Origin of the sequence: Azospirillum ramasamyi (assembly GCF_003233655.1) — a bacterium.
GTDB classification, from domain to species: Bacteria; Pseudomonadota; Alphaproteobacteria; order Azospirillales; family Azospirillaceae; genus Azospirillum; species Azospirillum ramasamyi.
This window is the reverse complement of record NZ_CP029830.1, coordinates 708112-822379: the sequence shown is the minus strand read 5'-3', so window position 1 is coordinate 822379 and position 114268 is coordinate 708112. Positions and strand designations below refer to the sequence as shown.

Below are 114268 nucleotides of genomic sequence, written 5' to 3'. Positions count from 1 at the left end.
TTGCGTGGCCTCGCTGTTGGCCATCATCGACATGGGAGGATCCCCTGCGGCTAGTGGCGAACCGCAGGGACACACGCAAAAATCACGCCATCAACACGGCTGATGGACCGCAAGGGTCAGGGCCGGGCCTGCGACGATTTGCCCGGCAAAAATTTCCCAGCGGCCCGGCAGAACTTGCCCAGGGCCCGGCAAGGCTTGCCGGGCTGGTGGAGTGGCCGAGTCGTGGCCGATCAGTCGCGGAAGTTCTGGTACTGCAGGGGCTGTTCGATGCCCAGACGCTTGACCAGGGCGATGGCGTCCTGCAGGTCGTCGCGCTTCTTGCCCGTCACCCGCAATTCGTCGCCCTGGATCGAGACCTGGACCTTCATCTTGCTGTCCTTGATCCCCTTGACGATGGTCTTCGCCAGATCCTGCGCGATTCCCTGCTTGATCGTGACGGCCTGGCGCAGCGCGTCACCGGCCGCCCGCTCCGGCTTGGCGGAGAAGTCGAGCGCCGCGGCATCCAGCTTGCGGCGGGTCACGTAGACGCGCAGCAACTCCTGCATCTGCTCCAGCTTGGTGGCGTCGTCGGCCAGCAGAACGATCTCGTTCTCGGTCCGCTCGATCGTGCATTTGGAGCCCTTGAAATCGAACCGGGTCTCGATCTCGCGACGGACGCCGGAGATGGCGTTGTCGACCTCGTGGACGTCCGTCTTGGACACGATGTCGAAGGACGGCATGGCGGCTCTCTCCCTGATAGGACTTCTCTTGAACGAATCCGGCACACCGTAAAGAAGACGGCCGCCGCACTCAACAGCCGCCTTCCCCGACAGGCACGCCGCCCGGTTCAGTTCATCTCTTCCGCGTAATGGCATGCGACCAGCCGCTCGTCGACCGGGCGCAGCGTCGGAACCTCCGCGGCGCAGCGCCCGGTGGCGAAGGGGCAGCGCTTGTGGAACGCGCAGCCCGGCGGCGGGTTCAGCGGCGACGGCAGCTCGCCCTTCGGCACCACCCGCTCCACCCGCAGGTCCGGGTTCACCCGCGGCGTCGCCGCCAGCAGGATGCGGGTGTAGGGATGGCGCGGCCGGGTGAAGACCACGTCCTTGGCGCCATGCTCCACCGGCTTGCCCAGATACATCACCATCAGCGAATCGGCGATGTGCCGCACCACGCTGAGGTCGTGGGAGATGAACAGGTAGGCGAGGTTCAGCTCCTCCTGCAGATCCATCATCAGGTTCAGCACCTGCGCCTGGATCGACACGTCGAGCGCCGACACCGGCTCGTCCGCCACGACGACGCGCGGGTTCAGCATCAGCGCGCGCGCGATGGCGATGCGCTGGCGCTGGCCGCCGGAGAACATGTGCGGATAGCGGTCGACCTGATCGGGCCGCAGGCCGACCTTCCCCATCATGGCCACCGCGCGGTCGCGCCGCTCGTGCTTGTCCATGGCGGTGTTGATCACCAGCGGCTCGGCCAGGATGGATCCCACCGTCTTGCGCGGGTTCAGCGAGCCGTAGGGGTTCTGGAAGACCATCTGCACCGTGCGGCGCAGTTCCTTCATCTCCGCCGCGCTGCGCCCGACCACGTCGCGGCCGTCATAATGCAGTTCGCCCGAGGTCGGCGGCTCGATCATGGTGACGGAGCGGGCGAGCGTCGACTTGCCGCAGCCCGATTCGCCGACCACGGCCAGCGTCTTGCCGGCCTGCAGGCGGAAGGACACGCCGTCCAGCGCCTTCACCGTCGCCATCGGCTTGAAGGCGCCGCGCTTGACGGCATAGTATTTGCGCAGGTCGCGGGCCTCCAGCACGACCGCACGGTCGGCCTCGGCCTCGACGATGGGGGCCCCGGTGAACGGGGTTGCGGTTTCGGTGCTCATCACAGCGCCTCCCCGGCGGCGGGATGGCCGTCCGGCAGCGGGTAGAAACAGCGCGCGCGCCCGTCGTCCACGTCGGACAGGGCCGGGCGCTCGGCGCGGCAGCGGGCGTCGGCGAAGCGGCAGCGCGGGCTGAACAGGCAGCCGGCCGGCCGGTCGGCGATGCCCGGCACCATGCCGGGAATGGTCGGCAGCCGGCGCTTGCCCAGCGCCCGTTCCGGCAGGGCGTCGAGCAGGGCGCCGGTGTAGGGATGGCGCGGCCGCTCGAACAGGGAATGGACGGGGCGCGTCTCCGCCACCTGCCCGGCATACATGACGACGACGCGCTGGGCCGTCTCCGCCACCACGCCCATGTCGTGGGTGATCAGGATCAGCGCCATGCCGCGCTCGCGCTGCAGCTGGACCAGCAGGTCGAGGATCTGCTTCTGGATGGTGACGTCCAGCGCCGTCGTCGGCTCGTCCGCCACCAGCAGGCGCGGATTGCAGGCGATGGCGATGGCGATCATCACGCGCTGGTTCATGCCGCCCGACAGCTGGTGCGGGAAGGCGGACAGCCGGGTTTCCGGCGCCGGGATGCCGACCTGCTCCAGCAGCGCGATGGCGCGGTTGCGCAGAGCCTTGCCGGACAGCCCCTCATGGACGCGCAGCGTCTCCATGATCTGGAAGCCGACGGTGAAGCAGGGGTTGAGGCTGGTCATCGGCTCCTGGAAGACCATGGCCACGTCCTTGCCGGTGATCTTCCGGCGCTGGGCGGCGGGCATGGTCAGCAGGTCCTTGCCGGCGAACATCATCCGGTCGGCGACCACCCGGCCGTTGGAGCCGAGAAGCCCCATCACGGCCAGCGAGGTCACGGACTTGCCGGAACCGGATTCGCCGACGATGCCGACGACCTCGCCCTCGTCCACGGTCAGGTCGATGCCGTCCACCGCGCGGAAGGTGCCGGCGCGGGTGGTGAACTCGACCGACAGGTTCTTGATGTCGAGAAGAGGCATGGGGTCAACGCTTCAGCTTGGGGTCGAGCGCGTCGCGAAGACCGTCGCCCAACAGATTGAAGGCCAGCACGGTCACCAGGATGGCGATGCCGGGCCAGGTCACGACCCAGGGGGCGCGCTGGAGGAACTGCAGCGAGGAGGCCAGCATGGTTCCCCATTCCGGCGTCGGCGGCTGCGCGCCGAGGCCGAGGAAGCCCAGGGCGGCGGCGTCCAGGATGGCGGTGGAGAAGCCCAGCGTCGCCTGCACGATCAGCGGCGCCAGGCAGTTCGGCAGCACCACGATCAGCATCAGGCGCAGCGGCCCGGCCCCGGCGACGCGCGAGGCGACCACATAATCCTTGTTCACCTCCGCCATCACGGCGGCGCGGGTCAGGCGGGCATAGTGCGGGATCACCACCACCGACACCGCCAGCATGGCGTTCACCAGCCCCGGCCCGAGGATGGCGGCCACCACCACGGCCAGCAGCAGCGAGGGCAGCGCCAGCAGGATGTCCATGGCGCGCATGATCAGCACGTCGGCGATCCCGCCGAAGAAGCCGGCGATCAGGCCCAGCCCCAGACCGACGGCCAGCGACAGGGTGACGACGATCAGGCCGATCATCATCGACAGCCGGGCGCCGTACATCAGGCGGGACAGCATGTCTCGGCCGATGTCGTCGGTGCCCAGGATGAAGCTCCAGTTCCCGCCCTCCTGCCAGACCGGCGGAGTCAGGATGGCGTCGCGGTACTGGACATCGGGATCGTGCGGGGCGATGACGCCGGCGAAGATGGCGGTCAGCGCGATCAGCACGATCACCACCAGACCGGCCAGCGCGCCCTTGTTCTGCCGGAAGTGATACCAGAACTCGGTCAGCGGATGCGGCGGAGTTGAGGCCGCGGCCGTATCCGGGGTGGCGGGCTCTGCGTTGGTCGAGATTTCAGCGGACATGGATTGGCCTCACCGCGCGTGACGGATGCGGGGGTTGAGGACGCCGTAGAGCACGTCCACCAGCAGGTTGACCAGGATCACCGACGTGGCGATCAGCAGGATGCCGCCCTGAAGGGCGGGATAGTCGCGGCGGTTGATCGATTCGATCAGCCATTTGCCGACCCCCGGCCAGGAGAAGATGGTTTCGGTCAGGATGGCGCCGCCCAGCAGCGTGCCGACCTGCAGGCCGATGACGGTCACCACCGGGATCAGCGCGTTGCGCAGCGCATGCATGCCGATGACCCGGCCGTCGGCCAGCCCCTTGGCGCGGGCGGTGCGGATGTAATCCTCGCCAAGCACCTCCAGCATGGCCGAGCGCGTCATGCGCGCCACCACGGCCAGCGGCACGGTGCCCAGCACGATGGTCGGCAGCACCAGATGGCTCAGCGCGGAGCGGAAGGCCTCGTACTCTCCGGCCATCAGCGTGTCGATCAGCATGAAGCCGGTGACCGGCTCGACGTAATGGATCAGGCCCAGGCGCCCCGACACCGGGGTCCAGCCCAGCCCGACCGAGAAGAACAGGATCAGCAGCAGGCCCCACCAGAAGATCGGCATCGAATAGCCGGTCAGGCTGGCGCCCATCACGCCGTGGTCGAACAGCGATCCGCGTTTCACCGCCGCCAGGATGCCGGCCGGCAACCCCACCAGCGTCGCGAACAGCATGGCGCAGAGCGCCAGTTCGAGCGTCGCCGGGAACAGGGTCAGGAATTCGCTCAACACGGTATTGTGGGTGACGAGCGACAGCCCGAAATCGCCGGACAGCACGTTTCCGACATAGTCGAGGAATTGTTGCCAGAGCGGCCGGTCCAGACCCAGTTCATGGCGAAGGGCGGCCAGCCGTTCGGGGGCGATGCCCCGTTCGCCGACGCGCACCTCGATGGGGTCGCCGGGTACCAGCCGGATCAGGATGAAGGTCAGAAAGGTGATGCCGAGAAAGGTCGGAATCACCAAGCTCACCCGCGTCAGGATGAAGCGAAGCATCGACGGGTACTCGTTTTTTAAAACTATGGTGAAAACCAGAACGGAGCGCTGCCTTGACAACGCCCCGTTCCGTCAGGGGCACTTGCCCCGCCCAGTCCCGTCCCCGCTTTCGCGGAGGCGGGTATGCAACTCATTTCAAAAGTCAGGAGGCGCGGCGGGCGCGCCCCCCTCATTCCTTTCCGCAAGCCCGACCTGCCGGGCATGCGGTCCGCATCACTTCAGGTCGACGCCTTGGAAGCGATGGACGCCGAACGGATCCATCTTGTAGCCGACGACGTTCTTGGCGAGGCCCATGTAAACCACCGAGTGGGCGATGGTGTACCAGGGGGCCTCTTCCTTGAAGATGACCTGGGCCTGTTCGTACAGCTTGGTGCGCGCGTCGACGTCGGTGGTGCGCTTGGCCTGGACGACGAGATCGTCGAACTCCTTGTTGCACCACTTCGAAAGGTTGCTGCCGCCCGGACGCGCCGCCTCGCAACCCAGCAGGTTGTAGAGGAAGTTGTCGGGATCGCCGTTGTCGCCGGTCCAGCCGAGCATGCCCATCTGGTGCTCGCCCTGCTGCATGCGCTTGCGGTACTCACCCCATTCGTACTGCACGATCTTCGCCTTGATGCCGATCTTGGCGAGGTCGGCCTGCATCATCTCGGCGATGCGCTTGGCGTTGGGGTTGTACGGGCGCTGCACCGGCATCGCCCACAGGTCGGTCTCGAAGCCGTTCGGATAGCCGGCGTCGGCCAGCAGCTTCTTCGCCCGCTCGACGTCGTACGGATAGTCCTCGATCGAGTTGTTGTACGACCACATGGTCGGCGGAATCGGGTTCTTGGCCGGGACGCCGGCGGCCTGATAGACCGCGTCGACCGTCGCCTTCTTGTCCAACGCCATGCTGACGGCGCGGCGGACGCGGACGTCGTCGAACGGCTTCTTCGTCACGTTGAAGGAAAGGTAACCGACGTTTAGGCCTTCCTGCTCCTGAACGACGATCGAGCTGTCCTTCTTCATCGCGTCGATGTCGGCCGGGTTCGGGTACGGCATGACGTGGCACTCGCCGGCCTTCAGCTTGGCCAGGCGGACCGCCGCGTCCGGCGTGATCGCGAAGACGAGATTGTCCAGCGGCTGACGGCCGCCCCAGAACTGCTCGAACGCCTTGTAGCGGACGACGGCGTCCTTCTGGTAGGCGACGAACTGGAACGGGCCGGTGCCGACCGGAACCTGATCCAGCTTCTCCGGCGTGCCCTTCTTCTGCAGCATCGCCGCGTATTCGGCCGACATGATCGGCGCGAACGGCATGGCGAGGTTGGCCAGGAACGGCGCCTCGACCGCGTTCAGCGTGAACCGGACCGTCAGGTCGTCAACCTTCTCGATCGACTTCAACAGCTTGGGCATCGCCATGTCGTTGAAGTAGTCGTAGGAGCCGCCCGACACCTTGTGGAAGGGATGTTCCGGCTTCCACTGGCGCTCGAACGAGAAGATCACGTCGTCGGCGTTGGCATCGCGCGTCGGCTTGAAATCGCCGACGCTGTGCCACTTGGCACCGGCGCGCAGTTTGAAGGTATAGACCAGCCCGTCGTCGGAGACGGTCCAGCTTTCGGCCAGGCCGGGAACGACCTTGGTGCCGCCATGCTCGAACTGGACGAGGTTGTTGTAGACCGGGAGGGCAACGTCGAAGCTGGTGCCGGTCGTATTCAACATGGGGTTGAAGTTTTCGGGGCTGCCCTCGGAGCAGTAAACAAGGGTCTTGGCCGCCTGGGCCGGCGCCGACAGCGCCAGCGCCGCGGACATGCCAAGCGCGGCACCCAGTAGGATGCGCTTCATTCGTCTTGCCTCCCGATTCCGGTTAAAGCGTACGGAAATTTCGCCAGAACGCCATTGGAAATAGCGTCGCCATTTGGCGCGTGCCAAAGGCACCTGTCAATGTCAACATGCATACGTGGCTATACCGTGGCGCAGAGCAAATTTTGTCTGGCCAATACGTCCGTATGGACATATTTCCGTCCCCCAAAAGGAAATAGTTGCAAAGCCAACAATCCGGTTGACCGAATCGATAGAGTTCTGACGTGGCGAATCAGGATGTCCGGGTGGGCATCGGCGCGTGTACCCGCAGCCGACGGGATCCTGGCGGCTGCCATGCACAGCCGCCGTGAAGACCGGCACCGGGCGCCATGCTAGGTTCGGTTGCGCCATTCATGGAACTCACTTCCGGATACCGAACGGTCGATGCCGCTTCCGAGCCTTCCAGCCTTCCTGCGCTCCGGCCCGTTGGCCGCCTACAGCCTCTACATCGTCGGATCGGCGCTGCTGGCGTCCAACCCGGTGGTCGGCCGGGCGGCGGCCGATGTCGTTCCGCCGATCGGGCTGGCCTTCTGGCGCTGGCTGATCGCCTTCCTGATCGTGCTGCCCTTCGCCCTGTCCGGCCTGCTGGCCCATCGCCACCGGCTGAGGGAGCAGTGGCGCCATTATCTGCTGCTGGGCGTGCTGGGACAGGGGATTTCCGGCGCCATCGTCTATTACGGGCTGGCGCAGACCAGCGCCACAAACGCCAGCCTGATCTACGCCACCAGCCCGGCGATGATCCTGGCGCTGGCCGCCCTCTGGCTGGGCGATGCGATCCGGCCGCGGCAGATCGTCGGCATCCTGCTGGCGATGGCCGGCGTCCTGGTGATCCTGACCCGCGGCGATCTGGAGGCGCTGCGCCACCTGTCTTTCAATGTCGGCGACCTTCTGGTGCTGACGGGAGCGGTGTCCTGGTCGGTCTACACCATCCTGCTTCGGCAATCGGGCACGCCGCTGCCGGTGCTCACCGCCTTCGCCGCCAACGCCCTGGCCGGCGTCCTGGTGCTGGCGCCCTTCTATGCGTGGGAGACGGTGGCGGTGCGGCCGGTGCCCTTCACGGTTTCCACCATCCTGTCGATCGTGGCGGTGGCGCTGTTCGCCTCGGTCCTGGCGCTGCTGGCCTATCAGAAGACCATCGCGATGATGGGCGCCGCCCGCGCCTCCACCGCGCTGTATGTCTCGCCCCTGTGGGCGGCGCTGGCCTCCTGGTTTCTGCTGGCGGAGCCGCTGCAGGGTTTTCACCTGATGGGGGTTCTTCTGGTCCTGCCCGGCGTCATGCTGGCCACCCTGCCCTCCCGCAAGCCGCAAGCGCGGGCGGCGTCCGAAGCCGCTTGATCGGCACCGCCGACCCGCCCATCCTGGCCGGACCCGACCGTCCCCGTCCCGATCCGGCCATGCCCCTGAACACCCCGACCCCGCTCCTGCTCTGTGCCGACGACTACGGGCTTGCCCCCGGCGTGAATGCCGCAATTCGCGACCTGATCGCGCGCGGCCGGGTCACCGCCACCTCGGTCATGAGCCTCTGCCCGCATTGGCGGACCGACGCCGCGGCCCTGCGCGGCCTGAAGGACAAGGCGGATGTCGGACTGCACTTCACCCTGACCGACCAGCCGCCGCTGGGGCCGATGCCGGTGCTGGCGCCGGATGGGCGGCTGCCGCCGCTGGGGCGGCTGATGGGGTGGGCCTATCGCGGGAAACTGGACGGGCCGGCCGCGCGGGCCGAAATCCGGGACGAACTGTCACGCCAGATCGCCGCCTTCACCGACGCCTGGGGTGCCGCCCCCGACTACATCGACGGTCACCAGCACGTCCACCAACTGCCCGGCGTGCGCGACGCGGTGGTGGAGGCGCTGGCGGCATTGCCCGGCGCCTATGTCCGCCTGTGCGGCGAACCGCTCGCGGCGGTCCTGCGTCGCCGGGTCGCGGTGCCGAAGGCCCTGCTGATCGGCGGACTCGGCGGCGGTCTGGCCCGCATGGCGCGGGCGCGCGGCATTCCGGCCAACGACCGCTTCGCCGGTGTCTACGACTTCGCCGGCAGCCGGCCCTTCGCCGAACTGATGCCGCGCTTCCTGGAGGGTATCGGCGGCCGGCCCCTGGTGATGGTCCATCCCGGCCTGCCCGACGAGGAACTGCGCCGGGTCGACGGTCTGGTCGAGCCGCGGCGCGCCGAATACGACTATCTCGGCGGGCCGGAGTTCGCCGCCCTGCTGGAGCGGCGCAACATCCGGCTGACCCGCTTCGCCGGCCTGTCGCCGCGCCGGGCCTTCGCCGGATAGGCGCCGTTACTCGGCCTCGTCCGGCTGCCAGGCGCGGCGGCGCAGCTTGAAGCGCTGGACCTTGCCGGTTTCCGTCCGCGGCAGGGCGTCGAGGAACTCCACCGCGCGCGGATATTTGTAGGGCGCGATGTGGTCCTTGACGAAGCTCTGCAGCTCCTCGGCCAGACGCTCGTCGGGATAGACGCCGTCGCGCAGCACGACGAAGGCCTTGGGGATGGTGCCGCGCACGGGATCGGGCGCGGCGATCACCGCGCATTCCTGCACCGCCTCGTGGCTCAGCAGGATGTTCTCGACCTCCAGGCCGGAGATCTTGTAGCCGGCCGAGACGATCAGGTCGTCGGTGCGGGCGTGATACCAGAAGAAGCCGTCCTCATCGACGTGGAAGGCGTCGCCGGTCAGGTTCCAGCCCTGCTGGACATAGCTTTCCTGCCGGGGATCGTCGAGATAGAGGCAGCCGGTCGCCCCGCGCACGGCCAGCCGGCCGACCTGTCCGGGCGGCAGCTGGCGGAACTGGTCGTCGACCACCATCGCCTCGTATCCCGGCACCGGCTTGCCGGTGGAGCCGGGCCGGACATCGCCGGGCACGGCGTGGAGCACCGCGTTCAGCATCTCGGTGGTGCCCAGGCTGTCGAGGATCTGCAGCCCCGTCGCATCGCGCCAGCCCTCGAAGGTCTGCTGGGGCAGCGGCTCCCCGGCTGAAACGCAGAGCCGCAGGGACGCCAGCCCCTTCGCCAGCGCCGGGTCGGCGGCCATCCGGCCGATCATGCCGCGGTAGACGGTGGGCACGGTGAACATCACCGTCGCCTTGTGACGGTTCACCGCCTCCAGCAGCCGGTCCGCGGTTCCGCGTTCCAGCAGGATGACGGAGGCGCCGATGCGCAGCGGAAAAAGCAGCAGACCGCCCAGCCCATAGGCGAAGGCCAGCGTCGGCGAGCCGCAGAACACGTCGTCCGGCCCCGTCCCCAGCACCGAACGCGGCGACAGATCGGTGATCGCCAGCAGATGGCGGTGCAGATGGGCAGCCGCCTTCGGCGTGCCGGTGGTACCGGAGGTGAAGGCGATCAGCGCGACGTCGTCCTGCGCCGTATCGGCGGGCTGGAAGCCGGCCGGCTTGGTGGCGATGCGGTGCTCAAGCTCGCCGTCGCGGAAGCCGACGATGCGCAGCGACGGCAGCGCCGCCTCTTCCAGATCGTCGAGGAAATGGGTGTCGCACAGCGCCATGTCGATCGCCGCGCGCTTCAGCACGTCGGCCAACTCGGTCGCGCGCAGCAGCGGCATGGTCGGCACCAGCACGCCGCCGGCCTTGATCACCGCCAGCCAGCAGGCGGCCAGCATCGGCGTGTTGGGACCGCGCAGCAGCACCCGATTGCCGGTGACCAGCCCGTAATCCTCGGTCAGGACGCGGGCGATGCGGTCGACGGTGTCGCGCATCCGCCCATAGCTCCACACCTCCCCGTCGCCGCCGATCAGGCAGGGGCGGTCGTCCCAGCCGCGCTCGCGCCAGCCGTCGATCAGGGCGGAGGCGGCGTTGAGGCGTTCGGGATATTGGAGTTCGGGGCGTTCGAGAATCAGGTCGGGGCGCTGGGACGGCGCCGGCAATCGGTCGCGGGTGAAACTGTCGAGATGCCCTGAGGGCAGCATGCGCCGGGATGCCTCCGCCCGCTGGATGACGGTGGGAACGGGGCCGGCGTAATCGGTAAGCGGGTCGCCCCGCCACACGCGCGGTTCAGACACGGCCATGCCGTCGGCCGGCGCAAAAGCGCATCCCTTCATGGGCAATGCTCCATTTCCCCCCGCAGAGGACGCACGAATACGCCTCCGTCTTGTCTTTATGATCAGACTATAGTGCCAGGGAAGGTTTGGGAGCCATGCAACGAACGAATGGTGGGTGTACCATCAATCGCCATTCATGCCGGGGCAAGTGATCGAAAACGCCTGTTTTCCGTTGGTAAGACGCACGTTTCGCAACGAAAGTATAGGGTCGGGCCAGAAAAACTTATCCGTTCTGCAAATAAAGGTCGATCTCGCCCTGCTCCATGACATGGGCGGTGCCGTGGATGATTCCGTTCGCCACCTGAATGATGCGGTGGATCATCGCAACGGAGGTCTGGCAGTCCATCCGCAGCTTATCGGGGTCGCCGCTGTCGATGTCGGTTCCGATCCGCTCCAGCGTGTGGGCGATCACCTGATGGGCCTGGGCGATGGTGTCCTCGAAGGGGCGGCGGAACTTGGACGGCACATGGCCGTAGGCCTCGATCGCCAGTTCCTTGTCGGAAAATCCGCTGTCGCGGAAATGCTCGGCATAGCTCTTCGGCTGCCAGATTCGGCATTCATCCAGCATGTCCGGCATATCCGGAATCATCTCGATCAGCATCACGATTTCGTTGAAGTGATTGAGATAATCGGTCGCGAGCAGGGTCTTTTCGGAGATGTTGGTCCCGCGCACGCGATCCCGCCACCGGGCGAAGTCCGACAGTTCATCCGGCGGAATGCCGTCCATCAGGGACCGATCCAACTCTTGGTCTTCCATGCACAAACCCGGACCCGATGCGGCAGCTAGCGGTGCTTTGGCGCGGCGTTTCGGCGCGACATCCCGGCCGGAGGACCGGAACGGATCGGCCGCTCCTCCGTACCGAAGGCACACTTCAACGGTGAAGCGATGTCCTTAACGTTGCATTAAACGCGTTGCAAGCACCGGGTTGCGAAAGTCCCCTATTGACGCGCGGATATGGCGGATTCGCCGGCCGAGGGCAAAAAATCGCCGCCGGCGCCGGTTCGCATGCAGCGGCGGCGCCCGGCGGCGAAAGGGACTGGCGGTTCAGGGAGGAATCACACCATTGCCCGTTCCAACACGACCACCGCCGGTTGGTTCCCGCAGCTTCCGATCGGATTTGCGCCCTCATATCGGTTGCAAAGAAAAAAGCGCCGGCCTGGGGGAAGGCCGGCGCTTTCGAGGATCGGGAACACTCGCCTCGTCCTCGAAGGCACATCGCCTGAGGACAATGCCAGAGTAGCCCGCTAAGTCTTTCAGAACGGTTAAGGCTTCTACTCCGCCACCCCTTACGCGGGGGTGGTCATAGGCCGCTTTTCCAAGCGGACGGCACCTGTCCTCCCGGTTTTCATACCATGCATAGAGAGTAATCCCTAAACGGTATCTCGAATAATTCTTTCGGGTTCACTCCCGTTAGGCCGTGGACTGCGCCATATGAATTTGACCGTTGCAGGCCGGGATGCGTCAGTCTGTGGTTCGAGGCAGCGTCGATGGCACTGGGGCTTTCAACGGCACCTTCAACGCCATCGCCCGCCGCAATCGCCGTGGGACACGCAAACCGGGTAAGGAGCGCCGCTGCCGGGCAACCGGGCGGCACAACGGGCAGGACGCCAGGAACACGCGCCGCAGAAAGGCACGGGGAGTAGAGATGGAGCAGTACACCGGTCACTTCATGCAGCATTTGCCCTACCTGCGCCGCTATGCCCGCGCGCTGACCGGGACGAACGGGCGGGGGGACGCCTTGGTGACCCGCACCCTGGAATGGTACCTGGAGGCGGACGAGGACGAGACCGGCCGTGGCGACGATCTGTCCCGCGGCGCGCTCTACCGCCATCTGAACAAGCTTCAGGATGAAGACGGCGCGTCGCCGGCGGTCGCCCCCTATCATCCGGTCGAATCCGCGCTGATGACGCTGGACGAGACCGACCGGCGGCTTTACCTGCTGGTCAATCTGGAGGATCTGCCGGTGGGTGACGCCGCCGCCGTCCTGGAGCTTGCTCCGGAAGAGGCGCTGGAGCGGCTGACCCACGCCCGCGAGCGCGTCCGCGCCCGCCTGACCGCCACCATTCTGATCGTGGAGGATGACGCCATCATCGCCTACGATCTGGCGGAAACGGTTCGCGGCATGGGCCACATCGTCTGCGGCAACGCGGCGACGATGGACGAGGCGCTGTCGCTGGCGGCGGAGCACCGGCCGACGCTGGCGCTGATGGACATCCGGCTGGCCGACGGCGACAACGGGCTGGAGGTGGCGCGCGAGTTGCGCTCCCGCCGATTCCTGCCGGTGATCTTCGTCACCGCCTTCCCCGACGATCTGGCCAAGCACGGGCTGGAGCATCTGGGACCGGTGATCCCGAAGCCCTTCACCCGCGACCAGATCGAACAGGCGATCACCCGCGCGGTGTTCATGCCGCAGCCGGAGGACGCCCGCGAGACGGCGCAGCCCCACTGATGCCGCCGAGGGTAAGGTCTCTGACTTGCGCTCGGCGGTAAGGGGCGCGACTGCGGCCCCGCACCCGGCCAGGCGTCAGCGGAAGACGACGGTCTTGTTGCCGTTCAGCAGCACGCGGTGCTCCACGTGGTAGCGGACGGCGCGGGCCAGCACGATGTTCTCGATGTCGCGCCCGATGGCCACCAGGTCGTCGGGCGTCATCGTATGGTCGACGCGTTCGGCCTCCTGCTCGATGATCGGGCCTTCGTCGAGGTTCGAGGTGACGTAGTGCGCGGTGGCGCCGATCAGCTTCACGCCGCGGGCATGGGCCTGATGATAGGGCTTGGCGCCCTTGAAGCTGGGCAGGAAGCTGTGGTGGATGTTGATGACCCGACCGGCCATCCGCTCGCACAGCGCACCCGACAGCACCTGCATGTAGCGGGCGAGCACCACGAGGTCGACCTTCTCCTCCTCCACGATCTCCAGCAGGCGGGCTTCCTGCTGCGCCTTGTTGTCGGGGCTGACCGGCAGGTGGTGGAACGGAATGTTGTGCCAGGCCGCCAGCTGGTAGAAGTCCCGGTGGTTGGAGACGATCGCCGGGATCTCGATCGGCAGGTAGCCGGTGCGGTAGCGGTACAGCAGGTCGTTCAGGCAATGGCCGAACTTCGACACCATGATCAGCACGCGCGGGCGGCGCCGGGCGTCGTGGATCTTCCAGGTCATGCCGAAGCGCTCCGCCACCTGGGCGGCGAACTCGGCCTCCAGCTGCTGCTTCGTCGGCCCGGCGGCGCTGCCGTTGAAGCTGACGCGCATGAAGAACAGGCCGGAGATGCGGTCGCCGAACTGCGCACTGTCGATGATGTTGCAGCTCCGCTCCGCCAGGAAGCCGGACACCGCGAAGACGATGCCGACGGTGTCGGGGCAGGAAACGGTGAGGATATAGTCGGAGCCGGTCTCAGACATCGCGCGTCCACCATGACGTACAGCATGAAAAGGGGGAGGCTTCCCTAGCACGAACGCCGCGATGTTGCACCCGCTTCATGAACGGTCCCGCACATGGCTGCACCGTCGGGCGGGATTGGGCCGGGAAGACGGCGGCCCCACGCGGCTCTGGCGCCCACTGCCCGGCGGTGCGACAATCGGTACCGCAGTCAACGGTCGGCAGAAACGGGACGGGGTCGCTCCATGGTATCCGGCGGAAAGATCATCGGCGAATACGGCAAGGGCAAGGTCGACAAGCTGCTGACGGCCGACGCCGCCGACAGCAGCCGCAGCCAGCGCATCCGCCGCTTCCTGGAAAACATGGATGCCGCGATCCTCGAGGCCAACTGCGAGGTCATCGGGCGCGAACTGCCGAACCTGAACCGGGACTCCTTCCTGCGGATGGCGGTGCGGGTCGCCGAGTTGCGCGCCGACTACATCCGCGCCGGCCTGCATATGTCGGAAACCCGCCACCCGGAACCAGCCGCCGTCGCCGAACTCGCCCGCCTGCGCACGGCATACGAGGAAATGCTGGCGGTGTACGAGGCGGCGGAACGTGTGATCGAACGCGGATACGCCAAGCTGGGGTGACCCCGACAGACCCCCGGAAACAAAAATCCCCTCCCCCGCGGCCTTGCGGAGAAGGGGAGCGACCGGTCGCTTCCGACCCGGCCACATCGAATTCAGCGGCGGCCTGTCTCCGCGGGTCAGACGTCGCGGAAGTGTTCCAACTCACGCCGCAGACTGGTTGCTTCCTGCCTTAGGCCGACGATCCGGCGGGGGTCAGGTTTCGGCTGCTGTTCCTCGCGTTCGAGCTCGCCCTCGACTTCGAGCTGCTCTTGCCGGATGATGTTGAACAGGGCTTTCCTCAACATCGACACCTCCCGAGCTGATCGCTAAAATTTTAGCGCTTTTTCAAACTTCCATCAAGCAACCAATCACGTCTGTCGAATCCTAGCCCATTCAAGTCTGCCCGTACGACCGGGCGCCCACAAATATTCAGAAATGGTAACCTGCCCGGCCTTGACAATACTTATGCGCGCCCGCATTGGTTAACGAATCGGGGTAGAGCAACGGACAGGGCGAACGCACCTCGCAGCCCTCCCTCCACTTGCAGCACGGTATTTTTCGCCATGGATCGTCGACAGCTGCTTGGGCTCGGGCTGAGCAAGCTTTGGTTAACCGCGTTCGGCACGGCCGGGCTCGCGCTGGCGCAGCCGCTCTCGTCCTCGCCCGCCCTCGGCCAGCAACGGCCGGAGCGCAAGCCGTCCACCGGCGCTTCGCCGCGATCCGCTCCGCCGTCCCGACTGGTGATGCTCGATCCCGGTCACGGCGGCGCCGACCCCGGCGCCATCGGCACCCGCGGCACCCGCGAGAAGGTGGTGACGCTGGACATCGCCCGCGAGGTCGCACGCCTGCTGACCGAGCGGCACGGCATCGCGGCGAAGATGACCCGGCGCGACGACCGCTTCCTGGCGCTGGACGAACGGGTGGCGTTGACGCGCAAGGCCGGGGCCGACCTGTTCGTGTCGATCCACGCCGACAGCGCTCCCAACGCGGATGCCCGCGGCATGTCGGCCTACATCCTGTCCGAAAAGGCCTCCGACGCCTTCGCCTCCCGTCTTGCCCAGCAGGAGAACGAGGCGGACCGATTCGGCAAGCGGGGAACCGGCGGCGGCAACCGCATCGTCAAGGACATCCTGATGGACCTGACGGCACGCCACACCCGCCATGCCTCACTGGCCGCCCGCCAGATGCTGGTGGAAGGGGCGGGGAAGGAGCTTCGCCTGCTCGACAACCCGATGCGCGCGGCGAATTTCGCGGTGCTGAGGGCGCCGGACGTGCCGTCGGTGCTGGTGGAGACCGGCTTCCTGTCCAACCCGAAGGACGAGGAAATCCTGAGCAATCCCGCGGCGCGCCGGGTGGTTTCCCGCGTCCTGGCCCGAGAAATCGCGGGCGTGCTTTCCAGCCCAGCTTTCGCCTGAATTTGCCCTGAGACTGCCTGAAGCGTTGCGGCGAACATCCCTTCGCAGCTGCAGCGACTGCAACATCCGTGCATCACCCGGGGACAAAGTGACGATGACTGGTGAAGGCTCCGTATTTCCCCATTGCAAACACCGTTCCGCCGTGACTTTTTCCGGCCGCGCGCCGCAATCGCCCGGCGCTCGGCACGCTGGCGAAGGGAGGCACGCTGTGACGGGTTTGAGCCGCCTTGGGACATTGTTCGCGCTCGCCTGCACGGCCGGGATTTCACTGGCCGGCTGCGGGCCTCTGCTGCTCGGCACCGCCGGCGGCGCCGCGGTCGTCGCATCGCAGGAGCGCGGCCTCGGCGGCTTCGTCAGCGACACCGAAATCCGCGCCCGCATCAATTCGCTGTGGCTGCAGCATTCGATCGACATGACCAACCGGATCGGGTTGACCGTCGACCAGGGCCGCGTGCTGCTGACCGGCCGCGCCGCCGACCCGCAGATGCGGCTCGACGCGGTGCGCCTCGTCTGGCAGGTGCAGGGCGTCACGGAAGTCATCAACGAGATCCAGATCGACAACGGCTCCAGCATCGTCGACACCGCGCGCGACACCTGGATTTCAACCCAGATTCGCAGCCGGATCACGTTCGATGTCGATATTCGTAGCCAGAACTACAGCATCGATACCGTCGATAGCGTTGTCTATCTGATGGGTGTCGCCAAATCCCAGGAAGAGCTGGACAGCGCAATCCAGCACGCCCGTTCGGTACCCAACGTTCAACGCGTCGTCAGCTACGTCCGTCTGCTCTCAAACCTCCAGGGTTGAAACCCGACCGCCATGGCCTCCGCCCTTTCCCACGCCCTCGCCGCGCTCCGCACCGCCACCGTCGCCGCCGCCCTGATCCTGCCGGCGGCGGTCGCGGCCGGTCCCGTTCTGGCGCAGGACGAGGCGATGGTCCGGGCCGCGACGCCGGCCCCGGCGGGAATGCCGATGCCGGAGGCCGCGACGGCGGTTGCCGTGACGCAGGAAGGCGGCGGGGCGGACAACCCGACCGCCGGCACGCCCGGCCCGGCCAACCGCCTGTTCGTCCAGGCGCTGCAGTTGATCCGGCAGGCCGACAACACCTTCGACGGCACCGAGGAGGCCCGCCTGCTGAAGGAGGCGGACAAGCTGTTCAACGAGATCGTGACGAAGTACCCCGACAGCCCGCTGGCGGTGCAGCTCGTCACCAACCAGTTCGTCGGCGATTTCGACTTCTACGATTTCCGTTCGAGAATCCGGGCGCTGGTCTGCAACGACGCGCTGGGCAGCCTGTGCTTCCTCCACCGCATCGGCGAGATGCTGCCGCCGGTGGAAACGCCGATCAACGCCGCCCGCTGGGACTGGCTGTCGCTGGCCGTCGCCTACCAGCAGCTGGGCGATCCCGGCCGCGCCAAGGAGATCATGGCTCCCTTCGTCAGCGCGGTGCGCCGCGGCGGCGTCGCCGACAGCTCCGGCCAGGATCTGTTCGTCGCCCGCGCGCTGTCGCTGATGGGGCAGACGCCGCTGGCGCTCGACATCACCCGGCAGATCAACGACTGCTCGACACGCATCTACAACCTCGCCGACATCGCCAAGGCGGCGGCGTGGCGCGGCGACTCCGCGCTGACCAATACGCTGGCGGACGAGGCCAAGAACTACGCCTCCAGCCACAACTGCTCCTGGGAGCTGGGTCTGGTCGCCCAGTCGCTGCTGCGCGCCGGCAAGGAGGCGCAGGCCCGCACCCTGTTCCTGAACACGGTCGAGACGCAGTTCTCCAAATTCAGGGAAACCCGCGGCGACTGCTGCCCGCCGGAACTGGCGGTTGCCGCCGCCGAGATCGGCGAGCCGAAGCTGGCGCTGGGCCTGCTCACCACCGTGCAGGACGAGAATCCCTGGACCATCCCCGCCGTGCTGGGGCGGCTGGCCAAGCGCGGTGAGACGGGCATGGCCGTCGCCTATGCCGAGCAGGTGGCCGACATCGACACCCGCGGCGAGGCTTTCGCGGAGCTGGTCGAGGCCGCGATGAAGCGCGGCGACCCGGCCGCCGCCAACGACCTGATGAACCGCCTGAACAAGCTGGTCGACGATGCCGCCGGCCGCCGGCCGGGTTTGCTGGCGCAGCGGGCCAAGGCGGAAAAGGCCTTCTACAACGACGACCGCTGGCGCCGCAGCTTCCAGCTGGCGATCAACGCGGCCGAGAGGGCCAGCAACTTCGTCCGCCGCGACATCGGCGCTCCGCTGCTGGCCGCGCTGGTCCGCATCGAAACCGGAATGCCGATGCTGGACTGAGGGCGATGGATTGAGGGGGCGGCCCCCTCAGCCCACCGCCAGCACGATCTTGCCGACATGCTGGTTGCTCTCCATCAGCCGGTGGGCGTCGGCGGCCCGTTCCAGCGGAAACACCTCGTGGACGACCGGCTTGATCCGCCCTTCGGCGATCAGCGGCCAGACGCGGGCCTTCAACTGCTCGGCCACCGCCTTCTTGTAGGCGACCGGACGCGCCCGCAGGGTGGAGCCGGTCAGCACCAGGCGCTTGGTCATGACGGGGAAGAAGTTCACGGTCGCCGTCGCCCCGCGCACGAAGCCGATGCAGACATAGCGTCCCTCCACCGCAAGCGCGTCGATGCTGCGGGCGACGTAATCGCCGCCGACGATGTCGAGCACGACGTTCACGCCCGTGCCGCCGGTCGCATCCTTCACCACGGCGGCGAAATCCTCCGTGCCGTAGTCGATGGCCCGCTCGGCACCCAGCCGGACACAGGCCGCGCATTTGTCGGCGCCGCGGGCGGTGGCGAAGACCCGTGCGCCGAAGGCGGCGCCCAGTTGGATCGCCGTGGTGCCGATGCCCGACGTGCCGCCATGAACCAGAAGCGCCTCGCCGGGCTGGAGGGCGCCACGCTCGAACACATTCGACCAGACGGTGAAGAAGGTTTCCGGCAGGGCCGCCGCCTCGGCCATCGTCAGGCCGGCGGGGATCGGCAGGCATTGGGCGGCGGGCACGACACAGAACCCGGCATAGCCGCCGCCGGCCAGCAGGGCGCAGACCGGATCGCCGACGGCCCAGCCCTCCACCCCCTCGCCCAGCGCGTCGACGGTGCCGGCGACCTCCAGCCCGGGGATGTCGCTGATGCCCGGCGGCGGGTTGTACTTGCCGAGCCGCTGCAGCACGTCCGGCCGGTTGACGCCGGCGGCCTGGACCGCGATGCGGATCTCGCCGGGGGCCGGGTCGGGAACCGGACGGCGCGTCGGGACCAGCACCTCCGGCTTGCCGGGCTGGCTCACTTCGATCGCCGTCATGCTTCTGGACTCTGTCATTCGGATCGCTCCCCTGCCCTGTCGTCGTGATGGGTTTGGCAGCACTGTGTCGTCGCGGCGGATTGCCCGTCCACGCGGCGATGGATCCGATTTCGTCCTGCGGAAAATAAAAAAATGGCCGTGCTGCACACAGCACGGCCAGTCTCCGAGAGAAGCGCGAACATGCAAAACAACACATCCGCCCGATGAGAAAGGAACGCCTTTCCCGAGACAGACAATCGCACCAACCAGCCGGCAATTCCCGAGAATTCGACCGCTTTTCCATTCCGTGGAAACGGCGCTTTACATAAGAAAGAAGGCCGCGCTCCGTCAGGAACGCGGCCTCTAGTGCGCCAGGGAGGATATGCCGACGCGCACCACCTGCCGTCGGCTCTTGGCGTCTCTTGTCCGTGCGAGGATCAGTTAGGAACCGGGACGCGGCCGCCCAGCTCCTGCGTCACCGCCGCGGCGGCGCGCTTGACCATTTCGCCCAGGGCGCGCAGCCGCGCGTCCTCGATGCGCCGGCTGGAGCCGGACAGCGACAGGGCGCCCATCACACGGGAATTCTCATCGAAGATCGGGGCGGCGACGCAGCGCAGGCCCGACACCCGCTCCTCCTGGTCCAGGGCATAGCCGCGGGTGCGCACCAGCGTCAGGTCGCGGTACAGCGCCGGCAGAGAGGACAGGGTGCTGCGGGTGAACTGGCGCATGCCGCGCTGGGTCACGATGGTCTGCACCTTGGTCTCGGTCATGCCGGCCAGCAGGGCCTTGCCGACGGCGGAGCAGTGCAGCAGCGTACGGTCGGTCTGCGGCACCGCCACCTGGGCGGCGCGGGGGCCGCCGACGCGGGCCAGATAGATCGCCTCGCCATTCTCCTCGACCGCCAGATTGACGATCTCGCTGCTCTCCTCCATCAGGCGGCGCATGCGGGGACGGGCAACGTCGACCAGATTGCGGGTCTTCAGGAAATTGGCGCCGGTCATGTAGGCCTGGACGCCGACCACCCAGCCGCGCGCGCTCTGGTCGAAGCGGACGTAGCGCTCGTACTGCAGGGTCGTCAGCAGGCGATGGGTGGTGGAGGGCGACAGGTTCGCGGCCTCCGCCAGTTCGGTCAGGGTCATCGGGCCGTCATTGGCGCCGAGGATGGTCAGGATGTTCAGCGCGCGGCAGAGCGACTGCACCACCTGGCCGCGCTCGGCCTTGGCGTCCGCCTTGCCGTTGTCGTTCTTCTCGCGCGGCGCTTCGATGATCGCCGTCTTGATGATGGCTGCGGCGCCCTCGCTCGGATCATTGTGGATGATGCGGCGGGCCAGGGTGCTGTTTTGGGCTTGCGCTTTCATATCCCATCTCCCTCGGGGTCCGGCGCGTTGGTTGCGCCTGTCTGTTGCGGCTGATGGCGTGTGTGACACAAGGCTTGCTGAGACCGCGGGGCCGTCGGGGACGGCGGCCCCGCGGGGTACCGGTCAACCTTTGAAGATCGACTGCATGGTGGAGCCCAGGCTGGCGGGGCTGTCGGCGACGGCGATGCCGACCGACTTCATGAAGTCGATCTTGAAGTCGGCGGTGTCGTTGCCGCCGGAGATCACCGCGCCGGCATGGCCCATGCGGCGGCCCGGAGGAGCCGTGCGGCCGGCGATGAAGCCGACGACCGGCTTCTTCGTGCCCGACGCCTTGATGAACTCGGCGCCGCGGACTTCGGCGTCGCCGCCGATCTCGCCGATCATGATGATGCCCTCGGTCTCCGGGTCCTTCACGAACAACTCCAGGCTGTCGACGAAGTTGGTGCCGTTGACCGGGTCGCCGCCGATGCCGATGCAGGTGGTCTGGCCCAGGCCGGCCGCCGTGGTCTGCGCGACGGCCTCATAGGTCAGCGTGCCCGAGCGCGAGACGATGCCGATCTTGCCGCGCTTGTGGATGTGGCCCGGCATGATGCCGATCTTGCACTCGTCCGGCGTGATGATGCCGGGGCAGTTCGGCCCGATCAGGCGGGTCTTGGAGCCGTCGAGCGCGCGCTTGACGCGGACCATGTCCAGCACCGGGATGCCTTCGGTGATGCAGACCACCAGCGGGATCTCGGCGTCGATCGCCTCCAGGATCGCGTCGGCCGCGAAGGGCGGCGGCACGTAGATCACCGAGGCGTTGGCGCCGGTCTTCTCGACCGCTTCCGACACGGTGTCGAAGATCGGCAGGTCGAGGTGCTTGCCGCCGCCCTTGCCGGGCGTGACGCCGCCGACCATCTTGGTGCCGTAGGCGATGGCCTGCTCGGAGTGGAAGGTGCCCTGGGCTCCGGTGAAGCCCTGGCAGATCACCTTCGTGTTCTTATCGACGAGAACAGCCATCTCACGCGGCCTCCTTCTTGACGGCGGCGACGATCTTCTTGGCTGCGTCGTCCAGATTGTCGGCGGACAGGATCGGCAGGCCGGATTCGGCCAGGATCTTCTTGCCCAGATCGACGTTGGTGCCTTCCAGGCGCACCACGAGCGGAACGTGCAGGTGCACTTCGCGGGCCGCGGCGACGACGCCCTCGGCGATCACGTCGCAGCGCATGATGCCGCCGAAGATGTTGACCAGGATGCCTTCGACGTTGCTGTCGGACAGGATCAGCTTGAAGGCCGCGGTGACGCGCTCCTTCGTGGCGCCGCCGCCGACGTCGAGGAAGTTGGCCGGCTCGCCGCCATACAGCTTGATGATGTCCATGGTGGCCATCGCCAGGCCGGCGCCGTTCACCATGCAGCCGATGTTGCCGTCGAGCTTGACGTAGTTGAGGTCGTGCTTGGCCGCCTCGATCTCCGCCGGATCCTCTTCCGCCTCGTCGCGCAGGGCGGCGACGTCCTTGTGGCGGAACAGTGCGTTGTCGTCGAAGCTCATCTTGGCGTCGAGCGCCAGGATGTCGCCGGACCCGGTGACGATCAGCGGGTTGATCTCGACGATCGCGCAGTCCAGATCGGTGAAGGCCTTGTAGGCGGCGGTGATGAAGCGCGCGGCGGCGCCGACCTGCTTGCCTTCCAGGCCCAGCGCGAAGGCGACCTTGCGGGTGTGGTAGCCCTGGATGCCGGTGGCCGGGTCGACGGCGACCTTGACGATCTTCTCCGGCGTGTTGTGGGCGACCTCTTCGATCTCCATGCCGCCTTCGGTGGAGGCGATGATGGTGACGCGGCCGGTGGCGCGGTCGATCAGCAGGCCGAGATACAGCTCGCGCTTGATGTCGGCGCCTTCCTCGACATAGAGGCGCTTGACCTGCCGGCCCGACGGGCCGGTCTGCTTGGTGATCAGCACGCGGTTCAGCATCTCGGCGGCGTTGGAGGCCACCTCGCCGATCGACTTGACGACGCGGACGCCGCCCTTGCCGTTCGGGTTATCCTGGAACCGGCCGGCGCCGCGGCCGCCGGCATGGATCTGCGACTTCACCACCCAGACCGGACCGCCCAGCTCGCGGGCAACCGATTCAGCCTCTTCCGGGGTGAAGGCCACGCCGCCGCGCGGAACGGCGACGCCGTACCCCCGCAGCAGTTCCTTGGCCTGATACTCGTGAATGTTCATGGCTTACGTCCCTGTCCCTGTCGGGAATTGTTTTTTTGAATGCCGCCGGGAGCCGGAAATGCATCGGCTGACGGGCGGCGGATTCTTTAAAAACTTCGGGCTTCGGCTCTCGAGCGACCGGGAAGGGGACGGTCGGGGAGAGGGAGGCGCAATCTTCAACTCTGCAGGCACAATCGGTGCTAAGTCTCGCCCCATCCCCGACCCTCCCCCGCCCTCGGACGGCCAAAGGCCGGAGCGATCGCGGGAGAGGACAAAAGTGTCGGAGTGGCGGCGGTCCCCTCTCCTGCCAAGGGCAGGGGGAGGGTTGGAAACCGGGCGGCGGAGGTTACTCCGCCGCTAATCTCTCCACGGCGCCGGTGGCGCCGCTGTCGCGGATGTCCATGATCTCGCGCTCGCTGAAACCCAGAACGTCGCGCAGGATCTCGTCGGTGTGCTCGCCCAGCAGCGGGGAGCGGGTGACCTCCGTCGGGCTGTCGGACAGCTTGATCGGGTTGCCGACCGTCAGGTAGCTGCCTCGGGTCGGATGCTCCACCTCGACCAGCGTGCCGGTCTCGTAGAGCGACTTGTCCTCGGCGATCTCCTTCATCGACAGGATCGGGCCGCAGGGGATGTCGTATTTGTTGAGGATGTCCATGACCTCGAACTTGGTCAGGGTCTTGGTCCATTCCTCGACGGTCGCGAAGATGCTCATCAGGCGCGGCAGGCGGGCCACCGGAGTGGCGTAGTCGGGATCGGTGATCCACTCTTCCTTGCCGATGACCTTGCAGATCGACTTCCAGACCGGCGCCTGGGCGATGAAGTAGATGTAGGCGTTGGGATCGCTCTCCCAGCCCTTGCACTTCAGGATCCAGCCCGGCTGGCCGCCGCCCGACGCGTTGCCGGCGCGCGGCACCGTGTCGCCGAACTCGCCGTTCGGGTATTGCGGGTATTCCTTCATCGGCCCGTGGGCCAGACGCTGCTGGTCGCGCAGCTTGACGCGGCACAGGTTCAGCACGGCGTCCTGCATGGCGGCCAGCACCTTCTGGCCGCGGCCGGTCTCCTTGCGCTGGTACAGGGCGGTGACGATGCCGAGTGCCAGATGCAGGCCGGTGCCGCTGTCGCCGATCTGGGCGCCGGTGACCATGGGCGGGCCGTCGTCGAAGCCGGTGGTCGAGGCCGCGCCGCCCGCGCACTGGGCGACGTTCTCGTACACCTTGCAGTTCTCGAACGGCCCGGGCCCGAAGCCCTTCACCGACGCGACGATCATCGCGGGGTTCAGTTCCTGGATGCGTTCCCAGGTGAACCCCATGCGATCGAGCACGCCGGGGGCGAAGTTTTCGACCATCACGTCGCAGGTCTTGATCAGCGACTCCAGCACCTCCTTGCCCTTGGGCGTCTTGGTGTCGAGCGTGATGGACCGCTTGTTGTGGTTCAGCATGGTGAAATACAGGCTGTCGGCGTCCGGCAGGTCGCGCAGCTGGGTGCGGGTGATGTCACCCTCGCCCGGCCGTTCGACCTTGATGACGTCGGCGCCGAACCAGGCGAGCAACTGGGTGCAGGTCGGTCCCGACTGCACATGCGTGAAGTCGAGAATCCGCACGCCCTGAAGTGCCTTGCCCATGTATTTCTCCCCCTGCTTTTTAAGTCGTGTTGGTCGGCTCGGCCGCTTCCCGGAAGCCGTCCCTTAGGACGGCATCTTGCGGACCGAGCTGGTCGGGTTCAGGCTGCCGATGTTGCCGCTTTCGGTGCCGGCGGCCGGGTCGATGACGGCGTTGATCAGGGTCGGACGGCCGCTGTCCATCGCCTCGCTGACCGCGCGGTACAGCTCGTCCGGGTTGGTGACATGGACGCCGACGCCGCCGAAGGCTTCCATCATCTTGTCGTAACGGGAGTCGGGGACGAAGACCATCGGCGACGGGTCGGCCCCGCCGGTCGGGTTGACGTCGGTCCCGCGATAGATGCCGTTGTTGTTGAAGATGACGATGCAGACCGGCAGGTTGTAGCGGCAGATGGTCTCCACCTCCATGCCGGAGAAGCCGAAGGCGCTGTCGCCTTCCACCGCCAGGACCGGCTTGCCGCTCTCGATCGCGGCGGCGACGGCGTAGCCCATGCCGACGCCCATGACGCCCCAGGTGCCGACGTCGAGGCGCTTGCGCGGCTCGTACATGTCGATGATGCCGCGGGCGAGGTCGAGGGTGTTGGCGCCCTCATTGACCAGCAGGGCGTCCGGCCGCTCCTTGATGACGCGGCGGAGCGCACCCAGCGCACCGTGGAAGTTCATCGGCGACGCGTTGCTCATCAGCTTCGGCGCCATCTTGGCGATGTTCTGCTCGCGGCGGGCGGCCACGGTGGCCATCCAGTCGGTCGGCGGGGTGAGCGGCGAACCTTCGATGCCCTTCAGCAGAACTTCCATGACCGAGGCGATGTCGCCGACCAGCGGAGCATGGATTTCGACGTTGCTGTCCATCTCCTTCGGCTCGATGTCGATCTGGATGAACTTCTTCGAGCCGGGCTTGCCCCAGGTCTTGCCCTTGCCGTGCGACAGCAGCCAGTTCAGCCGCGCGCCGACCAGCATGACCACGTCGGCTTCCTGCAGCACCAACGAACGGGCGGCGCCGGCCGACTGCGGATGGGTGTCGGGCAGCAGGCCCTTGGCCATGCTCATCTGCAGGAACGGGATGCCGCTCTTCTCGACGAAGGAGCGGATGGTCTCGTCGGCCTGGGCATAGGCGGCGCCCTTGCCGAAGATGACCAGCGGACGCTTGGCGCCCTTCAGCAGGTCGAGCGCGCGGTCCACCGCCTCGGTCGACGGGTACTGGGCGGGGGTCGGATCGACGACCTTGACCAGCGACTTGGCACCCTCGGCCGCGTCCATCACCTGCGAGAACAGCTTGGCCGGCAGGTCGAGATAGACGCCGCCCGGACGGCCCGACACGGCGGCGCGGATGGCGCGCGCAACGCCGATGCCGATGTCCTGGGCGTGCAGGATGCGGAAGGCGGCCTTGCACAGCGGCTTGGCGATGGCCAGCTGGTCCATCTCCTCATAGTCGCCCTGCTGCAGGTCGACGATCTCGCGCTCGGACGAGCCGCTGATGAGGATCATCGGGAAGCAGTTGGTGGTCGCGTTCGCCAGGGCGGTCAGGCCGTTCAGGAAGCCCGGAGCCGACACCGTCATGCAGACGCCCGGCTTCTTGGTCATGAAACCGGCGATGGCGGCGGCGTTGCCGGCATTCTGTTCGTGGCGGAACGAAACGACGCGCATACCCTCGGCCTGCGCCATGCGCAGCAGATCGGAAATCGGGATACCGGGGACGACATACAGGTTATGGATGTCGTTGAGCTTGAGCGCGTCGATGACGAGCTGGAAGCCGTCGGTCAGCGCCGGCGCGTCTTCGACAACAGATGCTTCCGTGGCCTGGTTCTTAGTGATCGTTGCAGCCGCAGTAGACATAAGGGTAACTCCTCCCCGAGCTCCAAAAAGGTTCAAGATCGGTTAGTCGAGGAAGGCGCAATGCCGTTCCACGTACTGTGCGAGACCGAGCGTGTGTTCCCGCACCCGACGTTCCGCGAGATCGGCATCGCGCGCGGCCAGCGCCTCGATGATGTCCCGATGCTCGTGGATGGACTGGTCGGCACGATCGCCGAGGCCCATTGTCGCGCGGCGGATCGCACGCATATGGATGAAGAAGCGATCGGTCAGATCCGAGATCAACGCGGAGCCCGAAGCCTGGACGATGCTTTGATGGAAGACGATGTTGGCGTCGGAATACTCGGCGACGTGTTCCGCCAACTCGGCTTTCGTGTATTTGTCGAACGCGGCGTGCAGGAGTTCCAGCTTCTCCGTGGTGGCGTTTTCGACGAACAGGCGTGCCGCCATGCCTTCCAGGGCGGCACACACCGTGATCATCTCCACCAGTTCGGCCTTCGTCTTGCGCACCACGAAGATCCCGCGCCGCGGTTGGGAGCGGATGAACCCCTCCTGTTCCAGCAGCGCCATCGCTTCGCGCACCGGGGTGCGGCTGACACCCAACGCTTCGCACAGCCGGCGTTCGTCCAACCTGATCTCGCTGCTCTGGCCGTAGATGTTCATCTGCGTGATGGCCTGTCGCAGCGACTGGTAGGCTTTGGCCTTGAAGCTCATCCCCTGTTCAAGGGGCTCAACACTGAATCTATCGCGGTTCATCACGTTTCCGACTCTCTGCGCGCCGACGCCAGCGGCGCCGCTTGTTGTCGTGAGCGTTCCTGTGCGAGCGTTCGGATGATCGCCTTGTGGCGCGTCGTTTTGAATTATCGATACGGTATACCAGATGCCAGACACCCGCAAGACCAATTGCGGGCACATCGAACTATTTCCGTCGCCGACGGAGTTGCCGGCTCATTCGTTCGATTTTTCTGGCCTTTGCGCGATAATCGCCCTATTTTGGCGCCTCACGATCGTTCTTCGGGAGAAGGGACCCGCGCATGGCCGAAACCCACCATCCGGCCGCAGACAAGATGCCGTCCGCCGCAGCGGAGGAGGCGTCCGACCCGAACTTCATGACCTCGCTGGCGCGCGGCCTGTCGGTGATTCGTGCCTTTACGGAACGCGAGCCGAACCTGACCATCGCCGACATCGCGAAGATCACCGGCCTGCCGCGGGCGGCGGCGCGGCGCTGCCTGCTGACGCTGATGCAGCTGGGCTATGCCGGGACGGACGGCCGGACCTTCCATCTGAAGCCGAAGATCCTGGCGCTGGGCTATTCCTTCCTGTCCTCGGCCCCGCTGGCGACGATCCTGGACCCGCTGATCGAGCAGGTCAGCGGCGCCGTGCAGGAATCCTGCTCCGCCGCCGTGCTGGACGAGGGGGAGGTGGTCTACATCGCCCGTGCTGCGACCAAGCGGATCATGTCGGTCGGGCTGAATGTCGGCAGCCGCCTGCCGGCCTACTGCACCTCGATGGGGCGTGTCCTGCTGGCGGCCATGCCGGAGTCGGAACTGGACGCCTATCTGGCGCGGGTGCCGTTGAGGCCCTACACGGAACGCACCATCACCGCGGCGGATGCCCTGAAACGCGAGCTCGAGCGCATCCGCGAGCGCGGATTCGCTCTGGTGGATCAGGAACTGGAGCTGGGACTGCGTTCCATCGCCGTGCCGATCCGCACCGCCGCCGGCGGCGTGGTCGCGGCGATGAACATCAGCGCCCAGGCCGCCCGCGTGACCTGCCCGGAGATGGAGGTGCAGTTCCTGCCCCACCTGACCCGCGCGGCGGAGGAGGCGCGGGTGCTGCTGGTGCGGGCGCGGGGCATCTGAACGCGGGGGATGTGAACGCCGTCGATCCCTGAACGCCGTCAGCGCGCCCGGATCAGCATCTCTTCCAGATTGCGGTTGATCGCCTCGACGCCGCTGCGGGCCTGCCGCATGTTGGACACCACGCCGTCCGTCAGGGCCATCTGCTCCTCGGCCCCGGCGACGACGTCATCCACCGTCGCTTTCACGCTGCCCACCGAGCGGGCGATCTCGCCCAGCGCCTCCACCACCTGACGGACGACCTCCTGCATGGCAACGATCTCGACGCCGATCCGCTCGGTGGCGCCGGAGGTCTGCTCGGCCAGCGACTTCACCTCGGTCGCCACCACGGCGAATCCGCGCCCGGCCTCGCCGGCACGCGCCGCCTCGATGGTGGCGTTCAGAGACAGCAGCTTGATCTGCGAGGCGATGGCGTCGATGAACTTGGCGACGCCGTCCATCGCCGCCGCCGCCTCGTTCAGCCGGCCGGTGGCGCTGTCCGCCGCGGCGGTGCGGCGGTCGATCTCGTCCACCACCTCGCGGGACTTCAGGATGTCGGTGGAAATCCGGGTGGCGGAGCCGCACATCCGCTCCACCGACTGGCCGACATCGGTCACCTTCTGCACCGTCTGCTTGGAAAAATCGATGGCCTCCAGCCGCGAGCGGATCATGCCCGTCACGTCGGTGGCGAATTTCACGACATTCAGCACCTCTCCCGTCTCGGACAGGACCGGGTTGTAGCTGGCGTTGATCCAGACGTCCGAACCGTCCTTGGCGCGCCGCCTGTATAGGGAAGTGTGGAACTTCCCGCCGCGCAGGATGTCCCAGAACTGCCGGTATTCGGCACTCTCCCGATAATCGTCCGATACGAACATGCTGTGGTTGCCGCCGACGACCTCTTCCAGCCGATAGCCCGTCACCTTCAGGAAATTCTCGTTGGCGTCCAGGATCGTGCCGTCGGGCTTGAAATGGATCACCGCCTGCGAGCGGTTGATCGCCTCGAGCTGGGCGCGGAAATCGGCGTTGCGGTTCCGCTCCTCCGTCACGTCGGTGGCGAACTTCACGATCTTCCAGGGCCGGCCGGTCGGCCCGAGGATCGGCGTATAGGTTGCCTGGATCCAGACCTCCGCGCCATTCCTGGTCAGCCGCCTGAACTCGCCGCTCTGGTGCTCGCCGTTGCGAAGCCGCTCCCAGAATTCGGTGTAGGCGGGATCGGCGGAATCGATTCGATTGAGAAACATCTTATGATGCTTCCCCAGCACCTCCTCCAACCGATATCCCATCAGGTCGAGAAAGATCCCGTTGGCCATCTGGATGGTGCCGCCCAGGCCGAATTCGATCACCGCCTGCGACCGGCCGATGGCGGCCAGCTTGCCGTTCGCATCGGCCGCCTTCAGCTTGTCCTCGGTGATGACGGTGGCGAATTTGATGACGCCGACCGGCCGCCCGCCTGCGCCCATCACCGGGTTGTAGGTGGCGCGCAGCCAAATCTCCTCACCCGACCGGGTGATCCGCCGGAACTCCGCCGATTGGAAGCGGCCGGCCCGCAATTCGTCCCAGAAGCGGCGGTATTCCCGGCTTTGCGCATAATCCGGTTCGACGAAAATCCGGTGATGGCGCCCCCGCACCTCTTCGAGGCTGTACCCCATCGCCTGCAGAAAATTTCCGTTCGCGTCGACCACCACGCCATCCATCGTGAACTCGACGACGGCCTGCGACCGCTCCAAGGCATCGAGCTTCGCCCGCTCGTTGCCCGCGGTCCTGGTGAACAGAAACATGGCTTTCTCCCAACCTCTCGTCGGGCCGGATGGGCGGGCGAGGCTTATGGAAGTCCAATCCACGGATTCATTTCTCAAACCGGACAGATGCAAACCGAAGAAATGAAACCAGCAGGCTTTGACTTCACCCGCGCCACTAAACGGCAGTTGGGGTATTAATAAGCCGGATGCCGTAGCGGGCCAGTCGGGAATATCCCTGATGATGGCCCCCGTCATCACATGATCGTATCCGGCGAGATCGCCGTCAGCGCCGCCTTGATCTTCGGCACCATATGGTCGGCGAAGGCACGCACCTTGGCCGGCACCAGCGCGCGGTGGGGATAGAGCACCGCCAGCGTCACCGGCTCCGGCGGAAACTCGGGCAGCACCGGCACCAGGGCGCCGCTCGCCAGATGCTCCGCCACCTCCCATAGCGGCTTCATGGCGATGCCGCGGCCGTCCAGCGCCCAGCCGGTCAGCACGTCGCCGTCATCGGCATCGAAGCGGCCCGACACCGGCAGCTTCACCGGCTCGCCGCCCTCCAGCACGCTCCATTGATATTGCTGGGTGCCGGGAAAGCGCAGAAGCAGGCAGTTGTGCCCGGCCAAGTCCGCCGGCTTTTCCGGCCGGCCGCGCTCCGACAGGTAGGAGGGGGAGGCCACCAGCACGCGGCGCATGTCGGCGATCTTGCGCACGACGAAGCTGGAATCCTTCAGCGCCGCCATCCGCACCGCGACATCCACCGCCTCGCGCAGCAGGTCGAGCAGATGGTCGGACAGGCGCAGCCGCACCTCCACCAGCGGATGCGCGGCGCAGAAATCCGGTACCAGCGGCGACAGGATGCGGCGGCCGAAGCCCAGCGGCGCCGTCACGCGCACGCTGCCCGACGGAACGCCGGCCCCGGCGGCGATGCTGCTGTGGGCGCGCTCCACCGCCTCCAGCACCTCCAGGCAGCTTTGGTAGAAGTCCATCCCGGTTTCGGTGGCCTGGAGCTGCCGGGTGGTGCGGTTCAGCAAGCGCACGCCGAGATGGGTTTCCAGTTGCTGGATGCGGTGGCTGACCATGGCCGGCGACATGCGCAGGTTCCGTCCGGCGGCCGACAGGCTGCCCAGTTCGACGACGCGGACGAAGATGCGCATGTTCTCAAGCAACGCCATGCTCGCGCGGACTCCCTGCCGGACCGGTGGGTTACGGATCGGCGCCGACGCTAGCACGGGCGAAACGGCGAGGGAATTTCCGCGACGCAGCATACCCGCCAAATGAAAACCGCCGGAGCGCTGATGCGCTCCGGCGGCTTCCGATCTGACGGGATGGGGCCGGACGGGACCGAGCCGGACGGGATGGGACCGTCAGACCAGCACCGTCTCGCTCTCCTCCACCGGCAGATCGAGGGTTTCCTCGAACTCGGTGACGTTGTCGATGTCGGTGCCCATGGAAATGTTGGTCACACGCTCCAGCACCAGCTCGACGACGACCGGCACCTGATACTCGTCCATCCAGGCCTGGGCCTGGGCGAAGGCCTCCTGGATGCGGTCCGGCTCGGTGACGCGGATCGCCTTGCAGCCCAGCCCCTCGGCGACGGCGACATGGTCGACGCCATAGACGCCGATCTCCGGCGCGTTGATGTTCTCGAAGGACAGCTGCACCTGGAAATCCATCTGGAAGGCGCGCTGCGCCTGCCGGATCAGGCCGAGATAGGCGTTGTTCACCAGCACATGGATGTAGGGCAGCTTGTGCTGGGCGCCGACCGCCAGCTCCTCGATCATGAACTGGAAGTCGTAGTCGCCGGACAGCGCGACGATGCGCCGGTTCGGATCGGCCACCCGGACGCCCAGCGCCGCCGGCAGGGTCCAGCCCAGCGGGCCGGCCTGGCCGCAGTTGATCCAGTGGCGCGGCTTGTAGACGTGCAGGAACTGCGCGCCGGCGATCTGCGACAGGCCGATGGTGGTGACGTAGGTGGTGTCCTTGCCGAAGGCGCTGTTCATCTCCTGATAGACGCGCTGCGGCTTCATCGGCACCTGATCGAAGTCGCTGCGGCGGTGCATCGACCGCTTGCGGCCCTGGCAGTCCTTGACCCAGCCGCCGAGATCCTTGAAGCGGCCTTCGGCCTTCCACTTACGCGCCACCTCGATGAACATGTCCAGCGCCGCGCCGGCGTCGGACACGATGCCGAGATCCGGCATGAAGACGCGGCCGATCTGGGTCGGCTCGATGTCGACATGCACGAACTTGCGGCCCTTGGTGTAGACCTCGACCGAGCCGGTGTGGCGGTTGGCCCAGCGGTTGCCGATGCCCAGCACGAAGTCGGACTGCAGCATCGTCGCGTTGCCGTAGCGGTGGGCGGTCTGCAGCCCCACCATGCCCGCCATCAGCGGATGGTCGTCGGGGATGGTGCCCCAGCCCATCAGGGTCGGGATCACCGGCACGCCCAGCAGCTCGGCGAATTCCACCAGCTTGTCGGACGCATCGGCGTTGATGATGCCGCCGCCGGCCACGACCAGCGGACGTTCCGCCGCCGCGAACATCGCCAGCGCCTTCTCGACCTGGGCACGGGTCGCCGACGGCTTGTAGACCGGCAGCGGTTCATAGGTCTCGTCGTCGAACTCGATCTCCGCCATCTGGACGTCGATCGGCAGGTCGATCAGCACCGGGCCGGGACGGCCGCTGCGCATCAGGTGGAAGGCCTGCTGGAAGACGTAGGGCACCTGGGCCGGCTCCAGCACGGTCAGCGCCCACTTGGTCACCGGCTTGGCGATGTCCGGCACGTTGATGGCCTGGAAATCCTCCTTGTGCAGGCGGGCGCGCGGCGCCTGCCCGGTGATGCACAGGATCGGAATCGAGTCCGCGATCGCCGAATAGAGGCCGGTGATCATGTCGGTGCCGGCCGGGCCGGAGGTGCCGATGCACACGCCGATGTTGCCGGCATTGGCCCGGGTGTACCCCTCGGCCATGTGCGAGGCGCCCTCGACATGGCGGGCCAGGACATGGCGCATCGTGCCGCGCCGCTGCATCGCCGCGTAGAAGGGGTTGATCGCGGCGCCCGGGACGCCGAAGCAGACGTCGATGCCCTCCCGCTCCAGCACCCGCACCGCCGCTTCCGCCGCCGTCATTCTCGCCATCGCTCGACTCCCTCACCAACGCGATTGTTCGTGGGGACAGCTAAGCGCGCTGATGGTGCGTTCGGCAAATCAACGGATTGCCTTTTCCACAGGCTGGAAAGCGGCACCGAAAGGGGAATCAGCTGCCGCGGTAGGTCGAATAGGCCCAGGGCGAGACCAGAAGCGGCACATGGTAATGCTGGGAGGCGTCCTTGATGCCGAAACGCAGCGGCACCTCGTCGATGAAGTCCGGCCCATCACCATCAACGGCGCCGGAGATCGCGCCGGTGCGGCGGAAATACTCGCCGGCCATGAACAGCAGCTCGTAGCGGCCCGGCCGTAAGGCGTCGCCCTGCAACGCCGGGGCGTCGAGCCGGCCGTCGGCGTTGGTGGTGAACTCGCCCAGCACGGTGCCGCTGTCGAGCGCGGTCAGGCGGATGCGCATGCCCGGCGCCGGACGCCCGGCGGCGATGTCGAGAACGTGGGTGGTCAGGCGGCCCATGGGGTGCGTGTCTCCATTTCCAGGCATCGTCAAGCCGACGACAATTCACAACCGCCAGCCTAAGCCCAACCGCCCTGGCCTGCCCAGCCGCCGAAATCCTGAAACTGTCTTCACCGCCGTGCGCAATCGGCCGATTGAACCCCCTGCCGCCAATGGCTTAGCCTAGTCCCCGCTTCGACCGCAGCGTGAGAGCGAGACGACGATGACCGACACCGCCCCTCCCCAGGGCTACCCCCGCGACATGATCGGCTATGGCGCCACCCCGCCGCAGGCCAACTGGCCGGGCGGCGCCCGCGTGGCGGTGCAGTTCGTCATCAATTACGAGGAGGGCGGCGAGAACTGCGTCCTCCACGGCGACGCCGCTTCGGAAGCCTTCCTGTCGGAGATCGTCGGCGCCCAGCCGATTCCCGGCGCCCGCCACATGAACATGGAGTCGATCTACGAATACGGCTCCCGCGCCGGCTTCTGGCGGCTGCACCGTCTGTTCACCGAGCGCGGCCTGCCGGTCACCGTCTATGGCGTCGCCATGGCGCTGGAGCGCAATCCCGAAGTGGTCGCCGCCATGAAGGCTGCGGGGTGGGAGATCGCCACCCATGGCTGGCGCTGGATCGACTACCAGCATCTCCCCGCCGAGGTGGAACGCGAGCACATGCTGCGCGCCATCGAGGTCCACACCCGCGTCACCGGGGAACGGCCGCTCGGCTGGTATCTCGGGCGGTGCAGCCCGAACACCTGGCGGCTGGTCGCGGAGGAGGGCGGCTTCGTCTACAACGCCGATTCCTACGCCGACGACCTGCCCTATTGGGACGACCGCCATGGCCGGCCGCAGCTGATCGTTCCCTACACGCTCGACGCCAACGACATGCGCTTCGCCACCAACCAGGGCTTCAACAGCGGCGACCAGTTCTTCGCCTATCTCAAGGACAGCTTCGACACGCTCTATGCCGAGGGGGCGACGGCGCCGAAGATGATGTCGGTCGGCCTGCATTGCCGTCTGGTCGGCCGTCCCGGCCGCGCGGCGTCGCTGGCCCGCTTCCTCGACTATGTGCGTGGCCACGACAAGGTCTGGGTGGCGACCCGGCTCGACATCGCCCGCCACTGGATCGCCGAACACCCCTACGCCCCGAAGTGAGACCCCGATGCCCTATAGTCTCGACGATCTGAACAGCATGGACCGCGCCGCCTTCGTCGCGGCGCTCGGCGCGGTGTTCGAGGAAAGCCCCTGGGTGGCGGAAGCCGCCTGGGACAAGCGCCCCTTCGCCGATGCGGCCAGCCTGCGCGCGGTGATGACCGACATCGTGCGCAACGCCGGGACCGAGCGGCAGCGCGCGCTGATCCTGTCCCACCCCGACCTCGCCGACCGCGCCAGCCGCCCCGCCACCCTGACCGCCTTCTCGCAGACCGAGCAGGCCAAGGCCGGTCTGAACGAACTGACCGACGAGGAAGCGCAGGAGCAGCGCGACCTGAACCGCGCCTACCGCGACCGCTTCGGCTTTCCCTTCATCATGGCGGTGCGCTTCAGCAGCAAGCCGGAGATCCTGGCGGCGATGCGCGAGCGCGTGGCGAACGACCCGGAGGTGGAGTTCGGCCGGGCGCTGGAGGAGATCTACAAGATCGCCGGGTTCCGGTTGGACGATCTGGTCGAGTTCCCCCCGTCTTCGCCGAGCTAGGGGATTCGCCGAAATAAAAAAGGCGCGCCGCCCCGGACCGGAGCGGCGCGCCTTTTCATCGAACGCCCTTTACGCCTCCATCGCCTTCACCACCTCTTCGGTGACCTTCTTGGCGTCGCCGAACAGCATCATGGTGTTGGGACGGAAGAACAGCTCGTTCTCGACGCCGGCATAACCGGCGGCCATGCCGCGCTTGATGAAGAACACCGTCTTGGCCTTCTCCACGTCCAGGATCGGCATGCCGTAGATGGCGCTCGTCGGATCGGTCTTGGCCGCCGGGTTGGTCACGTCGTTGGCGCCGATGACGAAGGCCACATCCGCCGTGCCGAAGTCGCGGTTGATGTCCTCCAGCTCGAACACCTCGTCGTAAGGCACGTTGGCCTCGGCCAGCAGCACGTTCATGTGGCCCGGCATGCGGCCCGCCACCGGGTGGATGGCGTATTTCACGTCAACGCCCTCATGCTTCAGCGCGTCGGACATCTCGCGCAGGGCATGCTGCGCCTGGGCGACGGCCATGCCATAGCCCGGAACAACGATCACCGACTGGGCGTTCTTCATGATGTAGGCGGCATCCTCGGCCGAGCCGGCCTTGACCGAGCCCTGCGGACCCTTGGCGTCGCCGGCCGCGGCCGCGCTCTCGCCGCCGAAGCCGCCGAGGATGACGTTGAAGATCGAGCGGTTCATGCCCTTGCACATGATGTAGGACAGGATCGCGCCCGAGGAGCCCACCAGCGCGCCGGTGATGATCAGCAGGTTGTTCTGCAGGGTGAAGCCGATGCCGCAGGCCGCCCAGCCGGAGTAGCTGTTCAGCATCGAGATCACCACCGGCATGTCGGCGCCGCCGATCGGCAGGATCAGCAGGAAGCCGAGCGCCAGAGCCACCAGCACGATCATCCACATCGCCGCCGACGAGTTCGACTGCACCAGCCAGATGATGAGGATGACGGTCAGCACGCCCAGCGCCGCGTTCAGCGGGTGCTGCATCGGGAAGACCAGCGGCTTGCCGGTGACGAGGCCCTGCAGCTTGGCGAAGGCGACCAGCGAGCCGGTGAAGGTGATGGCGCCGATGGCGGTGCCGAGCGCCATCTCGATCAGCGAGCCGGTGGCGATGGCGCCGGCCACGCCGATGCCGTAGGCCTCCGGCGAGTAGAAGGCGGCGAGCGCCACGAACACCGCGGCGAGGCCGACCAGCGAGTGGAAGGCGGCGACCAGCTGCGGCAGCGCCGTCATCTCGATCTTCTTGGCCACCACATAGCCGATGGCGCCGCCGATGGCGATGCCGAGCACGATCATCCAATAGGACTGGACGATGGGCGAGGCCAGCGTGGTCAGGATGGCGATGGTCATGCCGACCATGCCGTAGATGTTGCCCTGGCGCGAGGTCTCCGGGCTGGACAGCCCGCGCAGCGCCATGACGAAGCAGACGGAGGCGACCAGATAGAGAAGGGCCGACAAGGTTTCCATGGTCTTACTTGCCCTTCTTCTTGAACATGGAGAGCATGCGCTGGGTCACGAGGAAGCCGCCGAAGATGTTGACGCTTGCCAGGATGACGGCGAGGAAGCCCAGGATCTTGGAGAAGCCGAAGCCTTCAGGGCCGGCGGCGATGAGGGCGCCGACGATGATGACCGAGGACACGGCGTTGGTGACCGCCATCAGCGGCGAGTGCAGGGCCGGGGTGACGCGCCAGACGACGTAGTAGCCGACGAAGCAGGCCAGCACGAGCACCGTCAGGCCGGTGATGAAGAAGTCGCCATGGCCGCCGGCGGCCTGGGTGACGGGAACCGGCGACAGCTGCGCAACCTGCAAGGCCAGGGCATCGACCTGATTGGTCAAGCCGGCCAGTGTTTCACGGAATGCGGCGATGTTGCTTGCGGGATCCGGGTGTTCCATGGGATCCGCCTCCTCACGCGGGTTGCGCTTCGCGGGTGTCCGCGAAGGCAGGATGCACGATGGCGCCGTCGCGGGTCAGCGCGATGGCCTTGACGATCTCGTCGTCCCAGTTGACGGCGACGCCGGTTTCCTTGCCGTGCAGCGACGTCAGCAGCGCCAGCAGGTTCTTGGCGTACAAGAGCGAGGCGCTCTCGGCGATGCGGCTGGCGTAGTTGGCATGGCCGACGATCTTCACGCCGTTGGCCGTGGTCACCACCTCGCCCAGCTTGGCGCCCTCGACGTTGCCGCCCTGCTCCACCGCCAGATCGACGATGACCGAACCCGGCTTCATCGACGCCACATGCTCCGCCGTCACCAGGATCGGCGCCTTGCGGCCGGGGATCAGCGCCGTGGTGATGACGATGTCCTGCTTCCTGATGTGCTCGGCGACCAGGGCGGCCTGCTGGCGCTTGTAGTCGTCCGACATCTCCTTGGCATAGCCGCCGGCGGTCTCCGCCTGCTTGAACTCGTCGTTCTCGACGGCGACGAAGCTGCCGCCCAGCGACTGCACCTGCTCCTTCACCGCCGGGCGCACGTCGGTGGCCGAGACGATGGCGCCGAGGCGCTTGGCGGTGGCGATGGCCTGCAGGCCGGCGACGCCGACGCCCATGATGAAGGCGCGCGCCGGCGGCACGGTGCCGGCGGCGGTCATCATCATCGGGAAGGCGCGGCCGTACTCGCTGGCGGCATCGACGACGGCCTTGTAGCCGGCGAGGTTGGCCTGGGAGGACAGCACGTCCATGACCTGGGCGCGGGTGATGCGCGGCATGAACTCCATGGCGAAGGCGTTCACGCCGGCATCGGCATAGGCCTTCACATGGTCGCGGCTGTTGTAGGGGTTGAGGATGGCGAACAGCAGCGCGCCCTTGCGGATCAGCGCCAGCTCGTCCTCGCCGCCCTCGCCCTTTTCAACTTCCTGGGCGATCAGCGGCCGCTGCACCTTCAGCACGATGTCGGCATCGGCCAGCGCCGAGGCCGCGTCGGCGGCGATGACGGCCCCGGCCGCCTCATAGGCCGCGTCGGGAAGGCTGGAACCGAGCCCGGCCCCGCTCTCCACCACAACGTCCAGCCCGAGAGTTTTGAATTTCTTGACGGTTTCGGGAGACGCGGCGACGCGGCGCTCGCCCGGGCGGCGCTCCCTGGGTATTGCGATCTTCATGTCGTTTGCTTTCGAAGGCCGGCGCCGGCAGCAGGCAGGGGACAGCTGACAGGGGGGCGGCGGGCATGGTCCGCCCACGTCGGTCCGCCCGCATCCGGTTCATGGCCGGGGGTGCGCCGAAGCGGCAAGAATCAGGAATGAGCACTGTCAGGCGGGCGGAGCCGCGCGGCCGGCGACGAAGCCGTGCCGGCCGCGCATGCACCGATTACTGGTTGGCGACGACCGGATAGTCCCAGCCTTCCGAACCGGCGGCCGCGACCGGCGCGATGTCGTCGGACTGCATGTCTTCCAACTGCCGGCGGATCAGGTCGCGGACGCTGACGACGCCGACCAGGGTCGCTCCCTCAAGCACCGGGACATGGCGGATGCCATGCTCGTCCATCAGGCTCAGCACATGACGCACCGGGTCGGACGGGCGGCAGCAATAGGGATCGCGCGTCATCAACGCCGACACCGCCAGTTCCAGGATGCCGGGCCCGCGGTCGACCAGCGCGCGGACAACGTCACGTTCGGAGATGACGCCGACGACCGTGTTTCCCTCGGTCCGGCAGACGTCCTTTACCACGAGCGCCCCGGTATTCTCCGCCTTCATCAGGCGCAGCGCGGTGGCGACCGTTTCGTTGATGCGCACCATGCCGATGCGCGTGCCCTTCTTGCGGAGAATATCCTCGACCTTCATGGCGGTCCTCCCCATTCGATGCGGCCGGCACGGTCCGTCGGGATCCGCACCGGCCGCGCCACCTGCGTTGCTTACTGGGCGGCCGCCACTTCCTTGGCGGGTTCGGAGGCCGGCGCGGGCTGCGGCCGGGTGTAGCAGCCGGCGGTCTCGCCCCGCTGCTTCACCAGGGCCAGCACCACGTCGATGGTCGGAGTCGCCACGCCGACCATGCGGCCCATCTCCTGGACCACGGACAGCAGCGGATCGATTTCCATCGGCCGGCCGCGCTCCAGATCCTGGAGCATCGAGGTCTTGTGGGCGCCGACGGCGGCGGCGCCGTTGATGCGGCGCTCCACATCGACGCGGAAATGGACGCCCAGCTTATCGCCGATCTCCTTGGCCTCCAGCATCATCGCCTTGGCGACGGCTCGGGTCTCGGGATCACCGCAGATGCCCTCCAGCGTGCCGTGGGTCAGCGCGCTGATCGGGTTGAAGCACAGGTTGCCCCACAGCTTCAGCCAGATCTCGTCACGGATGCGGTCCAGCACGGGCGCGCGCAGGCCGCCGGCCTCCATCGCCTTCGACAGGGCGACGACGCGGTCCGACTTCGACCCGTCCGGCTCGCCCAGGGAGAACTTGTCGCCATAGACGTGCTGGATGACGCCGGGCTCCACCACTTCGGTCGCCGGGTAGACGACGCAGCCGATGGCGCGCTCCGGCCCCAGCCCCTTCCATTGGGCCGAACCGGGATCGACCGTCTCCAGCGTACGGCCGTCGAAGGCGCCGCCGGTGCCGTAGAAATACCAGTAGGGGATGCCGTTTACCGCGGTGACGACGGCGGTGTCGTCACCGAGCAGCGGCTGCATCGCGGGAACGACGCCGGGGACGGAGTGGGCCTTCAGCGCGATGATGACGTAGTCCTGCGGGCCGAGTTCGGCCGGGTTGTCGGTGCAGCGGGGGTGGACGACGGTCTTCTCCTCCCCCATCAGCAGGGTGACGCCGTTCTCGCGCATCGCCGCCAGATGCGCACCGCGCGCCACCAGACTGACTTCGGCACCCGCCTGGTGCAGGCGTACGCCGAGATAGCCGCCGATGGCCCCGGATCCGTAGATGCAGATCTTCATGCCGGATTCCCCTCTCCCCCGATTTCACTTTTTGAATGCTGTGGGGCTGGACGACGCCAGCCTGCCCACACCGGCCGCATCCATCGGCTGACCGGTTGCTATTGCAGCGGCATCCAACAGTCTGTCGCGCAAACTGTGCTTGGAGTTTGGTATACCACATACCGTATGTCAATGCGGAATGTGGGAGGATTGTTGAGATTACGGCGCCTGCTTTTCCCCGATCGGATCAGGCTCCCTTCACAAAGAAGTACAGGGTCAACGCCACTCCGATGAGGACGACCAACGTCTTCAGAATCCTCGGATCCACCCGTTTCGCCCCCATGGCGCCGGCATAGCCGCCGGCGACCGCCGCCACCGCCATCGCGATCGTTTCTGGCCACCACACCGCCCCGGCGACGATGAAGGCACCCACCGCCGCCGCATTCATCAGCATCGCCAGCAACAGCCGCAGCCCGTTCATGGCGTGGATGTCGCGCAGCCCGAACAGGGTCAGCGCCGCCAGCATCAGAAAGCCGATTCCCCCGCCGAAATAGCCGCCATAGATCGAGATGATGAACTGCACGACCAGCACGCTGCGCCCACCCAGCCGCAGCCTGGAGACGATCCACGGCGCATAGGCTCCCACGGCGAAGACGGCGGTCGCAAACAGCAGGAGCCAGGGGACGAAGCCCGCGAACACCGCGTTCGGCGTCAGCAGGAGCAGCAGGGCGCCGATCAGCCCGCCGACCAGACTGAGAGCGGCGAAGACCGGGACATTCACCTGGCCGCCGGCCGCGATCTCGCGCCGATAGGCCCAACTGCTGGCCGCCTGCCCCGGAAACAGCGCCACGGTGCTGGAGGCATTGGCGGCCACCGGCGGCACGCCGGCAAACAGCAGGGCCGGAAAGGTGATGAAGGCTCCTCCCCCGGCAACCGCGTTAAGCGCGCCCGATGCGAAGGCGGCCAGCATCAGGACGACAAAACCCACCATGATCGACCCACCCCTTCCGATCGGAGTTGACAAGATATCTCGTATTCTGTATACCACACATCACCCTCTGAAGCGGGCTTGTGCAGGACATCCGACGCCCGACGCTTTGTGCGCGAAGCCGGACCCAGAACGCGACAAACCGACACCGGGGCCAATGCGGTGGCCCCGATGCCGGTTTGCTTTGCAGCCGGTCGTCACTCCGGCGGTTTGACGGTCACGATACCCCGTCCCAGCCGGCCCCCCGGTCGGCCGGGACTTTGGCCGGGACTACTCTCCGCCTTAGTCGGCGGCGCCCTCGGTCGCCAGCTTGCCAATCGGCTGGCGGCTGTCCTCTGCGATCTGGCGGGCGCGCATCGGCTTCAGAACGAACAGGGCCATGAAGGCGGCGATGGCGTTGACCGCGGCGGCGAAGAAGAACACCGTCTGCCAGCTGCCGGTGGAGGCGACGATCACGTTGGCGAAGGGAACCACCAGCGACGCCGTACCCTTGGCGGTGTAGAGCAGGCCGGCGTTGGTCGTCGCGAACTTCGACCCGAAGCTGTCGGCGCAGCAGGACGGGAACAGGCTGTAGATCTCGCCCCAGGCGAAGAACACCAGGCCGGTCAGGACGACGAAGGCGACCGGGTGTTGACCCCATTGGTTCAGCGCCAGGATGCCGACGGCCTCGATGGCGAAGGCGACGAACATGGTGTTCTCGCGGCCGATATGGTCGGACACCCAGCCGAAGAAGGGACGGGTCACGCCGTTCAGCACGCGGTCGATGGTGAGCGCGAAGGTCAGCGCCGGCAGGGTCAGGCCCATGATGCTGACCGGCATGCCGTCGAGGTGGAAGTCCTTGGCGATCGGGCCGAGCTGGGCCGTGGCCATCAGACCGCCGGCGGCGACCATGACGAACATCAGGTACATCACCCAGAAGACCGGCGATTTCAGCGTCTCCTGCGGGGTGTAGTTGCGGCGGCTTTGCACGATGTTGGACTTGGTCTTCGGCAGCAGGGCGGGGTTCGGCTCCCTCAGGAACCAGGCCAGCGCGAAGACGATCAGGCCCTGTCCCAGGCCGAAGACCAGGAAGGTCTGCTCGAAGCCCGAGGTCTGGATCATGTTGGCGATCGGGACGACGGTGAGAGCCGAGCCGGCGCCGAAGCCCGCGGCGGTCAGACCGGCGGCGAGGCCGCGGCGGTCGGGGAACCACTTCAGGGCATTCCCGACGCAGGTGCCATAGACGCCGCCGGCGCCGATGCCTCCGATGGCGGCGCCCAGATAGAGCAGCGCCAGGGAGTCTGCGAACGAATTGATGACCCAGGCCAGCGCGCAAAGCACGCCGCCGATCAGTACGACGATGCGGGGTCCAAACTTGTCAACGAACCAGCCTTCGACAGGAACCAACCAGGTTTCGGTCACGACGAAGATGGTGAAGGCGACCTGAATGGCGGCACGGCCCCATTGGTACTTTTCTTCAATGGGGTTGACGAACAGCGTCCAGCCATATTGCAGATTGGCAATCATCGACATGCAGATCACGCCGATGACCAACTGCATCCAGCGGCCGCCGAGCGGTGCGCCCTGCGCCTCCGAATTCGTATGCTGCATCTATCTATCTCCTCTGGGAAGCGGTTTTGTGCCCGTAAGGCTTCGCTTCTGTTCTGGTGCTTGAGCGTCTTGTTTGATGCTTCAGAGATTTGACGCGGTTCTTTGCTGTCGGTGGTCGTGCGGCGAGGATGCGGCCTCGGGGCACGCCACTGTTGTTTCGGGAGGCGGTTTTTTCGCCCCCCGACCAGACCGATGCGGTCCTGATTTCAGTCTGGAATTATCAATATGGTATACCAGATGCCGAACAGCAGACAAGTAGTCAGTGTGGTTGCCCAACTGTTTCCATGCCCCGCAATCGCGACGGCTGGTATGCAGCTTTGTCATGCTGATTTTCCGTCACGCGGAAAGCAGCTCCACCCGACTTTGGGCGGCGGCAGCATTTGTATATGGTATGCCAGCGTCTGGGGCGGACGAGCCCTAAAGGTCACCGATGGGATCGTTCTCAACACCCGGTCTCAGGAGCCGACGCTCAGGCCCTTCCCGGCAGAACCCATATTGATAAGGAGTCGATCGCCATGGACCAGCAGCAGAACATCGAGATCGCAGTGGCCCGGAACGATGCCGATATCGCCGCCAGCTACCCGATCATGAAGGAGCTGCGGACCCACATGACCGATGCCGACGCCTACAGCGCCCAGATCCGCCGGCAGATGGACGACGGCTACAACCTCGCCCTGCTGCGGCTGGACGGCGAGATCGCCGGTTGCGGCGGCTTCCGCGTGCACGAGACGCTGTCGCGCGGTCGTTACATGTATGTCGAGGATCTGGTGACCAGCGCCGCCAAGCGCTCCTACGGGTTGGGCGACAAGCTGTTCGACTGGCTGGCGAACGAAGCGCGGGAACGCGGCTGCGCCCAGATGGAAATCATCTCCGGCATCCAGCGCGGCGAGGCCCACCGCTTCTATCACCGCAAGCGCATGACCATCAAAAGCTTCCAGCTGGTGCTGCCGCTCGCCTGAGGCAGCTGCGGCGCACAAACAGAAAGACGGCCTGGGGAGGCCGTCTTTTTCGTTATGCCGGTGTTTATCGGTCCAGGGCCGCGGCCCTCAGAAGGCGCGCGGGAAGCTGGCCCATGACGGCCCCGGCGGCAGTTCGTCTTCCTGTTCCTTCAGGTCGGCTTCGGTCGGGTTGGCCAGGCGAAGCGGCGCGGCGGAGAAATCACACTGCGACTTGCCGGCATTGGCGACCTGCATCGACAGGATGTAGTGGACCGTGCCGCCGAAGACGGACAGCACGAGCGCCAGGACAAGGATTTCCAACATGTGCATCGCTCCAGTGTCTCGGTGGGGTGCGTTTTATCGAACGGCTTCGGCTTGACCAAAGTGTTATGACGCGCCGCAAAAACCGGATCAAGTTTTTTGGTATACAAGGTACATAATACCAGTCATGCGTATAGCGCATGCTTGCGTCCGTTTGTATGCGTATCGAACATATCGCATCACAAGCGTTTCCGCTCTGCTGCCTTCGTACAACGGAACCAACCGCTTGAGCGTGATCGCGCTCCGTCGTCACGATTGGCGGAGGAAATTGTTTGATTGGCGTACAGTATGTGGCATACCATATTCAAAGCGTGACGCCGAACCAGCGCCCCGCCGTCCAATCAGCCGTTCAGCCGCCAGCCGACAGGAGCCACGCCATGAACGTCGAACATATCCTGCGCACCAAGGAATCCCGTGTCGTCGCCGTACGGACCAACGCCACGGTCGCCGATGCCATCGGCCTTATGAAGGCGGAGAACATCAGCGCCCTGGTCGTCAAGGACGTCTGCCGGACTGAAGGCAACACGTTGGCCGGCGTCCTTTCGGAACGCGACATCGTTCACGCCCTGCTGGACCGGGGCGCGCCGCTGCTGTCCATGCCGGTGTCGCAGCTGATGACCCGCCAGCCGGTGACCTGCGCCCCGTCCGACAGCGTCCTCCAGGCGCTGCAGCTGATGGAGCAGCATCACATCCGGCATCTTCCGGTCCTGGAAGACGGCCATCTGGTCGGCGTCGTCAGCGCCCGCGACTTCACCCGCCTGCAGCGGCAGGAGTTGGAAGACACGGTCGCCGCAACGCCGGAGCCGCCGGCAGGCACCACCTACGCCCATTGATCCACCGCCCCTGAACCCGGCGCCGCCAGCCCATGAGGCCGGCGGCGCCTTTACCATGGGAGAAGCCGCTCCGTGACCACCCTGATCTTCACCCATCACGATTGCTTCGACCACGACACCGGCCCCGGCCATCCCGAGGCACCGGATCGGCTGACCGTCGTGTGGCAGGTTCTCGACCGGCCGGAGTTCCGCGACCTGGAGCGCCGGTCCGCGCCCGAGGCCGATGTGGAACAGCTGTCGCGGGTCCATGACCGCCAGTATGTGGAAGCGGTTCTGCAGGCGGTGCCCGAGGACGGTTACGTCCGGCTGGACGGCGACACGCTGCTGTCGCCGGGATCGCGCGGGGCGATCCTGCGCGCGGCCGGTTCGGTGTGTGCCGCGGTCGATGCCGTGCTGGCCGGCGAGGCGACGAACGCCTTCTGCGCCGTGCGCCCCTGCGGCCACCATGCCGAACCGGCCCGCGCCATGGGATTCTGCGTCTTCAACAACATCGCGGTCGGGGCGGAGCATGCCCGCAAGACGCATGGCCTGAAGCGCGTCGCCGTTGTCGATTTCGACGTCCACCACGGCAACGGCACCCAGGCGATGTTCGCCGACGACCCCGACCTGTTCTTCGCCTCCACCCACCAGTCGCCGCTCTATCCCGGCACCGGCAATTCCTGGGAACGCGGGGTGGACGACAACATCCTGAACCTGCCGCTGGAGCCCTACAGCGGTTCCGTCGAGTTCCGCCAGGCGGTGGAGCGTGCGATCCTGCCGGCGCTGGAGGCCTTTCAGCCCGAATTGCTGCTGATCTCGGCCGGCTTCGACGCGCACAAGCGCGATCCGCTGGCCCAGCTCGGCCTTACGGACGAGGATTTCGAGTGGGTGACCCACAAGCTGGTCGATCTCGCCGACCGGGTCTGCGGCGGGCGGGTCGTCTCGGCGCTGGAAGGCGGCTATGACGCGACCGGACTGGCCGAAGGCTGCGCGGCGCATCTGAAGGCGTTGATGCGGGCGTAAGGAAAGTCCGGGCGGAAACGGCGGCGGGTTGTCCTCAATCCGCCGCGCATCCGATCCCGCAGCCGCGCGCCCATTCCAGCAGCCGCGCGACGGCGCCGTCCGGCTCCGGCCGCTGCAAGGGGGCCGTGCCCAGCACCACCGCGCCGTTGCTGCCGTCGATGGTCAGCAGGTCGCCGGTGCGGACCGTCACCTCGCCCACCTGCATCAGCCCGGCCTCGACATCGATCCGCAGGGCGCGGGCGCCGCAGACGCAAGGGCGGCCCATGCCGCGGGCGACGGTGGCGGCGTGGCTGGTGAAACCGCCGCGCGCGGTGACGATGCCGGCGGCGGCCTGCATGCCGTGAATATCCTCCGGCGAGGTTTCCGGCCGGCACAGCACCACCGGCGCGCCGGCGCGGGCGAGACGGATGGCGTCCTCAGTCGTGAAGGCGGCACGGCCGGTCACCGCGCCGGGCGAAGCCGGCAGCCCCATGGCGATCGCGCCGGCAAGGGCGTCGGGCGCCAGGGTGGGACGCAGCAGCTCGTCCAGCGCCTGGGGATCGACGCGGCGCACCGCCTCGTCCCGGCCGATGATCCCCTCCTCCGCCATGTCGACGGCGATGCGCACGGCCGCTTCCGGCGACCGCTTGCCGCTGCGGGATTGCAGGACGAACAGCCTCCCGGACTCCACGGTGAATTCGATGTCCTGCATGTCGCCGAAGGCGCGCTCCAGCCGTTCCGACACCGCGCGAAGCTCGGCGTAGACCGCGGGCTGCCGGCGCTCCATCGACCGCTCCGGATGCGGCTGGGCGGCGCTGAGCGGATCGGGATCGCGGGTGCCGGACACCACGTCCTCCCCCTGGGCATTGGCCAGGAACTCGCCGCACAGGCCGGGGGCGCCGGTGGAGGGATCGCGGGTGAAGAGCACGCCGGTGCCGGAGTCCTGCCCGCGATTGCCGAACACCATCGCCTGCACCGTCACCGCCGTGCCCATATCCTCCGGGATGCCGTGCAGGGCGCGGAAGGCGACCGCCCGCGGATTCATCCAGGAGCGGAACACCGCCGCCACGGCCATGCGCAGCTGTTCCGCCGGATCCTGCGGGAAAGGCCGGGCGCAGCGCGTCTCCACCAACTGCAGGAAGCGCGGCAGCAGGCTCCGCCAGTCCTCCGCCGTCAGGTCGCCGTCGCGCAGGAGGCCCCGCTCGTCCTTGTACTCCTCCAGCAGATCCTCGAAACGGTGGCCGGGCACGCCCATGACGACGCAGCCGAAGGACTGGACCAGGCGCCGATAGCAGTCATGGGCGAAGCGGGCATCCCCCGATGCCGCCGTCAGCCCCGCCACCGTCCGGTCGTTGAGCCCCAGATTCAGGATGCTGTCCATCATGCCGGGCATCGACACCGCCGCGCCCGAGCGGACCGACAGCAGAAGCGGCCGGCCGGCATCGCCGAAGCGCCCGCCCGCCCGCTTCTCCAGCGACGCGATCGCCTCGTCGATCGCCGCGCACAGGGCGGCCGGCAGCGGCTCCCCGGCGGCCAGCCCCTGCCCGGCCTCCGCCGCGATGACAAAGCCCGGCGGCACCGGGATACCGAGCCCGGCCATCTCCACCAGCCGCGCGCCCTTGTTGCCCAACCGATCCACGTCGGCTGGCCGGGAGAGACCGGAACCGAAGGGAACGATCAGCTCCGGCGGGGCCGCGCTTGACGGCACGGCGATGACCGGGGCGGCGATGGCCGGAGCGGGACGGCGGGCGGCGGGGAAATCGGGCATCATGGTTGTGGTCATCCTGCGCTCAACGCACAATCGGCCTCGTCGAAAGCCATCAGGCGCAGCAGCCGGTGCAGCCCATCCGGGTCGTCGTCGGTCCGACCGGCGGTCCGGCCGGCGGTCCGGTCCGCGCTCCGCGCCAGACGGGCCCGCTGCCCAGCCCCCGGACCACCGGCCCGCTCGACTGTGGAGGTAAACACCCGCAGCACCGATTCCGCCCACGCACAGGCCGCATCGCTGCCGCCAAGGTCGATCCTGTACCCTTTCGCGCCGCGGCTGACCGGTGCATCGACCAGTTGCCCACCCAAATCCGCGATGCGAGCCGCGTTGGCGGCAGCCGACTCCGGCGGCAGGGGGGACAGGTCGATCAGCAGCCCGACGCCGGGCAGGGCGGAGGCAAGCCCGGCATCGGCGAACAGCGCCCTCTCCACGGTGCGGGAATCGGGCAGCAGCATCATGACGACGTCGCAGCGTTCAGCGAGGGCACGGAGCGGCCCGCGGGCATGGTCGTAGGAATGGGCGTGGGAGTGGGAGTGGGAGTGGTGATGGAGCCGGTGCCCCACTTCCCGCAGCCTGTCCATGATCGCATCGGCCACCTCACCACCCCCGATGAATCCGATATCCATTCCGCGATCCTCCCGCTTCCGCGCCGGTGCCCTTGTTGGGCAGCCGGGCGTCGAGGGGGAGCTTCATCGCGCACACCGCATCGCACAATAGCACTGCCACGCAATTTTCACAATGCGGAAACCCGTCTGGACTTACCTATTCTTACCCAAGCCTAACATCTTCGGCCGATGTCTCCAGGGGCAAAAAGCCGCAGCCCGCCGGGATCCGCCAGACCGGACCGGCCGCCGTCTCAACCAGCCGTGGCAGGATCGGCGCAGGCAACCGCTCGCCGCCCCCCGCAATGGCCGTCGGGCAGGCCGCTGCTCCGTCCATTGCCGCCGCCGTGTCGGGACAGCCGGCCAGCCGCCGCAGGGTCATCCGCGTGGCGAAGACCAGCCGCCGCCGGCCGGCCTTCTCCTCCTCCAGCAGACGGCGCGGGGTCGCCCACAACGCGCCGACCGCCTCGCCGCCGTCGCAGAGCGGTTCCTGTCCCGAAGGCGCCGGAGCGAGGAAGAACAGAGTGTCGAAACGCCGCGGCAGATTTTCGGGCGTCACCCAGCGCGCCAGCGGCGCCATGCGCTCCAGCGCCGGCGCCAGTCCCGCCGGCGCCAGCGCGGCCCCGAACCCCTGCCCTGCCGCCATCGCCTGGCGCAGGCCGGCAAGCGCCGCGGCCCGCACCGGGTCGCGGGACAGCAGGATGCCGCATTCCTCCACGCATTCCCGGACAGCGGCGACACGGTGGGCCAGATCGGCCGGCGCTTTGGGGCCTGTCCACCGGCCGCGCCAGGATGGATCATGGTCCGCCGCCTCCAGCCGGCCACCGGGGAACACGGTGGCGCCGGGAGCGAAGCGGAGGCCGGAATGCCGCTCGATCGCCAGCAGTTCCAGGCCGTCCGGCCCGTCGCGCAGCAGGATCAGGGTGGCGGCGGGATGGGGCGGAACGGGGGTGCGGGGGGCGGTATCGGACATGCCCCAGTGTCGCCGACCATCCTTTCGCCTGTCCATGTGCGGCGGAATGAACCACTCTCACGATGCGGAATACAAGACGGGCGGCGTTTGACCATCCGGCCTATCCCTTCCAGCATCCCCCCATCACCGCCAATCAGCGCACCATCATTCGCCAGTCCCGCCCCTCCGCGTCGAGGGCCGGGCGGAGGAAGGCTGTCGTCATGCCGTTTCACCGCAGCACCAAGATCGTCGCCACGCTGGGGCCCTCCAGCTCGTCGGAAAGCCAGATCACCGCCCTGGCCCAGGCCGGCGTGAACGTCTTCCGCCTGAACGCCAGCCACGGCACCCAGGCCGAACATGCCGAGCGCTATGCCCGCATCCGTGCCACCGAAGAGCGGCTGGGTCGGCCGATCGGCGTGCTTCTCGACCTCCAGGGGCCGAAGCTGCGGGTCGGAACCTTCGGCTTCGGGCCGGTGGACCTCGCCATCGGCGACCGCTTCCGCCTGGATCTCGACCGCCGGCCGGGCGACAGCCGCCGCGTCTGCCTGCCCCATGCCGAGGTGTTCGCCAGCCTGCAGCCAGGGCTGGACCTGCTGCTGAACGACGGACGCATCCGGCTGCGCGTTCTCGACTGCGGCCCCGACTTCGCCGAGACGGAAGTGGTGGCCGGCGGCACCCTGTCCGACCGCAAGGGCGTCAATGTGCCGGGTGCCGCGCTGGCGCTCAGCGCCCTGTCGGAGAAGGACCGCAGCGACCTCGCCTTCGGACTGGAACTTGGGGTGGACTGGATCGGCCTCAGCTTCGTCCAGCGGCCGGAGGACATTCTGGAGGCGCGCGAGCTGATCGGCGGGCGCGCCCATGTGATGACCAAGATCGAGAAGCCGGCGGCCCTGCCGACGCTGGACCGCATCATCGAGCTGTCCGACGCGGTGATGGTCGCGCGCGGCGATCTGGGCGTCGAACTGCCGCCGGAGGATGTGCCGGGCCTGCAGAAGAAGATGATCCGCCTCAGCCGCGCCATGGGCAAGCCGGTGATCGTCGCCACCCAGATGCTGGAATCCATGGTGTCGGAACCGACCCCGACCCGCGCCGAGGCGTCGGACGTCGCCAACGCCGTCTATGACGGGGCGGATGCGGTGATGCTGTCCGCCGAATCGGCTTCCGGCCGTTTCCCGGTGGAAGCGGTGGCGATGATGGAGCGCATCATCCGCCGGGTGGAGGGCGACCCGCTCTACCGCCGCATCATGGACGCCGACCACCCGCGCCCGGAGGCGACCGCCGCCGACGCGCTGACCGCCGCCGCCCGCCAGGTGGCGGAGACCATCAGCGCCGCCGCCATCGTCACCTACACCACCACCGGCTCGACCACGCTGCGCGCCTCGCGCGAACGTCCCGGCGTGCCGATCCTCGGCCTCAGCGCCCAGCACGAAACCGCGCGGCGGCTGTCGCTGGCCTGGGGTGTCCACGCGGTACTGACCGACGACGTGGCGAATTTCTCGGAGATGGTCGGCCGCGCCCTGACCGCGGCGGCGGATGCCGACATCGGCAAGCCGGGCGAGTCGCTGGTGGTGACGGCGGGTGTTCCGTTCGGTACGCCGGGCAAGACCAATTCCCTGCGCGTGGTGACCATCGGCGGGGAGGATGCGCCGAAGGTGGAAGCGGGCCAGCGTGAGGCGGTGACGGCGTAAGACAAGGCGCCGTCGGTCAATCCCCGCACCCCTCCCCCTCTCCCGCCGTCGGACCGGCTTTTGACCGACCGGGGGCGGGGTGGAGAAGATCAGCGGGGATTGACCCCGCTCACTCCAGAAAGTCGCAGTGCTTCTCCACATGCTTGGCCAGACCCATGGTGTGTTCGCGCACCAGCTTTTCGGCGAGGTCGGCGTTACGTTCTTCCAGGGCCTTGATGATGGCGCGGTGGTCGTGGATCGAGCGTTCTGCCCGGTCCTCCTGACCGATGGTCAGCTTGCGGATCGCCCGCATGTGGATGAACAGGTTGTCGGTGACGTCCTGGATCAGCTTCGACCCGCTCAGCTGGATGATGCTCTTGTGGAAGGCGATGTTGGCGTCGGAATATTCGTTGACATGGTCCTTCGGGCTGCGCTGCTCGAAACTGCCGAACAGATCCCACAGCTTGTGGATCTCCGCCGCCGGGGCGTGTTCGGCGGCTATGCGGGCGGCCATGCCTTCGAGAGCCGCCCAGACCTGGATCATCTCGATGATCTCGGTCTTGGTCTTGCGCACCACGAAGATGCCGCGGCGCGGCTGCAGGCGGATGAAGCCCTCCTGCTCCAGCAGCGTCAGCGCCTCGCGGATCGGGGTGCGGCTGACGCCGAGCTTGTCGCTGAGCTGCCGTTCGTCCAGCCGGATCTCGCGGTCGTGGTCGTAGATGTCCATTTCCGTGATCGCCTGCTTCAGCGCGTGATAGACCTGACTGCGGAAGGTCGTTCCAGTGTCGAGGGGCTGAACGTTGAGAGCGGGAACGGTCATGAAGTGGATGTCCTTATGTCTCGCCGGGTATTGCGGTGCGCCCGGTCAGGATCCGGCCGGTCGGGCGCCGGCTCTGGTCCTTCGGTCTTTTCGTATCCTACATACCAAATGCTTGCAAGGCGCTGAAATGTCCAGAGGGACGCGGCGGAAGCCCGCCTGATTTCAACTATGGGGCGATCGCGCAGATTCATCAACCACCTTCGCAAGCAGCCGAGCCAGCGCTTGCGGATCGCGCATCGCCAATCCCATCACCGCTACCCCGGCGGCGCCGGCGGCAAGGCAATCCGCCACCGCCTGCGCCCCGTCGACTCCGCCCAACGCGACCACGGGCACGCCCCGTTCCGTCCACCGGCGCAACCCTGAGGTGCCGAGGCACGGCCCATAGCCCGGCTTGCTGGCCGATGGGAAGATCGGTGACAGGGTCAGGTAATCGACCTGTCCGCGCACCCGTTCGACCAGATCGACACCGTCCGAGTCGTGTCCCGACAGCCCGATCAGCGCCGCCGGGCCAAGCAGGGCACGCGCCGCCGCCGGATCGGAACCGGCCGGCAGATGCACCCCATCCACCCCCGCGACCGCCGCCAGCGCCGGATCGCCGTGCAGGGTGACCCTGCCCCCCCAAGGCCGGGCCCGCCGAAGCAGAGCGCGGGCGAGTTCCAGACGGTCGCCATCCGGTAAATCCTTGTCGCGCAAGGATAGCCAGCGCACGCCCGAGGCGAAGAGCCGGTCGGCCAACTCCGGCAGCGGGAGCGGCGACAGCTTCCGGTCGGTGATCACCAGCAACGGCGGCACAGGCATAATCACAGGTCCACCCCCCTCCAATTCGGCCAGGCAGGATCGCATCGAATTACCTCTTTCGGCCATATACTGGATCCAAATCTTTCCAAAATGCGGAAATTAAGCGGATTCTCTTAGACAAAACGCGGATCCTCACGACCCGTCAAATTGCTTTGTATTGACACTGTTCGTCAAACTGATGATCGTTAAGGGGCATGGGGCATTTGGCATGCCAACAACCATAAGTTGGCGCCGAATCGCTCCGTCTCTTGATCAATTTCCGGACCAGACACCAAAAGCGCATGGCAAAGCCACGAAAAAGCAAAAGGTCCGGACGTCCGAACAGATGCTGTCGGGTGGAAACGGGGAGGTAGAACATGGTGCGTGAAGCGCACGGCAACACCGCTCAGGTCGCACCCTGGGGCGGGCGCTGGATGCAGCTGGCAATCGGCATCGTCTGCATGTCGATGATCGCCAACCTGCAATATGGCTGGACCCTGTTCGTCGAGCCGATCGACGACAAGCATGGCTGGGGCCGCACCGCGATTCAGGTGGCCTTCACCATCTTCATCATCACCGAAACCTGGCTGGTGCCGGTGGAGGGATGGTTCGTCGACAAGTTCGGCCCGCGCATCGTCGTGGTGGTCGGCGGCGTGCTGTGCGCCCTGTCCTGGGCGCTGAACGCGGTGGCGGATTCGCTGACGCTGCTCTATCTCGCCGCGGTGATCGGCGGCATCGGCGCCGGCAGCGTCTATGGCACCTGCGTCGGCAACGCCCTGAAGTGGTTCCCCGACCGCCGCGGCCTTGCCGCCGGCCTGACCGCCGCGGGCTTCGGCGCCGGCTCCGCACTGACCATCGTCCCGATCGCCACGATGATCGAAACCTCCGGCTTCGAGCAGACCTTCCTGGTGTTCGGGCTGGGTCAGGGGCTGGTGATCCTGGTGCTGGCCTGCTTCCTGGCCGACCCGCCGAAGATGGGCTACGGCCGCTCGACCGCGACCGCCGCAGCCGAGCGCCGTCACTTCACCCCTCAGGAGATGCTGCGCACCCCCGTCTTCTGGATCATGTACGCCATGTTCACCATGGTCGCCGCCGGCGGTCTGATGGTGACGGCACAGCTCGGCCCCATCGCCGCGGACATGGGTCTGGTCGATGCGCCGGTCAGCATCCTGGGCCTGACCCTGCCGGCCCTGACCTTCGCCCTGTCCGTCGATCGGGTGATGAACGGCATCACGCGGCCCTTCTTCGGCTGGGTGTCCGACCATATCGGCCGCGAGAACACCATGTTCATCGCCTTCGCCATCGAAGCGGTCGGCGTGATGGCGCTCAGCGCCTACGGCGCCGACCCGCTGGCCTTCGTCATCCTGACCGGCCTGGTGTTCTTCGCCTGGGGCGAGATTTTCAGCCTGTTCCCGGCCTGCTGCGCCGATACCTTCGGCTCGCGCTTCGCCGCCACCAATGCCGGGCTTCTCTACACCGCCAAGGGCACGGCGGCCCTGCTGGTCCCCTTCGGCAATCTGATGGTCGAGGCGACCGGCAGCTGGCAGACCGTCTTCTACAGCGTCGCCATCGTCAACGTGCTGGCCGCCTTCCTCGCCATGTTCGTCCTGAAGCCGCGCCGCGCCCGCTACATCGCCGCCGCCACCGACACGGCGCCGCGCCTGACCACCCGGCTGGCCGACTGACCGACGCGAATGGACGCTGAAAGGACGCGCCTGCCCCAGGGCGGGCGCGTCTCTCGGCATCACCCTCCGCAGGATCAGCGCCGGTGGAGCCGCCGCGGCGGAGTTCGGCATCGGCGCGAGTGAATCCGTCGATAAGCGCCCGGCATCCTGCCCCGCTTCCTGGGATCGGAGTTCGTGTTCTGGCACGACGAGGGCAGCCGGTATCTGAACGTCAGCGCCCGGTTTGCGCAGATGGTGAAGTCGGCACAGGAGTCGGCACATCGTTCCGGCCCTTCCGGTGCCATGATCTGCGGCACAGCTTTGCGGTACGGGCGCTGCAGAACGGCTTGGACATCTGCGCGCTGTCCAAGCATCTGGGGCACAGCAGCGTGAAAACGACGGAGATTTATCTGGGGTACGTGCCAAACAGGGACGGCACAAAAGCCGGCACAGGTATAACGGTTTGCCAGCAGTCGCAGCTCCCAACAACCGCGACGGCCACCGGCCAAGGTATTAAATTTCTTGTGAAAACCTTGCGGTGGCGGAGGGGATGGGACCCTACAGAAGTCACATCTGAAAGCCTTGGAGGCCTTGGTTTTCCTCACTTTTGTAGCACCAACGTGTGGTACTAACGTGTGAAACCAGAGGACGCAAATTGCCTGACACCAAATACCTGATCCAAAGACGACAAACGTGGTACGTGGTCGTCAAGGTGCCCGTAAAGCTCCAGAAAATTCTGGGAAAAACGACCATTGTTGAGACCCTTGGGACCCGCTCGCTCCCTGAGGCACAGACTCTCCGTTATGCAGCATTGGCCCGGATCAAGGGGCAGTTTGAGGCGCTGGAGAAAGGTGAAAACCAAAACCTCCTCCAGGTGGCCTTGAACCGCCGTGAGGCCTTGACCTCTGCCGATACGACTCCAGACCGGGAGACTGAGAACACCGCCCGCGATGACGTGTTTGACGACATCGTTGAGGAGGCCATGGACTTGGAGGCCACCAGAGGTCCCCAGGCAGCCGCGACCTACTTTCGCGTTGCCACCAGCTCCAGTCCACTCCTGAACGATACCCTGGACACGTGGCTCAAGGAGGCATCTCGGACCATCACGAAGCAGACAGCCGGTCAGTACAGGTCTGATGCTGAACGCTTCGTAGAATGGGCGAAGAAGGCCGATCTGGTCATGCTGTCTGAGGTCACGAAACGCATTGCTGGACGGTACGTCAGTGAAGACTTTGAAGGGCTGACAGCCAAGACGACCAACCGACACATCAGTTCTCTGTCTATGTGGTGGCGGTGGTTGGAGAGAAAAGGGTTTGTTGAGGTGAACCCCTGGGTTGGTCAATCGCTTCCGACCAAGCAGAAAAAGGGGGGAACTCAGACCGTCCGCCGCCAATACACCACCCAGGAAATCACAATACTCTTGAGCGGACTGGAGGCGCATCCACTGGGAAACCTCTTCCGCCTTGGGCTGTTCACTGGTGCCCGCCTGGATGAGCTGTGTTCGCTCAAGCTCACCGATGTGGTTAAGCGTGAGGACGGGCTATGGCTGTCCATCAGGGAGGGCAAGACTGAGAACGCTGTCCGCACCGTCCCGATCCACTCTGCGATCAAGGCTGTTGTGGAGCAAATGGTGAAGGGAGCCCAAGCAGCCAAAGCCAATTCTGAGGGCTGGTTGGTCCCTGGGCTAACCCCAGGTGGTCCAGACAAAAAGCGCTCCTGGAACGTCTCCAAGAAGTTCACCAGAGAGCGCCGCAAGCTCAACGTTGACGATCCCGCGACCGTCTTCCACAGCACCCGGAAGAACCTCATTGAGGCCCTGGAAGCTGCTGAGGTGCCCATACACACAGCAAAATTGTTGGTCGGTCATGAGCGTGGGGACATGACCTATGGTCGCTACAGCAAGGGAGAAATGGTGAACCTCAGGGCTACCATTGAGAAGGTGGCCTATCCCAAGGAGGTCATGAGAGCGCTATGGGCGCCTTCAGCAACCTCCACCCCCACTCTGGTAACCCCCACCTCCTGAAACACACCCGCCGTCTTGCTGCGGAGCGTATGAAGCCCCCCAGGGGGTGGGCCAGATGGGACCCACGGAGTCCCACGGGAGTTCTCTCCAACATGGAGCCCCCCAGGTCCCCTCTCTCTGGTTTCTGGAGGAGGGCTCCGGGCTGAAGGGTAAGAACAACCACAACAACATCAACCTTTAGGCATGATTGGTGGAGTTGGTTTCAGGAAGCCCCCAGGGTAGCGCATAGACACTCCCTGGGACTCCTAACGTCCCTCCAGGGGTGTCAGCACTCAGGCTGCCTCCTCCTGTCCAGCGTCCTCCAGGATGCGGAAAACGCTGGCACGACCAATGCCAAGCATAATCGTTAGCACTTCGGACTGATTTCTATTCCAGTGCACGACCGTAGCAGGACCAATCGTAAAAACAGATCAAACGTGACATGGCGGTTCTCGCCGTGGATTTTCCATCAAGAAGGCGGATATGTTTCTTTACAAATTCTTTTAGATCATCGCAATTGACGAAATCAGGATCTAAAAAGCAAGCCATATTCACAGCGCACTCAACTCCCTCCTTGGACTCGATATAGGAAATTCCCTTCTTGTATGACCTTCGGCTTTCAAATTTTTTCCTATATGTTGCTTGTGTTGGATAGAAGAACTCTCTTTCCCTGGCGGCGCCTTTGATCACCCTATCTGGCAATCCGTCTATATTGATGGTCCCGTCAGGGTTGATGCGTCCAGATTTGCGGAGGTACTTGAAGATTGGAACAAATTTTGTTCCCCCCTTCATTATACCATCCATGGTCCGTACCAGCAAGGACTCTGCATTAAAATCGCCGTCATCGTACACAATATCGCGCAATATATGATCCCTGCTGATCCCCACATAGCCGACTTCTTGAAGCTTCTTAATAGCTCCAACGCCAAAGACAACGTCTATGTCTTCTGCCGGGGTGTTTTCGTCAATGTCCTTCACATACAGCTTTGATTTTGAGTCATTGTTTAATACCAAATCGTACACCTGATCCTTTAACCGGCGCAGAACTTGAGCTGGAAATCTTCTTTGAATTTCCGACATTGCTTTGTATATCGGGGTGAAGCTGTCTGTTACTATGTACTTAACGGGTATCTGAATGCCACCTTGATTGATAACGCTGTTAACCATAGACCCATCTTTTACGCCTTGCTTCCACTCAATAAAAATAAGGCGATCTTGTAGCTTGGCTACAGTAGTATTGTTCAGACAGCCTGTGATCGCCTCAATGATCGAAAGGATGTTCTTGTCAGAAAGCGAATAGCCAATGAAGACAATAGGATGCTCTATGAAAGTAGTAAGTAGCTTTGCGGCGAGGTAGGGGTTTTTCTTGTTAAATTCTTGATAGTCTTCATTGGTGAGAACCAGTGAATTTGGATCAGTGACGCTGCCGTGTATCTTGTATATTTCGGCAATGCCTTGAGGTGATCCGAAAAGAAGTTGATCCTGACCGATATACGGCTTGAAATCAGGGAAAACGCTTTCAATAAACAGGTCCCAATTCGTTGTAATAATTCCGTCGACAACCACACTCTTCAAGGCGTCAATTTCGACGGCCAGCTCCGCAGGCGTAGCGCGTTTTGATACTACTTCAGACAAATAGCGGCATATCTCGATCTTTAGAGCTGAGCGTTCTGATGTGCAGAACTTTTCGTAGCTCTTGCGGCTGTCGGCGTACTCGGCTTCGGTCCACCATTTCTCATTGAAATTGGCAGCGATCAGAGAGGCTGCAATAGGCAAGTCACTCTCGGCCTTTGAGCGGTAGAACGCATATGGATGATCAGTAAAGACACTAAACTTTTCTAGAAGGGCTTCCCAGCTCTCCAGGCCCATATAGCGGCGTGACATGCCAGAGCCAATGAATAGAAAAGGAGCTGTTTGGAACTGCATGAGGTGCTTCGCTAATTCCTCATCTAAAGCCATTTACCTGTCCTCATATTCGGGCATCTTAACGACCACGACACACCTTATGAGAGCAATCCAACTACCACAATAGATATGGCAAAAATCTGGTGTTGCCGTTATATAAATCTCCGTAACGTTCGTCTCGGTGATTTGGAAGGTGGATGATGGACGGCAAATTCGTGGCCTACTACCGTGTGTCTACGGACAAGCAAGGCCGCTCTGGGCTTGGCCTGGAGGCTCAGCAGGTTGCCGTCAGCTCCTACCTCAATGGAGGCAATTGGAAGCTCCTGGCTGAGTTTACGGAGGTGGAGAGTGGGAAACGGAATGACCGGCCTAAGCTGGAGGAGGCTAAGGAGCTATGCCGCCTCACGGGGGCCACTCTGGTCATTGCCAAGCTGGATAGGCTAAGCCGTAACGCGGCCTTCCTCCTGAACCTTAGGGATGCTGGGATTGAGTTTGTGGCGGCTGACATGCCCAACGCCAATCGGCTGACCGTCGGTATTATGGCACTGGTGGCGGAGGATGAGCGGGAGCGTATCAGCCAACGCACCAAGGCCGCTCTTGCTGCCGCTAAGGCCCGTGGAACGCGCCTGGGCAACCCTCAAGGCTTCGGGGGTGCTGTGTACCGCGACGGCGGGAAGGCTGCCCAGGTGGCGGCTGATGGGTTTGCCTCCACCGTTATCCCCACCATTCAGCGCCTCCAGGGTGAGGGGCTGAGCCTGAATGCCATCTCCAAGCGACTCGGAGAAATGGGTGTCCGTACGGCCCGTGGTGGAGCCTGGACAGCTCAGTCTGTCAAAAATGTGTTGTCCCGTGCCTGAGGGTGACAGAGGTTTAATGTGCCTCCTCAGCGTCCCTGGGGCTGCCTCTCGTGCCATCTGAGACAGAGACGGTATTCCGCTGGACCGATCATGTCGTTTTTCCCGACATTAGGCCGGGCAGCGCCTCCCCCGTCACCCACTGCTGGAACTGGTGGGCCTCAGGCTTGTCCGAACGCATGATCAGCCTAAGGAGACCTTAATCTACGTGACAACACGCACCCGTTGGGGTCTTCAAGGGATTGCTACCAATCCATGACCCTTCACATTATGAGGCAGGTGACAGAGGCTCAACCTCTCATGGGGTATTCACGGTGGGCAGCGGCATAAGAACCGCACTCAGAACGTAACATTGTTACTCTCTTCAAGGTTGATTATCTAGAGTGGTTAGCAGGGGCTATTGGTTGTGTAGAGTCACAGACCACGAAGAAAGTTTGAGCCTAGCTTGGGTGGCGCGAGGTGCTGGCTGAACCAAAAGTTCCTGTGTAAGTCATACAGAAAGATCAGGCTGCCACTAGCTGAGTTTGAGTTGGTGCCTTTGCAACTGCCTTTCTAACACCCCTCTCTGAATAGCCGGACATTCCAGCCAGTTCCTCCTGCGGGAGATAGGGATGGTTTTCCAACAACCAGCGCAGCTTTTCTTTCTTGCTAGCAATAGAGCTGACTTTAGCAGCTATCTCCTTATAATTCAGACACCAAAGAATGTCATTTAGCTTCTCTTCATAGAAGACTGGGAATGTAGCAGAGGTGTTGAAGCCCTCAAGGTGTCCGATACGGTTGCTGGGGGTTACGTTGTGTCCGTAACCGGCCTCCATAACATTGTCAGGAACAAGCCTACGGCGTTGGTGACCACCATAAGGGACGAGTTCAAGGAAACCATGATGCTCTAGGAGAGCGATAAGCGTTGCCTGAGACAGGCTGGCTCTGTCCGCCATCTCAGCAACCCTGAGACCAACCCTCCGAGGCTTCTGGATTGCTTCTTGTCGCCTCCTCTCCTTCCTATAACCATAGCTGCGGCTACTGACTGGATGGAGGTCACTGCGCTGCCGAACGATTTGGTCATAGACTACCCTGACCTGATCGGGATCATACCTCCAGAGCCGCTCTTGGATTGCGGACAAGCGAGCTAGCTCACCGCCTCCAGCAATTGCATCCGCGATGGCAAATCGAACGGTCCAGTCAAACTCTACAACGAGCTTATCAACTTCCTCCATAACAGCCTCCTTCTGTGTGTCCGAATTGAAGGAGGGCAATGGGATCGGACACGCCCATAGACCTTGGAGGCGCGGTCTGCATTCCTCCTAAGGTCGGGGGTTTGTGGTCGACAGTATGGCCAGAGATTTGATTTAGCTGAGGAAGTTTGCTCCTCCTGCTCCTCAGGACCCAGTTCAACCCCAACGGCTCTTAGGCAACCATGGGAGCTGAATGGACGGCAGGTCGCCACCATCATTGGGGCGGTGGCAGCCACTCACTCCCGACCGCAATGCTGAAGGCTCCAGGAGAGTCCAGGATGCGCCCTGAGGGAGCGTCCGCTACCCTGGAGCCCAGACCGCTACAGCCCGCTCCTGGAGTCACCGAGGACTCATACGCAGATGCCAGCGCCTTCTAGCTCAATGGAGCGTGGCCCCTGTCACCTCGCGCTCCTTCAGAGCAAGTTGGGCGCGATAGTAGAGAGTGAGGGCAGCGGACTCCTCAGGGCTGATCTCAGTGGCAGCCTCCAGGGCTTCCACCTCTTCAAGGGCGAGGACGAGGGGCTTGAAGTTGGAGGAGAACCTGGGCATGGACCGGCCTGGGTGTGTAGATTGAGTTGTGTCATTCTACCAAACCCAGACACGAAGAATTGACCCAATTAGGGAGACCTCTAGGGTCTCTCTGGTGAGGCGTCTGCAAGCATATAAGTGTATCGATTGGCGTCCAGGTACAGACAGGCCAGTACTGTCTCCCGGCTGATGTTGGCCCCGGGTTGCTCACGGGTGATGTAGGCGCGGCGGGATATGCCCAAAACGTTGGCAGCCTTCTCCTGGGTCCAGCACATTCGTTCGCGCCAAGCCCTCAGGTCCTCATGTGTCCATTCCGCGAAGGTGATGGGTCGATCTTGCATCGTCCTGTTCCTGTCCTGCCCAGGGGAGTCCAGGGCGCGTGGGGGACGATCAATAGCGAGATAATCAGGACCTCTGCCATAGGTGCTTTCCGAGTTGCGTATAGCCTCTCAGGAGTCCGCTGGGTGCCCTCTGGCGGTTCAGGGTGGGTTTGGTGCGGCGGGTGATGCCCAGGTCCTCAGCGGCTCCCGCCTACGTCCTGCCCATTCGCCCACGCCAAGCCTTCACGCTTTCATGGGTCGAAGAGGGAAACTCTGGAGTGCCTTGCGCTGCCCCCCACCGCACAAATCATCAGGGTTCGACGAGGTGGGAAAGGAGGCAACAGCCCATCAACCACAGTTGATTTGAGGTTGGTCTACCGACGCTGCATCGCGTGTGATACCGTGTGCCACCAACGTGTAGCACCAACGTGTGTAACCGCGCTGGTCAGATGGCGCTAAAAAACGAGCTAAATCAATGTCTTAGGCCGCGACCGGCAAGGTGGCGGAGGGGATGGGATTCGAACCCACGATAGGGCTTTAAACCCTATGACGGTTTAGCAAACCGTTGCCTTCAGCCACTCGGCCACCCCTCCAGCCAGTGCGGCGTCCCGTGGGGCACCGCTGGCGTGGGGAGGTTTCTAATGGCCAGCCGTACCCTTGTCAACGCTTACGGAGGCCAAAATCCGCTTTTCCTGAAAAACAAGATGATGAGACAAATCTGTATAAAATTTTAGGCACTTTTTAACGGTCGGCGGTTATGATGCAACCATGAGCAACAAAAAACCCGACCGAAAGCCTGGGTGACGCACAACTCAGTCGCGCGAGGCCGATTCCGAACAGCCCGCCCCGCCGGACAGTGACGCCGCACCCCGATGCCGTGGAGGATTCCATGACCCTGTCACGCCGCTGCGCCGAAACGCTGATCGATCTCGTCGAGATCAAGCTGAGTTGCCTGGAAATCACCGACCGCGAAGACCAGCGGGAAAAGGAACTGCTGCAGCGCTGCGTTCAGGAACTGAATGCCGAACTGCGCGGCGAAAACGGGGCGCTCGCCAACTTCGCGGCACCCAAGCGCCGCGGCCGGCGGCCCAAGCATCTCCAACTCCACGACCTGCACATCGCCTGATCCGACGCCCCGGCCGACCGCCGACTCCGCACCGCCCGTTCCGGTCGGTGCCGGTTCAGGTCAGTGCCGGCTCCTTGGCCTGCATCGGATGGATCGCCGGTGCTTCACGGGGCAGCAGAATGGTGAAGCGGGTTCCCTGCCCCGGCCAGGACTGGACGGACACCGTACCGCCCAGTGGGCCGGTGACGGTGTTGAACACGATGTGCAGGCCAAGGCCCGAACCGCCCTGCCCCCGCTTCGTGGTGAAGAAGGGGTCGAACACCTTCGGCAGATGTTCCGGTGCAATGCCGGCGCCGTCGTCGATGAAGTCGATTCGCACCCGCTCGGCCCCATTCGGCTGCGCGGTGATCCGGATCCTGCCCGCCGGCCTGTCACCGGTCCGGTCGCCGTCGCCATAGGCGTGGACAACGGCATTTATCACCAGATTGGTCAACACCTGCCCCAGGGCGCCGGGAAAGCTGTCCATCGTAAGTTCGTCGTCGCACTCCACCGCCACCTTCAGGTTGGTGCGCTTCAGCCGCGGGCGGAGGGAGAACAGCAGTTCGCGGATATAGCTGCCCAGTTCGAACACCCGCCGGTCGCCGGATGACTGGTCGACCGCCACCTGCTTGAAGCTCTGCACCAGCGAGGCGGCCCGGTCGATGTTGGCCATCAGCAGGCGGCTGCTTTCGCCCAACCCATCCATGAACTCCAGGAACTCCGACCGGCGCAGCGTGTTGCCGGTGAAGCGGTCGCGCAGGTTCTGCGCCTGTTCGCCGATGTGGCTGGCCGCCGTCAGGCCGATGCCGATCGGCGTGTTGATCTCATGCGCGACACCCGCCACCAGCTGGCCGAGCGACGCCATCGTTTCGGCCTGGATCAGGCTTTCCTGCGCCTCTCGCAGATCCGCCAGCGCCCGTTCCGCCTCCTCCCGCGCCTGGACCATCGCCGACTCGGTGGCCTTGCGGTCGGTGATGTCGTAAAGCCAGGTCAGCAGAGCCGGTTCGCCGTCCAGTTCGATGCTGTTCCACGAGGACAGAACCCAGACGAAGCTGCCGTCGGGCCGGCGGAAACGGATTTCGGCGTTGCGGAAAGGGCCTTCGCGGTCGAATCGGGCGATCAGTGCGTCGCGTTCTGCGGGATCGGCATACAGGTCGGCCACCGGCGTGCGCATCAACTCGGACCGGCTGCGCCCCATCAGCCGCACGGACTGGGCATTGCAGAACAGCCAGCGCCCGTCGCGGGTGGTGACGTTGACCGCGATCGGCGCCGCTTCCATGATCTTCAGCAACCGTTCCTCGCTGGCGCGCAGCCGCTCCTCCTGCCGGCGGGTTTCGGTGATGTCGGTCATGATGCCGGCATAGCGCACCGCCCGCCCGGTCTCATCGCGAAAGGCGCGGCCCTTGGCGGCGATCCACACCCAGCCGCCGCCTTCATGCCGCAGGCGGTAGGAATAGGCGTAGCTTGTGGTTTCCCCCGCCAGATGCGAGGCGATATGGGCCAGCACCCGTTCGCGGTCGTCCGGGTGCAGCCGCCTCTCCCAGAAATCCGGCGGCATCGGCGGCCGGGCACGGTAGCCCAGAATGCGCGGGAAAGTGTCCGACCACCAGCAGGTGCCGCCCAGCAGATCGGCATCCCACACGGCGGCGCCGGTCGCCTCCAGCGCCATCTCCAGCCGTTCGCCGATTTCCGGTTCATGGAAGGCCGGTTCATGGAGGGCCGTTCCCGGCGCGGCGTGCCGGCGGGTGACCCGGCGCCCGGCGGCAAGGCCCAGCAGCATCCCCAGCAGACCGCCGGCAGCAACAGCCGCCAGCGCCACCATCTCCGGTTCTGCCGCCATGAAACCTCCGCCGTTTCCAGCACTTTGGCGATAATAACCGGGAAAATTCAACCGGGGCTTTGCCGCAACGCCGCACGTCATCCAAGAAAAAAGCCTCTCCCGCGGGGAGAGGCTTTCTTTCGGACAGTAAGGCGATAGCCCACAGCCAATAGGATGCGGGCGCTTACCCCTTCAGCTTCTTTGTCAGAATTTCGTTGACCATCGCCGGGTTGGCCTTGCCCTGCGTCGCCTTCATCACCTGACCGACGAAGAAGCCGAACAGCTTGTCCTTGCCGCCACGGAATTCCGCCACCTTGTCGGGGTTGGCCGCCAGGACGGCGTCGATCGATCCTTCGATGGCGCTGGTGTCGGTGACCTGACGCAGACCCTTCTTCTCGACGATGTCGGCGGCCTTCTCGCCGGTCTCGAACATCGTCTCGAACACTTCCTTGGCGATGCGGCCGGAGATGGTGTTGTCGGCGATCAGGTCGATCAGCCCGCCGAGATTCTCGGCGGAAACCGGGCTCTCCTCGATCTCCTTGCCGGCCTTGTTCAGATAGCCGAACAGCTCGCCGGTGACCCAATTGGACGCCAGCTTCGGGTCGCGGCCCTTGGCCACCGCCTCGAAATAGTCGGCCTTCGACTTCTCCGAGACCAGCACGCCGGCGTCATAGACCGACAGCTTGTAGTCTTCGATGAAGCGGGCCTTCTTGTCGTCCGGCAGTTCGGGCAGCGTCTTCCTGATGTCCTCCACCCAGGCCGCATCGAGTTCCAGCGGCAGCAGGTCGGGGTCGGGGAAATAGCGGTAGTCGTGCGCCTCTTCCTTCGACCGCATGGAGCGGGTCACGAATTTCGTCGTGTCCCACAGGCGGGTCTCCTGGTCGATCTTGCCGCCTTCCTCGATGATCTCGATCTGGCGGCGCGCCTCATACTCGATGGCCTGCATGACGAAGCGGATCGAGTTGACGTTCTTGATCTCGCAGCGGGTGCCGAAGGGGTCGCCCGGCTTGCGCACCGACACGTTGACGTCGCAGCGCATGGAGCCTTCCTCCATGTTGCCGTCGCAGGTGCCGAGATAGCGCAGGATCGACCGCAGCTTGCGCACGTAGGCGCCCGCCTCCTCCGAACTGCGCATGTCGGGTTCCGACACGATTTCCATCAGCGCGACGCCGGACCGGTTCAGGTCGATGTAGGTCTTGGACGGGTGCTGGTCGTGCAGAGACTTGCCGGCGTCCTGTTCCAGATGCAGGCGGGTGACGCCGACGGTGCGGCTGGTGCCGTCCGGCAGGTCCAGCACGATCTCGCCCTTGCCGACGATCGGCTGCAGGAACTGGCTGATCTGGTAGCCCTGCGGCAGGTCGGCGTAGAAGTAGTTCTTGCGGTCGAAGACCGAGGTCAGGTTGATCTGCGCCTTCAACCCCAGTCCCGTGCGCACCGCCTGTTCGACGCAATATTCGTTGATGACGGGCAGCATGCCGGGGAACGCGGCGTCGACGAAGCTGACCTGGCTGTTCGGCGCGGCCCCGAATTCGGTGGCGGAGCCGGAGAACAGCTTCGCGTTCGAAATCACCTGGGCATGGACCTCAAGCCCGATCACCACTTCCCAATCGCCCGTTTCACCCTGGATGTACGACATCGTTCCGCTCTTCGACGTTCACGGCACGGGACGGGCCGTGGACCGCCGCGAAAACGGGCGCCCCGGCCATACCCTTGGAATCCTGTTTCTTCTAGCGCCCTTTGCGCCCGCACGCACGCTTTATCGCGCCGTGGCGTTTCTACCCCTTTTGCGCGGCCCGCCAGAAACGCGCCGTTAACACTCGGGCAAGCTTTGACCGCCACGCTGAACCGATCGAGCGGGGGAATCGCAATGTCGCAGGCGCTGGTGCGGAAGATCGGGTTCGGTGCGGCCATGGCTGGGCTGCTTGCGGCGGGTGTCGCCTTCATCGGCCATGCCGCCGCCCAGCCGGCCGCCTCACGCCCTGCCGACGTCTCCCTCGTCCCGGCGACCCTCACCCCGGCCCCCGCGGCACCGGCATCCGCCGAGTTCCCCGACGCCACCATGTCGCGCAGCGACCAGGACGAGGCCACGGTCCTGCGCCTGGACGGCATCATCACGCCGGGGGCGGAGCGCCGCTTCATCGATGCCCTGAAAGCCCTGCCCGCCCTCCGTCCGGTGGTGGTCGAACTGTCGAGCCCCGGCGGCTTCACGGCGGCGGGATATCGCATGATCGACGCGGTGCTGGCCGAGCGCCAGGGCGGCCGTCCGGTCGCCACCCGGGTGCGCGACGGCGAGTCATGCGAAAGCATGTGCGTCGGCCTCTATCTGGCCGGCTACCCCCGCTATGCGGCGCCGCGAGCGGAGTTCATGGTCCATGCCCCGCGCATGGCGGAGAATGGCCGGATGACCATGCGGTCCACCCAGAGGATGGTGCAGCGGCTGGTGTCTCTGGGCGCCTCACCGGCCTGGATCCAGCGCGTGACGGCGGCGGGGGGCTTCTCCGGCGCCCGCGACTATCGCGATACCGCCGACCGCCTGACAGCCGACGGCGCCAACATCGTCACCGACCTGCTGCGCTGAGCGGATCCTCCGCCACATTCTCCGGCGAGCGGCCGACGATCCGCTCATAGACCTCCGGGTCGGTCGCCCCCTCCGTCCCGAACACCAGAACGCGGGCGTCGGGCGCAAGGCCGAGGGCGAGCCGCACCTCCTCATGCGCCGCGGCGCAGAGCAGCCCGGCCAGACCGGCCACGCCAGATTCGCCCGCCACGATCGGCCGGCCGCCATGATTGCCGTCGGCCAGCTTGCGCATGGCGGTGACCGCGCCCTCGTCGGGAATGGTCAGGAAATCGTCGGCTCCGCGCTCCAGGATCGCCCAGGCCAGCAACGAGACCTCGCCACAGGCAAGCCCGGCCATCACCGTATCCAGGTCGCCCTCCGACCGCACCGGACGGCCGGCGACGGCGCTCTGGTACAGGCAGTCGGCGTTGTGCGGCTCCACCACCACGAAGCGCGGGCGCTGGCGGCCCCAGCTTTCCCACAGATGCCCGCAGACAGCCGCCGGCAGGCTGCCGACGCCGCCCTGGACGAACACGTGGGTCGGCCTTTCGCTGGCGGGCAGCTGCGAGAGCGCCTCCTCCACCATCACGGTGTAGCCCTGCATCACGTCGCGCGGAATATCCATATAGCCGGTGTAGGAGGTATCGGAGACGACGAACCAGCCCTGTTCCGCCGCATCGGCGGCGGCCCGGCGCACCGCGTCGTCGTATAAACCGTCGACCACCACCACACGCGCCCCGTACGCCCCGATGGCCGCACGGCGTCCGGGCGAGCAGGCGGACGGCACGTACACCACGCAGTTGCAGCCGAACACCTGCGCTCCCCAGGCGACCGACCGGCCATGGTTGCCGTCGGTCGCGGTGGTCACGGTCAGTGTACGCGTCACCTTGGCATAGCGGCCGACGACGAGGTCCAGCGCCGTCACCGGCACGCCCGGCACCCGCGCCGTCACCTCCCGCGCCAGCAGCCGCAGCACGGCGTATGCCCCGCCCAGCGCCTTGAAGCTGCCCAGCGCGAAGCGGGCGCTTTCATCCTTGTACCAGAGCCGGTCGATCCCGGCCTCCCGCGCCAGGCCCGGCAGGGAGCGCAGCGGCGTCGGGGCATAGCCGGGCCAGGCGCCGATCTCCGCCATCGCCTCTTCGAAGGCGGCGCGGCTCAGGATCGCGCGCTCGGACGGGCCGTAGACCCGCTCCAGGTCGGCGCGCGGATTGGAAAAATGGCGCGGCAGGCAGGAGGATGGGGAGACGGCTTGGTGGGGCATGGCTTCGCTCTCCGGGCCGGCCGGCGGGCGACGTCGTCCGCGACGGCACATCCCGCGACCACGCACAACGAGATCAGATGCCATCCACCGCCGTCAAGACGCCAGCGCGGGCGCGGCTGCTACCGAATGAAGCATCCGCAAGGCGAATGACGGCAAAACGGCAAAGCGGCGGTCAGCGCTTCCATTCGCGGCTGGATTTGATGAAGTCGGTCAGGGTGACGCCGATCTTGTCGTCGATGATCGCCACCTCGCCGCGGGCAACCAGAACGCCTTCGACATAGACGTCGGTCGGATCCTTCAGATGGCGGTCGAGCTCGACGACGGCACCACGGCCGAGCTTCAGCAGGTCGCGGACGCGGAGCATGGCGGTGCCGATGACGACCTTGATCTCCACCGGCGCGTCGCCGATGGCGAAGGACGAGGCATCGCCGTCGTTGGGATCGGGCGCGCCGAGCAGGTCGTCGATGTTGGCCATGGATGTCCAAGCTCCCGCGCCGCGAGGGGGCGCCATTTACACGAACGACCTACTCTACACCCCCGATGGGCAGGCGGGCAACGGCACCGGTCGGCGGGCTATGCGACAAGATTGGGCTTTTCCCGCCCCGGAGCTTCGCCCACACTGTCGGACCGCCCGCCGCTGCGGGCCTCGCCTGCCTGCCGGACTGTTCGTTGCTATCAAGCAACGACATCGGCAGTGCAAGGGCAACGACCAACCGTAACCGGGTTCACCGTGATGACCGACAGCAGCAATTCCCCGCTTGTGGACGTTTCCTGGCTGAAAAGCCGGCTCGACAGCCCCGGCATCGTGGTCCTGGACGTACGGACCCCGCCAAGCGGCGGCTTCATTCCGGGATCGGTTCATTCCGATTACGCAACGGCTGGCTGGCGGACCGTGATCGGCGGCGGGGCCGGGATGCTGCCGGAACCGGCGGCGCTGGAGGGGCTGATCGGCGGTCTCGGCATCGGCAACGGCGACCATGTGGTCCTGGTGGCGGCCGGCGCCAACGCGTCGGACATGGGCAACGCCACCCGCGTCTACTGGACCTTCAAGATGCTGGGGCATGACGCGGTGTCGGTTCTGGACGGCGGTTTCGCCGCCTGGACCGCGGCCGGCGGCGCGGTGGAGCCCGTGCCGGCGGAGCGCAAGCCGACCGGCTTCGAAGCCCATCCCCGCAACGACCTGCGCGCCACCCTGGAGCAGGTCGAGGCGGCGGTGAAGGCCGGCGGCACGCCGCTGCACGATGCCCGCTCCGCCGAGCAGTTCGCCGGCAAGGCCAAGAGCCCGCAGGCCCGCGCCGCCGGCACCATCCCGGGCGCGGTGAACCTGGACATCGCCCCGCTCTTCTCCGCGGCGGACCATCGTTTCGCCTCGGCCGAGACGGTGAAGGCGATGGCCGGTCAGGCCGGGTTGCCGCTGCGGGACCAGCCCATCACCTTCTGCAACACCGGCCATCTCGCCTCGGTGTCCTGGTTCGCGCTGAGCGAGATCGCCGGCGTGCCGGGGGTGCGGCTCTATGACGGCTCCATGTCGGAATGGAGCGCCGACCCGCAACGCCCGCTGCAGACCGAAGGCTGAATTATACCGCCGAGCGCAAGTTCCGGCTTACGCTCGGCGGCAAGGGCCGCGACTGCGGCCCCGCAGGCCCATGCCTGCGAAGGCAGGCGGCCGGACGGCCGCGCCCGCCGTTCGAGGGCGGGCGCAAAGCCTGATGTGTCGGGCTTTGCGCTTGATTGTATTACACCTTGGCTCGACGGCGGCGCAGGCGGCTGAGGTCGCTGCGCCGCACCAGCCCCAGCAGCACGGCGGCGATGGCGTAGACCGCAAGACCGACCACCGCCAGCACCAGCAGCCCGCCCAGCCGCTCAAACAGGCCGGTGGCGCCCAGCCAAGGCGCCAGCCGGTCGGTGGCAAGCCAAAGGGCGCCGGCCATGGCGGTGGCTGCGAGCACCATGCGCGGCAGGTTGCGGATCAGGCGCGCATCGGCCCGGAACAGGTTGCGCCGGTGCAGCACCAGCGCCAGCAGGCCGGCATTCACCCAGGCCCCGACGGAGGTGGCGACCGCCAGCCCGACCTGGGACAGCGGCCCCATCAGCGCCAGCTTCAGCGCCACATTGACGCCGACCGCCACCAGCGCCACCCGCACCGGCGTCGCCGTGTCCTGGCGGGCGTAGAAGCCGTTGACTAGACTGCGGATCACCACGAAGGCCGGCAATCCCAGCGCATAGGCCTGCAGTGTGAGGGCGGAAGCCGCGGTATCCGACGGGCCGAAGGCACCGCGCTGGAACAGCACCGACAGGATCGGCGTGCCCGCCACCAGGAAGGCGATGGCCGCCGGCAGGGTCAGCACCAGCGACAGTTCGATGGCGCGGTTCTGGCTGTCGACCGCGCCGGCCTCGTCGCCGCTCTTGATCCGCCTGGACATTTCCGGAAGCAGAACGGTCGCCACGGCGATGCCGATCACCCCCAGCGGCAGTTGGTTCAGCCGGTCGGCGTAATAGAGGTAGGACACCGCGCCGGTGGGGAGGGCCGAGGCGATCAGCGTATCGGCGAACAGGCTGATCTGGGTCAGGCCCGATCCCAGGGCCGCCGGCCCCAGCACCGTCAGGAAGCGCTTCACGTCGGGGGACAGGCGCGGCACCACCGGCCGCAGGACCATGCCCGCCCGCCGCGCATCCCAGGCCAGATAGAGATACTGCGCCACACCCGCCGCCAGCACGCCCCAGGACAGCGCATGGCCGGCGCTGGGCATCAGCGGCGTGCCCACCACCAGCGCCGCGATCAGGCACAGGTTCATCAGGATGGGGGCGGCAGCGGCGGCCCCGAAGCGGCTCATGCTGTTCAGCACGCCGCCATAGAGCGACACCAGCGAGATGAACAGCAGATAGGGGAAGGTGATGCTGGTGAACAGCACGGCCAGCCGGAACTTCTCCGGGTCTTCGGCGAATCCGGGGGCGAAGACCGTCATGAATTGCGGCATGAAGGCCAGCACCGCCAGCAGCAGAACCAGCTGTACGATGACCAGCAGGGTCATCACCTCGTCGGCGAAGCGACGGGCGGCGGCGGCGCCGTCCTGCACCAGCTTTCCCGAGAACAGCGGCACGAAGGCGGAGTTGAAGGCGCCTTCCGCGAACAGGGCGCGAAAATGGTTCGGCAGCCGGAAGGCGACGAAGAAGGCGTCGGCCACCGGCCCGGCACCGAGCAGCGCCGCGGTCAGCACGTCGCGCAGGAAACCGAGCACCCGGCTGACCAGCGTCAGGCCGCCGACGGACAGGATATGACGGAACACGATGGCAGGATCGCTCTTGTGGTGCAGAATTGGCCCGGCGGCATCCTAGAGTTCATCGGTTGCTTATTGAAGCACCGGATGAACTCCAGACATTTGATTCCTCGTGCGATTCACGCTTCGGACGATTCGGCCCGAAACGATCGCGCTCTGGCGACGCGGCCGCGTTCGTCATAGGATCGCCGCCCGGATTCGTCCAGAACGCATCTCAAGTCACCACAGGTCGAAGGCCCCCGACATGCCGCAGCAAGCCCTCCCCCTGACCTATCTGGAAGCCGGCGAAGCCAATGGCGGAACACCGATGCTGGTCCTGCACGGCCTGTTCGGGTCGGCGCGCAACTGGCAGACGCTGGCCCGCCGCTTCGGCGAAACGCGCCGGGTCTATGCGCTGGACCTGCGCAACCACGGCGGCGCCCCCTGGGCCGAGGGCATGAGCTATCCGGAGATGGCGGCCGACGTGCTGCGCTTCCTCGACGACCGCGGCTTCGCCCGCGCCACCATCGTCGGCCACTCGATGGGCGGCAAGGTCGCCATGGCGCTGGCGCTGGCCCATCCCGACCGCGTGGAGCGGCTGGTGGTGGCCGACATCGCCCCCGTCGCCTACACCCACACCCACGCCCCCTATGTCGCCGCGATGAAGGCCGCGAAGCTGGAAGGCGTCACCCGCCGGCCGGAGGTGGAGGCCCAGCTGGCCGAAGCCGTGCCGGAGGCGCCGCTGCGCTCGTTCCTGATGCAGAACCTGGTGCTGGAGAACGGCGTTTTTTCCTGGCGGATCAACCTCGACTCCATCGGCGCGAACATGGAGGAACTGATCGGCTTCCCCGATTTCGGCGGCGCCCGCTATGAAGGCCCCGCCCTCTTCATCGGCGGCGGTGCGTCCGACTACATCCGGCCGGAGCATCACGACGCCATCCGCCGCTATTTCCCCAAGGCGGAAATCCGCATGATCGAGGGCGTCGGGCATTGGCTGCATGCCGAACGTCCGGCGGAATTCGCGTCGATGGTGGAGGGTTTCATCTGATTTCGGCGGTAAAACTCCACAATTTCGCGGAGTTGTAAGCCGAACCAGATATTGCATCGCCCGGACGTCGGGGCTATCAAGCCAGCGCGCCCCAAAACGCGGCCCGCGACCATAACGCGGCTGCCTTTCCTCGAAGGATCGCCCCACCATGAGCGTCATCACCGAGATTCACGCCCGCGAAATTCTGGACAGCCGCGGCAACCCGACCGTGGAAGTGGACGTTGCGCTGGACAGCGGCGCGTTCGGCCGCGCCGCGGTGCCGTCGGGCGCCTCCACCGGCGCCCATGAGGCGGTCGAGCTGCGCGACGGCGACAAGAACCGCTTCGGCGGCAAGGGCGTGCTGAAGGCGGTCGAGTCCGTCAACGGCGAGATCTACGACGCGCTCGCCGGCCTGGACGCCGACGACCAGCGCGCCATCGACCTCGCCATGATCGACCTGGACGGCACCGAGAACAAGAGCCGCCTGGGCGCCAACGCCATCCTGGGCGTGTCGCTGGCCGTCGCCCGCGCCGCCGCCGAGGATGCCGGCCTGCCGCTGTACCGCTATGTCGGCGGCGCCTTCGCCTCGCTGCTGCCGGTGCCGATGATGAACATCATCAACGGCGGCGCCCATGCCGACAACCCGATCGACATCCAGGAATTCATGATCATGCCGGTGGGTGCCGAAACCGGCGCCGACGCCATCCGCATGGGCTCCGAGATCTTCCAGGCGCTCAAGAAGAAGCTGAAGGACGCCGGCCACAACACCAATGTCGGCGACGAGGGCGGCTTCGCCCCCAACATCGGCTCGACCGACGAGGCGCTCGGCTTCGTCATGAAGGCCATCGAGGCCGCCGGCTACAAGCCGGGCGACGACGTCATGCTGGCGCTCGACGCCGCCTCGACCGAGTTCTTCAAGAACGGCAAGTACGAGCTGGCCGGCGAAGGCAAGTCGCTGTCGCCGGACCAGATGGTTTCCTACTGGTCCGATCTGGTCGGCCGCTTCCCGATCATCTCGATCGAGGACGGCATGGCGGAAGACGATTGGGAAGGCTGGAAGGCGCTGACCGACGCCATCGGCAAGAAGGTGCAGCTGGTCGGCGACGACCTGTTCGTCACCAACCCCAAGCGTCTGGCCCAGGGCATCAAGCAGGGCGTGGCGAACTCGATCCTGGTCAAGGTGAACCAGATCGGCACGCTGTCGGAGACGCTGGAAGCGGTCGATATGGCGCACAAGGCCGGCTACACCGCCGTCATGTCGCACCGTTCGGGCGAGACCGAGGACAGCACCATCGCCGACCTCGCCGTCGCCACCAACTGCGGCCAGATCAAGACCGGCTCGCTGAGCCGTTCGGACCGTCTGGCCAAGTACAACCAGCTGATCCGCATTGAGGAGCAGCTGGGCGTCGCCGCCCGCTACGCCGGCCGCAGCATCCTGAAGGCCTGAGCGCCGTAGGGTAAGGGAAAGCCCCTCTCCGGTTCACCGGAGAGGGGCTTTTTTATTGGTGGGGGACACCGCGGAGAAGGATCCTCACTCCCCGGCGAGCGCGCCGATCATCTTGCGCACCGCGGTCATCTGGAAACCGCCCTTGCGGGCGAAATCGTAGCCGGTGTAGCCGAACCAGTCCCAGCAGGCCTTGGGGTTGGAGGACGGCTTGGCGTTGGCGTCGATCTGCGGGTACAGCACGACGATGTTGTTGACGTCGGCCCAGCGGTTGTAGCCGGCATTCACGGCGAAATGGTCGCCGATCAGGTTCGACGCCATCTTGCAGCCGTGGAAGGCGACATGGATGCGGCAGGTCTGCTTGCCGTCCTCGCACGCTTCCGGAACATAGACGTAGCCGGTCTTGGCCATGCCGCTGCGGCTGGAATCGCCGACGAAGGGGGCCTGGCTGAACAGCTGCGGCTGACGGGCCGCGGCGGGGGCGTTCGGGATCCTGGCGTCGGCGTAGAAGAAGCGGACGATGGCGCCGGCCTGGTCGTACTGGCAGTTGTTGATGTATTCGCTCTTCTCATCCTCCTTCGGGATGAAGTCGCAGGCGGCGCCATAGCCGTCGGTGATGTAGGCATGCGCCGCCTTCGGCAGCTTCACATAGGTGAGGTTGGCGTCCGCCACGCCCAGCGCCTTGTAGAACTGCGACGTGGCGTCGGCGACCGGGCGCTTCACGGTCAGGTCGTTGTCGCCGTTGAACAAGTAGATCTTCGACTGCGCCATGTTGGACAGCGGGTCGATGTCCTTCGACTTCTCGCGGGCCTTGGCGTTGGCGACCAGCGCGTCGACATCCGGCGGTCCCATCGCCACGTCCATGCAGCGCTTCAGCGCCACCACCGCCAGGGCGATGCCGCCTTCCGACACTTCGGCACAGGCATAGGGACCGCCGGCGACGAGGCCGGCCGCCTTGACCAGACCCGAATAGGCGACCTGGAACTGCCCGGCCATATAGGCGCCGGAGGAAATGCCGGACACCGTGGTCTGCGCCGGATCGATCTTCAGCTTCAGATCGGCCAGCTTGATCTGTCCGCCGGTTTGGGCGCCGGTTTGGGCCGCTGCGGGAAGCGGCGCGAGAACGATGAGGGCCGCAAGCGCCGATTTCAAAATGGCTTGGTTGGAAATGGTCATGGAAGGGTCACCTTTGCCCTGCAAGGGTTGTCAACATCGCGTGGACAGCGGCGATCTTCGCCCCGCCCTTCATCGCGTAATCCGCCCCCGTCGTGCCGATCCAGTCCCGGCAGGCGATCGGGTCCGCCGAACGGCGGGGCGAAAGCTGCGGGTAGAGCACGATCAGATTGTTGTTGGCCGCCCAGCGGTTGAAGCCGGCACCGGTGATCTCGCTGGAATGGGCGACATGGAACTGGAGCGCAGGGAACTGGAGCGCAGGGAACTGGAGCGCCATGAAGGCACCCGCCGCCAGACCCGACGCCGAACTCTTCTCGATGACGATGTTGCGCGGCGGAAGCGGCGGCGCCGGCTCGCCCGCCCCGGCGCCCGCCCCGTCAGCGAAAACCGCGAGCAGCGTCAGCGCCGCACTCCACGCAATCAGAAGATCCCGGGCCTGCCGATACGATGCCACCTGCCACGCCCCATCCGCGATAATTAACGCTTAAGGTAGCAGGGCAATGTCGTTTGTCTATCGAAAAGGATTTCACGCCGCCCGATACACGCGCATGCATGAGCATCCACAACCCGACCGGCTGTGGACGGGGCCGAATGGCTTGCTGCGGCCGGGCGACGTGCCGGCGGAGCCACCGCCCCGCCGGCAATCCGTCCTCGGCCGCAGAATCGGCGGCTTCAGCCGCGCAGATAGGCCAGCACATTCTCCGGCGAGGATTCGCCGTAGGGATCGCCGTTCTCGCCGTCGTCGTTGATGCCCGGTTCCTCGAACCACTTCTCGACCACGCCGTCCTTGACCACCATGGCATAGCGCCAGGACCGGAAGCCGAAGCCCAGGCCGTCCTTGTTGATCAGCATGCCCATGCGGCGGGTGAAATGGCCCGAGCCGTCGGGGATCAGCTTGACCTTCTTCAGGTTCAGGCTCTTGCCCCACTGGAACATGACGAAGGCGTCATTGACGCTGAGGCAATAGACCTCGTCGATGCCAAGCTCCTTGAACTCGTCGTAAAGCCGTTCGAAAGCCGGGCACTGCTCGTTGGAGCAGGTCGGCGTGAAGGCGCCGGGCAGGGAGAACAGAACGACGCGCTTGCCCTGGAACAACTCGTCGCTGGCCACGTCCTGCCAGCGGAACGGGTTGGGGCCTTCCACGCTTTCGTCGCGCACACGGGTCTTGAACACCACCGAGGGAACCTTGCGCCCTTCCATCCTCATCTCCGGCTATGGTTTCGACCGTATCGGCCAATTGCGTGAACCGTACCCCGTTCGGATCTTCCGGGTCCGGCGCCGGCCACGATAACGGTTCCCCATTCCTCAACCAACCGGCAATAAGTCACGCACCCCGTTCAGGCAAAATGCCGCAAGACTGACCATAAGAGCAGGCAAGACTGGGGTAGATCTGCGCAAAAGTGGTGGCATGCCGTGGCAATCCTGTGACGGCCCCTGATGTTAAGCTCCCATTTACCAAGATCGCGTTTCCTGAGCTCGCCTGCATCCAGTGGGCACTGCGCCGACCGGTGACAATTGGAGGGCTCTTTATGCCTATTTCGACAAAGTCCAACACTACGCAAGGAACCGGCAACGATAAGCCGGAAGCGGCTTTCAACCGCGGCTATTTTACCAGGGTACTTGTTAGCACATTTATCTTCAGCGCCACCATCAATGCCCTGATGCTGGCCATGCCGCTTTATTCGCTTCAGGTGTTCAGCCGGGCCATTCCGTCCGGCAACTACGACACCCTGATCATGCTGACCGTCATCGTGGTCATCGCGCTGACGCTGAGCGGCGTGCTGGAAATGGTGCGCTCGCGCCTGCTGGCCCGTGCCGGCAACGCGCTGGAGGTGCGGTGGCGCCGCCGGCTGACCGCCGACGCCCTGGACTCCGCCGGCCGCGGCCGTCCCGACACCGGTCCGCTCGCCGACCTGATGGAGCTGAAGGGCGCCTTCGGCCGTCCGTCGCTGCCGGCGCTGATGGACCTGCCCTGGGTTCCGCTCTACGTCATCGGCATCTACGTGATCCATCCGATGCTGGCGCTGGTCCTGGTCGTGTCGATCCTAATCATGACGGTGATGGGCTGGATCGGCTATGTGGCCGTCAGGAGCGTCAACGACGAGAGCAAGCTGCCGGCCGGCCGCGCCCAGAAGCTGTTCGACTCCCTGGCCGCCCGTTCCGACACGGTGCGCGGCCTGCGCATGGGCGACACCGCGCTGAATGCCGTCAACCGCGACTTCCTGACCGCCAGCGCCCTGCAGAACCAGGGATACGAGCGCAGCGCCTCCATCGGCGCCGCCACCAAGTGGGTCCGCATGGTCCTGCAGATCGCCGTGACGGGCATCGGCGCCTGGCTGGTGATCGAGCAGCACCTGTCCTTCGGCGGCATGATCGCCACCTCGATGCTGGTCGGCCGCGGCCTCGCCCCGATCGAGCAGACCGCCGGCGCCTGGGGCGGGCTGGTCCGCTCCGCCCAGGCCGTCCGCCGCCTGCTGCCGCTGCTGAAGCGCCTGTCGCGTGAGCCGGAGCGTCCCTCCATTCCGGTGGAGAGCGACCGCCTGACCGTCGAGAACCTGCTGTTCGTCTCGCCCCGCGACCAGAAGCCGATCCTGCGCAGCGTCAACCTGTCGATCGAGCCGGGCGAGACCGTCTGCATCGCCGGTCCCAACCGCTCGGGCAAGTCGGTCCTGGCCCGCCTGCTCGCCGGTGTCGCCCTCCCGTCGGCGGGGACGGTGCGGCTCGGCGGCCTGTCGGTGGCCACCCTGACCCCCGACGCTCCCGAGCACGGCATCGGCTACCTGCCGCAGCATGTCGATCTTCTGCCCGGCAGCATCGCCGACAACATCGCCCGCTTCACCACCGCCACCCGTGAACAGGTGGAAGAGGCCGCCAAGGCCGTCGGCATCCACGAGTGGATCGAAAGCCTCCCCATGGGCTACGAGACGGAGGTCAGCGACCCGCTGTCCCCGATCACCGGCGCCAGCGCCCGCCTGGTCGGCCTTGCCCGCGCCGCCTTCGGCCGTCCGCCGCTGCTGGTGCTGGACGAACCGACCGCCGGCCTGGACGAGATGGGCATCAAGGCCGTCCGCGCCTTCGTGGCGGCGTCCAAGCAGCGCGGGGCGACCACCATCGTCATGACCCACGCCCCGGTCTTCGTCGACATGGCCGACCACACCTACGTCCTGAAGAACGGCATGGCGATGGAGCTGCCGCGTCCGGAGCAGCAGCAGGCCCAGCCCGGCGCCGTCAACCTCGCCCGCCTTCGCAATCTCGGCCCTCAGGCCGGGCCGTCCGCCGCCACGGCAGGGGCCGCCGGCTGACCGCCGGCACCGCCCCCAACACCGAGCATCCGGCTAGCGACGCCCGACCTGACAGAGCCAAGGAAGTCCCATGACCACGATGACCCCCAGTTTTCCGGCCCCGCTCTCCCCCGAGACCGGCCCCGAGACCCCCGCCGGCAAGAAGCCCTCGCGCAAGACGGCGACCATCACCTCGATCCATGCGCTGCGGGCGGCGATGCCGGAAACGGGCGTGCGCAACCTGCTGCTGGGCGGCTTCCTGGTCCTGGCGGTCGGCTTCGGCAGCATGACCGGCTGGGCTGCGGTGGCCCCGCTGCACAGCGCGATCAGCGCCATGGGCTCGCTGGCCCCGGAAACCGGCCGCAAGGTGGTGAAGAACACCGAAGGCGGCGTGATCAGCGCCATCCTGGTCAAGGAAGGCGACCGCGTCGAGGCCGGCCAGGTCCTGATGCAGCTGGACAGCACCGAGGCGCAGACCCGGCTTGAGATGCTGAACGTCGCGCTGTTCGACACGCTGGCGTCGGAAGCCCGCCTGTCGGCCGAACTGTTCGAGAAGCCGGCGATCGAGTGGCCGGCCGAGCTGGCAGCCCGCCGCGCCAAGGAGCCGGCGGTCGACAACGCCATGCTGAACCAGGAGAAGCTGTTCCAGGTCCGCCGCAACCAGCTGGAAACCGAGGCCAAGCTGACCCAGGACCGCATCGCCACCCTGGCCGAGGAAGTGGCCAGCCTGGAAAAGCAGCGCGACTTCCTGGCCCGCGAGATCAAGTTGTCGGACGAGGACATCCAGATCACCCAGGGCCTGCTGGACCGCGGCAACTCCACCCGCACCAAGCTGGTGGCGGCGCAGAAGGAGAACGCCCAGCTGCATGCCCAGGACCACGCGCTGGAAGCCCGCATGTCGCAGTCGCGCCAGCAGGCGGTCGACGCCCAGGGCGATCTGGTCCGCCGCCGCAGCGACTTCCGCGAGAAGGTGCTGGTCGAGCTGGAAAAGGCCCGCGGCGACGCCCAGAAGCTGACCGAGCAGATCCGCGACGCCAAGAACCGTCTGGCCAACCGCACCATCAAGGCGCCGGATGCCGGCAACGTCGTGATGTACGGCCATCCGGCCGTCGGCGGCACCATCACCGCCAACGAGCCGGTGCTGGACATCGTTCCCGACGACAAGGCCCTGCTGGCCGAGGTCCGCATCCAGCCGAAGGACATCAAGTCGATGGCCGTCGGCCTGCCGGTGAAGGTGCAGCTGACCGCCTATGACAGCCGCGTCGTCGGCACCATCGACGGCACCGTGTCCTACGTCTCGGCCGACCGCCTGACCGACAACGCCACCCGCCAGGACTATTATCTGGCCCGCATCCGCCTGAAGGATGCCGACGCCCACGAGGTCGGCGACCTGAAGATCAAGGCCGGCATGCCGGTGGAAGCCCGCATCGTGCTCTCCGCCCGCACCCCGCTGGACTACCTGATCCAGCCGCTGAGCCAGTCCTACGTGAAGGCGTTCATCCAGGAGTGATGGGGGCGGAGTTGAACCCCATGATCCTCCCTCCCCCGCCCAGCTCTCGCACAAAGCTGCGCTTTGTGCTGACGCGACAGGCGGACCGTAGGTCCGCTGAGAGCGGGGGAGGGTCGGGGTGGGGGGAAACCGGAGCCGAGACGCCTCGCACAGAAAAGCCCCCGGCCATCCGGCACGGGGGCTTTTTCTTTGGATAGGTCTTCCGCTCGGGTCCTCAGCCCCTGCCCGGCCGCAAATCCGGCGGCGGCGGGACCGCCATCGGGGTGGGAAGCGGCTCCGGCACCTGGATCGCCTCCGTCTGCTCCTTGGTGCGGCGCGATGCCGCACGGTCCTGCGCCAGACGGTCCATCGCCTGCTGGCGCTCCGCTTCCGTGGTCAGGTCGGTCGGGCGCGGGGGAACGGTGCCCAGGTTGGGGTATTCCCTGCGCTCGCCGGTCATGCCGCGGATGGGCGACGTATTGTCGCTGACCGGCGAGGACTGGCCGGTGACGGCGCCCAGAAGGCCGGTGTCCAGCGTCCGGTCGCTGCAGGCCGACAGCCCGAAAATCATTGGCATTGCAATGATTAGGGCGCCGCACACCCGTCCGACCGCCGCGATGCCCCGACCACCCTCCTGAATGCCCGTCACCATCATCCTTCCCCATGTCTGGCCGCGACGCCGCACTTGTGCGACGATCCGTGAAATGAAATGTTCACACCAGCGGTGTATGAGAAGCTCCGGATTTCTCCCGCACCGCACCCGAAGGTCGGATTGCCGCACGCAACCCACAGCGACATGGTGCAGAGCACACCCCGAATTCATCGACCGCAAGCCTGTATAGCCGCCCGCCCGCGAGGCCCAAAGCCCTAACTGAGCCATGCGGACGATGCCGACCGACGATGCGACACCCGCCCAACGAAGAAGGACCGTGCACATGGCCGAGACCAAGGCCCCCCCTCAGGCTTCCACCCCGGCTTCACCCCAGGTGCCCGACGTCAAGCTGCCCGACCCGGTCGAGATGTCGCGGGCGATGACCCGGATCGCCGAGCAGAGCCAGCGGCTGGTGTCCGAGTTCCTCGCGCGGCAGGCGTCCGACGGCGCCGGCCCGAAGAGCCCGGACCCGATGGGCGTCGGCCATGCCTTCCTCGAGATGACCACCCGCATGATGGCCGACCCGGCCAAGCTGATGCAGGCGCAGATGTCGCTGTGGCAGGATTACCTGACCCTGTGGCAGCGCACCACCCAGCGCTTCTTCGGGCAGGAGACGCAGCCGGTCATCGCCCCCGCCAAGGACGACCGCCGTTTCAAGGACGCCGCCTGGGACGAGAACACGCTGTTCGACTTCATCAAGCAGTCCTACCTGCTGAGCGCCCGGTGGATGCAGTCGACCGTCAACCAGGTCGAGGGGCTGGACGACCACACCGCCAAGAAGGTCGATTTCTACACCCGCCAGTTCGTCGACGCGATGGCGCCCTCCAACTTCGTCATGACGAACCCGGAGGTCCTGCGCGCCACCATCGAGAGCGGCGGCGAGAATCTGGTCAAGGGCCTGGAGCATCTGCTGAAGGATCTGGAGCGCGGCAAGGGCGAGCTGCGCATCTCCATGACCGATTACGACGCCTTCCAGCTGGGCAAGAACATCGCGGTCACGCCGGGCAAGGTCGTCTTCCAGACCAGCCTGATGCAGCTGATCCAGTACACGCCGACCACGCCGGACGTGAACAAGCGCCCGCTGATGATCGTGCCGCCCTGGATCAACAAGTTCTACATCCTGGACCTGCGCGAGAAGAACAGCTTCATCAAGTGGGCGGTCGACCAGGGCCACACCGTCTTCGTCCTGTCCTGGGTCAACCCGGACGAGACGCTGGCGGCCAAGGGCTTCGAGGACTACATGGTCGAAGGCCCGCTGGCGGCGCTGGACGCCATCGAGAAGGCGACCGGCGAGAAGGACGTCAACGCCATCGGCTATTGCCTGGGCGGCACGCTGCTGGCCTCGACCCTGGCCTACATGGCGGCCAAGAAGGACGACCGCATCAAGTCGGCCACCTTCTTCACCACCATGCTGGACTTCACCGAAGCCGGCGAGCTGTCGGTCTTCATCGACGAGGAGCAGCTGACCTTCATCGAGGGGCAGATGGCCGAGCAGGGCTATCTCGACGGCTCCAAGATGGCGACCACCTTCAACATGCTGCGCGCCAACGACCTGATCTGGTCGTTCGTCGTCAACAACTACCTGCTGGGCAAGGATCCGTTCCCGTTCGACCTGCTGTACTGGAACGGCGACAGCACCCGCATGCCCGCGGCGATGCACAGCTTCTACCTGCGCAACATGTACCAGAAGAACCAGCTGGCGCAGCCGGGGGCCGTGACGCTTAAGGGCGTTCCGATCGACCTGGGCAAGATCAAGGTTCCGTCGCTGTTCCTGTCGGCCCGCGAAGACCACATCGCCCCGTGGAAGAGCACCTACAGCGGCGCCCAGCTGTTCAGCGGCCCGGTCAAGTTCGTGCTCGGCGCCTCCGGCCACATCGCCGGCGTCGTCAACCCGCCCGCGGCCAACAAGTACTGCTACTGGACCAGCGACAAGCTGGCCAAGACCCCGGACGAGTGGCTGGAGAAGGCGACCCAGACCCCCGGCTCCTGGTGGCCGGAATGGAACAAGTGGGTCGGCCAGTTCGCCAACGGCAAGGTTCCGGCCCGTCAGCCCGGCGACGGCGCCCTCCCCGTCCTGGAGGACGCCCCCGGCTCCTACGTCAAGGTCAAGAACGAGTAGGCCCGGCCAGCGGGCAAACCCGGCGAAAGCCCCTCTCCCGGCGGAGAGGGGCTTTTTCTTTGCCCGTCGGACATGCCTCCGACTCAGGATCGGAGCCCCCGCCCCCAACTTGACCGCGGTCAAGGAGCGATCGCTGACTGACATGCTACAGCTGCCCGACTCAGCCGGCGAGACGGGTCTCAACACCCTCGCCCGCCGCCGGCCAGGGTGCCGAAGACAACGGAAACGGATGCCGGACAGTTGGGAAATGGGATTGATTTTCTCTTCTGATTCTCTTCTTGGGGCGCGGTCGACACAAAGGAACATAAGCTCCCATCTGCTTGGGATCGTGGTCACGGCCTTGGGGTCAATGGCGCTGATCGCTATCGGACTGGCCACCTATACCATCTCCGAGCAACTCGACTTCGCGGAAGCCGAGATGTCGATGACCGCCCATGCGCTGTCCGCCGCCCTCGACCAGCAGTTGCTCGTCACCAGGGCGGCACTGGAGAGCATCGGCGCGGCCGTGACCGAATACGGCGATCCCGAGCAGCTCCGCCGCATCGCCCGGACCGTTCAGGCGATGCATCCCAACTGGTCGGCCGTGAGCCTGCGCGACGCCGACGGCAGCATGCTGTTCAGCACCGCGGTTCCCTATGGAACCCCGGCGCCCCTGGCGGCCGATGTCTCGACCCAGATCGCCGAGGCCATCGGCAGCGGACATCCCCAGGTCACCGGCCTGATGTCCGATCCCGTTTCGACGCCCCCCCTTGCAGCGGTCCTGGTGCCGGTCCGGGCCGGGGATGGCCGGAACTTCGCGCTGGTGGCGGAGGTCGCGGCATCCAAATGGGAAGAACTCCTGCGCGACCAGCACATCCCTGCGGGCTGGGTTGCCGGCATCCTCGACCGGAACGGCATCGTCATCGCCCGGACCCGCGCCAGCGAGCGATATGTCGGCCAGCCAGATCGCAGCTGGATGAGGGAGGCGATCCAATCGGCGCCCGAGGGGCGGTCGGAAGGCCCTTCCCTGGAGGGAGAGCAACAAACCCTGGCCTTCTCGCGCTCCGCGGTCTCCGGCTGGACGGTCACCCTCGCGGCACCCGCCGCCTTCTTCCAGGAACCGTTGCACCGGTCGCTGTGGGCGAGCATGGCGCTCTGCGGCCTCACTCTCGGGGCAGCGTCGCTGCTGGTCCTGCGCTATGCCCGCCGGCTCTCCCGCTCCGTCGTCGGTCTGGCGCGGATGGCCGATGCGATGCAGGCGCCCGGCGCCGCCCTGCCGCCGCCGCCGCCCGTCGACATGGAGGAGCTGACCTCCGTCTACGACAGCATGAGGCAAGCCACCGACCAGCTGCGCAAAGCGGACGAGCAGCGGATGACCGCGATGCGGGAATTGCAGCATCGGGTGAAGAACGATCTGCAGGCGATCATGGCCCTGCTCGCGCTGGAAAGCCAGAAGAGCAGGAACGACGAGACCCAACACATTCTGAAGGAACTGGAAGGCCGCATCGAAGCGCTCCGGCTCGCCCACAGCCGGCTGTACGAGGCCAACCTGATCGGCCGGATCGAGTTGGGCGGCTATCTGCGCGAACTGTGCGCGAACACCGTCGCCCTCCATGGGGGCGGTCATGCCGGGGCCATCCGCTTCGAAGCGGCGGTCGGCGAGGTCCATGTCGGCCACGATACCGCCGTTTCGCTTGGCCTGATCGCCAATGAGTTCATCACCAACAGCGCCAAGCATGCCTTCCCCGACCGGGCCGGGACCATCAGCCTCGACCTTGCCATGCCGGAACCGGGACAGGTCCGCCTGCGGCTGTCCGACGACGGGGTCGGGCTGGCGCCGAACCGGACCCGGTCGTCCGGCATGCGCCTGATCTCGATGCTGGCCGAACAGATCGGGGCGACACCGGACTGGGGCGCCGAGGGCGGCACCTCCCTGGGGCTGTCGTTCCGGGTCGGGAAGGAACCGGAGATGGCGTGACGCCGGCCCGTTGCCGCCGCTTCGCCGCAGGGGTTTTCCTTTCCGGTCCAATCCGATAGTGTTAGGCACGCGCACGTTAAGGGTTTGTTTGCCCTTTTCACGCCACCTAAGGCTTGCGCACATTCGCACGCCCCGGGGATCCGCCGTCCATGCCTTCCGACGCCCAGACTGGTACGATGGGAACCGCAGCGGCAGCGATGGGCAACGCCGAACCGGTCAAGCTCGCCGAACGCTACGAAATCCAGCCCGGCGCGCCGATCCCCCTGCTGAATGCGGTCGGCGGCAACGCCTTCACCGCCAAGGCGCTGCGCGAGAAGCGGATCGAGCCCTTCGCGATCATCTGCCACGCCGCGATGCTGCCGCGGATGGACATCTGCTCCACCGTCGGCAGCCTCGACAACGCCACCCACATGCGGCTGCTCGACTGGGGTCTGGTGGACTGGCCGCAGGACCGCGGGCGCCGCTATTGCCTGGTGTTCGAACGGCCGGGCGGCAAGCGGCTGATGGGATCGCTGACCGACACGCTGGATCCGATGCCGGAAGACCAGCTGACCCGGCAGATCATCCACCCGCTGGTGTCGGCGCTGAAGGAGCTGTCGAGCCGCGGCGTGATTCATGGCGCGATCCGCCCGACCAACCTGTTCTACCGCGATCTCGCATCCGGCGGGCTGATGCTGGGCGACTGCGTGTCGACGCAGCCGGGCTACGGCCAGCCGGTGCTGCTGGAGACGATCGAGCGCGGCATGGCCAACCCGGCCGGCCGCGGCACCGGCACCATCGCCGACGACCTCTATTCTCTGGGCGTCACCCTGCTGATCCTGGCGCTGGGCCGCAACCCGCTGGCCGGGCTGGACGACGACGCCGTGCTGCAGGCGAAGATGGAGCGCGGATCCTACCCGGCCCTGGTCCAGCAGCACCGGCTGCCGCTGGCGATCAACGAGGCGGTGCGCGGCCTGCTGGTGGACGACCCGAAGCAGCGCTGGACCCTGAACGACCTCGACCTGTGGGTGGCCGGCCGCCGTCTCAGCCCGAAACAGCCGCAGATCTCCCGCCGCGCCGCCCGGCCGCTGGAATTCCAGGGATCGGAATACTGGCACTGCCGCACGCTGGCCCGCGCCTTCGCCCGCCATGCCCCCGCCGCCGCCAGCGTGATCGAAAGCGGCGAGCTGGACAAATGGCTGCGCCGGTCGATGGGAGACGAGGTGCGGGCCGAGGCGGTCGCCAACGCCATCCAGACCGCGTCCAGCGGCAAGGGCGGCAGCCAGGGCGACCGGCTGGTGGCGCGCGTCTGCATCGCGCTCGACCCCGCCGCCCCCATCCGCTATCGCGGGCGGGCGATGATGCCGGACGGCATCGCCACCATGCTGGCCGACGCCTTCATGCGCGGCGAATCCCCCCAGGCGGTGGCGGAGGTGATCGCCAACCAGCTGCCGATGTTCTGGGTCAACGTCCAGACCGACTTCAAGCCGGAATTCGTTCCGCTGGTGCAGAGCTTCGACCAGCTGCGCGGCTTCCTCGACCGCTCCTCCCACGGGCTGGGGGTGGAGCGGGTGCTGTACGAGATGAACCCGACCATGCCCTGCATGAGCGCCCTGGTCGCCAAGCAGCTGCCGACCAGCCCGGCCGAACTGCTGCGGGCGCTGGACTGGATCGCGGCCGGCGGCGAACGGCACAAGGATCCCATCGACCGGCAGATCGCCGCCTTCCTCGGCGCCCGCAACAAGCGCGGGGACGAGCTGCTGTTCACCCAGCTCGGCAGCGGGGTGGAGCCGATGCGGCGGGTCATCGCCATGCTGACCATCCTGTCCGACATCCAGGCCCGCACCGGGGTGGACGGGCTGACCCATCTGGCCTCCTGGGTGGTGGCGCTGCTCGACCCCGCCTTCCGCCGCTTCCACAACCGGCCCCAGCAGCAGGAAGTGCGCAAGATGGCCGACGCCGCCGCGCACAACGGCCGGCTGACCGAACTGCTGAAGGTGGTCGACGATCCCGAGGCGCTGCGCCGCGACCGGCTGGAGTTCGAGGCGGCGCAGATCGCCTATCGCGAGGCGGATGCGGAGATGGATAAGATCCGCCACACCATCGCCGACCGCAACGCCATCATCGAGACCTCGGGCCGGCAGGTCGCCGCCATCGTGTCCAGCCTGCTGTCGACCCTGCTGGTCGCCGGCATCATCCTGATCTTCGCCTTCTGACCGAATAACGGGGGGATCGCCATGGCGCGCAAGAAAAAGAAGAAGGGCGGCGCCCTCACGCTGATCCTGCTGATCATCCCGGCGGCGCTGATCGTGCTGCCGACCACCATCCTGTTCACCGTCGGGATGATCCCGACCATCGTCGCCTATATCGCCGACCGCGATCCCGACAAATCGGCGCCGATCACCGTCGGCGGGCTGAATTTCTGCGGCTGCATGCCCTTCGCCATCGATTTGTGGAAGCACCAGCACACCATCGGCGCCGCCGCGAAGATCTTCGCCGACCCGCTGGCCTGGCTGGTGATGTACAGCGCCGCCGCCGTCGGGTGGGGCCTGTATTACGGCATTCCGCCGCTGGTCGCCGGCATGGAGGTCGCCCGCGCCGAAAAGCGGGTGGAGGTGCTGAAGCAGAAGAAGGTGGCGCTGGTCCAGGAATGGGGGCCGGACGTCGCCGGCGATTATTTCGACGAGTCCGGCGGCCCGGAACCGGGCACCGAGCCGGAAGGGGCGTGACGGGCGTGACGCCCCCCTTGCGACCGCCCGCCCCCTTGCAACCGAACCCGGCCGCGGGGCATGATCGGCGGCACGGACCGCGGGGTCGGGCGGGGGATCGGAATGTTCAGCGTCAGCCAGGTTGAAGCCGCCGCCATTCAGAAGGCGTTTCACGAAAGCGGCGAATGGGCGGCGGTCGTCGAGTTGCGGCGGCATTTCCCCATTCAGGACAATGTGAACGCCCTCAACGCCGTACGGGCCATCGTCAGATGGACCCGGCCGCCGCATTCGGTTCCCGCCGATACGCCTGTCTAACCGGCCTCAGCCGACGAGTTCGGCCACCGCCCGCGCCACCTCGGCGTGGATGGAATCGTGCTGCTTGAAGCCCTTCGCCGTCTGGGTCAGGTAGCTGGCGACCAGCAGCGGCGGGCGGTTGTCCGGCCAGAGGATGGCGATGTCGTTGGCGGTGCCGTTGGTGCCGGTCCCCGTCTTGTCGCCCACCCGCCAGCCGGCCGGCAGTCCGGCGCGCAACCGCTTGTCGCCGGTCTTGTTGGCGATCATCCAATCGATCAGCTGCCGGCGGGACTCCGGACGCAGCACCTCGCCGACCATGAGCCGTTCCATGCTGCGCGCCATGGCCGCGGGGGTGGTGGTGTCGCGCGGATCGCCGGGAATGGCGGAGTTCAGCGTCGGCTCGTTGCGGTCCAGCCGGGTGATCCCGTCACCGATGCCCCGCAGGAAGGCGGTGAGACCGGCCGGGTTGCCGACCCCCGGCAACAGAAGGTTGGCCGCCACATTGTCGCTGAGCGTCATCGTCGCCTCGCACAGCTCCGCCACCGTCGGCGGCGTGCCGTTCAGCCGGGTCTCGGCGAAGGGCGCATAGGGCACCAGATCGGCCTCCGTCACCGGAATCCGCCGGTCCAGCTTTTCCCTGCCCTGGTCCACCGCCTTCAGCACGGCGGCAGCCAATAGAAATTTGAAGGTGCTGCACATCGGGAACCGCTCGTCCATGCGCCAGCCCTGCAGCCGGCCCGTTCCGGTGTCGAGCATGGCGACACCCAGCCGCCCGCCGGTCCGCCCCTCCAGCGCCGCCATGCGCGCCGCCAGCCCATCCGCCGCGGATTCCTTGTCTTTGGCCGCCTGCGCCCCCTGTACCACGGTTGCCGGAAGCAGCAGCGCCCCGCCCGTCGCCACCCCGCCCATCGCCACCAGGAATCCCCGTCTTCCGATCATTGCGACCTCCATCCTTGCCGTTGCGATGGCCGGACGATAGAAACCCGGCGGCACAGGAACAAACGAGGTTTCCTCGCGGAAGCCCCAAAGAAAACTAATGGCGGAAGAGCTTCCCCGGCCCGCCGCCGCCATGGCACCCTATGGAGCGCCAGCGATGGGCGAAGGGAGCAGGCGGATGCCGTTGCGTCAGGACATGGAAACCGGCCGGTTCGAGGCGCGGGCCGAGGACGGCACCGTCCATTCGGTCGTGGAGATCACCCGCTACGTCCAGATGGTCACATTCCGCGGCCCGGCCGGCTGGGTGCCGGAAGGCAAGAGCTATCGCCTGGACGGCGGCGACGGGGTGGAGGAGACGGCGGACGGCGGGTTCCGCATCGCCGCGACCGGGCTGGTCCTGCGGCGGATCGGCTGAGGACCGGCGGCTCCGCTCCGCGGCCCGGCCATGGCCGGGCTTGGCTGCGGCCGCCCTCCCGGCATCCCGGAATCCGGCGATCAGGACTCTGCCCCGCCGGGCTTCCTGTGGCATAAGGGGCCAATCACGCCACGGGAATTCAGCCGGATATGATTCGTTTCGACAATGTCAGCAAGCAGAATGGTCACCGCATTCTTTTTCTGGAGGCCTCTGCGGCACTGAACCGCGGTGAAAAGGTCGGTCTCGTCGGTCCCAACGGTGCGGGCAAGACGACCCTGTTCCGCATGATCACCGGCGAGGAGCAGCCGGACGGCGGTCAGGTCGCCATCGAGAAGCAGGTCAGCATCGGCTATTTCAACCAGGATGTCGGCGAGATGTCCGGCCGCAGCGCGGTGGCCGAGGTCATGGACGGCGCCGGTCCGGTCAGCGTCGTCGCGGCGGAGTTGGCGGAGCTGGAAGCGGCCATGGCCGACCCTGACCGTGCCGACGAGATGGACGCCATCATCGAGCGCTACGGCGAGGTGCAGGCGCGCTTCGACGAGCTGGGCGGCTACGAGCTGGAGGGCAAGGCGCGCGAGGTGCTGGCCGGTCTCAGCTTCAGCCAGGAGATGATGGACGGCGACGTCGGCGCCCTGTCCGGCGGCTGGAAGATGCGCGTGGCGCTCGCCCGCATCCTGCTGATGCGGCCCGACGCCATGCTGCTGGACGAGCCGAGCAACCATCTGGACATCGAAAGCCTGATCTGGCTGGAAGGCTTCCTGAAGGGCTATGAGGGCGCCCTGCTGATGACCTCGCACGACCGCGAGTTCATGAACCGCATCGTCACCAAGATCATCGAGATCGATGGCGGAACGCTGACCAGCTATTCCGGCGACTACACCTTCTACGAAAAGCAGCGGGCGCTGAAGGAAAAGCAGCAGGAGGCGCAGTTCGAACGGCAGCAGGCGATGCTGGCGAAGGAACTGAAGTTCATCGAGCGGTTCAAGGCCCGCGCCTCCCATGCCTCCCAGGTGCAGAGCCGGGTGAAGAAGCTCGACAAGATCGAACGTTTCGAACCGCCCAAGCGGCGGCAGGTGGTGACCTTCGACTTCCCGCCGGCCCCGCGCTCCGGCGACGACGTGGCGGTGCTGAAGAACGTCCACAAGGGCTATGGCAGCCGGGCCATCTACCAGGGGCTCGACCTGACCATCCGCCGCAAGGAACGCTGGTGCGTCATGGGCGTCAACGGCGCCGGCAAGTCGACGCTGCTGAAGCTGATCGCCGGCGTGACCGAGCCCGACACCGGCACCGTCACCGTCGGCGGCAGCGTCAAGATGGGCTATTTCTCCCAGCACGCCATGGAACTGCTGGACGGCGACCAGACCATCTTCGAAACGCTGGAGGCGCATTTTCCCCAGGCGAGCCAGGGATCGCTGCGGGCGCTGGCCGGCTGCTTCGGCTTTTCCGGCGACGACGTGGAGAAGAAATGCCGCGTGCTGTCGGGCGGCGAGAAGGCGCGGCTGGTGATGGCGATCATGCTGTTCAATCCGCCGAACTTCCTGGTGCTCGACGAGCCGACCAACCACCTGGACCTCGACACCAAGCAGATGCTGATCGCGGCGCTGGGGGCGTATGAGGGCACCATGCTGTTCGTCTCGCACGACCGTCATTTCCTGGCCGCGCTGTCCAACCGCGTGCTGGAACTGACGCCGGACGGCATCCACCAGTATGGCGGCGGCTACACCGAGTATGTGGCGAGCACCGGCCAGGAAGCGCCGGGCCTGCACAGCTGATCGGACGGCACCGCAGTGGCATCGGGAGCGCCGATCTGCGGCGCGGCGCTCCCGCCGGCATCACGCCGCCTTGATCGACGCCAGGAACTGCTCCACCTCCCGGCGCAGGGTTTCGGCCTGCCGGGCCAGTTCGCCGGCGGCCGACTGGACCTGACCGGCGGCGCTGCCGGTTTCGCCGGCGGTCTGCGTCACCTGGGTGATGTTGACGGAAACCTCCTGGGTCCCGACCGCTGCCTGCTGCACGTTGCGGGAGATTTCGCCGGTCACCGCCCCCTGCTCCTCGATCGCCGCCGCGATGGCGGTGGAGATGTCGTTGATGCTGGCGATGGTGCCGCTGATCCCGCCGATGGCGGCGACGGCGCCCGACGTCGCCGCCTGGATTTCGGCGATCTGGCCGGCGATCTCGTCGGTGGCCCTGGCGGTCTGGGAGGCCAGCGACTTCACCTCCCCGGCGACGACGGCGAAGCCCTTGCCCGCCTCGCCGGCCCGTGCAGCCTCGATGGTGGCGTTCAGCGCCAGCAGGTTGGTCTGGTTGGCGATGTTGGTGATGAGGTTCACCACCTCGCCGATCCGCTGGGCGGCGTCGGTCAGACCGCGCATCGTGTCGTTGGTCCGCGACGCCTCTTCCACCGCCTGCCCGGCGATGCGGGTGGAGTTGGAAACCCGCTGGCCGATCTCGCGGATCGAACTGCTCATCTCCTCCGTCGCGGTGGCGACGGTCTGCACATTGGCGCTGGTCTGTTCGGCCGCCGCCGCCACGGCGCCGGCCTGGGTGTTGGTCTGCTGCGCCATCGCCACCATGCTCTGGGCCGTCGCGTCCAGTTCCGAAGCCGCCGACGACACGGTGCGCAGGGCCGACGCGGCAACCCGGTCGAAGTCGGAAATCAGATGCTCGATCCGCTCGGCCCGGCGTTGCTTCGCGGCCTGCTCCGCCGCCTGCTCCGCCGCCAGACGGTCGGCCTGCACCAGCCCGTCCTTGAACACCTGGACCGCCCGCGCCATGGCGCCGAGCTCGTCGCCGCGCCGGGTGCCCGTCACTTCGGTCGACAGGTCACGGGCGGCAAGACGCCCCATCATGCCGGTCATCGCCTGGATCGGCCGCGAAACCGTCACGATCATCATCCAAGCCGCCCCCATACAGACCGCCATGACGATGCCGAGCGCCACGACGATCAGGGTTTTGCTTTTCAGATAGACCTGTTCGCCTCGGCTCGCCGCCTCGGCTCCGCTCCGGGCGTTGAAATCCGCCAATTCGACCAGAACTTTCTTTGCCGCCCGGTAGGCGGTGCGGGACTCCCCGCGAAAGAGAGCCGCCGCCTCCTCGCTCCTGTTCTCCCGTGAGAGGGGCAGGAGCTTCTGCCGGCTGATGGACAGGTAGCTCTCCCAGAGCGTGATGAACTTGCGGTAATTCTCCGTCTCCCATCCCGGGGTCAGGAGCGCGGCATAGTCCTTCCTTGCCTTTTCCAGGTCGTTCAGCGCGACCTGCATGGCCTCTTCTTCGATCTTTATGTCCTCGGGCGACTGGGAGGCGATATGACCCCCTTCGAGGGTCCGGTAGAAATCGAATTCCCCGCGCATCACCCCGATGGCATTGAGGCTGGGCAGCCAGTTGTCGCGAACCTCCCCCGCCTCCTGGTTCACGCTGGCGAGACGGTCGATGGCGAAAATGCCGAGACCGAAGGTGAACAGCATGATGAAGGCAAAACTGACCAGAGATTTCGTCCGGACGGTGGTATCGGCGACCCATGACATTTGCCTGTCTCTCCCTTGTTGCGCCCATGCATGGGCCGGCAGCTGAAATCACTCGCTCCCGGATGCGAGAGATAGTTCGCGGGAAAGACGGAACGAGCTAAGGTAAACCCTGATTTCTCCATAACTTTCAGGCTAAATTTGTTGCGGGTCTGTAAGATTTGATCGCAAAAATATGCGGAGCAATATCGACCGGACTTCCTGTGGTTTTCATATTTCAAAATAGAGGAATTTTATTTCTTTTTAATCAATTCACCATGGCCGCACGCTATCTTGCGCCACCCTTCCAGTCGCCCGCCGGCATTTGGGAAGGGCATCACCGCCTACGGCTCCAGTACGCCCAAAGCCGGATCGGGTTACCGGCTGCTCGCCACACGGACCGTTCCCACCCCGAACATCGCTGTTGACCAAACCTGTATTATGGATCATACAGATTCCTGTCTGATAAAGAGACAGGCGACGGTTTCCAGCGACTTTTCCAGCAACAGGGGGAGGCGGAGAACTGTGAAGTCGGCGGTCGAACCCCTGAAGGCGCGCAGGATCTATCTGCTGCTGCGCGACCGCATCGTCACCGGCGAACTGCCGCCGGGCGCACGCCTGCCGGGCGAACCGGCGCTGGCGGCGGAACATGCCGTGTCGCGGGTCACCGTGCGCCGCGCGCTGGATCTGCTGGAAAAGGAAGGGCTGGTGCAGCGCAAGCCCGGCTCCGGCACCTTCGTCCACGACACGCGCGCCGTCCGCCCGATCGTCGCCGACCTGTCCAACGTGCTGTCGCACCTGATCGACATGGGGCGCAGCACCGACGTGCGGCTGCTGTCCTTCGGCTATGCCACGCCGCCCGAAGCCATTGCCGCCAGCCTGGGGCTGCAGCCGGGGGAGCGGGTCCAGCGGTCTGTGCGCGTGCGCCTGATCGATGGGGAGCCGTTCTCCTACCTGACCACCCATGTGCCGGAATGGATCGGCCTGACCTATTCGGAGGCGGAGCTGGCGGCGCGTCCGCTGCTGGAGCTGATCGAACGGTCGGGGGTGGAGACCGACCGCGCCACCCAGGCGATCAACGCCACGCTGGCCGGGCCGGAAGCCGCGGCGGCGCTGGATCTGGAGATCGGATCGCCCCTTCTGACCCTGACCCGCATCGTCTACGAGCCGTCGGGCCGCGGCGTCGAGCATCTGCACGCGCAGTACCGGCCCGACCGCTACAGCTTCCACATGGATCTGGTGCGCACCGGCAACGACGGCGAACGGCGCTGGAGTCCGGCGCTCGGCTGGCCGCGCGTCACCGACAAGAGCAAATCCGACAAAAGCAAATCGGGCGAAAAGCCCGCCCGCAACCCGCGGGTCATCAAACAGAGGAGTTGAGCGTTATGGGACGTTCGGTTCAGGATCCCGCGATTTGCGCCGTTTCCCGCCGTACCGTGCTGAAGGCCGGCGCCGCCGCTGCCGCCGTGACGGCGCTGCCCTTCGCCCCGTCGGTTCTGCGGGCGCAGACCCCGGTGGTGAAGGTCGGCATCCTCCAGCCGGTGACCGGCGCGCTCGCCCATGACGGCGATCTCGGCCGGCTGGGCGCCGAGATGGCGATCAAGGAGATCAACGCGGCGGGCGGCATCAAGTCGCTGGGCGGCGCGAAGATCGAGATGGTGTTCGGCGACGCCCGCTCCACCCCCGAAGCCGGCACGCAGGAGGTGGAACGCATGCAGGCGGAAGGCGTGTCGGCCATCGTCGGCGGCTTCGCCAGCCCGATCTGCCTTGCCGCGTCCCAGGCGGCGGCGCGCTACGACCTGCCCTATCTGGTCGATGTCGGCGTGTCGGACCAGATCATGTCGCGCGGCCTCGCCAACACCTTCCGCTTCAGCCCCGGCTTCGGCAAGGTCACCACGGTGGCGCTCGACAATCTCACCGCCATCAACGAAATGGCGGGCAAGCCGGCCAAGACCGTCGTGCTGGTGCATGAGGACGGGCTGTTCGGCTCCGGCCTCGCCAAGCTGCTGCAGACCGAACTGCCCAAGCGCGGCTTCGAGGTGCTGGAGACCATCGCCCATCCGACCCCGGCGCGCGACATGTCCAACGTGGCGCTGCGCATCCGCTCGCTGAACCCGGATCTGGTGATCCCATCCAACTATTACGGCGAGTTCGTGCTGCTCGCCCGCACGATGCAGCAGCAGCGCATCAAGCCGAAGGGCATCTACGCCATTCTCGGCGGCGCCGCGTCGAACGGGCGCTTCGTCAAGGAATTCCCGCAGGCGGCCCAGAACGTCATCGACTGCAACCACTGGCACGATCCGAAGAACCCGAAGGCGCTGGCCCTGCGCAAGGCGGTGGAGGAGCAGGGCAAGTCCTTCGCCTACAATGTGCCGCTGAACTATTCGAACCTGCTGCTGCTGGCCGACGCCATCGAGCGCGCCGCCTCCACCGACCGCAGGAAGATCATCGAGGCGCTGAACGCCTCCAGCTTCGCCGGGCACATCATGCCCTATGGCCCGACGAAGTTCGTGAACGGCCAGAACGAGGGCGCCACCCCGATCAACACCCAGATCCAGGGCAGCGACATCAACGTGATCTACCCCGAAGCGTTCGCCGAGGCGAAAACCAACTTCCCGGCGGCCTGATCCTTTTTCCGCCGCCGCACCTCCGCAGTCCCCTCCCCCGTCCGGGCCCGGCCGCGAACCGGCCGCCCGGCCGGGCGGAGGGGTCGTTCCTCCCATGCGCGGGCTGCCATGTATTCACCTCAGATCATCCTGGAAGCGGCGCTGAACGGTCTGATGACCGGCGCGGTCTATGCGCTGATCGCGCTCGGCCTGACGCTGATCTACGGCGTGCTCCACATCATCAACTTCGCCCATGGCGCGCTGCTGACCTGCGCGATGTTCGCGGTGTGGCTGGCCTGGGCCTGGCTGGGGGTGGATCCCTATCTGGTCATCGTGCCGCTGGTGCCGCTGATGTTCGCGCTCGGCTACGGGCTTCAACGCTTCGTCGTCGGACCGGCCAGCCACGGCGACGACGGCAACATCCTGCTGGTCACGCTGGGCCTGTCCATCGTGCTGGAGAATGTGCTGCTGGCGCTGTTCCAGTCGGACACCCGCACGCTCGACACCGATTATTCCTTCCAGGTGGTGGCGCTGGGGCCGCTGCTCCTGTCCTATCCGCGGGTGATCGGGCTGGGCGTGGCGGTGGTGGTGACCGGGCTGTTGTGGCTGGTGCTGAACCGCACCGACACCGGCAAGGCGATCCGCGCCGTCGCCAAGGAGAAGCTGGGCGCCAATCTGGTCGGCATCGACGTGCCGCACATCTATGCCGTCACCTTCGGGCTGGGCTGCGCCTGCCTCGCCGTGGCGGCGGGGCTGCTGATGCCGACCTTCTACGTCAACCCGCGCGTCGGCGGCGCCTTCGTGCTGGTCGCCTTCACCGTGGTGGTGCTGGGCGGCATGGGGTCGATCCCCGGCGCGCTGCTGGGCGGCCTGTTCATCGGCGTGGTGGAGAGCCTGTGCGGCCTGTTCCTGGGCGACAGCCTGGGCCAGATCGGCATCTTCCTGATCTTCATCGCCGTGCTGCTGGTGCGGCCGACCGGATTGTTCGGAGCCAAGGCATGACCGCGCGCGACCTGATCCCGATCGCCGTCCTGACCGTCCTGGCGGCCCTGCTGCCCCTGGTGGTGACCTCCAGCACGGTGCTGAACTTCCTGGTCTTCACGCTGATCGTGTCGCTGGGCGCGCAGGGCTGGAACATCCTGGGCGGCTTCGGCGGCCAGTTCAGCTTCGGCCATGCCGCCTTCTTCGGCACCGGCGCCTATGTGACGGCGATCCTGCAACTGCGCTACGGCGTCAACGCCTGGGCCGGGCTGGTGCTGGCGACGGCGGCCGGCGCCCTGGTCGGCTGGATCATCGGCTTCCTCAGCTTCCGGTCGGGCCTGCGCGGCTCCTACTTCGCGCTGGTGACGCTGGCCTTCGCCGAGGTGTTCCGCATCCTCGCCAACGCCGCCTCCTTCACCGGCGGCGCGGCGGGCCTGCTGATCAAGCTGGACGTCCGCCCCGGCAACCTGCAATTCGACGACCGCGCCGTCTTCTACTGGCTGGTGCTGGCCTTCGTCGCCGCGGCGCTGCTGCTGACCCGCTGGATCCAGCGCTCACGCTTCGGGGCGCAGCTGGTGGCGGTGCGCGAAAACGAGGACGCGGCCAAGGCGCTGGGCGTCGATTCCCTGAAGGTGAAGCTGCGCGCCATCGCCCTGTCGGGCGGGGTGACGGCGCTGTCCGGCTGCCTCTATGCCCAATACTTCCTCTACATCGACGCCAACATCGCCTATGGCAGCTGGATTTCGGTGGAGCTTCTGCTGGCCCCGATCATCGGCGGCGTCGGCACCGTCTTCGGCCCGGTGGTGGGAGCGCTGACCCTGCACGGGCTGGGCGAGATCGCCAAGCAGTTCGCCGGCCGCATTCCCGGCATCGACCTGATCGTCTTCGGCTGCGTGCTGGTGCTGGCCGTGGCGTTCGCCCGCGGCGGCATCCTGGGCCTGCTGGAGCGGCTGCGCGACCGCGGCCGGGCGATGATGGCGCGCGGACCCAAGGAGGTTTCCCATGCTGGCCGTTGAGGGCGTCTCCAAGCGTTTCGGCGGGCTGATGGCGGTGGACAGCGCGACGCTGGCGCTGGAGCCCGGCGGCATCGTCGGGCTGATCGGGCCGAACGGCGCCGGAAAGACCACGCTGTTCTCGATGATCTCCGGCTTCATCGCCCCCACCGAAGGACGCATCCGCTTCGAGGGCACCGACATCACCGCCGAGGAACCGCACCGCCGGGCCGAGCGCGGCATCGGCCGCACCTTCCAGATCGTCCAGCCCTTCGCCGGGCTGACCGTGTGCGAGAACATCGCGGTCGGCGCCTATCTGCGCCACGCCCGGCGCGCCGACGCCACCGCCAGGGCGCGCGAGGTGGCGCGCCGCGTCGGGCTGGGCGCCGAACTCGACCGACCGGCCGGCGGGCTGACGGTGGCCGGGCGCAAGCGGCTGGAACTGGCCCGCGCGCTCGCCACCGAGCCGAAGCTGCTGCTGCTGGACGAGGTGCTGGCCGGCCTGAACCCGTCGGAGATCCGCGACATCATCCCGGTGATCCGGGGCATCCGCGACGAAGGGGTGACGATCCTGATGATCGAACACGTCATGCAGGCGGTGATGAACCTGTGCGAGCGCGTCTATGTGCTGGCCCAGGGGCGCATGATCGCCGAGGGGCCGCCCGCCGCCGTCTGCGCCGACGCCCGCGTGATCGAGGCCTATCTCGGCCACGGAGCCGCCGCCCGGCTGCAGGCGGAGGGGGCGGCCCATGGCTGAACAGCTTCTGGAAATCCGCGGGCTGAAGACCGGCTATGGCGCGACCGAGGTGCTGCGCGGCATCGACATGGCGGTGCATGGCGGCGAGATCGTCACGGTGCTGGGCTCCAACGGCGTCGGCAAGACCACGCTGAACAAGGTGCTGTCGGGCGTGCTGCCGCCCTGGACCGGCGAGATCCGCTTCGGCGGCAGCCGCATCGACGGCAAGTCCGCCGCCCGCATCGTCGAGGAGGGGCTGATCCAGGTGCCGGAAGGCCGCAAGATCTTCCCCAACCTGTCGATCCGCGAGAATCTGGAACTCGGCAGCTACCGCCGGGGCAAGCCGAACCGGGCGCGGAACCTCGACCGCATCTTCACCGCCTTCCCCCGCCTGAAGGAGCGCGAGAACCAGTTCGCCGGCACGCTGTCGGGCGGCGAGCAGCAGATGCTGGCCATCGGCCGCGGCATGATGGCGGAGCCGCGCCTGCTGATCCTCGACGAACCGTCGCTCGGCCTCTCGCCCCTGGTGGTGGAGGAGATGTTCGGGCTGATCCGCCGGCTGAACGGCGACGGGCTGGCGATCCTGCTGGTGGAGCAGAACGTCGTGCAGTCGCTGGAGGTCGCCCGCCGGGCCTACATCCTTGAGAACGGCGTCTTCGCGCTGTCGGGACCGTCCGACGAGATCGCGCGCGACCCCGAACTGAAACGCACCTATCTGGGCCTGTGAGCGATGCCCGCTCCGGCCCTCCCCCGACATCTTCAAACCCTGACCCGGCCGTGCCGCGACGGCGTCGCGCCGCGCCGCCGGGGGGAGCGCTTGACATGACCGTCCCCAGCATCAGTTTCCGGGACCGACTGGCCCAGGACCGCGTCGTCCTGGCGCCCGGAGTCTACGACGCCTTCACCGCCTCGCTGGCGGCGGCGGCGGGTTTCGAGGCGCTGTACCTCTCCGGCGCCGCCATCGCCTATACCCGGCTCGGCCGGCCGGACATCGGGCTGGTGTCGGTCAGCGAGGTGGCGGACACCATCGCCCTGGTGCGCGACCGGGTGCCGACGCCGCTGGTCGTCGATGCCGACACCGGATACGGCAACGCGCTGAACGTGCAGCGCACCGTCCGCATGTTCGAGCGCGCCGGCGCCACCGCGCTGCAGTTCGAGGACCAGAGCTTCCCCAAGCGCTGCGGCCACCTGACCGACAAGGCGGTGATCCCGGCGGGCGAGATGGCCGGCAAGATCAAGGCGGCGGTCGATGCCCGCGCCAGCGAGGACACCCTGATCGTCGCCCGCACCGACGCGGTGGCGGTGGAAGGCGTCCCGGCCGCGCTCGACCGCGCCCGCCTCTATGTCGAGGCCGGGGCCGACGTGCTGTTCGTCGAGGCGCCGAAGAGCCGGGAACAGCTGGCCGCCATCGCCACCGACCTGGGCGGCATCCGCCCGCTGCTGGCCAATATGGTGGAGGGCGGGCAGACGCCGATCAGCTCCGCGTCGGAACTGGGCGAGCTGGGCTACCGGCTGGTGATCTTCCCCGGCGGCATCGTGCGGGCGCTCGCCCGGCAGGCGCAGGACTATTACGCCTCGCTGGCGCAGCACGGCACCACCCAGCCCTTCCGCGACCGCATGTTCGACTTCAATGCGCTGAACGACCTGATCGGCACGCCGGAGATGCTGGCGCTCGGCGAGACCTACAAGGACTTCGGACCCGCCAAGCGGGAGGACGCAGCATGACCACCAAGACCGCCGCCGGAACCACCGCAATCGACCCCGTCACGCTGGCCGTCCTGAAGGGCCGGCTGGAGCAGATCGCCGACGAGATGGACGCGACGCTCTACCGCTCCGCCTTCAACCCGATCATCGCCGAGGCGCGCGACGCCTGCCACGGCCTCTACCATGCGGAAACCGGCGCCACGCTGGTGCAGGGCACCAACGGCCTGCCGATCTTCGTCGGCGCCATGGCCTTCGCGGTCAAGGCGGTCATCGACAAGGTGGCGCGGGACGGCGACCTCCACCCCGACGACATCTTCCTGTTCAACGACCCCTATGACGGCGGCACCCACCTGAACGACTTCCGTCTGGTGCGGCCGATCTTCCGCAATGGCCGGCTGTTCTGCTGGATGGCGTCGGTCGGCCACTGGCTCGACATCGGCGGCAACGTGCCGGGCAACTTCAACGCCCGCGCCACCGACAGCTTCCAGGAGGGCGTGCGCATCCCGCCGGTCAAGCTGGTCAAGGCCGGGGCGATGAATCACGACCTGCTGGCGATCCTCGCCGCCAATTCCCGCGTGCCGGTGTCGAATTACGGCGACCTGAACGGGCAGCTGAACGCGCTGGATCTCGGCGTGCGCCGCCTGACGGAACTGCTGGACGAACATGGCGAGGAGACGGTCGCCGCCGCCTTCGACGCCTTCACCGCGCGGGCCGACGCGCTGATGCGCAGCGCCATCGGGAAGCTGCCGGACGGCGTCTACAGCTTCGAGGATTACCTCGACAACGACGGCATCACGGCGGACCGGCTGCTCATCGCGCTGGATTTGACCATCGCCGGCGACCGGATGACGCTGGACTTCTCGCGGTCCTCCGCCCCCTGCGCCGGGCCGCTGAACATCGCCTATTCCACCGCAGTCGCCTGCTGCTATGTCGCGCTGAAACATGTCTTCACCGACGTGCCGGCCAATGCCGGCTGCCTCAACCCGATCACCTTCGTCATCCCCGAAAGCACCCTGCTGGCGGTGAAGCCGCCGAAGCCGGTCGGCGGCTATACCGAAACCATTCTGCGCGTCATCGGCGTGGTGTTCGGCGCGCTCGCCCTGGCCGATCCGGCCCGCGCCACCGCCGCCCCCTTCGGCACCATCAACGCGCTGTCGCTGGCCGGCCACCGCAAGGACGGCTCGCGCTGGGTGATGTTCTCCTTCTTCGGCGGCGGCTTGGGCGGCAACCCGGAGACGGACGGGCTGAACCATGCCAACAACCCGATCTCCACCGCCACCATCCCGCCGGTGGAAATCCTGGAAGCCGCATATCCGGTGATGTTCACCCAATGGGCGCTGCGCCCGGAATCCGCCGGGGCCGGCCTGCACCGCGGCGGGCTGGGCGCCGTCTACGAGATCGAGGCGCTGACCGACGCCGAGGCCTTCCTGCTGGGCGAGCGCGGCGTCTTCGCCCCCTTCGGCGTGGCCGGCGGCGCTCCTGCGGCGCTCAACCGCTTCACCTGGCAGAGCGACGAGGGCGAGAAGTCGCCGCCGCTCGCCTCCAAGGTCACGGACGTCAAGATCCGCGGCGGCCAGCGCGTGCGGCTGGAAACGCCGGGCGGCGGCGGCTGGGGCGACCCGAAGCGGCGCGATGCGGAGGCCGTCGCCCGCGACGTGCGGCTCGGCTATCTCGGCCGTGACGCCGCACGCAACGCCTATGGCGTGGCGCTGACCGAGGACGGCGCGCTCGACATCGCCGCCACCGCCGCCTTGCGCGAATCCCCCGCCGCCTGACGATTCTGGAATCCAAGACCATGAGCAACGGTATTTCCACGGGTGCCGCCAAGGGTGCCGCCAAGGGCGCTATCGTCGGCGTCGATGTCGGCGGCACCTTCACCGACCTGTTCCATTACGACGAGGCGCGCGGCAGCTTCCGCACCGCCAAGGTTCCCTCCAACCGCGGCGACGAGGCGGTCGGCTTCCTCGCCGGGCTGCAGAGCTTCGGCCCGGTCGCAGAACTGGGCTCCATCGTCCACGGCACCACCGTCGGCACCAACGCGCTTCTGGAGCGCAAGGGCGCCAAGGTCGGCCTGATCACCACCGCCGGCTTCCGCGACGTGCTGGAGATGCGCCGCCGCGACCGCCGCCACACCTGGGGCCTGTGGGGCGATTTCGTCCCCGTGGTCGACCGCGACATGCGTCTGGAGGTGGCGGAGCGCACGCTGGCCGACGGCACCGTCCGCACCGCAATCGACCCGGAGGAGGTTCGCGCTTGCGCCCGCCGGCTGGCCGAACAGGGGGCGGAGGCGCTCGCCATCGTCTTCATCAACGCCTACGCCAACCCGGCCAACGAGCTGGCGGCGCTGGAGGCGGCGCACGAGGTCTGGCCGAACGCCAACCTGGAATGCTCCTCCCGCATCCTGCCGGAAATCCGCGAGTTCGAGCGCACCTCCACCACCGCGCTGAACGCCTATCTCCAGCCGGTTGTCGGCAGCTATCTCGCCAAGCTCGACAACGCGCTGGCCGGGGAGGGCTTCGGCGGACGCTTCCACATCGTGCAGTCGAACGGCGGCGTGATGTCCACCGACACCGCCCGGCGCCTGCCGGTGCGCACCGCCCTGTCGGGGCCGGCGGCGGGCGTCATCGCCGCGGCGGCGATCGCCAAGGCGGCGGGCTTCCCCAACGTCATCACCGGCGACCTCGGCGGCACCAGCTTCGACGTGTCGCTGGTGGTGGAGGGGCAGACCATGCTGGCCGCCCAGACCACCATCGATTTCGGGCTGGTCGTCCGCACGCCGATGATCGAGATCACCACAATCGGCGCCGGCGGCGGCTCCATCGCCGGGGTGGATCCCGGCGGCATGCTGCAGGTCGGGCCGGAGAGCGCCGGCTCGCGGCCGGGGCCGGTCTGCTACGGCCAGGGCAACACCCGCCCGACCCTGACCGACGCCAACGTGCTGCTCGGCCGCATCAATGCGGAGCGTCCCATCGGCGGCAAACTGGCGCGGCTGGACGTCGACGCCGCCCGCAAGGCGATCGCCACCCATGTCGCCGAACCGCTCGGCATCGACGTCATGGCGGCGGCGGAAGCGGTGGTGCGCATCGCCAACAGCAAGATGGCCGGCGCCATCCGCCTCGTCTCCATCGAGCGCGGCCACGACCCGGCCAAATTCGCCGCCGTGCCCTTCGGCGGCGGCGGCGCGCTGCATGTCGGCGCGCTGATCAAGGAGGTCGGGTTGAAGGCGGCGCTGGTGCCGCGCTTCCCCGGCGTGACCTCGGCGCTCGGCTGCGTCATCGCCGACATCCGCCACGATCAGGTGCAGACGCTGAACCTGCCGCTGGCGGGGATCGACGCCGGATCGCTCGACCGCCGCATGGTGGAGGAAGCGGCATCCGCCCGCGCCGTGGTGGAATCCGCCGGCCTCAGCGTCGAGCGCATCGACCTCGTCTTCGAACTCGACATGCACTACATCGGCCAGACCCACACGGTCGCCGTGCCGCTGCCGGTGTCGGTCGAAAACGGCACGGCCGGGCCCACCACCGGGCCCACTACCGGGATCGACGAGGCCACCATCCGCGCCGCCTTCGAGCGCGCCTATCAGGCCTCCTTCAGCCGGCTGCTGCCGGGCGTCGGCGCCAAGATCGTCAACCTGCGCACCGCCGCCATCGGCCGCCGCCCGCATTTCGACCTCTCGGCCCTGGCCCCCGCGGCGGGCACGACGATGGAGGGCGCCCATGCCGGCTCACGCCCGGTGTGGTTCGACGGGGCCTGGCACGAGACCGCCGTCTACAACCGCCTCGACCTGCCGGTCGGCGCCGTCATCCAGGGTCCGGCGATCCTGGAGCAGCCGGACGCCACCACCGTCATCGATCCCGACCTCAGCGCCCGCGTCGACGGCTTCGGCAACGTCATCGTGGAAAGGAGCGCCCGATGAGCGGCACCGCGATTCCCATCGAACGCACCGCCCTGCTGGTCTGCGACCTGCAGAACGACTTCATCCACCCGGAAGGCGCCTATGGCCGCGCCGGGCAGACCGCGCCGGAGATCCTGGCGCTGCCGGAGCGGGTGAAGCCGCTGGCCGACCGGCTGCGCTCTCGCGGCGGCTGGGTGATCTCCACCAACTTCACCCTGGTGCCCGGCCGCGGCGGCGAGCCGATGATCTCCCCCCATCTGAAGACGCTGCGCCCCTTCCTCGCCAAGGGCGATTTCCGGCCCGGAAGCTGGGGGCACCGCACGGTGGACGCGCTGCAGCCGGTCGATGTCGAGGTGGAGAAGGTCGCCTATTCCGCCTTCTACATGTCGCGGCTGGAATGGGTGCTGCGGAAATGCGGGGTGGAGCGGCTGCTGGTCTGCGGCATCGTCACCAACGGCGGCGTCGCCTCGACCGTGCGCGACGCCCATGTCCGGGAGTTCGACACCATCCTGCTGGAGGACGGCTGCGCCGCCTTCAGCCGCGAGGTGCATGAGGTCTCCGTCGCCGCCCTGCGCCCGGTCTGCCGCGTGGCGACGGTCGCCGCGATGCTGGAGGAGGAGGCGCCCCCATGAGCCGCATCCTGCCCGCCGACGGCGTGGAGTTCGGGGTCACGGTTCCCGTCCTGGTGATCGGCGGCGGGGCCGCCGGCATGGTCGCGGCGCTGGCCGCCCACGAGCGGGGCGCCGGCGTGCTGGTGCTGGAGCGCGACGCGCTGCCCCAGGGCTCCACCGCCCTGTCGGCCGGGCTGATCCCGGCGCCGGGCACCCGCTGGCAGCGCGATGCCGGGATCGAGGACAGCCCGGAACGCTTCGCCGCCGACATCGTGGCCAAGGCGAAGGGCGAACCGGACCCGGCAGCGGTCGCCCGCGTCACCCAGGCCGTCGGACCGGCGCTGGAATGGCTGGCCGACCGCTACGGCCTGCCCTTCTCGGTGGTGGACAATTTCAGCTATCCGGGACACGGCGCCCGGCGCATGCACGGGCTGCCCAGCCGCTCGGGCGCCGAACTGATCGACCGCCTGCGCGGTGCGGTGGAGGAATCCGGCATCGACGTGCTGTGCGAGGCCCACGTCACCGCGCTCTATGCCGATGGGCCTCTGGTCCGCGGCGTGGAGATCACCCGCCCCGACGGCAGCGTCGAGCCGGTCGGCTGCGCTGCGCTGGTCCTCGCCTGCAACGGCTATGGCGGCAACAGGGCGCTGGTCGAGCGGCATGTGCCGGAGCTGGCCGACGCGCTCTATTTCGGCCATCCCGGCAACCAGGGCGACGCGCTGCTGTGGGGCGAGGCGCTGGGTGCCGCAACCCGGCATCTGTCGGGGCATCAGGGCCACGGTTCCGTCGCCCATCCCGCCGGCATCCTCGTCACCTGGGCGACGATCACCGAGGGCGGCGTGCAGGTGAACACCGGGGGCCGGCGCTTCTCCAACGAGGCGCAGGGCTATTCGGAACAGGCCGCGCTCGTGCTGCGCCAGCCCGACGGCATCGCCTGGACCGTGTTCGACGAACGGATCGCCGCCATCGCCCGCCAGTTCGAGGATTTCCGGCAGGCCGAGGCGATGGGCGCGGTGCTGACCGCCGACACCCCCGCGGAACTTGCCCGGCAGATGAGGATCGACGCCGACGCCCTCGCCGCCACGCTGGCCGACACCGACCGGCTGAAGACGGAGGGCGGAAGCGACGGCTTCGGCCGCAGCTTCGCCGGTTCGGCCCCGCTGGCGCCGCCCTACCGCGCCGTCCGCGTCACCGGCGCCCTGTTCCACACCCAGGGCGGGCTGGTCGTCGATGACGACGCGCGCGTTCTGGACGGCAGCGGCGCGCCGCTGCCCAACCTCTATGCCGCCGGCGGCGCCGCCTGCGGCGTCTCGGGATCCAAGGCGTCCGGCTATCTGTCCGGCAACGGCCTGCTGACCGCGGTGGCGCTCGGGCGCATCGCCGGTTCAGCCGCCGCAAGCGCCGCAAGGGAGGAAACCAGCCGATGACATCGCAGCCACGCAGCCTGTTCGAGAAGGTCTGGGACGCCCATGTCGTGGCGACCCGGCCCGACGGTCAGGCCCTGCTCGCCATCGACCGTCATTTCCTGCACGAGGGCTCCTTCCACGCCTTCGGCATGATCGACCATGCCGGCCGCAAGGTCCGCCGGCCGGAACTGACCTTCGCCGTCGCCGACCATTACGTGCCGTCGCACAGCCGGGCGAAGCCGATCGCCGACCCCGAGATCGCCAACATGGTGACGATGCTGGAGGCGAATGCCGGCCGCCACGGCCTGCGCCATTTCGGCCTGCACGATCCGGCGCAGGGCATCGTCCATGTGCTGGCGCCGGAACAGGGCTTGACCCTGCCCGGCCTGACCATCGTCTGCGGCGACAGCCACACCTCCACCCATGGCGCCTTCGGCGCGCTGGCCTTCGGCATCGGGGCGACCGAGGTGTCGCATGTGCTGGCGACGCAGACGCTGTGGCAGCGCCGGCCCAGGACCATGCGCATCACCGTGGACGGGGTTTTGGGGCCGCATGTGACGGCCAAGGATCTGATCCTGGCGGTGATCGCCGCCATCGGCGCCGACGGTGCCGCCGGCCATGTCATCGAGTATGCCGGCAGCGCCATCCGCGCCCTGTCGATGGAAGGCCGCCTGACCGTCTGCAACATGTCGATCGAGGCGGGCGCGCGGGCCGGCATGATCGCCCCCGACGACACCACCTTCGCCTGGATCGAGGGGCGGCATTACGCGCCCAAGGGCGCGCTGCTCGACCGGGCGGTGGCGCATTGGCGGACCCTGGCCAGCGACGCGGGCGCCGTCTTCGACCGCGAGGTGACGCTGGACGCCGCCGCCATCGCCCCGGCCGTGACCTGGGGCACCAGCCCGGAGACGGCGGTTCCGGTGACGGCGGCGGTTCCCGATCCCGCTGCCGAGGCCGACCCGGTGCGTGCCGGCCAGATGCGCAAGATGCTGGATTACATGGGCCTCGCCCCCGGCATGGCGCTGGAGGATGTGGCGATCGACCGCGTCTTCATCGGCTCCTGCACCAACGCCCGTTTGGAGGATCTGCGCGGCGCCGCCGCGGTGCTGCGCGGCCGGCGCGCCGTGGTGCCGGGTCTGGTGGTGCCGGGATCGGTCCCGGTCCGCCGGCAGGCCGAGGCGGAGGGGTTGGACCGCGTGTTCATCGACGCCGGTCTGGAATGGGGGGAGCCGGGCTGCTCCATGTGCGTGGGCATCAACGGCGATCTCGTTCCGGCGGGGGAGCGCTGCGCCTCTACCACCAACCGCAACTTCCCCGGCCGCCAGGGGCCGAACGCCCGCACCCACCTGATGAGCCCGGCGATGGCCGCCGCCGCCGCCGCGACCGGGCGGCTCACCGATGTCCGCAAGCTGGGAGCGTCGTAGAATGGAACCCTTCGTCACGCTGACCGCGCCGGCGGTGCCGCTCGACATCGCCAACATCGACACCGACCAGCTGCTGCCCGCCCGCTTCCTGAAGAAGCCGCGTAGCGCCGGCTACGGCAACTTCCTGTTCCATGACGAGCGCAAGCCGGGTTTCCCGCTGGACGACCCGGCCTATGCCGGCGCCCGCGTCCTGGTGACCGACCGCAATTTCGGCTGCGGATCCTCGCGGGAAGGGGCGGTCTATGCGCTGGTGGACGGCGGCTTCCGCTGCGTCGTCGCCCCCAGCTTCGGCGACATCTTCGCCGCCAACGCCGCCAAGAACGGCCTGCTCACCATCATCCTGCCGGAGGATGCGGCGGCGGCGCTGCGCCGCCAATTGCAGGAGGCTCCGGGAGCCGAGGTCATTGTGGACCTGCCGGCCCAGACCCTGACCGGCCCGGACGGGCGGGCGCTGTCCTTCGCCATCGACCCGTTCAAGAAGGAATGTCTCGTCGAAGGCCTGGACGACGTGGCGCTGACCCTGCGCCATCAGGATGCCATCGACGCCTTCGACCGGGCCGACGCCGAGGCCCGGCCCTGGGTGGTGCCGGGAGCCTGAGACGAGGCTCCCGGACCCTTTTGGTTCAGCGCGGCAGGGGCGTACCGTTGACCGCGTGATAGCTGCGGATCACCTGGCTGTCGTCCATCGTCCCCTCGCCGCGCCCGGAGGTCGCCAGGAACATCTGGTGGGCGACGGCGGCCAGCGGCAGGGCCGCCTTGGCGTCGCGCCCGGCCTCCAGCACGATGCCGAGATCCTTGACGAAGATGTCGACGGCGCTGGTGATGTCCGGCTCCGCCTCCAGCATGCGGGGACCGCGGTCCTTCAGCATCCAGCTCGATGCCGACGACCCGCTCATGATCTCCAGCAGGACCTTCAGATCCACGCCGACCTTGGCGGCCAGCGCGAATGCCTCCGCCACCACGGCGATGTGGACGCCGCACAGCAGCTGGTTGACGGTCTTCACCGTGGCGCCCTGCCCCGGCGTCCCGCCGACATGGAACACCTTGTCGCCCATGGCGGCCAGGACCGGGCGCACCCGCTCCACCGTCTCCGCCGGAGCCGCCGCCATGATCGACAGCGTGCCGGCGACGGCGCCCACCACCCCGCCGGAGACGGGAGCGTCGACGAAGCGGCGGCCCTCCGCCTCCACCCGCTCCGCCAGGGCGGCGACCGCGCCCGGCGGGCAGGTCGCCATCAGGATCACCGACGCGCCGGCCGGCAGGGCCTCCAGCGCGCCGTCGGCGAAGAGGGCGGCGTCGGCCTGGGCGGCATTCACCACCATCAGGACCAGCGCATCCGCCCCCGCCGCCGCGGCGGCGGCACTGGAGGCGCCCGTTCCGCCCGCGCCTTCCAGCGCCCGGACGCTCTCCGTCCGCACGTCGAAGCCCCGGACCTTGAACCCCTTCGCCAGCAGATTGCGCGCCATCGGCATGCCCATGGAGCCGAGGCCGATGAAACCGACTGTCGTCATCGTATGAACGTCCTTGGATAGAGGTGCTGCCGGATCAGTACAGGATCGTCGCCGGCACGTAGGACACCAGCCCCAGCACCGTCAGCGCCACCAGATAGAAGGGCCACAGCTCGCGCACGATGGCGCCGATGGGCTCGCGGGAAATGGCGGCGGAGATGAACAGGGTGGTGCCGATGGGCGGGGTGAACAGGCCGATGCTGAGATTGACGGCCATCATGATGCCGAGCTGGATCGGGTCCATGCCGATGGCGCCGCCGACGGCGACGAAGGTGGGGCCCAGCAGCAGGATCGCCGCCGGCAGGTCGAGGAACATGCCCACCACCAGCATGATCAGGTTCATCGCCAGGATGATCAGCCACGGCTCCTTCAGCACGCTTTCGGCGTAAGAGGCGACCGCGTTCGGGATCGCTTCGGTGATCAGCACATAGCCGACGAGGTTCGAGGCGGCGATGACCAGCATGACCACGCCCGTGGTCACCACCGTGGCCAGCAGCGCGGCATAGATGCGCTTCACCGTCAGGTCGCGGTAGATCAGCACGCTGACCAGCAGGGCGTAGGCGACGGCGATGACGCTGACCTCGGTCGGGGTGGCGATGCCGAAGCGCAGCAGCACCAGGATGAAGGCCGGCATCAGCAGCGCCGGCAGCGCCGTGACGGTTGCCATCCCCAGCGCCCGCAGACCGCCCTCGCTCTTCAGCAGGGGGAAATTGCGCATGCGGCCGCTGACATAGCAGACGACCATCATGCCGCCGGCCAGCATCAGGCCCGGCAGGATGCCGGCGAGGAACAGCGAGGCGATGGAGGCGTTCGACACCGCGGCATAGAGGATCAGCGGGATCGACGGCGGGATCAGCCCGGCGATCACCGACGACGAGGCGGTCGCCGCGGCGCCGAACGCCGCAGGATAGCCCTCGCGCTTCTGCCAGGGGATCAGCATGGAGCCGAGCGCCGACGCCTCGGCCACGGCGGAGCCGGACACGCCGCCGAAGATGGTGGAGCCGACGACGGTGACCTGCGCCAGCCCGCCGTGGAAGCGCCCGACCAGCGCCGCGGCGAAGCGAACCAGCTTCTGGCCCAGCGTGCCGCTCATCATCAGCGCGCCGGACAGGATGAAGAACGGGATCGCCAGCAGCGGGAAGCTCTGGGTCGGCTGGAACAGCTTGATGACCGCGATGACGGAAGGGACGGAGCCCATCGTCATCACGGCGGCCCCCGAACTGATGACCAGCGCATAGCCGACGGGGAATGAGAGAAGCAGAAGAACGGCGAAGACGGCGACCATCACGACGGTCATAGCTCTTCCTCCGACACATGGGCGCGGACGGACCGCGGATCCTCGGTGATCAGCAGGCGCAGGAAGGTGGTGACGGCGGTCAGCCCCACCCCGACGAAGCCGGCGATCAGCGCCAGATAGGCCCAGCGGGCGCTGACGCCCGTCACCGGGTAGACCTCGCTGCCGGTGATCTCGATGACGGCGAGGCCGATATAGGCGAGATAGAAGAAAGTCGCCGCGACCAGGAGCTGCATCGCCAGCAGCAGCGCCCGCGACGCCCTGCGCGGAAGCATGTCGAGCAGCAGCGTGACCGAGATATGCGCGCCCTTCTGCGCCGCCACGACCACGCCGCCCATCACCAGCCAGGGGAACAGCAGGTTCGGCATCTCGGACGGCCAGCCCATTCCCTGGGTGGTCAGGTAGCGGACCACGACCTCGCCCCCCAGCGACAGGAACAGCACGACCAGCGACAGGATCGACACGGCGGCGGCAGCGACGAAGATCGCGGCGTCGGCCGCCTGGAGAAGGGTGGCGGGAAATCCCGCCACCCCATGCTCCCGGTCGTGGGACACCGCCATCACGGCGCAGCCCCGGCCGCAGCCTCCTTGCGGACCAGCGCCACCAGCTCGGGGAACTGCTTCTCCCACTTGTCGTAGACCGGCTTGGTCTTGGCGACGAAGGGCGCCGGATCGACCGTGTTGAACTTGACGCCCGCGTCCTCCATCTTCGACCGCAGCTCCTGGTCGGCCTTGGCGGACATCTCGCGGTTCAGCTTGCCGGCCTCCGCCGCCGCCTCCAGCACCGCCTTCTGGTCGGCCTTCGACAGGGTGTCGAACACCATCTTGCTGGCCAGCAGCGGCGTCGCCTCATACTTGTGGCCGGTCAGCGAGATGTATTTCTGCACCTCGAAGAGCTTGGAGGAGTGGATGTTCATCAGCGGGTTCTCCTGCCCGTCGACCACGCCCTGCTGGAGCGCGATGTAGAGTTCGGAGAAGGCCAGCGGCGTCGGGTTGGCGCCCAGCGCCTTGAAGATGTCCACGGTCATCGGATCCGGCGGGGTGCGGATCTTCACGCCCGCCAGATCCTCCGGCTTGGCGATCGGGTGGACATTGTTGGAGGTGTGGCGGATGCCGTTGTCCCACATCGCCAGCAGCACCAGACCCTTGGTCTTCGACGCATCGTCCAGCTTCTTCGCCACCGGGCCGTCCAGCACCTTCCAGGCCTGCGGCAGCGACTGGAACAGGAAAGGCAGGCCCAGCACGGCATATTCCGGCACGACGCCGGAGGTGGTGCCCTGCGAATTGGCGCTGAAGGCCAGCGTGCCCAGGCGCATGCTGGTCAGCGCCTCCACGTCGTCGCCGTACTGGGCGCTGCCGCCGACCTCGACCTTCACCCGTCCGTCCGTCTTCTGGGCGACGAGTTCCGCGAACTTCAGCGAGGCTTCCGCCTTCGGGTTGCCGGGAGCCGCGTTGTGGGCCAGACGCAGGACCTGCTGGGCCCAGGCGGCGGGCGATGCGACCAGGGCGGTTCCCACCATCAGCGACAAGAGCAGCTTCTTCATCGGATTCCTCTCCCTATGGACGTTTGTTGGTTGATCAGGCGTGATCAGGTCGGATGAACGTTCGTCTTAGAGCCAGCCCTTGATGCTGGCCACCATGGCGTCGGTGGAAATGCCATAGAGGTCGTGCAGGGTCGGCAGGGCGCCGGCCTTCAGGAATTCGTCGGGCAGACCGATCTGACGGAAGACCGGGGCCACGCCGGCGCGCAGCAGGGTGCCGGCCACCGCCTCGCCCAGCCCGCCGATGACGGTGTGGTTTTCCGCCACCACCACCATGCGGCCGGTCCGCGCCGCTTCGCGCAGGATGGTCTCGGTATCGAGCGGCTTGATGGTGGGGACGTGCAGCACCGCGACGCCGACCTTGTCGGCCTCCAGCCGCTGCGCCACCTCCAGCGCCCGCATCGTCATGATGCCGGAGGAGATCACCAGAACCTCGGCGCCGTCGCGCAGCAGCTTGGCCTTGCCGAGTTCGAACTTGTAGTCGTACTCGTCCAGCACCAGCGGAACGTTGCCGCGCAGCAGCCGCATGTAGACCGGACCGTTATGCGCGGCCATGGCCGGCACCGCCTGCTCGATCTCGTGGGCGTCGCAGGGGTCGATCACCACCATGTTCGGCATGGCGCGCATCAGCGCCAGATCCTCCGCCGCCTGATGGCTGGGGCCGTAGCCGGACGTCAGGCCCGGCAGGGCGCAGGCGATCTTGACGTTGCGGTTCTCCTCCGCGATCGTCTGGTGGACGAAATCGTAGGCCCGGCGCGAGGCGAAGACGGCGTAGGTGGTGACGAAGGGCATCATGCCCTCATGCGCCATGCCCGACGCCGCACCCATCAGCAGCTGTTCGGCCATGCCCATCTGATAGAAGCGGTCGGGATAGGCCTGGGCGAAGATGTGCAGGTCGGTGTATTTGGCGAGATCGGCGGTCATGCCGACGATCTCCGGCCGCTGCTTCGCCAGCTCGACCAGCGCATGGCCGAAGGGGGCCGGCTTGGTCCGCTGCCCTTCCGCCGCGATCGAGGCGATCATGGCGGAGGTCTTCAGGCGCGGCTTTGCGGTGGTGTTTGCAGCGGTGCTCATGCGGTCCTCCCGGCGTCGAGCGCGTCCAGCGCCAGCTGCCATTCGTGCGCGTCGACGCGGATGAAGTGGTTCTTTTCGCGGGCTTCGAGGAAGGGCACGCCCTTGCCCATCTTGGTGTCGCAGACGATCATCCGCGGCTTGGCCTCGGGGTGCGACTTGGCGGCGTCGAAGGCGGCCACCACGGCGTCCATGTCGTTGCCGTCCACCCGCTGGACGAACCAGCCGAAGGCTTCCAGCTTGTCCACCAGCGGCTCGAAGGCCATCACCTGGGTGGACGGGCCGTCGGCCTGCTGGTTGTTGACGTCGACGATGGCGATCAGGTTGTCGAGCTTGTAATGGGCGGCCGACATGATGGCCTCCCACACCGACCCCTCGTCCAGTTCGCCGTCGGAGAACAGGGTGTAGACGCGGCTGGCGGAGTTCTTGCGCTTCAGGCCCAGCCCGATGCCGACCGCGATGCCGAGGCCGAGGCCGAGCGAGCCGCCCGACATCTCCATGCCCGGCGTGTAGCTGGCCATGCCCGACATCGGCAGGCGGCTGTCGTCGCTGCCGTAGGTCTCCAGCTCCTCCGCCGGGATGATGCCGGCCTCGATCAATGCCGCGTAGAGCGCGATGGCGTAATGGCCGTTGGACAGCAGGAAGCGGTCGCGCCCCTCCCAGTGCGGGTCTTCCGCCCGGTAGGTCATGGCGTGGAAGTAGGAGACCGCCAGAACGTCGGCGATGTCGAGGGCCTGGCCGATATAGCCCTGCCCCTGCACCTCGCCCATCAGCAGGGCGTTGCGGCGGATGCGGTAGGCGCGTTCGGCCAGCGGCACATTGTGCCCCAGCGGGGTGGTGTCGAGTGCGATGTCCACGGGGGGTGTCTCCAGCATTTCGGGATCAGTGGATCAGCATGCCGCCGTTGACGTCGAGCGTGGCGCCGGTGATGTAGGAGGACAGCTCCGAGGCCAGGAACAGGCAGGAGCGGGCCACATCCTCGGCGTCGCCCAGGCGGTTCAGCGGGATGCCCTTCAGGATTTCCGCCCGCAGCTCGTCGGTCAGCTTGCCGCCGGTGATGTCGGTCTGGATCAGGCCGGGCGTCACCGAATTGACGCGGACATTGTCCGACCCCAGTTCGCGCGCCATCGCCTTGGCGAGACCCAGCACGCCGGCCTTGGCCGCGCTGTAGTGCGGGCCGCCGAAGATGCCGCCGCCGCGCTGCGCCGAGACGGACGAAATGCAGACGATGGAGCCGGACTTGCGCTCGCGCATGTGGGGAACGACCGCCTGGCTCATGTACAGCGTGCCGCGCAGGCTGACGTCGGTCACCGCCTCGTAGTTCTTCGGGCCGATGTCCATGAACTTCAGCGGCTGGGTGATGCCGGCGTTGTTGACCAGCACGTCGATGCGGCCGAACTCCTCCACCACGCGGTTGGCGGCGGCGAAGCAGGCGTCCCGGTCGGTCACGTCGCAGGCGAAGCCGCGATGCGCCTCGCCCAGTTCGGCGGCGGCTTCGGCCGCCTGCGCGCCGTCGAGGTCCAGGATGATCGCGCGCCCGCCATGCAGCGCGAAAAGCCTCGCGGTCGCCCGGCCGATGCCGCGGCGCGACGCCGCGCCGGTGATCACGCAGACCTTGTTGGACAGCAGCATGCTCGCTCCCTTTTATCGAAGCAGGCTCCGCCGTGGCGGCCCTGTGGATGCCGCGACGGAGCGCAGGTTTCGCTCGGTTGTGGTGATTTCGCTGCGGCCGGCAGATGATTCGTCCAGCCGATGATTGAAGTGATCCTATGGGCTTGAGATGAATTCGACAAACGAATAAGATTGCTCATCGATGAAACAAATTCATCTGAATGGCGCGATGCGGAAACGGGTTTCAATCAAGGCTTTGCAAGCGTTCGAGGCTGCCGCGCGGCTGGGTTCCTTCGCGACTGCGGCGGAGGATCTCGGGCTGACGCCGTCGGCGATCAGCCACCAGGTGAAAATCCTGGAGGAACAGCTTGGCTTGCCGCTGTTTCATCGGGTGCACCGTTCGGTTGCGTTGACCGATGCCGGGCGCAGTTTCGCCACCGAGATCATCGGCGCCTTCGCCCGGATGGAGACCGCCATCCGCAACGTCACCACATCCAACAGCGGCACCGAGATCCTCACCGTCCGCTCGATGCCCAGCTTCGCCACGCAATGGCTGATGCCGCGGCTGAACCGGGTGAAGGCCCTGCATCCCGCCATCGACATCCGGCTGCGGGCCTCGGTCTCGCCCATCGACCTCACGGCGGGCGCGGTGGACGTGGACATTCGCTACAACCCCGGCCCGCCGCCGGCCGGCTGCATGCTGGAGCAGTTCCCGGAGGACGTCATCGTACCGATGTGCTCGCCGGCACTGGCGAACGGGCTGATCCCGATCCGCGAGCCGAAGGATCTCAGCCGCCACATCCTGATCCATTCGGAGATCAACATCGTGGGCTGGCGCGACTGGGCGCGCAAACATCGCGGCGTGCAGCTGGACATGGACCGCGGCCTGCGCTTCGACCGCTCCTTCATGGCGATCAACGCGGCGGTGAACGGCATGGGGGTGTGCCTGGACAGCCTGCTTCTCGCCCGGCAGGAGCTTCAGTCCGGCCAGCTGGTCGTCCCCTTCCCCACCCGCGGCCTGCGGGCGCAGGGGCATGGCTTCGTCACGCTGAAATCGACCGCCGACCTGCCGAAGATCAGGCTGTTCCGCCAATGGCTGTTCGGCGAACTGGACGCCGGCCGCCAGTGGGAGGAGCAGTATCTCGACTCGCT

Annotated in this window: 102 protein-coding genes and 1 tRNA gene (2 of these 103 running past the window's edge); 46 read left to right on the top strand and 57 right to left on the bottom strand. The window is 66.8% G+C overall.

Annotation, left to right across the window (positions count from 1 at the left end; translation table 11 throughout):
* From DM194_RS16140 to DM194_RS16110, 7 genes are all read right to left on the bottom strand, one after another.
* Positions 1–33 carry the 5' end (the start) of a hypothetical protein gene (locus DM194_RS16140; protein ID WP_111068558.1) on the bottom strand. Its footprint begins 375 nt before the window's first position, so 33 of the gene's 408 nt are visible here — the first part of the coding sequence; it begins with the start codon at positions 31–33; the stop codon falls past the left edge of the window.
* 197 nt (positions 34–230) lie between these two features.
* Positions 231–719 (bottom strand): YajQ family cyclic di-GMP-binding protein, encoded by a 489-nt coding sequence (locus tag DM194_RS16135; RefSeq protein WP_111068557.1) that lies wholly within the window; start codon positions 717–719, stop codon positions 231–233.
* 107 nt (positions 720–826) lie between these two features.
* Positions 827–1855, bottom strand: coding sequence for a peptide ABC transporter ATP-binding protein (locus DM194_RS16130; RefSeq protein WP_246024357.1), 1029 nt, complete (start codon positions 1853–1855; stop codon positions 827–829).
* Complete coding sequence (locus tag DM194_RS16125) at positions 1855–2844, bottom strand: ABC transporter ATP-binding protein (protein WP_111068556.1); 990 nt, start codon at positions 2842–2844, stop codon at positions 1855–1857. Before DM194_RS16125 ends, DM194_RS16130 begins: the two co-directional genes overlap by 1 nt.
* A gap of 4 nt (positions 2845–2848) precedes the next feature.
* Positions 2849–3772 carry an ABC transporter permease subunit gene (locus tag DM194_RS16120; protein WP_176581444.1) on the bottom strand — a complete coding sequence of 308 codons (924 nt, stop codon included), beginning with the start codon at positions 3770–3772 and terminating at the stop codon, positions 2849–2851.
* 9 nt (positions 3773–3781) lie between these two features.
* A complete protein-coding gene (locus tag DM194_RS16115; protein WP_111068555.1) occupies positions 3782–4792 on the bottom strand; it encodes an ABC transporter permease subunit in 1011 nt (336 codons plus the stop codon).
* Between the two features lie 213 nt (positions 4793–5005).
* Positions 5006–6604: an ABC transporter substrate-binding protein gene (locus DM194_RS16110; protein WP_111068554.1), complete on the bottom strand. Its 1599-nt coding sequence runs from the start codon at positions 6602–6604 to the stop codon at positions 5006–5008.
* Between the two features lie 402 nt (positions 6605–7006).
* On the opposite strand from DM194_RS16110, the gene DM194_RS16105 reads away from it, so the two are divergent.
* Positions 7007–7957, top strand: a complete 951-nt coding sequence (locus tag DM194_RS16105) for a DMT family transporter (protein ID WP_111068553.1) — start codon at positions 7007–7009, stop codon at positions 7955–7957.
* The gene (locus DM194_RS16100; RefSeq protein WP_111068552.1) at positions 7954–8898 is read left to right on the top strand and encodes a ChbG/HpnK family deacetylase; all 945 of its coding nucleotides are present in this window, start codon (positions 7954–7956) and stop codon (positions 8896–8898) included. The genes DM194_RS16105 and DM194_RS16100 overlap by 4 nt, the downstream gene beginning before the upstream one ends.
* A gap of 6 nt (positions 8899–8904) precedes the next feature.
* On the opposite strand, the gene DM194_RS16095 is transcribed toward DM194_RS16100, so the two are convergent.
* Both DM194_RS16095 and DM194_RS16090 read right to left on the bottom strand, forming a co-directional pair.
* Positions 8905–10539 (bottom strand): AMP-binding protein, encoded by a 1635-nt coding sequence (locus DM194_RS16095; protein ID WP_111068711.1) that lies wholly within the window; start codon positions 10537–10539, stop codon positions 8905–8907.
* A gap of 355 nt (positions 10540–10894) precedes the next feature.
* Positions 10895–11398, bottom strand: a complete 504-nt coding sequence (locus DM194_RS16090) for a hypothetical protein (RefSeq protein WP_111068551.1) — start codon at positions 11396–11398, stop codon at positions 10895–10897.
* Between the two features lie 919 nt (positions 11399–12317).
* Between DM194_RS16090 and DM194_RS16085 the strand changes: the two genes are divergently transcribed.
* Positions 12318–13121: a response regulator gene (locus tag DM194_RS16085; protein WP_111068550.1), complete on the top strand. Its 804-nt coding sequence runs from the start codon at positions 12318–12320 to the stop codon at positions 13119–13121.
* Between the two features lie 75 nt (positions 13122–13196).
* On the opposite strand, the gene purU is transcribed toward DM194_RS16085, so the two are convergent.
* Positions 13197–14063 carry a formyltetrahydrofolate deformylase gene (gene purU / locus DM194_RS16080; RefSeq protein ID WP_111068549.1) on the bottom strand — a complete coding sequence of 289 codons (867 nt, stop codon included), beginning with the start codon at positions 14061–14063 and terminating at the stop codon, positions 13197–13199.
* Between the two features lie 222 nt (positions 14064–14285).
* Here purU and DM194_RS16075 point away from each other — a divergent pair, with 222 nt between their 5' ends.
* Positions 14286–14672 (top strand): hypothetical protein, encoded by a 387-nt coding sequence (locus DM194_RS16075; protein ID WP_111068548.1) that lies wholly within the window; start codon positions 14286–14288, stop codon positions 14670–14672.
* A gap of 116 nt (positions 14673–14788) precedes the next feature.
* Here DM194_RS16075 and DM194_RS28465 read toward each other — a convergent pair whose 3' ends face one another.
* A complete protein-coding gene (locus tag DM194_RS28465; RefSeq protein ID WP_176581443.1) occupies positions 14789–14956 on the bottom strand; it encodes a hypothetical protein in 168 nt (55 codons plus the stop codon).
* Between the two features lie 258 nt (positions 14957–15214).
* Here DM194_RS28465 and DM194_RS16070 point away from each other — a divergent pair, with 258 nt between their 5' ends.
* From DM194_RS16070 to DM194_RS16060, 3 genes are all read left to right on the top strand, one after another.
* On the top strand, positions 15215–16066 hold the full coding sequence (locus DM194_RS16070; protein WP_111068547.1) for an N-acetylmuramoyl-L-alanine amidase family protein: 852 nt from the start codon (positions 15215–15217) through the stop codon (positions 16064–16066).
* 208 nt (positions 16067–16274) lie between these two features.
* Complete coding sequence (locus DM194_RS16065; protein ID WP_111068546.1) at positions 16275–16874, top strand: BON domain-containing protein; 600 nt, start codon at positions 16275–16277, stop codon at positions 16872–16874.
* Positions 16875–16886: 12 nt separating this feature from the next.
* On the top strand, positions 16887–18359 hold the full coding sequence (locus DM194_RS16060) for a hypothetical protein (protein WP_111068545.1): 1473 nt from the start codon (positions 16887–16889) through the stop codon (positions 18357–18359).
* A 27-nt stretch (positions 18360–18386) separates the two neighbouring features.
* Here the strand turns inward: DM194_RS16060 and DM194_RS16055 are convergent, their stop codons facing one another.
* The 7 genes from DM194_RS16055 to DM194_RS16025 all read right to left on the bottom strand — a co-directional run bounded on the left by DM194_RS16055 (position 18387) and on the right by DM194_RS16025 (position 27024).
* Complete coding sequence (locus DM194_RS16055) at positions 18387–19385, bottom strand: NAD(P)H-quinone oxidoreductase (RefSeq protein WP_111068544.1); 999 nt, start codon at positions 19383–19385, stop codon at positions 18387–18389.
* Positions 19386–19783: 398 nt separating this feature from the next.
* Positions 19784–20704 (bottom strand): IclR family transcriptional regulator, encoded by a 921-nt coding sequence (locus tag DM194_RS16050; RefSeq protein ID WP_111068543.1) that lies wholly within the window; start codon positions 20702–20704, stop codon positions 19784–19786.
* A 123-nt stretch (positions 20705–20827) separates the two neighbouring features.
* Complete coding sequence (gene sucD / locus DM194_RS16045; RefSeq protein WP_111068542.1) at positions 20828–21703, bottom strand: succinate--CoA ligase subunit alpha; 876 nt, start codon at positions 21701–21703, stop codon at positions 20828–20830.
* A 1-nt stretch (position 21704) separates the two neighbouring features.
* Entirely contained in the window at positions 21705–22904 is a 1200-nt protein-coding gene (sucC, locus tag DM194_RS16040; RefSeq protein WP_111068541.1) for an ADP-forming succinate--CoA ligase subunit beta, read from the bottom strand.
* Positions 22905–23229: 325 nt separating this feature from the next.
* Positions 23230–24504 (bottom strand): formyl-CoA transferase, encoded by a 1275-nt coding sequence (gene frc / locus DM194_RS16035; protein WP_111068540.1) that lies wholly within the window; start codon positions 24502–24504, stop codon positions 23230–23232.
* Positions 24505–24567: 63 nt separating this feature from the next.
* Positions 24568–26334 carry an oxalyl-CoA decarboxylase gene (gene oxc, locus DM194_RS16030; RefSeq protein WP_176581442.1) on the bottom strand — a complete coding sequence of 589 codons (1767 nt, stop codon included), beginning with the start codon at positions 26332–26334 and terminating at the stop codon, positions 24568–24570.
* A gap of 42 nt (positions 26335–26376) precedes the next feature.
* Positions 26377–27024, bottom strand: a complete 648-nt coding sequence (locus DM194_RS16025) for a GntR family transcriptional regulator (protein WP_014188055.1) — start codon at positions 27022–27024, stop codon at positions 26377–26379.
* A gap of 320 nt (positions 27025–27344) precedes the next feature.
* On the opposite strand from DM194_RS16025, the gene DM194_RS16020 reads away from it, so the two are divergent.
* Positions 27345–28172 carry an IclR family transcriptional regulator gene (locus DM194_RS16020; RefSeq protein WP_111068539.1) on the top strand — a complete coding sequence of 276 codons (828 nt, stop codon included), beginning with the start codon at positions 27345–27347 and terminating at the stop codon, positions 28170–28172.
* A 38-nt stretch (positions 28173–28210) separates the two neighbouring features.
* Here the strand turns inward: DM194_RS16020 and DM194_RS28965 are convergent, their stop codons facing one another.
* From DM194_RS28965 to uraH, 4 genes are all read right to left on the bottom strand, one after another.
* Positions 28211–29926, bottom strand: a complete 1716-nt coding sequence (locus DM194_RS28965) for a methyl-accepting chemotaxis protein (RefSeq protein WP_111068538.1) — start codon at positions 29924–29926, stop codon at positions 28211–28213.
* Positions 29927–30141: 215 nt separating this feature from the next.
* The gene (locus tag DM194_RS16010; RefSeq protein WP_111068537.1) at positions 30142–31062 is read right to left on the bottom strand and encodes a LysR family transcriptional regulator; all 921 of its coding nucleotides are present in this window, start codon (positions 31060–31062) and stop codon (positions 30142–30144) included.
* Positions 31063–31254: 192 nt separating this feature from the next.
* Positions 31255–33024, bottom strand: a complete 1770-nt coding sequence (gene gcl / locus DM194_RS16005) for a glyoxylate carboligase (protein WP_111068536.1) — start codon at positions 33022–33024, stop codon at positions 31255–31257.
* Positions 33025–33142: 118 nt separating this feature from the next.
* A complete protein-coding gene (gene uraH / locus DM194_RS16000; RefSeq protein WP_111068535.1) occupies positions 33143–33505 on the bottom strand; it encodes a hydroxyisourate hydrolase in 363 nt (120 codons plus the stop codon).
* A 202-nt stretch (positions 33506–33707) separates the two neighbouring features.
* On the opposite strand from uraH, the gene puuE reads away from it, so the two are divergent.
* Together puuE and uraD are read left to right on the top strand one after the other, a co-directional pair.
* Positions 33708–34637 (top strand): allantoinase PuuE, encoded by a 930-nt coding sequence (puuE, locus tag DM194_RS15995; protein ID WP_111068534.1) that lies wholly within the window; start codon positions 33708–33710, stop codon positions 34635–34637.
* A gap of 7 nt (positions 34638–34644) precedes the next feature.
* A complete protein-coding gene (gene uraD, locus DM194_RS15990; protein ID WP_111068533.1) occupies positions 34645–35175 on the top strand; it encodes a 2-oxo-4-hydroxy-4-carboxy-5-ureidoimidazoline decarboxylase in 531 nt (176 codons plus the stop codon).
* A 69-nt stretch (positions 35176–35244) separates the two neighbouring features.
* Here the strand turns inward: uraD and DM194_RS15985 are convergent, their stop codons facing one another.
* The 7 genes from DM194_RS15985 to oxlT (DM194_RS15955) form a co-directional block, all read right to left on the bottom strand.
* Positions 35245–36639 carry an NAD(P)(+) transhydrogenase (Re/Si-specific) subunit beta gene (locus DM194_RS15985; RefSeq protein WP_111068532.1) on the bottom strand — a complete coding sequence of 465 codons (1395 nt, stop codon included), beginning with the start codon at positions 36637–36639 and terminating at the stop codon, positions 35245–35247.
* 4 nt (positions 36640–36643) lie between these two features.
* Complete coding sequence (locus DM194_RS15980) at positions 36644–37066, bottom strand: NAD(P) transhydrogenase subunit alpha part 2 (RefSeq protein ID WP_111068531.1); 423 nt, start codon at positions 37064–37066, stop codon at positions 36644–36646.
* A 13-nt stretch (positions 37067–37079) separates the two neighbouring features.
* Complete coding sequence (locus tag DM194_RS15975) at positions 37080–38264, bottom strand: Re/Si-specific NAD(P)(+) transhydrogenase subunit alpha (protein ID WP_111068530.1); 1185 nt, start codon at positions 38262–38264, stop codon at positions 37080–37082.
* Between the two features lie 205 nt (positions 38265–38469).
* The gene (locus DM194_RS15970; protein ID WP_111068529.1) at positions 38470–38943 is read right to left on the bottom strand and encodes a CBS domain-containing protein; all 474 of its coding nucleotides are present in this window, start codon (positions 38941–38943) and stop codon (positions 38470–38472) included.
* A 71-nt stretch (positions 38944–39014) separates the two neighbouring features.
* Positions 39015–40046, bottom strand: coding sequence for a 2-dehydropantoate 2-reductase (locus DM194_RS15965; protein WP_111068528.1), 1032 nt, complete (start codon positions 40044–40046; stop codon positions 39015–39017).
* Between the two features lie 226 nt (positions 40047–40272).
* Positions 40273–41016 carry a sulfite exporter TauE/SafE family protein gene (locus DM194_RS15960; RefSeq protein WP_111068527.1) on the bottom strand — a complete coding sequence of 248 codons (744 nt, stop codon included), beginning with the start codon at positions 41014–41016 and terminating at the stop codon, positions 40273–40275.
* A gap of 279 nt (positions 41017–41295) precedes the next feature.
* Entirely contained in the window at positions 41296–42603 is a 1308-nt protein-coding gene (gene oxlT / locus DM194_RS15955; protein WP_111068526.1) for an oxalate/formate MFS antiporter, read from the bottom strand.
* Between the two features lie 515 nt (positions 42604–43118).
* Here oxlT (DM194_RS15955) and DM194_RS15950 point away from each other — a divergent pair.
* The gene (locus DM194_RS15950) at positions 43119–43562 is read left to right on the top strand and encodes a GNAT family N-acetyltransferase (protein WP_111068525.1); all 444 of its coding nucleotides are present in this window, start codon (positions 43119–43121) and stop codon (positions 43560–43562) included.
* Between the two features lie 87 nt (positions 43563–43649).
* Here DM194_RS15950 and DM194_RS15945 read toward each other — a convergent pair whose 3' ends face one another.
* A complete protein-coding gene (locus tag DM194_RS15945) occupies positions 43650–43865 on the bottom strand; it encodes a hypothetical protein (protein ID WP_111068524.1) in 216 nt (71 codons plus the stop codon).
* Between the two features lie 374 nt (positions 43866–44239).
* Here DM194_RS15945 and DM194_RS15940 point away from each other — a divergent pair, with 374 nt between their 5' ends.
* Complete coding sequence (locus tag DM194_RS15940) at positions 44240–44695, top strand: CBS domain-containing protein (RefSeq protein WP_111068523.1); 456 nt, start codon at positions 44240–44242, stop codon at positions 44693–44695.
* A 72-nt stretch (positions 44696–44767) separates the two neighbouring features.
* Complete coding sequence (locus tag DM194_RS15935) at positions 44768–45697, top strand: histone deacetylase family protein (protein WP_111068522.1); 930 nt, start codon at positions 44768–44770, stop codon at positions 45695–45697.
* A 34-nt stretch (positions 45698–45731) separates the two neighbouring features.
* Here the strand turns inward: DM194_RS15935 and DM194_RS15930 are convergent, their stop codons facing one another.
* The 3 genes from DM194_RS15930 to DM194_RS15920 all read right to left on the bottom strand — a co-directional run bounded on the left by DM194_RS15930 (position 45732) and on the right by DM194_RS15920 (position 49016).
* Positions 45732–47447: a pyruvate, phosphate dikinase gene (locus tag DM194_RS15930; protein WP_246024356.1), complete on the bottom strand. Its 1716-nt coding sequence runs from the start codon at positions 47445–47447 to the stop codon at positions 45732–45734.
* Positions 47448–47455: 8 nt separating this feature from the next.
* The gene (locus DM194_RS15925) at positions 47456–48067 is read right to left on the bottom strand and encodes an NAD(P)-binding domain-containing protein (protein ID WP_111068520.1); all 612 of its coding nucleotides are present in this window, start codon (positions 48065–48067) and stop codon (positions 47456–47458) included.
* Between the two features lie 142 nt (positions 48068–48209).
* Positions 48210–49016: an NUDIX hydrolase gene (locus DM194_RS15920; protein ID WP_111068519.1), complete on the bottom strand. Its 807-nt coding sequence runs from the start codon at positions 49014–49016 to the stop codon at positions 48210–48212.
* A gap of 200 nt (positions 49017–49216) precedes the next feature.
* Here DM194_RS15920 and pyk point away from each other — a divergent pair, with 200 nt between their 5' ends.
* Positions 49217–50683, top strand: a complete 1467-nt coding sequence (pyk, locus tag DM194_RS15915; protein ID WP_111068518.1) for a pyruvate kinase — start codon at positions 49217–49219, stop codon at positions 50681–50683.
* 109 nt (positions 50684–50792) lie between these two features.
* Here pyk and DM194_RS15910 read toward each other — a convergent pair whose 3' ends face one another.
* Entirely contained in the window at positions 50793–51482 is a 690-nt protein-coding gene (locus DM194_RS15910) for a GntR family transcriptional regulator (RefSeq protein WP_111068517.1), read from the bottom strand.
* A gap of 162 nt (positions 51483–51644) precedes the next feature.
* A complete protein-coding gene (locus DM194_RS15905) occupies positions 51645–52280 on the bottom strand; it encodes a thiamine phosphate synthase (RefSeq protein WP_111068516.1) in 636 nt (211 codons plus the stop codon).
* A gap of 356 nt (positions 52281–52636) precedes the next feature.
* On the opposite strand from DM194_RS15905, the gene oxlT (DM194_RS15900) reads away from it, so the two are divergent.
* The 3 genes from oxlT (DM194_RS15900) (at position 52637) to DM194_RS15890 (ending at position 55946) form a co-directional block, all read left to right on the top strand.
* Entirely contained in the window at positions 52637–53944 is a 1308-nt protein-coding gene (gene oxlT / locus DM194_RS15900; RefSeq protein WP_111068515.1) for an oxalate/formate MFS antiporter, read from the top strand.
* An 83-nt stretch (positions 53945–54027) separates the two neighbouring features.
* Positions 54028–54555, top strand: a complete 528-nt coding sequence (locus DM194_RS15895; protein ID WP_111068514.1) for a site-specific integrase — start codon at positions 54028–54030, stop codon at positions 54553–54555.
* A gap of 23 nt (positions 54556–54578) precedes the next feature.
* Positions 54579–55946: a tyrosine-type recombinase/integrase gene (locus tag DM194_RS15890; RefSeq protein WP_111068513.1), complete on the top strand. Its 1368-nt coding sequence runs from the start codon at positions 54579–54581 to the stop codon at positions 55944–55946.
* A 366-nt stretch (positions 55947–56312) separates the two neighbouring features.
* Here the strand turns inward: DM194_RS15890 and DM194_RS15885 are convergent, their stop codons facing one another.
* Positions 56313–57884, bottom strand: coding sequence for an SIR2 family protein (locus DM194_RS15885; RefSeq protein WP_111068512.1), 1572 nt, complete (start codon positions 57882–57884; stop codon positions 56313–56315).
* A gap of 143 nt (positions 57885–58027) precedes the next feature.
* Between DM194_RS15885 and DM194_RS15880 the strand changes: the two genes are divergently transcribed.
* On the top strand, positions 58028–58687 hold the full coding sequence (locus DM194_RS15880) for a recombinase family protein (protein ID WP_111068511.1): 660 nt from the start codon (positions 58028–58030) through the stop codon (positions 58685–58687).
* 88 nt (positions 58688–58775) lie between these two features.
* Here the strand turns inward: DM194_RS15880 and DM194_RS29160 are convergent, their stop codons facing one another.
* The 3 genes from DM194_RS29160 to DM194_RS15870 all read right to left on the bottom strand — a co-directional run bounded on the left by DM194_RS29160 (position 58776) and on the right by DM194_RS15870 (position 61357).
* Positions 58776–58865: a hypothetical protein gene (locus tag DM194_RS29160; RefSeq protein ID WP_111068510.1), complete on the bottom strand. Its 90-nt coding sequence runs from the start codon at positions 58863–58865 to the stop codon at positions 58776–58778.
* A 322-nt stretch (positions 58866–59187) separates the two neighbouring features.
* The gene (locus tag DM194_RS28210; protein WP_162630088.1) at positions 59188–59898 is read right to left on the bottom strand and encodes a hypothetical protein; all 711 of its coding nucleotides are present in this window, start codon (positions 59896–59898) and stop codon (positions 59188–59190) included.
* Between the two features lie 1366 nt (positions 59899–61264).
* A tRNA-Ser gene (locus tag DM194_RS15870) sits at positions 61265–61357 on the bottom strand.
* Positions 61358–61653: 296 nt separating this feature from the next.
* Here DM194_RS15870 and DM194_RS15865 point away from each other — a divergent pair.
* A complete protein-coding gene (locus DM194_RS15865) occupies positions 61654–61890 on the top strand; it encodes a hypothetical protein (protein ID WP_111068509.1) in 237 nt (78 codons plus the stop codon).
* Between the two features lie 55 nt (positions 61891–61945).
* On the opposite strand, the gene DM194_RS15860 is transcribed toward DM194_RS15865, so the two are convergent.
* Entirely contained in the window at positions 61946–63709 is a 1764-nt protein-coding gene (locus DM194_RS15860) for a PAS domain-containing sensor histidine kinase (protein WP_111068508.1), read from the bottom strand.
* Between the two features lie 163 nt (positions 63710–63872).
* Entirely contained in the window at positions 63873–65324 is a 1452-nt protein-coding gene (gatB, locus tag DM194_RS15855; RefSeq protein ID WP_111068507.1) for an Asp-tRNA(Asn)/Glu-tRNA(Gln) amidotransferase subunit GatB, read from the bottom strand.
* 231 nt (positions 65325–65555) lie between these two features.
* Between gatB and DM194_RS15850 the strand changes: the two genes are divergently transcribed.
* A complete protein-coding gene (locus tag DM194_RS15850) occupies positions 65556–66266 on the top strand; it encodes an NfeD family protein (protein WP_111068506.1) in 711 nt (236 codons plus the stop codon).
* Here the strand turns inward: DM194_RS15850 and DM194_RS15845 are convergent.
* Both DM194_RS15845 and fliN read right to left on the bottom strand, forming a co-directional pair.
* Positions 66247–67506, bottom strand: a complete 1260-nt coding sequence (locus tag DM194_RS15845; protein WP_111068505.1) for a diaminopropionate ammonia-lyase — start codon at positions 67504–67506, stop codon at positions 66247–66249. The genes DM194_RS15850 and DM194_RS15845 overlap by 20 nt on opposite strands.
* Positions 67507–67678: 172 nt before the next feature.
* Positions 67679–67981, bottom strand: a complete 303-nt coding sequence (gene fliN / locus DM194_RS15840) for a flagellar motor switch protein FliN (protein ID WP_014188019.1) — start codon at positions 67979–67981, stop codon at positions 67679–67681.
* Between the two features lie 258 nt (positions 67982–68239).
* On the opposite strand from fliN, the gene DM194_RS15835 reads away from it, so the two are divergent.
* Positions 68240–69082: a sulfurtransferase gene (locus tag DM194_RS15835; RefSeq protein ID WP_111068504.1), complete on the top strand. Its 843-nt coding sequence runs from the start codon at positions 68240–68242 to the stop codon at positions 69080–69082.
* A 160-nt stretch (positions 69083–69242) separates the two neighbouring features.
* On the opposite strand, the gene murJ is transcribed toward DM194_RS15835, so the two are convergent.
* On the bottom strand, positions 69243–70793 hold the full coding sequence (murJ, locus tag DM194_RS15830; protein ID WP_111068503.1) for a murein biosynthesis integral membrane protein MurJ: 1551 nt from the start codon (positions 70791–70793) through the stop codon (positions 69243–69245).
* A gap of 235 nt (positions 70794–71028) precedes the next feature.
* Between murJ and DM194_RS15825 the strand changes: the two genes are divergently transcribed.
* Both DM194_RS15825 and eno read left to right on the top strand, forming a co-directional pair.
* Entirely contained in the window at positions 71029–71811 is a 783-nt protein-coding gene (locus tag DM194_RS15825) for an alpha/beta fold hydrolase (protein ID WP_111068502.1), read from the top strand.
* Between the two features lie 148 nt (positions 71812–71959).
* The gene (eno, locus tag DM194_RS15820; RefSeq protein WP_111068501.1) at positions 71960–73237 is read left to right on the top strand and encodes a phosphopyruvate hydratase; all 1278 of its coding nucleotides are present in this window, start codon (positions 71960–71962) and stop codon (positions 73235–73237) included.
* Positions 73238–73321: 84 nt separating this feature from the next.
* On the opposite strand, the gene DM194_RS15815 is transcribed toward eno, so the two are convergent.
* From DM194_RS15815 to DM194_RS15805, 3 genes are all read right to left on the bottom strand, one after another.
* Positions 73322–74410 carry an extracellular catalytic domain type 2 short-chain-length polyhydroxyalkanoate depolymerase gene (locus DM194_RS15815; RefSeq protein WP_111068500.1) on the bottom strand — a complete coding sequence of 363 codons (1089 nt, stop codon included), beginning with the start codon at positions 74408–74410 and terminating at the stop codon, positions 73322–73324.
* A gap of 7 nt (positions 74411–74417) precedes the next feature.
* Entirely contained in the window at positions 74418–74861 is a 444-nt protein-coding gene (locus DM194_RS15810) for a hypothetical protein (protein WP_111068499.1), read from the bottom strand.
* A gap of 218 nt (positions 74862–75079) precedes the next feature.
* Positions 75080–75607, bottom strand: coding sequence for a peroxiredoxin (locus DM194_RS15805; protein WP_111068498.1), 528 nt, complete (start codon positions 75605–75607; stop codon positions 75080–75082).
* 470 nt (positions 75608–76077) lie between these two features.
* On the opposite strand from DM194_RS15805, the gene DM194_RS15800 reads away from it, so the two are divergent.
* Complete coding sequence (locus DM194_RS15800; RefSeq protein WP_246024355.1) at positions 76078–77709, top strand: type I secretion system permease/ATPase; 1632 nt, start codon at positions 76078–76080, stop codon at positions 77707–77709.
* Positions 77710–77779: 70 nt separating this feature from the next.
* Entirely contained in the window at positions 77780–79198 is a 1419-nt protein-coding gene (locus tag DM194_RS15795) for an HlyD family type I secretion periplasmic adaptor subunit (RefSeq protein WP_111068496.1), read from the top strand.
* 214 nt (positions 79199–79412) lie between these two features.
* Here the strand turns inward: DM194_RS15795 and DM194_RS15790 are convergent, their stop codons facing one another.
* The gene (locus tag DM194_RS15790) at positions 79413–79754 is read right to left on the bottom strand and encodes a hypothetical protein (protein WP_246024354.1); all 342 of its coding nucleotides are present in this window, start codon (positions 79752–79754) and stop codon (positions 79413–79415) included.
* A gap of 358 nt (positions 79755–80112) precedes the next feature.
* Between DM194_RS15790 and DM194_RS15785 the strand changes: the two genes are divergently transcribed.
* The 5 genes from DM194_RS15785 (at position 80113) to DM194_RS15765 (ending at position 86907) form a co-directional block, all read left to right on the top strand.
* Positions 80113–81948, top strand: a complete 1836-nt coding sequence (locus tag DM194_RS15785) for a PHA/PHB synthase family protein (RefSeq protein WP_111068495.1) — start codon at positions 80113–80115, stop codon at positions 81946–81948.
* 349 nt (positions 81949–82297) lie between these two features.
* A complete protein-coding gene (locus tag DM194_RS15780; RefSeq protein WP_162630087.1) occupies positions 82298–83905 on the top strand; it encodes a sensor histidine kinase in 1608 nt (535 codons plus the stop codon).
* A gap of 149 nt (positions 83906–84054) precedes the next feature.
* Positions 84055–86100 carry a protein kinase family protein gene (locus tag DM194_RS15775; RefSeq protein WP_246024353.1) on the top strand — a complete coding sequence of 682 codons (2046 nt, stop codon included), beginning with the start codon at positions 84055–84057 and terminating at the stop codon, positions 86098–86100.
* 21 nt (positions 86101–86121) lie between these two features.
* Complete coding sequence (locus tag DM194_RS15770) at positions 86122–86613, top strand: hypothetical protein (protein WP_111068492.1); 492 nt, start codon at positions 86122–86124, stop codon at positions 86611–86613.
* A gap of 102 nt (positions 86614–86715) precedes the next feature.
* On the top strand, positions 86716–86907 hold the full coding sequence (locus tag DM194_RS15765) for a hypothetical protein (protein WP_246024352.1): 192 nt from the start codon (positions 86716–86718) through the stop codon (positions 86905–86907).
* A gap of 6 nt (positions 86908–86913) precedes the next feature.
* Here DM194_RS15765 and bla read toward each other — a convergent pair whose 3' ends face one another.
* Positions 86914–87825: a class A beta-lactamase gene (bla, locus tag DM194_RS15760; RefSeq protein WP_111068490.1), complete on the bottom strand. Its 912-nt coding sequence runs from the start codon at positions 87823–87825 to the stop codon at positions 86914–86916.
* A 175-nt stretch (positions 87826–88000) separates the two neighbouring features.
* Between bla and DM194_RS15755 the strand changes: the two genes are divergently transcribed.
* Both DM194_RS15755 and DM194_RS15750 read left to right on the top strand, forming a co-directional pair.
* Entirely contained in the window at positions 88001–88237 is a 237-nt protein-coding gene (locus DM194_RS15755; protein WP_111068489.1) for a hypothetical protein, read from the top strand.
* Positions 88238–88386: 149 nt separating this feature from the next.
* The gene (locus DM194_RS15750) at positions 88387–90009 is read left to right on the top strand and encodes an ABC-F family ATP-binding cassette domain-containing protein (RefSeq protein WP_111068488.1); all 1623 of its coding nucleotides are present in this window, start codon (positions 88387–88389) and stop codon (positions 90007–90009) included.
* 60 nt (positions 90010–90069) lie between these two features.
* Here DM194_RS15750 and DM194_RS15745 read toward each other — a convergent pair whose 3' ends face one another.
* Entirely contained in the window at positions 90070–91761 is a 1692-nt protein-coding gene (locus tag DM194_RS15745; RefSeq protein WP_111068487.1) for a methyl-accepting chemotaxis protein, read from the bottom strand.
* A 501-nt stretch (positions 91762–92262) separates the two neighbouring features.
* Between DM194_RS15745 and DM194_RS15740 the strand changes: the two genes are divergently transcribed.
* From DM194_RS15740 to leuD, 13 genes are all read left to right on the top strand, one after another.
* A complete protein-coding gene (locus DM194_RS15740) occupies positions 92263–93117 on the top strand; it encodes a GntR family transcriptional regulator (protein ID WP_111068486.1) in 855 nt (284 codons plus the stop codon).
* A 5-nt stretch (positions 93118–93122) separates the two neighbouring features.
* The gene (locus DM194_RS15735; protein ID WP_111068485.1) at positions 93123–94364 is read left to right on the top strand and encodes an ABC transporter substrate-binding protein; all 1242 of its coding nucleotides are present in this window, start codon (positions 93123–93125) and stop codon (positions 94362–94364) included.
* A 108-nt stretch (positions 94365–94472) separates the two neighbouring features.
* The gene (locus DM194_RS15730; RefSeq protein ID WP_111068484.1) at positions 94473–95345 is read left to right on the top strand and encodes a branched-chain amino acid ABC transporter permease; all 873 of its coding nucleotides are present in this window, start codon (positions 94473–94475) and stop codon (positions 95343–95345) included.
* Positions 95342–96340, top strand: a complete 999-nt coding sequence (locus DM194_RS15725) for a branched-chain amino acid ABC transporter permease (RefSeq protein ID WP_111068483.1) — start codon at positions 95342–95344, stop codon at positions 96338–96340. The genes DM194_RS15730 and DM194_RS15725 overlap by 4 nt, the downstream gene beginning before the upstream one ends.
* Positions 96327–97073: an ABC transporter ATP-binding protein gene (locus tag DM194_RS15720; RefSeq protein ID WP_111068482.1), complete on the top strand. Its 747-nt coding sequence runs from the start codon at positions 96327–96329 to the stop codon at positions 97071–97073. Before DM194_RS15725 ends, DM194_RS15720 begins: the two co-directional genes overlap by 14 nt.
* Positions 97066–97779 carry an ABC transporter ATP-binding protein gene (locus DM194_RS15715; protein WP_111068481.1) on the top strand — a complete coding sequence of 238 codons (714 nt, stop codon included), beginning with the start codon at positions 97066–97068 and terminating at the stop codon, positions 97777–97779. The genes DM194_RS15720 and DM194_RS15715 overlap by 8 nt, the downstream gene beginning before the upstream one ends.
* Before the next feature lie 110 nt (positions 97780–97889).
* Positions 97890–98777, top strand: coding sequence for an isocitrate lyase/PEP mutase family protein (locus tag DM194_RS15710; protein WP_111068708.1), 888 nt, complete (start codon positions 97890–97892; stop codon positions 98775–98777).
* On the top strand, positions 98774–100531 hold the full coding sequence (locus DM194_RS15705; RefSeq protein ID WP_111068480.1) for a hydantoinase B/oxoprolinase family protein: 1758 nt from the start codon (positions 98774–98776) through the stop codon (positions 100529–100531). Before DM194_RS15710 ends, DM194_RS15705 begins: the two co-directional genes overlap by 4 nt.
* A gap of 20 nt (positions 100532–100551) precedes the next feature.
* Positions 100552–102672 (top strand): hydantoinase/oxoprolinase family protein, encoded by a 2121-nt coding sequence (locus tag DM194_RS15700; protein WP_111068479.1) that lies wholly within the window; start codon positions 100552–100554, stop codon positions 102670–102672.
* Complete coding sequence (locus tag DM194_RS15695; protein ID WP_111068478.1) at positions 102669–103283, top strand: cysteine hydrolase family protein; 615 nt, start codon at positions 102669–102671, stop codon at positions 103281–103283. The genes DM194_RS15700 and DM194_RS15695 overlap by 4 nt, the downstream gene beginning before the upstream one ends.
* Entirely contained in the window at positions 103280–104689 is a 1410-nt protein-coding gene (locus tag DM194_RS15690) for an FAD-dependent oxidoreductase (protein ID WP_111068477.1), read from the top strand. Before DM194_RS15695 ends, DM194_RS15690 begins: the two co-directional genes overlap by 4 nt.
* Positions 104686–106092: a 3-isopropylmalate dehydratase large subunit gene (gene leuC, locus DM194_RS15685; RefSeq protein WP_111068476.1), complete on the top strand. Its 1407-nt coding sequence runs from the start codon at positions 104686–104688 to the stop codon at positions 106090–106092. Before DM194_RS15690 ends, leuC begins: the two co-directional genes overlap by 4 nt.
* Position 106093: 1 nt before the next feature.
* Positions 106094–106690, top strand: a complete 597-nt coding sequence (leuD, locus tag DM194_RS15680) for a 3-isopropylmalate dehydratase small subunit (RefSeq protein ID WP_111068475.1) — start codon at positions 106094–106096, stop codon at positions 106688–106690.
* A 25-nt stretch (positions 106691–106715) separates the two neighbouring features.
* On the opposite strand, the gene DM194_RS15675 is transcribed toward leuD, so the two are convergent.
* The 7 genes from DM194_RS15675 to DM194_RS15645 form a co-directional block, all read right to left on the bottom strand.
* Positions 106716–107603, bottom strand: coding sequence for an NAD(P)-dependent oxidoreductase (locus tag DM194_RS15675; protein ID WP_111068474.1), 888 nt, complete (start codon positions 107601–107603; stop codon positions 106716–106718).
* 34 nt (positions 107604–107637) lie between these two features.
* Positions 107638–108897 carry a TRAP transporter large permease gene (locus tag DM194_RS15670; protein WP_111068473.1) on the bottom strand — a complete coding sequence of 420 codons (1260 nt, stop codon included), beginning with the start codon at positions 108895–108897 and terminating at the stop codon, positions 107638–107640.
* Positions 108894–109454 carry a TRAP transporter small permease gene (locus DM194_RS15665; protein ID WP_111068472.1) on the bottom strand — a complete coding sequence of 187 codons (561 nt, stop codon included), beginning with the start codon at positions 109452–109454 and terminating at the stop codon, positions 108894–108896. The genes DM194_RS15670 and DM194_RS15665 overlap by 4 nt, the downstream gene beginning before the upstream one ends.
* Complete coding sequence (locus DM194_RS15660; protein WP_111068471.1) at positions 109454–110437, bottom strand: TRAP transporter substrate-binding protein; 984 nt, start codon at positions 110435–110437, stop codon at positions 109454–109456. Before DM194_RS15660 ends, DM194_RS15665 begins: the two co-directional genes overlap by 1 nt.
* A gap of 66 nt (positions 110438–110503) precedes the next feature.
* A complete protein-coding gene (locus tag DM194_RS15655) occupies positions 110504–111550 on the bottom strand; it encodes a transketolase family protein (RefSeq protein WP_111068470.1) in 1047 nt (348 codons plus the stop codon).
* A complete protein-coding gene (locus DM194_RS15650) occupies positions 111505–112380 on the bottom strand; it encodes a transketolase (RefSeq protein WP_246024351.1) in 876 nt (291 codons plus the stop codon). Before DM194_RS15650 ends, DM194_RS15655 begins: the two co-directional genes overlap by 46 nt.
* A 7-nt stretch (positions 112381–112387) precedes the next feature.
* Entirely contained in the window at positions 112388–113137 is a 750-nt protein-coding gene (locus tag DM194_RS15645; RefSeq protein WP_111068469.1) for an SDR family NAD(P)-dependent oxidoreductase, read from the bottom strand.
* A 208-nt stretch (positions 113138–113345) separates the two neighbouring features.
* Here DM194_RS15645 and DM194_RS15640 point away from each other — a divergent pair, with 208 nt between their 5' ends.
* Positions 113346–114268 carry the 5' portion of a LysR substrate-binding domain-containing protein gene (locus DM194_RS15640; protein ID WP_111068706.1) on the top strand. Its footprint extends 25 nt past the window's final position, so 923 of the gene's 948 nt are visible here — the first part of the coding sequence; its start codon is at positions 113346–113348; the stop codon falls past the right edge of the window.

Bases quoted from the DNA above. Each gene is read 5' to 3' on its own strand.
- DM194_RS15730 (WP_111068484.1), top strand. From the start codon at position 94,473: ATGTATTCACCTCAGATCATCCTGGAAGCGGCGCTGAACGGTCTGATG.
- DM194_RS15750 (WP_111068488.1), top strand. From the start codon at position 88,387: ATGATTCGTTTCGACAATGTCAGCAAGCAGAATGGTCACCGCATTCTT.
- DM194_RS15925 (WP_111068520.1), bottom strand. From the start codon at position 48,067: ATGGATATCGGATTCATCGGGGGTGGTGAGGTGGCCGATGCGATCATG.
- sucC (WP_111068541.1), bottom strand. From the start codon at position 22,904: ATGAACATTCACGAGTATCAGGCCAAGGAACTGCTGCGGGGGTACGGC.
- DM194_RS15720 (WP_111068482.1), top strand. From the start codon at position 96,327: ATGCTGGCCGTTGAGGGCGTCTCCAAGCGTTTCGGCGGGCTGATGGCG.
- oxc (WP_176581442.1), bottom strand. From the start codon at position 26,334: ATGTCTACTGCGGCTGCAACGATCACTAAGAACCAGGCCACGGAAGCA.
- DM194_RS15780 (WP_162630087.1), top strand. From the start codon at position 82,298: ATGGCGCTGATCGCTATCGGACTGGCCACCTATACCATCTCCGAGCAA.
- DM194_RS15785 (WP_111068495.1), top strand. From the start codon at position 80,113: ATGGCCGAGACCAAGGCCCCCCCTCAGGCTTCCACCCCGGCTTCACCC.
- DM194_RS15705 (WP_111068480.1), top strand. From the start codon at position 98,774: ATGACCACCAAGACCGCCGCCGGAACCACCGCAATCGACCCCGTCACG.
- oxlT (WP_111068515.1), top strand. From the start codon at position 52,637: ATGGTGCGTGAAGCGCACGGCAACACCGCTCAGGTCGCACCCTGGGGC.
- DM194_RS28465 (WP_176581443.1), bottom strand. From the start codon at position 14,956: ATGTTGAGGAAAGCCCTGTTCAACATCATCCGGCAAGAGCAGCTCGAA.
- DM194_RS15675 (WP_111068474.1), bottom strand. From the start codon at position 107,603: ATGACGACAGTCGGTTTCATCGGCCTCGGCTCCATGGGCATGCCGATG.
- DM194_RS16025 (WP_014188055.1), bottom strand. From the start codon at position 27,024: ATGAGCTTCAAGGCCAAAGCCTACCAGTCGCTGCGACAGGCCATCACG.
- DM194_RS29160 (WP_111068510.1), bottom strand. From the start codon at position 58,865: ATGCGTTCGGACAAGCCTGAGGCCCACCAGTTCCAGCAGTGGGTGACG.
- DM194_RS15800 (WP_246024355.1), top strand. From the start codon at position 76,078: ATGCCGCTTTATTCGCTTCAGGTGTTCAGCCGGGCCATTCCGTCCGGC.
- uraH (WP_111068535.1), bottom strand. From the start codon at position 33,505: ATGGGCCGCCTGACCACCCACGTTCTCGACATCGCCGCCGGGCGTCCG.
- DM194_RS15655 (WP_111068470.1), bottom strand. From the start codon at position 111,550: ATGGCAGCTGGCGCTGGACGCGCTCGACGCCGGGAGGACCGCATGAGC.
- frc (WP_111068540.1), bottom strand. From the start codon at position 24,504: ATGGGCAAGGCACTTCAGGGCGTGCGGATTCTCGACTTCACGCATGTG.
- DM194_RS15835 (WP_111068504.1), top strand. From the start codon at position 68,240: ATGACCGACAGCAGCAATTCCCCGCTTGTGGACGTTTCCTGGCTGAAA.
- DM194_RS15965 (WP_111068528.1), bottom strand. From the start codon at position 40,046: ATGAAGATCTGCATCTACGGATCCGGGGCCATCGGCGGCTATCTCGGC.
- DM194_RS15725 (WP_111068483.1), top strand. From the start codon at position 95,342: ATGACCGCGCGCGACCTGATCCCGATCGCCGTCCTGACCGTCCTGGCG.
- DM194_RS16050 (WP_111068543.1), bottom strand. From the start codon at position 20,704: ATGAAAGCGCAAGCCCAAAACAGCACCCTGGCCCGCCGCATCATCCAC.
- DM194_RS15865 (WP_111068509.1), top strand. From the start codon at position 61,654: ATGACCCTGTCACGCCGCTGCGCCGAAACGCTGATCGATCTCGTCGAG.
- DM194_RS15825 (WP_111068502.1), top strand. From the start codon at position 71,029: ATGCCGCAGCAAGCCCTCCCCCTGACCTATCTGGAAGCCGGCGAAGCC.
- puuE (WP_111068534.1), top strand. From the start codon at position 33,708: ATGACCGACACCGCCCCTCCCCAGGGCTACCCCCGCGACATGATCGGC.
- DM194_RS16020 (WP_111068539.1), top strand. From the start codon at position 27,345: ATGGCCGAAACCCACCATCCGGCCGCAGACAAGATGCCGTCCGCCGCA.
- DM194_RS15970 (WP_111068529.1), bottom strand. From the start codon at position 38,943: ATGAAGGTCGAGGATATTCTCCGCAAGAAGGGCACGCGCATCGGCATG.
- eno (WP_111068501.1), top strand. From the start codon at position 71,960: ATGAGCGTCATCACCGAGATTCACGCCCGCGAAATTCTGGACAGCCGC.
- DM194_RS15920 (WP_111068519.1), bottom strand. From the start codon at position 49,016: ATGTCCGATACCGCCCCCCGCACCCCCGTTCCGCCCCATCCCGCCGCC.
- DM194_RS16095 (WP_111068711.1), bottom strand. From the start codon at position 10,539: ATGCTGCCCTCAGGGCATCTCGACAGTTTCACCCGCGACCGATTGCCG.
- DM194_RS15940 (WP_111068523.1), top strand. From the start codon at position 44,240: ATGAACGTCGAACATATCCTGCGCACCAAGGAATCCCGTGTCGTCGCC.
- DM194_RS16135 (WP_111068557.1), bottom strand. From the start codon at position 719: ATGCCGTCCTTCGACATCGTGTCCAAGACGGACGTCCACGAGGTCGAC.
- bla (WP_111068490.1), bottom strand. From the start codon at position 87,825: ATGATCGGAAGACGGGGATTCCTGGTGGCGATGGGCGGGGTGGCGACG.
- DM194_RS15645 (WP_111068469.1), bottom strand. From the start codon at position 113,137: ATGCTGCTGTCCAACAAGGTCTGCGTGATCACCGGCGCGGCGTCGCGC.
- DM194_RS15765 (WP_246024352.1), top strand. From the start codon at position 86,716: ATGTTCAGCGTCAGCCAGGTTGAAGCCGCCGCCATTCAGAAGGCGTTT.
- DM194_RS16075 (WP_111068548.1), top strand. From the start codon at position 14,286: ATGGTATCCGGCGGAAAGATCATCGGCGAATACGGCAAGGGCAAGGTC.
- DM194_RS16060 (WP_111068545.1), top strand. From the start codon at position 16,887: ATGGCCTCCGCCCTTTCCCACGCCCTCGCCGCGCTCCGCACCGCCACC.
- DM194_RS16055 (WP_111068544.1), bottom strand. From the start codon at position 19,385: ATGACAGAGTCCAGAAGCATGACGGCGATCGAAGTGAGCCAGCCCGGC.
- DM194_RS28210 (WP_162630088.1), bottom strand. From the start codon at position 59,898: ATGGAGGAAGTTGATAAGCTCGTTGTAGAGTTTGACTGGACCGTTCGA.
- DM194_RS15775 (WP_246024353.1), top strand. From the start codon at position 84,055: ATGCCTTCCGACGCCCAGACTGGTACGATGGGAACCGCAGCGGCAGCG.
- DM194_RS15660 (WP_111068471.1), bottom strand. From the start codon at position 110,437: ATGAAGAAGCTGCTCTTGTCGCTGATGGTGGGAACCGCCCTGGTCGCA.
- oxlT (WP_111068526.1), bottom strand. From the start codon at position 42,603: ATGCAGCATACGAATTCGGAGGCGCAGGGCGCACCGCTCGGCGGCCGC.
- DM194_RS15975 (WP_111068530.1), bottom strand. From the start codon at position 38,264: ATGAAGATCGCAATACCCAGGGAGCGCCGCCCGGGCGAGCGCCGCGTC.
- DM194_RS15795 (WP_111068496.1), top strand. From the start codon at position 77,780: ATGACCACGATGACCCCCAGTTTTCCGGCCCCGCTCTCCCCCGAGACC.
- DM194_RS15845 (WP_111068505.1), bottom strand. From the start codon at position 67,506: ATGCCCCACCAAGCCGTCTCCCCATCCTCCTGCCTGCCGCGCCATTTT.
- DM194_RS15850 (WP_111068506.1), top strand. From the start codon at position 65,556: ATGTCGCAGGCGCTGGTGCGGAAGATCGGGTTCGGTGCGGCCATGGCT.
- DM194_RS15815 (WP_111068500.1), bottom strand. From the start codon at position 74,410: ATGACCATTTCCAACCAAGCCATTTTGAAATCGGCGCTTGCGGCCCTC.
- uraD (WP_111068533.1), top strand. From the start codon at position 34,645: ATGCCCTATAGTCTCGACGATCTGAACAGCATGGACCGCGCCGCCTTC.
- DM194_RS15650 (WP_246024351.1), bottom strand. From the start codon at position 112,380: ATGCTGGAGACACCCCCCGTGGACATCGCACTCGACACCACCCCGCTG.
- DM194_RS15805 (WP_111068498.1), bottom strand. From the start codon at position 75,607: ATGGAAGGGCGCAAGGTTCCCTCGGTGGTGTTCAAGACCCGTGTGCGC.
- gcl (WP_111068536.1), bottom strand. From the start codon at position 33,024: ATGGCGAGAATGACGGCGGCGGAAGCGGCGGTGCGGGTGCTGGAGCGG.
- gatB (WP_111068507.1), bottom strand. From the start codon at position 65,324: ATGTCGTACATCCAGGGTGAAACGGGCGATTGGGAAGTGGTGATCGGG.
- DM194_RS15860 (WP_111068508.1), bottom strand. From the start codon at position 63,709: ATGGCGGCAGAACCGGAGATGGTGGCGCTGGCGGCTGTTGCTGCCGGC.
- DM194_RS16120 (WP_176581444.1), bottom strand. From the start codon at position 3,772: ATGTCCGCTGAAATCTCGACCAACGCAGAGCCCGCCACCCCGGATACG.
- DM194_RS28965 (WP_111068538.1), bottom strand. From the start codon at position 29,926: ATGTTTCTGTTCACCAGGACCGCGGGCAACGAGCGGGCGAAGCTCGAT.
- DM194_RS15985 (WP_111068532.1), bottom strand. From the start codon at position 36,639: ATGGAAACCTTGTCGGCCCTTCTCTATCTGGTCGCCTCCGTCTGCTTC.
- DM194_RS15945 (WP_111068524.1), bottom strand. From the start codon at position 43,865: ATGTTGGAAATCCTTGTCCTGGCGCTCGTGCTGTCCGTCTTCGGCGGC.
- fliN (WP_014188019.1), bottom strand. From the start codon at position 67,981: ATGGCCAACATCGACGACCTGCTCGGCGCGCCCGATCCCAACGACGGC.
- DM194_RS15695 (WP_111068478.1), top strand. From the start codon at position 102,669: ATGAGCGGCACCGCGATTCCCATCGAACGCACCGCCCTGCTGGTCTGC.
- sucD (WP_111068542.1), bottom strand. From the start codon at position 21,703: ATGGCTGTTCTCGTCGATAAGAACACGAAGGTGATCTGCCAGGGCTTC.
- DM194_RS15715 (WP_111068481.1), top strand. From the start codon at position 97,066: ATGGCTGAACAGCTTCTGGAAATCCGCGGGCTGAAGACCGGCTATGGC.
- DM194_RS15930 (WP_246024356.1), bottom strand. From the start codon at position 47,447: ATGATGCCCGATTTCCCCGCCGCCCGCCGTCCCGCTCCGGCCATCGCC.
- DM194_RS16090 (WP_111068551.1), bottom strand. From the start codon at position 11,398: ATGGACGGCATTCCGCCGGATGAACTGTCGGACTTCGCCCGGTGGCGG.
- DM194_RS16085 (WP_111068550.1), top strand. From the start codon at position 12,318: ATGGAGCAGTACACCGGTCACTTCATGCAGCATTTGCCCTACCTGCGC.
- DM194_RS15755 (WP_111068489.1), top strand. From the start codon at position 88,001: ATGCCGTTGCGTCAGGACATGGAAACCGGCCGGTTCGAGGCGCGGGCC.
- DM194_RS15790 (WP_246024354.1), bottom strand. From the start codon at position 79,754: ATGCCAATGATTTTCGGGCTGTCGGCCTGCAGCGACCGGACGCTGGAC.
- DM194_RS15950 (WP_111068525.1), top strand. From the start codon at position 43,119: ATGGACCAGCAGCAGAACATCGAGATCGCAGTGGCCCGGAACGATGCC.
- DM194_RS15880 (WP_111068511.1), top strand. From the start codon at position 58,028: ATGATGGACGGCAAATTCGTGGCCTACTACCGTGTGTCTACGGACAAG.
- DM194_RS16105 (WP_111068553.1), top strand. From the start codon at position 7,007: ATGCCGCTTCCGAGCCTTCCAGCCTTCCTGCGCTCCGGCCCGTTGGCC.
- DM194_RS16115 (WP_111068555.1), bottom strand. From the start codon at position 4,792: ATGCTTCGCTTCATCCTGACGCGGGTGAGCTTGGTGATTCCGACCTTT.
- DM194_RS15905 (WP_111068516.1), bottom strand. From the start codon at position 52,280: ATGCCTGTGCCGCCGTTGCTGGTGATCACCGACCGGAAGCTGTCGCCG.
- leuD (WP_111068475.1), top strand. From the start codon at position 106,094: ATGGAACCCTTCGTCACGCTGACCGCGCCGGCGGTGCCGCTCGACATC.
- purU (WP_111068549.1), bottom strand. From the start codon at position 14,063: ATGTCTGAGACCGGCTCCGACTATATCCTCACCGTTTCCTGCCCCGAC.
- DM194_RS16125 (WP_111068556.1), bottom strand. From the start codon at position 2,844: ATGCCTCTTCTCGACATCAAGAACCTGTCGGTCGAGTTCACCACCCGC.
- DM194_RS15980 (WP_111068531.1), bottom strand. From the start codon at position 37,066: ATGGAACACCCGGATCCCGCAAGCAACATCGCCGCATTCCGTGAAACA.
- leuC (WP_111068476.1), top strand. From the start codon at position 104,686: ATGACATCGCAGCCACGCAGCCTGTTCGAGAAGGTCTGGGACGCCCAT.
- DM194_RS15700 (WP_111068479.1), top strand. From the start codon at position 100,552: ATGAGCAACGGTATTTCCACGGGTGCCGCCAAGGGTGCCGCCAAGGGC.
- DM194_RS15745 (WP_111068487.1), bottom strand. From the start codon at position 91,761: ATGTCATGGGTCGCCGATACCACCGTCCGGACGAAATCTCTGGTCAGT.
- DM194_RS15910 (WP_111068517.1), bottom strand. From the start codon at position 51,482: ATGACCGTTCCCGCTCTCAACGTTCAGCCCCTCGACACTGGAACGACC.
- DM194_RS15770 (WP_111068492.1), top strand. From the start codon at position 86,122: ATGGCGCGCAAGAAAAAGAAGAAGGGCGGCGCCCTCACGCTGATCCTG.
- DM194_RS15670 (WP_111068473.1), bottom strand. From the start codon at position 108,897: ATGACCGTCGTGATGGTCGCCGTCTTCGCCGTTCTTCTGCTTCTCTCA.
- DM194_RS16110 (WP_111068554.1), bottom strand. From the start codon at position 6,604: ATGAAGCGCATCCTACTGGGTGCCGCGCTTGGCATGTCCGCGGCGCTG.
- DM194_RS15665 (WP_111068472.1), bottom strand. From the start codon at position 109,454: ATGGCGGTGTCCCACGACCGGGAGCATGGGGTGGCGGGATTTCCCGCC.
- DM194_RS15960 (WP_111068527.1), bottom strand. From the start codon at position 41,016: ATGGTGGGTTTTGTCGTCCTGATGCTGGCCGCCTTCGCATCGGGCGCG.
- DM194_RS16010 (WP_111068537.1), bottom strand. From the start codon at position 31,062: ATGGCGTTGCTTGAGAACATGCGCATCTTCGTCCGCGTCGTCGAACTG.
- DM194_RS15735 (WP_111068485.1), top strand. From the start codon at position 93,123: ATGGGACGTTCGGTTCAGGATCCCGCGATTTGCGCCGTTTCCCGCCGT.
- DM194_RS16130 (WP_246024357.1), bottom strand. From the start codon at position 1,855: ATGAGCACCGAAACCGCAACCCCGTTCACCGGGGCCCCCATCGTCGAG.
- DM194_RS15690 (WP_111068477.1), top strand. From the start codon at position 103,280: ATGAGCCGCATCCTGCCCGCCGACGGCGTGGAGTTCGGGGTCACGGTT.
- DM194_RS15885 (WP_111068512.1), bottom strand. From the start codon at position 57,884: ATGGCTTTAGATGAGGAATTAGCGAAGCACCTCATGCAGTTCCAAACA.
- DM194_RS16070 (WP_111068547.1), top strand. From the start codon at position 15,215: ATGGATCGTCGACAGCTGCTTGGGCTCGGGCTGAGCAAGCTTTGGTTA.
- pyk (WP_111068518.1), top strand. From the start codon at position 49,217: ATGCCGTTTCACCGCAGCACCAAGATCGTCGCCACGCTGGGGCCCTCC.